The sequence below is a fragment of the Pseudomonas sp. 8_5_2 genome (assembly GCF_059295255.1).
Map to the genome: position 1 here is coordinate 2,793,953 of NZ_CM181238.1, position 114,239 is coordinate 2,908,191.

The 114,239-nt window shown below is 63.8% G+C and carries 93 protein-coding genes, 3 pseudogenes and 1 riboswitch (2 of these 97 running past the window's edge); of the genes and pseudogenes, 47 read left to right on the plus strand and 49 right to left on the minus strand.

Annotation, left to right across the window (positions count from 1 at the left end; translation table 11 throughout):
• The 5 genes from AC5O5R_RS12845 to qhpG form a co-directional block, all read left to right on the plus strand.
• Positions 1–33 carry the 3' end of a hypothetical protein gene (locus AC5O5R_RS12845; RefSeq protein ID WP_172286596.1) on the plus strand. It extends 204 nt beyond the left edge of the window, so only the last 33 of its 237 coding nucleotides appear in the window; its start codon lies beyond the left edge, outside the window; it ends in the stop codon at positions 31–33.
• A 225-nt stretch (positions 34–258) separates the two neighbouring features.
• A complete protein-coding gene (locus tag AC5O5R_RS12850) occupies positions 259–2,169 on the plus strand; it encodes a sigma-54-dependent Fis family transcriptional regulator (protein ID WP_494515440.1) in 1,911 nt (636 codons plus the stop codon).
• A gap of 1 nt (position 2,170) precedes the next feature.
• Positions 2,171–3,904 carry an ABC transporter ATP-binding protein gene (locus AC5O5R_RS12855; protein WP_172286590.1) on the plus strand — a complete coding sequence of 578 codons (1,734 nt, stop codon included), beginning with the start codon at positions 2,171–2,173 and terminating at the stop codon, positions 3,902–3,904.
• The gene (gene qhpE, locus AC5O5R_RS12860; RefSeq protein WP_172286589.1) at positions 3,894–4,571 is read left to right on the plus strand and encodes a subtilisin-like serine protease QhpE; all 678 of its coding nucleotides are present in this window, start codon (positions 3,894–3,896) and stop codon (positions 4,569–4,571) included. The genes AC5O5R_RS12855 and qhpE overlap by 11 nt, the downstream gene beginning before the upstream one ends.
• Positions 4,564–5,856 carry a flavin-dependent monooxygenase QhpG gene (qhpG, locus tag AC5O5R_RS12865; protein ID WP_494515441.1) on the plus strand — a complete coding sequence of 431 codons (1,293 nt, stop codon included), beginning with the start codon at positions 4,564–4,566 and terminating at the stop codon, positions 5,854–5,856. Before qhpE ends, qhpG begins: the two co-directional genes overlap by 8 nt.
• A gap of 135 nt (positions 5,857–5,991) precedes the next feature.
• Here qhpG and AC5O5R_RS12870 read toward each other — a convergent pair whose 3' ends face one another.
• Both AC5O5R_RS12870 and AC5O5R_RS12875 read right to left on the minus strand, forming a co-directional pair.
• A complete protein-coding gene (locus AC5O5R_RS12870; protein WP_494515442.1) occupies positions 5,992–7,305 on the minus strand; it encodes an alginate export family protein in 1,314 nt (437 codons plus the stop codon).
• Between the two features lie 137 nt (positions 7,306–7,442).
• Positions 7,443–8,936 carry an aldehyde dehydrogenase family protein gene (locus tag AC5O5R_RS12875; protein WP_172232509.1) on the minus strand — a complete coding sequence of 498 codons (1,494 nt, stop codon included), beginning with the start codon at positions 8,934–8,936 and terminating at the stop codon, positions 7,443–7,445.
• Positions 8,937–9,431: 495 nt separating this feature from the next.
• Here AC5O5R_RS12875 and peaA point away from each other — a divergent pair, with 495 nt between their 5' ends.
• The 5 genes from peaA (at position 9,432) to AC5O5R_RS12900 (ending at position 15,766) form a co-directional block, all read left to right on the plus strand.
• The gene (peaA, locus tag AC5O5R_RS12880; protein WP_494515443.1) at positions 9,432–10,997 is read left to right on the plus strand and encodes a quinohemoprotein amine dehydrogenase subunit alpha; all 1,566 of its coding nucleotides are present in this window, start codon (positions 9,432–9,434) and stop codon (positions 10,995–10,997) included.
• Positions 10,998–11,045: 48 nt separating this feature from the next.
• Positions 11,046–12,476 (plus strand): quinohemoprotein amine dehydrogenase maturation protein, encoded by a 1,431-nt coding sequence (gene peaB, locus AC5O5R_RS12885; RefSeq protein ID WP_172231540.1) that lies wholly within the window; start codon positions 11,046–11,048, stop codon positions 12,474–12,476.
• Between the two features lies 1 nt (position 12,477).
• Positions 12,478–12,801 carry a quinohemoprotein amine dehydrogenase subunit gamma gene (qhpC, locus tag AC5O5R_RS12890; protein WP_012272119.1) on the plus strand — a complete coding sequence of 108 codons (324 nt, stop codon included), beginning with the start codon at positions 12,478–12,480 and terminating at the stop codon, positions 12,799–12,801.
• A 32-nt stretch (positions 12,802–12,833) separates the two neighbouring features.
• Positions 12,834–13,955, plus strand: a complete 1,122-nt coding sequence (gene peaD, locus AC5O5R_RS12895; protein WP_172287260.1) for a quinohemoprotein amine dehydrogenase subunit beta — start codon at positions 12,834–12,836, stop codon at positions 13,953–13,955.
• Between the two features lie 137 nt (positions 13,956–14,092).
• The gene (locus tag AC5O5R_RS12900) at positions 14,093–15,766 is read left to right on the plus strand and encodes a fatty acid CoA ligase family protein (RefSeq protein WP_494515444.1); all 1,674 of its coding nucleotides are present in this window, start codon (positions 14,093–14,095) and stop codon (positions 15,764–15,766) included.
• Positions 15,767–15,858: 92 nt separating this feature from the next.
• Here AC5O5R_RS12900 and mobA read toward each other — a convergent pair whose 3' ends face one another.
• The 5 genes and pseudogenes from mobA to AC5O5R_RS12925 all read right to left on the minus strand — a co-directional run bounded on the left by mobA (position 15,859) and on the right by AC5O5R_RS12925 (position 21,787).
• Positions 15,859–16,407: a molybdenum cofactor guanylyltransferase MobA gene (gene mobA / locus AC5O5R_RS12905; RefSeq protein WP_172287262.1), complete on the minus strand. Its 549-nt coding sequence runs from the start codon at positions 16,405–16,407 to the stop codon at positions 15,859–15,861.
• Between the two features lie 9 nt (positions 16,408–16,416).
• Positions 16,417–17,145: pseudogene (locus AC5O5R_RS12910) on the minus strand (Fic/DOC family protein); the annotation flags it as partial.
• Positions 17,142–17,411, minus strand: a complete 270-nt coding sequence (locus AC5O5R_RS12915; protein WP_172287258.1) for a hypothetical protein — start codon at positions 17,409–17,411, stop codon at positions 17,142–17,144. The gene AC5O5R_RS12915 and the pseudogene AC5O5R_RS12910, both read right to left, overlap by 4 nt.
• A 42-nt stretch (positions 17,412–17,453) precedes the next feature.
• Positions 17,454–20,600 (minus strand): multidrug efflux RND transporter permease subunit, encoded by a 3,147-nt coding sequence (locus tag AC5O5R_RS12920; RefSeq protein ID WP_494515445.1) that lies wholly within the window; start codon positions 20,598–20,600, stop codon positions 17,454–17,456.
• A gap of 11 nt (positions 20,601–20,611) precedes the next feature.
• Entirely contained in the window at positions 20,612–21,787 is a 1,176-nt protein-coding gene (locus AC5O5R_RS12925; RefSeq protein ID WP_172228000.1) for an efflux RND transporter periplasmic adaptor subunit, read from the minus strand.
• 249 nt (positions 21,788–22,036) lie between these two features.
• Here AC5O5R_RS12925 and AC5O5R_RS12930 point away from each other — a divergent pair, with 249 nt between their 5' ends.
• The 4 genes from AC5O5R_RS12930 (at position 22,037) to ilvA (ending at position 26,315) form a co-directional block, all read left to right on the plus strand.
• Positions 22,037–22,738, plus strand: coding sequence for a response regulator (locus AC5O5R_RS12930; RefSeq protein ID WP_172227998.1), 702 nt, complete (start codon positions 22,037–22,039; stop codon positions 22,736–22,738).
• Positions 22,739–22,744: 6 nt separating this feature from the next.
• Positions 22,745–24,043 carry an ATP-binding protein gene (locus AC5O5R_RS12935; RefSeq protein ID WP_172227996.1) on the plus strand — a complete coding sequence of 433 codons (1,299 nt, stop codon included), beginning with the start codon at positions 22,745–22,747 and terminating at the stop codon, positions 24,041–24,043.
• A gap of 97 nt (positions 24,044–24,140) precedes the next feature.
• On the plus strand, positions 24,141–24,572 hold the full coding sequence (locus AC5O5R_RS12940) for a PACE efflux transporter (RefSeq protein ID WP_172227994.1): 432 nt from the start codon (positions 24,141–24,143) through the stop codon (positions 24,570–24,572).
• Between the two features lie 180 nt (positions 24,573–24,752).
• Positions 24,753–26,315 carry a threonine ammonia-lyase, biosynthetic gene (ilvA, locus tag AC5O5R_RS12945; protein ID WP_172227992.1) on the plus strand — a complete coding sequence of 521 codons (1,563 nt, stop codon included), beginning with the start codon at positions 24,753–24,755 and terminating at the stop codon, positions 26,313–26,315.
• Between the two features lie 131 nt (positions 26,316–26,446).
• Here ilvA and AC5O5R_RS12950 read toward each other — a convergent pair whose 3' ends face one another.
• The 3 genes from AC5O5R_RS12950 to AC5O5R_RS12960 form a co-directional block, all read right to left on the minus strand.
• Positions 26,447–27,628, minus strand: a complete 1,182-nt coding sequence (locus tag AC5O5R_RS12950; protein WP_172287654.1) for a DUF8534 domain-containing protein — start codon at positions 27,626–27,628, stop codon at positions 26,447–26,449.
• A gap of 63 nt (positions 27,629–27,691) precedes the next feature.
• The gene (locus AC5O5R_RS12955) at positions 27,692–28,159 is read right to left on the minus strand and encodes a VOC family protein (RefSeq protein ID WP_172287656.1); all 468 of its coding nucleotides are present in this window, start codon (positions 28,157–28,159) and stop codon (positions 27,692–27,694) included.
• Positions 28,160–28,269: 110 nt separating this feature from the next.
• Positions 28,270–29,889 (minus strand): NADP-dependent glyceraldehyde-3-phosphate dehydrogenase, encoded by a 1,620-nt coding sequence (locus AC5O5R_RS12960; protein ID WP_172228522.1) that lies wholly within the window; start codon positions 29,887–29,889, stop codon positions 28,270–28,272.
• Between the two features lie 534 nt (positions 29,890–30,423).
• Here AC5O5R_RS12960 and AC5O5R_RS12965 point away from each other — a divergent pair.
• From AC5O5R_RS12965 to AC5O5R_RS12975, 3 genes are all read left to right on the plus strand, one after another.
• Entirely contained in the window at positions 30,424–31,578 is a 1,155-nt protein-coding gene (locus tag AC5O5R_RS12965) for a GNAT family N-acetyltransferase (protein ID WP_172228524.1), read from the plus strand.
• Positions 31,579–31,642: 64 nt separating this feature from the next.
• Positions 31,643–32,761, plus strand: a complete 1,119-nt coding sequence (locus AC5O5R_RS12970) for a glycosyltransferase 61 family protein (protein ID WP_172228526.1) — start codon at positions 31,643–31,645, stop codon at positions 32,759–32,761.
• 44 nt (positions 32,762–32,805) lie between these two features.
• Entirely contained in the window at positions 32,806–33,588 is a 783-nt protein-coding gene (locus tag AC5O5R_RS12975; RefSeq protein ID WP_172228528.1) for a helix-turn-helix transcriptional regulator, read from the plus strand.
• 102 nt (positions 33,589–33,690) lie between these two features.
• Here AC5O5R_RS12975 and AC5O5R_RS12980 read toward each other — a convergent pair whose 3' ends face one another.
• On the minus strand, positions 33,691–34,272 hold the full coding sequence (locus AC5O5R_RS12980; protein WP_172228530.1) for a LysE family translocator: 582 nt from the start codon (positions 34,270–34,272) through the stop codon (positions 33,691–33,693).
• A gap of 291 nt (positions 34,273–34,563) precedes the next feature.
• On the opposite strand from AC5O5R_RS12980, the gene AC5O5R_RS12985 reads away from it, so the two are divergent.
• Positions 34,564–36,135: a TerC family protein gene (locus tag AC5O5R_RS12985; RefSeq protein ID WP_172228532.1), complete on the plus strand. Its 1,572-nt coding sequence runs from the start codon at positions 34,564–34,566 to the stop codon at positions 36,133–36,135.
• Here AC5O5R_RS12985 and rarD read toward each other — a convergent pair.
• Together rarD and AC5O5R_RS12995 are read right to left on the minus strand one after the other, a co-directional pair.
• A complete protein-coding gene (gene rarD, locus AC5O5R_RS12990) occupies positions 36,098–36,985 on the minus strand; it encodes an EamA family transporter RarD (RefSeq protein WP_172228534.1) in 888 nt (295 codons plus the stop codon). The two genes, AC5O5R_RS12985 and rarD, sit on opposite strands and share 38 nt — an antisense overlap.
• A gap of 33 nt (positions 36,986–37,018) precedes the next feature.
• Positions 37,019–38,605: an EAL domain-containing protein gene (locus AC5O5R_RS12995; protein ID WP_494515446.1), complete on the minus strand. Its 1,587-nt coding sequence runs from the start codon at positions 38,603–38,605 to the stop codon at positions 37,019–37,021.
• Positions 38,606–38,904: 299 nt separating this feature from the next.
• On the opposite strand from AC5O5R_RS12995, the gene hppD reads away from it, so the two are divergent.
• On the plus strand, positions 38,905–39,981 hold the full coding sequence (gene hppD / locus AC5O5R_RS13000; protein WP_494515447.1) for a 4-hydroxyphenylpyruvate dioxygenase: 1,077 nt from the start codon (positions 38,905–38,907) through the stop codon (positions 39,979–39,981).
• An 18-nt stretch (positions 39,982–39,999) separates the two neighbouring features.
• Here hppD and AC5O5R_RS13005 read toward each other — a convergent pair whose 3' ends face one another.
• Together AC5O5R_RS13005 and AC5O5R_RS13010 are read right to left on the minus strand one after the other, a co-directional pair.
• Positions 40,000–40,806 (minus strand): CSS-motif domain-containing protein, encoded by an 807-nt coding sequence (locus tag AC5O5R_RS13005; RefSeq protein ID WP_218584543.1) that lies wholly within the window; start codon positions 40,804–40,806, stop codon positions 40,000–40,002.
• A 132-nt stretch (positions 40,807–40,938) separates the two neighbouring features.
• The gene (locus AC5O5R_RS13010; RefSeq protein WP_172228033.1) at positions 40,939–41,631 is read right to left on the minus strand and encodes a type 1 glutamine amidotransferase domain-containing protein; all 693 of its coding nucleotides are present in this window, start codon (positions 41,629–41,631) and stop codon (positions 40,939–40,941) included.
• Between the two features lie 210 nt (positions 41,632–41,841).
• On the opposite strand from AC5O5R_RS13010, the gene AC5O5R_RS13015 reads away from it, so the two are divergent.
• Positions 41,842–43,872: a hybrid sensor histidine kinase/response regulator gene (locus AC5O5R_RS13015; protein WP_172228043.1), complete on the plus strand. Its 2,031-nt coding sequence runs from the start codon at positions 41,842–41,844 to the stop codon at positions 43,870–43,872.
• A 7-nt stretch (positions 43,873–43,879) separates the two neighbouring features.
• Here the strand turns inward: AC5O5R_RS13015 and AC5O5R_RS13020 are convergent, their stop codons facing one another.
• The 7 genes from AC5O5R_RS13020 to gspG form a co-directional block, all read right to left on the minus strand.
• Positions 43,880–45,490 carry a response regulator gene (locus AC5O5R_RS13020; protein WP_172228035.1) on the minus strand — a complete coding sequence of 537 codons (1,611 nt, stop codon included), beginning with the start codon at positions 45,488–45,490 and terminating at the stop codon, positions 43,880–43,882.
• 80 nt (positions 45,491–45,570) lie between these two features.
• Positions 45,571–46,626: a tetratricopeptide repeat protein gene (locus AC5O5R_RS13025; protein WP_172228037.1), complete on the minus strand. Its 1,056-nt coding sequence runs from the start codon at positions 46,624–46,626 to the stop codon at positions 45,571–45,573.
• 259 nt (positions 46,627–46,885) lie between these two features.
• Positions 46,886–48,301 carry an efflux transporter outer membrane subunit gene (locus tag AC5O5R_RS13030; RefSeq protein ID WP_172228039.1) on the minus strand — a complete coding sequence of 472 codons (1,416 nt, stop codon included), beginning with the start codon at positions 48,299–48,301 and terminating at the stop codon, positions 46,886–46,888.
• Positions 48,298–51,477, minus strand: a complete 3,180-nt coding sequence (locus tag AC5O5R_RS13035; protein WP_494515448.1) for an efflux RND transporter permease subunit — start codon at positions 51,475–51,477, stop codon at positions 48,298–48,300. Before AC5O5R_RS13035 ends, AC5O5R_RS13030 begins: the two co-directional genes overlap by 4 nt.
• Positions 51,478–51,489: 12 nt before the next feature.
• Positions 51,490–52,731, minus strand: coding sequence for a multidrug efflux RND transporter periplasmic adaptor subunit MexE (gene mexE / locus AC5O5R_RS13040; RefSeq protein ID WP_172230150.1), 1,242 nt, complete (start codon positions 52,729–52,731; stop codon positions 51,490–51,492).
• Between the two features lie 145 nt (positions 52,732–52,876).
• Entirely contained in the window at positions 52,877–54,067 is a 1,191-nt protein-coding gene (locus tag AC5O5R_RS13045) for a type II secretion system F family protein (protein WP_172230153.1), read from the minus strand.
• 11 nt (positions 54,068–54,078) lie between these two features.
• Positions 54,079–54,504 carry a type II secretion system major pseudopilin GspG gene (gene gspG / locus AC5O5R_RS13050; RefSeq protein WP_014861762.1) on the minus strand — a complete coding sequence of 142 codons (426 nt, stop codon included), beginning with the start codon at positions 54,502–54,504 and terminating at the stop codon, positions 54,079–54,081.
• Between the two features lie 185 nt (positions 54,505–54,689).
• On the opposite strand from gspG, the gene AC5O5R_RS13055 reads away from it, so the two are divergent.
• From AC5O5R_RS13055 to AC5O5R_RS13070, 4 genes are all read left to right on the plus strand, one after another.
• Positions 54,690–55,283, plus strand: a complete 594-nt coding sequence (locus tag AC5O5R_RS13055; protein WP_172230156.1) for a transglycosylase SLT domain-containing protein — start codon at positions 54,690–54,692, stop codon at positions 55,281–55,283.
• Positions 55,284–55,401: 118 nt separating this feature from the next.
• The gene (locus AC5O5R_RS13060; protein WP_172230159.1) at positions 55,402–56,862 is read left to right on the plus strand and encodes a sensor histidine kinase; all 1,461 of its coding nucleotides are present in this window, start codon (positions 55,402–55,404) and stop codon (positions 56,860–56,862) included.
• Between the two features lie 297 nt (positions 56,863–57,159).
• Positions 57,160–58,653, plus strand: a complete 1,494-nt coding sequence (locus tag AC5O5R_RS13065; RefSeq protein WP_494515449.1) for a sensor histidine kinase — start codon at positions 57,160–57,162, stop codon at positions 58,651–58,653.
• Complete coding sequence (locus AC5O5R_RS13070; RefSeq protein WP_172225772.1) at positions 58,622–60,049, plus strand: sigma-54-dependent transcriptional regulator; 1,428 nt, start codon at positions 58,622–58,624, stop codon at positions 60,047–60,049. The genes AC5O5R_RS13065 and AC5O5R_RS13070 overlap by 32 nt, the downstream gene beginning before the upstream one ends.
• Positions 60,050–60,153: 104 nt before the next feature.
• Here the strand turns inward: AC5O5R_RS13070 and AC5O5R_RS13075 are convergent, their stop codons facing one another.
• From AC5O5R_RS13075 to AC5O5R_RS13085, 3 genes are all read right to left on the minus strand, one after another.
• The gene (locus AC5O5R_RS13075; protein ID WP_172225775.1) at positions 60,154–60,447 is read right to left on the minus strand and encodes a hypothetical protein; all 294 of its coding nucleotides are present in this window, start codon (positions 60,445–60,447) and stop codon (positions 60,154–60,156) included.
• 84 nt (positions 60,448–60,531) lie between these two features.
• Entirely contained in the window at positions 60,532–61,884 is a 1,353-nt protein-coding gene (locus AC5O5R_RS13080) for a GntP family permease (protein ID WP_172225778.1), read from the minus strand.
• 111 nt (positions 61,885–61,995) lie between these two features.
• Positions 61,996–62,535, minus strand: a complete 540-nt coding sequence (locus AC5O5R_RS13085; RefSeq protein WP_172225781.1) for a gluconokinase — start codon at positions 62,533–62,535, stop codon at positions 61,996–61,998.
• 207 nt (positions 62,536–62,742) lie between these two features.
• Between AC5O5R_RS13085 and gnuR the strand changes: the two genes are divergently transcribed.
• The 3 genes and pseudogenes from gnuR to AC5O5R_RS13100 form a co-directional block, all read left to right on the plus strand.
• Positions 62,743–63,762, plus strand: coding sequence for a transcriptional regulator GnuR (gene gnuR / locus AC5O5R_RS13090; RefSeq protein WP_172225784.1), 1,020 nt, complete (start codon positions 62,743–62,745; stop codon positions 63,760–63,762).
• Positions 63,763–63,880: 118 nt separating this feature from the next.
• A pseudogene (locus AC5O5R_RS13095) lies at positions 63,881–64,663 on the plus strand (PAS domain-containing protein); the annotation flags it as partial.
• 102 nt (positions 64,664–64,765) lie between these two features.
• Positions 64,766–65,200: pseudogene (locus AC5O5R_RS13100) on the plus strand (methyl-accepting chemotaxis protein); the annotation flags it as partial.
• Here the strand turns inward: AC5O5R_RS13100 and AC5O5R_RS13105 are convergent.
• The 8 genes from AC5O5R_RS13105 to AC5O5R_RS13140 form a co-directional block, all read right to left on the minus strand.
• The gene (locus tag AC5O5R_RS13105; protein WP_494515450.1) at positions 65,175–68,447 is read right to left on the minus strand and encodes a transporter substrate-binding domain-containing protein; all 3,273 of its coding nucleotides are present in this window, start codon (positions 68,445–68,447) and stop codon (positions 65,175–65,177) included. The pseudogene AC5O5R_RS13100 and the gene AC5O5R_RS13105 overlap by 26 nt on opposite strands.
• Positions 68,448–68,460: 13 nt before the next feature.
• Positions 68,461–69,075, minus strand: coding sequence for a response regulator transcription factor (locus AC5O5R_RS13110; protein WP_172225793.1), 615 nt, complete (start codon positions 69,073–69,075; stop codon positions 68,461–68,463).
• A gap of 218 nt (positions 69,076–69,293) precedes the next feature.
• Positions 69,294–69,536, minus strand: coding sequence for a DUF1272 domain-containing protein (locus tag AC5O5R_RS13115; RefSeq protein ID WP_172225796.1), 243 nt, complete (start codon positions 69,534–69,536; stop codon positions 69,294–69,296).
• A 66-nt stretch (positions 69,537–69,602) separates the two neighbouring features.
• A complete protein-coding gene (cobM, locus tag AC5O5R_RS13120) occupies positions 69,603–70,355 on the minus strand; it encodes a precorrin-4 C(11)-methyltransferase (RefSeq protein WP_172225799.1) in 753 nt (250 codons plus the stop codon).
• A 33-nt stretch (positions 70,356–70,388) separates the two neighbouring features.
• Positions 70,389–70,775 (minus strand): cobalamin biosynthesis protein, encoded by a 387-nt coding sequence (locus tag AC5O5R_RS13125; RefSeq protein WP_172225802.1) that lies wholly within the window; start codon positions 70,773–70,775, stop codon positions 70,389–70,391.
• The gene (locus AC5O5R_RS13130) at positions 70,775–71,461 is read right to left on the minus strand and encodes a CbtA family protein (protein ID WP_172225805.1); all 687 of its coding nucleotides are present in this window, start codon (positions 71,459–71,461) and stop codon (positions 70,775–70,777) included. The genes AC5O5R_RS13125 and AC5O5R_RS13130 overlap by 1 nt, the downstream gene beginning before the upstream one ends.
• A 9-nt stretch (positions 71,462–71,470) precedes the next feature.
• Positions 71,471–71,659, minus strand: a complete 189-nt coding sequence (locus tag AC5O5R_RS13135; RefSeq protein ID WP_172225808.1) for a CbtB domain-containing protein — start codon at positions 71,657–71,659, stop codon at positions 71,471–71,473.
• A 92-nt stretch (positions 71,660–71,751) separates the two neighbouring features.
• Positions 71,752–71,973: riboswitch (cobalamin riboswitch) on the minus strand.
• Positions 71,974–72,054: 81 nt separating this feature from the next.
• Positions 72,055–72,534, minus strand: coding sequence for a GNAT family N-acetyltransferase (locus AC5O5R_RS13140; RefSeq protein WP_172225811.1), 480 nt, complete (start codon positions 72,532–72,534; stop codon positions 72,055–72,057).
• A 131-nt stretch (positions 72,535–72,665) separates the two neighbouring features.
• Between AC5O5R_RS13140 and AC5O5R_RS13145 the strand changes: the two genes are divergently transcribed.
• From AC5O5R_RS13145 to AC5O5R_RS13165, 5 genes are all read left to right on the plus strand, one after another.
• On the plus strand, positions 72,666–73,286 hold the full coding sequence (locus AC5O5R_RS13145) for a LysE family translocator (protein ID WP_172225813.1): 621 nt from the start codon (positions 72,666–72,668) through the stop codon (positions 73,284–73,286).
• Positions 73,287–73,306: 20 nt separating this feature from the next.
• Positions 73,307–74,179, plus strand: a complete 873-nt coding sequence (locus AC5O5R_RS13150; RefSeq protein WP_494512668.1) for an alpha/beta fold hydrolase — start codon at positions 73,307–73,309, stop codon at positions 74,177–74,179.
• Positions 74,180–74,275: 96 nt separating this feature from the next.
• Positions 74,276–75,163 (plus strand): pirin family protein, encoded by an 888-nt coding sequence (locus AC5O5R_RS13155; RefSeq protein WP_172231147.1) that lies wholly within the window; start codon positions 74,276–74,278, stop codon positions 75,161–75,163.
• Positions 75,164–75,236: 73 nt separating this feature from the next.
• Positions 75,237–76,166, plus strand: coding sequence for a DNA-3-methyladenine glycosylase family protein (locus tag AC5O5R_RS13160; protein WP_172231150.1), 930 nt, complete (start codon positions 75,237–75,239; stop codon positions 76,164–76,166).
• Positions 76,167–76,352: 186 nt separating this feature from the next.
• On the plus strand, positions 76,353–76,613 hold the full coding sequence (locus AC5O5R_RS13165; protein ID WP_172231153.1) for a DUF1652 domain-containing protein: 261 nt from the start codon (positions 76,353–76,355) through the stop codon (positions 76,611–76,613).
• Between the two features lie 63 nt (positions 76,614–76,676).
• On the opposite strand, the gene AC5O5R_RS13170 is transcribed toward AC5O5R_RS13165, so the two are convergent.
• The 6 genes from AC5O5R_RS13170 to AC5O5R_RS13195 all read right to left on the minus strand — a co-directional run bounded on the left by AC5O5R_RS13170 (position 76,677) and on the right by AC5O5R_RS13195 (position 83,537).
• Complete coding sequence (locus AC5O5R_RS13170) at positions 76,677–76,964, minus strand: hypothetical protein (RefSeq protein ID WP_172231156.1); 288 nt, start codon at positions 76,962–76,964, stop codon at positions 76,677–76,679.
• Between the two features lie 159 nt (positions 76,965–77,123).
• Positions 77,124–77,771 (minus strand): DNA oxidative demethylase AlkB, encoded by a 648-nt coding sequence (gene alkB / locus AC5O5R_RS13175; protein WP_172231159.1) that lies wholly within the window; start codon positions 77,769–77,771, stop codon positions 77,124–77,126.
• Positions 77,772–77,992: 221 nt separating this feature from the next.
• Positions 77,993–79,438 (minus strand): curlin, encoded by a 1,446-nt coding sequence (locus AC5O5R_RS13180; protein WP_494512671.1) that lies wholly within the window; start codon positions 79,436–79,438, stop codon positions 77,993–77,995.
• A 16-nt stretch (positions 79,439–79,454) separates the two neighbouring features.
• Positions 79,455–79,928 (minus strand): curlin, encoded by a 474-nt coding sequence (locus tag AC5O5R_RS13185; RefSeq protein ID WP_172231326.1) that lies wholly within the window; start codon positions 79,926–79,928, stop codon positions 79,455–79,457.
• 16 nt (positions 79,929–79,944) lie between these two features.
• Positions 79,945–82,176, minus strand: a complete 2,232-nt coding sequence (locus AC5O5R_RS13190; protein WP_172231329.1) for an Ig-like domain-containing protein — start codon at positions 82,174–82,176, stop codon at positions 79,945–79,947.
• Positions 82,177–82,208: 32 nt separating this feature from the next.
• Positions 82,209–83,537 (minus strand): hypothetical protein, encoded by a 1,329-nt coding sequence (locus AC5O5R_RS13195; protein ID WP_172231332.1) that lies wholly within the window; start codon positions 83,535–83,537, stop codon positions 82,209–82,211.
• A gap of 268 nt (positions 83,538–83,805) precedes the next feature.
• Here AC5O5R_RS13195 and AC5O5R_RS13200 point away from each other — a divergent pair, with 268 nt between their 5' ends.
• The 14 genes from AC5O5R_RS13200 (at position 83,806) to AC5O5R_RS13265 (ending at position 99,983) form a co-directional block, all read left to right on the plus strand.
• Positions 83,806–84,717 carry a LysR family transcriptional regulator gene (locus AC5O5R_RS13200; protein ID WP_494512672.1) on the plus strand — a complete coding sequence of 304 codons (912 nt, stop codon included), beginning with the start codon at positions 83,806–83,808 and terminating at the stop codon, positions 84,715–84,717.
• Positions 84,718–84,815: 98 nt separating this feature from the next.
• The gene (locus AC5O5R_RS13205; protein ID WP_172227818.1) at positions 84,816–85,757 is read left to right on the plus strand and encodes a hydroxymethylglutaryl-CoA lyase; all 942 of its coding nucleotides are present in this window, start codon (positions 84,816–84,818) and stop codon (positions 85,755–85,757) included.
• Between the two features lie 24 nt (positions 85,758–85,781).
• Positions 85,782–86,972 (plus strand): CaiB/BaiF CoA transferase family protein, encoded by a 1,191-nt coding sequence (locus tag AC5O5R_RS13210; protein ID WP_172227820.1) that lies wholly within the window; start codon positions 85,782–85,784, stop codon positions 86,970–86,972.
• Between the two features lie 12 nt (positions 86,973–86,984).
• Positions 86,985–87,509 (plus strand): gamma carbonic anhydrase family protein, encoded by a 525-nt coding sequence (locus AC5O5R_RS13215; protein ID WP_172227822.1) that lies wholly within the window; start codon positions 86,985–86,987, stop codon positions 87,507–87,509.
• Positions 87,510–87,576: 67 nt separating this feature from the next.
• Positions 87,577–88,893: an MFS transporter gene (locus tag AC5O5R_RS13220; protein ID WP_172227824.1), complete on the plus strand. Its 1,317-nt coding sequence runs from the start codon at positions 87,577–87,579 to the stop codon at positions 88,891–88,893.
• A 44-nt stretch (positions 88,894–88,937) separates the two neighbouring features.
• Positions 88,938–90,218, plus strand: a complete 1,281-nt coding sequence (locus tag AC5O5R_RS13225) for an OprD family porin (RefSeq protein ID WP_172227826.1) — start codon at positions 88,938–88,940, stop codon at positions 90,216–90,218.
• Positions 90,219–90,559: 341 nt separating this feature from the next.
• Positions 90,560–91,300 carry a gluconate 2-dehydrogenase subunit 3 family protein gene (locus AC5O5R_RS13230; RefSeq protein WP_172227828.1) on the plus strand — a complete coding sequence of 247 codons (741 nt, stop codon included), beginning with the start codon at positions 90,560–90,562 and terminating at the stop codon, positions 91,298–91,300.
• A 3-nt stretch (positions 91,301–91,303) separates the two neighbouring features.
• On the plus strand, positions 91,304–93,088 hold the full coding sequence (locus AC5O5R_RS13235) for a GMC family oxidoreductase (protein ID WP_172227830.1): 1,785 nt from the start codon (positions 91,304–91,306) through the stop codon (positions 93,086–93,088).
• Between the two features lie 12 nt (positions 93,089–93,100).
• Positions 93,101–94,348 carry a cytochrome c gene (locus tag AC5O5R_RS13240; RefSeq protein ID WP_172227832.1) on the plus strand — a complete coding sequence of 416 codons (1,248 nt, stop codon included), beginning with the start codon at positions 93,101–93,103 and terminating at the stop codon, positions 94,346–94,348.
• Positions 94,349–94,827: 479 nt separating this feature from the next.
• Positions 94,828–95,847, plus strand: a complete 1,020-nt coding sequence (locus AC5O5R_RS13245; protein WP_494512677.1) for a LacI family DNA-binding transcriptional regulator — start codon at positions 94,828–94,830, stop codon at positions 95,845–95,847.
• Positions 95,848–95,914: 67 nt separating this feature from the next.
• Positions 95,915–96,706 carry an AP endonuclease gene (locus AC5O5R_RS13250; protein WP_172233548.1) on the plus strand — a complete coding sequence of 264 codons (792 nt, stop codon included), beginning with the start codon at positions 95,915–95,917 and terminating at the stop codon, positions 96,704–96,706.
• Positions 96,699–97,649, plus strand: coding sequence for a sugar kinase (locus AC5O5R_RS13255; RefSeq protein ID WP_494515451.1), 951 nt, complete (start codon positions 96,699–96,701; stop codon positions 97,647–97,649). The genes AC5O5R_RS13250 and AC5O5R_RS13255 overlap by 8 nt, the downstream gene beginning before the upstream one ends.
• Before the next feature lie 57 nt (positions 97,650–97,706).
• On the plus strand, positions 97,707–98,999 hold the full coding sequence (locus AC5O5R_RS13260; protein WP_172227515.1) for an MFS transporter: 1,293 nt from the start codon (positions 97,707–97,709) through the stop codon (positions 98,997–98,999).
• Positions 99,000–99,008: 9 nt separating this feature from the next.
• Complete coding sequence (locus AC5O5R_RS13265; RefSeq protein WP_172227517.1) at positions 99,009–99,983, plus strand: 2-hydroxyacid dehydrogenase; 975 nt, start codon at positions 99,009–99,011, stop codon at positions 99,981–99,983.
• 181 nt (positions 99,984–100,164) lie between these two features.
• Here the strand turns inward: AC5O5R_RS13265 and AC5O5R_RS13270 are convergent, their stop codons facing one another.
• From AC5O5R_RS13270 to AC5O5R_RS13310, 9 genes are all read right to left on the minus strand, one after another.
• Positions 100,165–101,130 carry an endonuclease gene (locus AC5O5R_RS13270; protein ID WP_172227519.1) on the minus strand — a complete coding sequence of 322 codons (966 nt, stop codon included), beginning with the start codon at positions 101,128–101,130 and terminating at the stop codon, positions 100,165–100,167.
• Positions 101,131–101,276: 146 nt separating this feature from the next.
• Positions 101,277–102,272, minus strand: a complete 996-nt coding sequence (locus tag AC5O5R_RS13275) for an aldo/keto reductase (RefSeq protein ID WP_494515452.1) — start codon at positions 102,270–102,272, stop codon at positions 101,277–101,279.
• Between the two features lie 186 nt (positions 102,273–102,458).
• The gene (locus AC5O5R_RS13280; RefSeq protein ID WP_172227523.1) at positions 102,459–103,643 is read right to left on the minus strand and encodes an MFS transporter; all 1,185 of its coding nucleotides are present in this window, start codon (positions 103,641–103,643) and stop codon (positions 102,459–102,461) included.
• A 195-nt stretch (positions 103,644–103,838) separates the two neighbouring features.
• A complete protein-coding gene (locus AC5O5R_RS13285) occupies positions 103,839–104,309 on the minus strand; it encodes an Lrp/AsnC family transcriptional regulator (protein ID WP_172227525.1) in 471 nt (156 codons plus the stop codon).
• Positions 104,310–104,329: 20 nt separating this feature from the next.
• A complete protein-coding gene (locus AC5O5R_RS13290) occupies positions 104,330–105,625 on the minus strand; it encodes an NAD(P)/FAD-dependent oxidoreductase (RefSeq protein ID WP_172227527.1) in 1,296 nt (431 codons plus the stop codon).
• A 96-nt stretch (positions 105,626–105,721) separates the two neighbouring features.
• Positions 105,722–106,561 carry an ABC transporter substrate-binding protein gene (locus AC5O5R_RS13295; RefSeq protein WP_172227529.1) on the minus strand — a complete coding sequence of 280 codons (840 nt, stop codon included), beginning with the start codon at positions 106,559–106,561 and terminating at the stop codon, positions 105,722–105,724.
• A 61-nt stretch (positions 106,562–106,622) separates the two neighbouring features.
• Positions 106,623–107,387, minus strand: coding sequence for an amino acid ABC transporter ATP-binding protein (locus tag AC5O5R_RS13300; protein ID WP_172227531.1), 765 nt, complete (start codon positions 107,385–107,387; stop codon positions 106,623–106,625).
• Positions 107,388–107,402: 15 nt separating this feature from the next.
• Entirely contained in the window at positions 107,403–108,368 is a 966-nt protein-coding gene (locus AC5O5R_RS13305; protein WP_172227533.1) for an amino acid ABC transporter permease, read from the minus strand.
• 377 nt (positions 108,369–108,745) lie between these two features.
• Positions 108,746–109,627, minus strand: a complete 882-nt coding sequence (locus AC5O5R_RS13310) for a LysR family transcriptional regulator (RefSeq protein WP_172227535.1) — start codon at positions 109,625–109,627, stop codon at positions 108,746–108,748.
• A 185-nt stretch (positions 109,628–109,812) separates the two neighbouring features.
• Here AC5O5R_RS13310 and AC5O5R_RS13315 point away from each other — a divergent pair, with 185 nt between their 5' ends.
• Positions 109,813–111,456 carry an acetolactate synthase large subunit gene (locus tag AC5O5R_RS13315; RefSeq protein ID WP_494512680.1) on the plus strand — a complete coding sequence of 548 codons (1,644 nt, stop codon included), beginning with the start codon at positions 109,813–109,815 and terminating at the stop codon, positions 111,454–111,456.
• A 269-nt stretch (positions 111,457–111,725) separates the two neighbouring features.
• On the opposite strand, the gene AC5O5R_RS13320 is transcribed toward AC5O5R_RS13315, so the two are convergent.
• On the minus strand, positions 111,726–114,239 hold the 3' portion of the coding sequence (locus AC5O5R_RS13320) for an HWE histidine kinase domain-containing protein (RefSeq protein WP_172223426.1). It continues 24 nt past the right edge of the window; only the last 2,514 of its 2,538 coding nucleotides appear in the window; its start codon lies off the right edge, out of view — the gene reads right to left on this strand; the stop codon is at positions 111,726–111,728.

Consider the following 114,239-nt stretch of genomic DNA (forward strand, 5'->3'; position numbering starts at 1 on the left):
TTGGCTGGACGGGGGAGGGTGGTGTCGGTCTAAGCGCGGTTTGGGTCTCTAAGCGCCTGGCGATAGAGATTTGGCGCCCGTGAGATCGAGCGCCGCGCGGGCGGCGCTCGATCTCAGCCCCCACCCAAAACCCAAGCCATACACCCCCAGCCATCCCCAATCCATCAACCAGATGACGCCCAGCCATTTCTCCCGCACACTGCGGAAAATTCCCAAGCCCGTCTCCCGCCACCTTGCGGGGCACAGCCGGAGTAGCAAATGGCGCGACCACTAATAACAAACGCCCAAGACCCGCTGCACGAATCCCGCCAGGCCCGCCTGAAGCTGGCCAGCGAAGGCGAGCTGCCGCTGGGCATGCTGCGCGACGAAATCGACGCCTCCTGGCGCCGCAGCCTGGGCCATGGCCTGGACAGCCTGCAAGGCGAGCAGGTCGGCCTGGGCCTGGAACAAGGCCGCGACCTGCGCACCCTGCTCGAGCGCAACCGCCTGCTGGTCGACGCGGTCACCCCCGAACTGGATTACCTGGTCGCGCGCCAGGGCCAGGCCGGCATCATCATCCTCGGCGACGCCAAGGCCAACGTACTGGCCATCGAGGGCCAGACCCATGTGCTCAGCCGCGAGGGCCTGCGTGACCTGCAGCCCGGCAGCTGCTGGAGCGAAACACTGCGTGGCACCAACGCCATCGGCACGGCGGTCGTCGAAGGCCGGCCAACGCTGATCAACTGCGGCGAGCACTACCTCGACCGCCTCAGCCCCTTCTCCTGCACCTCGGTACCCTTGCGCGACCCGCGGGGCGAGGTGATCGGCGTGCTCGACATCACACGCGAAGGGGTGATGGCGCAGCCGCAGGACAGCCTGACAACGCTGATGCTGGCCGCCGGCAACATCGAAAGCCGGCTGTTCGGCCTGTGCCACCCAGAGCAACTGGTGCTGGCGTTCCACAGCCGCCCGCAATACCTCAACAGCGCCTGGCAGGGCCTGCTGGCGCTGAGCCTGGACGGCGAAGTACTGGCAGCCAACGACAGTGCCTGCCAGTTGTTGCAGGTGCCGCGCCATGAACTGATCGGCCGGCACAGCACCGACCTGCTGGGCGAGCGTTCGCCGGCCTTCATCGCGCGCCTGTGGCAGGGCGGGGTGAGCAGCGTGCAGACGGCCAAGGGCGAGTTCTACTTCCGCGCCCTGCAGCTGCCGCGCCATGGCCGGGTCAACGGCAGTACGCCGGCGAGCAAGCCGACACTGAGCAGGCAAGCACCCGCACTCGACGCCCTGGCCGGTGGTGATCCGCGCTTGGCGCGCAACCTGCGCATGGCACGCCAGGGGCTGGGCAATGGCTTGCCAGTGCTGCTGCTGGGCGAGACCGGTACCGGCAAGGAAGTCGTCGCCCGAGCCTTGCACCAGGCCAGCCCGCGCGCCGACAAACCGTTTGTGGCCGTCAACTGCGCAGCGATCCCCGAAGGGCTGATCGAGTCCGAGCTGTTCGGCTACCGCGAAGGAGCCTTCACTGGTTCGCGCCGGGGCGGCATGGTCGGCCGGTTGATGCAGGCCCAGGGCGGCACGCTGTTCCTCGACGAGATCGGCGACATGCCGCTGGCCCTGCAGGCGCGCCTGCTGCGGGTTCTGCAGGAGCGCCGTGTGGCGCCGCTGGGGGCGGGCGACGAGCAGGACATCGACGTGGCGCTGATCTGCGCCACCCACCGCGACCTCAAGCGTCTGGTGCAGGAGCAACACTTCCGCGAAGACCTGTACTACCGGGTGAATGGCGTGTCGTTGCGCCTGCCGGCCCTGCGCGAACGGGATGACTTGGCTGCAATCATCCAGGGTTTGCTGGACAAGTCCGGCGCCAAGGGCGTCAGCCTGGACCCGGCCCTGGCTGGGTTGCTTGAAGGTTTTGACTGGCCCGGAAATATCCGCCAGCTGGAGATGGTGGTACGCACGGCACTGGCCATGCGCGAAGATGGCGAGCTGTTGCTGACCCTTGACCACCTGACCGATTGCCTGCTGGACGAACTGGCCAGCGCAACGGCGCCTTCCGGCAGCATCAAGGACAACGAGCTGGAGCTGATTCGCGCCGCGTTGACGCGCCACCAGGGCAACGTTTCCGCTGCTGCCGAAGCGTTAGGTATCAGCCGGGCGACGCTGTACCGCAAGCTCAAACAGTTGCGCAGCTGACATGGGCGGCCTGTTCGCAAGGCTGGTGGACTCCAGCGACCCTGTACTCATGCGCCAGGCATTAGCCTGGCTGTATGGTTTCGTCCGACCCCACCGCCGCGCCATCGGCGTGCTGCTGGGCCTGTCGCTGGGCGCCTCGCTGCTGGCACTGGCGCAACCCTGGCTGGTCAAGACGCTGATCGACGAAGGCCTGTTGGCCAAGGACTACCAGACGCTCTGGCACATGGCGGCGATCATGATCGGCGCCGGTGTGCTGGGCACCGTGCTGGCCGGGGTCAACCGCTACCTGCATACTCGCTTGTCGGGGCGCATCCTGTTTGCCCTGCGCGATGACCTTTACCGTCACCTGCAGCAGTTGTCGCCAACGTTCTACGGCCGGCGGCGCACCGGTGACATTCTTTCGCGGCTGGATGGCGATGTGGCGGAGATCCAGCGCTTTGCCGTGGACTCGCTGTTTTCGGCGGTGTCGGCGGTGATCGGCCTGGTCGGTGCGGTGGCATTGATGCTGATGCTGTCGTGGCAACTGTCGCTGCTGCTGGCCTTGCTGATCCCGATCGAGGTGCTGTGGCTGCGCTGGATGCGGCGCAAGGTGGAGCGCGAAGTGCGCAGCCTGCGCGAGCGCTCGGCGGATGTGTCGTCGTTCCTGGTCGAAACCCTGCCGGCGATGAAGTTCATCCAGGCCGCCGGCCAGCAAGATCGCGAGGCAGGGCGCCTGGACCAGCTGGGGCAGGGCTACATGCGCCAGTTGCTGAAGGTGCAGGTGACCGAATTCTTCACCCAGGCCATCCCCGGTACGCTGACCTCATGGTGTCGCGCCTGCGCGTTCCTGGTCGGCGGCTGGTGGGTGATCCAGGGGACCTGGCAGTTGGGGGCGCTGATCGCCTTTTCAACCTACATGGGCATGGCGGTGGGGCCGGTACAAAGCCTGCTGGGGCTGTACGTGGCGGTGCAGCGCATGGCAGTGAGCCTGGGGCGGGTGATGGAGCTCAAGCAGGAGGCCGTGGCCGTGCGCCCGGCGGCCAACCCGCAACCCATGCCCGATGGCCCGGGCGAACTGCGCCTGGAAGCACTGTGCTTTAGCCATGCAGGCCGCCAGGGCGCCGTGCTGAACAACGTGCAGGTGTGCGTGCCGGGGGGGCTGAAGGTGGCCATCAGCGGCGCCTCTGGCGTGGGCAAGTCGACCCTCATCGACCTGTTGCAGCGCTTCTACGACCCTGACGCAGGGCGCATCCTGCTGGACGGCACCGACCTGCGCGAACTGGACCTGGCCGCGCTGCGTCGAAGTATCGCCGTGGTCAGCCAGGACATCGTGCTGTTCCGCGGCACCCTGGCGCAGAACCTGGCCTACAGCGTGCCCGAGGCCAGCCGTGCGGAGCTGGAGCGGGTGGTGCGCCTGGCGCGACTGGACAGCCTGGTCGAGAGCCTGCCGCTGGGCCTGGACGGCCTGCTGGGCGAGCGTGGCCAGCAACTGTCTGGTGGGCAGAAGCAGCGCATCGCCATCGCTCGCGCGGTGCTGCAAGCGCCGGCGATCCTGGTGCTGGACGAAGCCACGTCGGCAGTCGACGAGTCCACCGAGCGTGAAGTGATTGCGGCTATCGACCAGCTGTTCGCCGGCCGCACGCGCATTTTGATCAGCCACCGCGCCTCGACCCTGGCCGATGCGGATCTGCACCTGCACTTGTCGGACGGCAAGTTGCAGGTACTGCCGCAGGAGGTGATCAGGCATGGGCACTGATCTGCGGATTGGCGTTATCGACAGTGGCTGCTCGCCAGAGCAGGCCAATGGTGCAATAGATGCCCGGCGTTTCTGGCTGGAAGACGGCCAGTTGCGTGAAGGCGCGATGCTGCCCGACCAACTCGGCCACGGCAGCGCGGTGCTTGCCAGCTTGCAACGTGCGGCCGGCCCGGTGCCGCTGCTGGTAGCTCAGGTGTTCGGCGCCCAGGCCAGCACCAGCGCATTGCAGGTGGCGGCCGCGCTGCTGTGGCTGGTGGAAGCCGGCGCTACGCTGGTCAACCTGAGCCTGGGGTTGCAGCAGGATCGGCCGGTGCTGCATCAGGCCTGCGCCGAGGCGCTGGCGGCGGGCGTGCTGTTGTGCGCATCCAGCCCGGCACAGGGCGCAGCGGTGTACCCGGCCAGTTATGAGGGGGTGATTCGTGTCACTGGCGATGCCCGTTGCGCACCTGGGCAATGGTCGTGGCTGGGTACCCGGCAGGCGGATTTTGGTGGCTACGTAGGGGCGGCGGGTAGCGCGGGCGCGAGCCTGGGTTGTGCGGCCGTGAGCGGGAGGATTGCAGCCCTGCTGCATGAACAGCCGGGGCTGGACCGGCATCAGGTTCATGACTGGTTGCGCCATCACGCAGCATTTATCGGCCCCGAGCGACGAGGGGCCAGCCATGCCTGAGCCGCGCATTGTGGTGTTGGGTGCTGGGCCGGCAGGCGCGGCCACAGCGATTGGGTTGCGGCGCCTGGGGTACGCGGTAACGGTCGTTTCCGAATGGCGCCGGTTCGCTGCAGTTGAAGGTGTATCGCAACGGGTGCTTGAGGGCTTGCGCAACGCGGGGCTCGGTGGCGCCTTGAGCCAGGCGGCGATGCCCGCTAACCGGCAGGTGCACTGGAACGGCCAGCACTTGCAGATGAACCAGGAGTTTCTACTCGACCGGCAACGCTTCGACCGCGCGCTGCGCGACGATCTTCTGCGTGCGGGAGTGAGCGTGGTCGAAGGCCGGGTGCGCGAGGTTGTGCCCGGGGACGGCCATTTCGTTCGGCTGGATGATGGGCAAGTACTACCGGCCGATTTCCTGGTTGAAGCCCGCGGGCGCCAGGCCCCACTGGCCGCAGACCGCCGGCGCGGACCGGAAACGGTCAGCCTGCTGAACGGCTGGCAGAGTCTTCCGGGCAAGCCGGCGTCAGCGGTAGAAAGCCTGGAGGATGGCTGGGCGTGGATGGCGCGCCTGGAAGATGGCCGCTGTTACTGGCAGGTCACCCTGGATGCCGCCGGGCTGCCGGGCAAAGCCGGGTTGGCCGATTACTGCGCAGCGCGGCGTGCCCGCAGCGCGCTGGTGGCAGAACTGTTCGACGCCCAGGCGCTGCTGCCCGCGCAGGTGCATGCGCGCAGCAGTACCGCCATTCTTGCCGGTGAATGTGTTGGGCCGGACTGGATACGCGTGGGCGATGCGGCGATGGCGGTTGACCCGCTGTCGGGCAACGGGATCTTTCAGTCGCTGTCTTCGGCGTTGCAGGCACCGGTGGTGATCAACACCTTGCTGCGCAAGCCCGAGCGAGCTGCATTGGCGCAGCAGTTTCACCAGCAACGGGTCGAGCAGCTGTTCTTGCGCTTTGCTCGCATTGGCCGGGATTTCTACACCCAGGAGCAGGGGTGGGCAGGGCAGGCATTCTGGGGGCAGCGCCAAGGTTGGCCGGATGCGCAGCCATTGCATCTGGCGGCGGATTGGCAGGCAGTTCGGGTTGAGCGACGGCCTGTACTGCGTGATGGGTTGGTGGATGCGGCCGAGGTGGTGGTGACGGCGGACCAGCCGTTGGGGGTGTGGCATCTGCAGGGGGTGGAGTTGGCGCCGGTGGTGCGGGAAATACGTAGTGGCCGGCCAGTCGAGGCAGTGTTGTCAGGGCTGGCGGTTGAACAGCAGGTCATGGTGCGGCGGTGGGTGTTGGAGCAGGGGTTGGCTTGATATCGCCGGGGCCGCTTTGCGGCCCATCGCCGGCAAGCCAGCTCCCACAGGTACTGCACAAAACCCAGAATTTGCGCTGTACCTGTGGGAGCTGGCTTGCCGGCGATGGCTGCAAAGCAGCCCCTGGATCTCAAATCAGAAGAAGGTCCCGACAATCAACTGCATATAGGTCCCGGTATCCCGCCCGCCCAGCTGCGTACCACCAGTCGCAGCACTACGCTCCGGCTTGTAGAACCCGACCACCGGGCTGATCAGCAGGTGGTCGTTGACCATCCATTCCACATACAGGTCCAGCTCCCGCCCGCCGAGGTTGCCCTGGTCGGTGTCCAGGGTATCGAAGTCGAAATACAGCGCGCCCACTGTCAGGTTGTCCCGTGGCTTGCCCTTCAGCGCCACGTGGTGCACCTGGCTGTTCTTGTTGAACGGCCCGGCATAGTTGGCTGCCACTTCGCCCTGGAACCAGGTGCCGTAGCCACGGCTCAGGCCATAGAACAACGGGTCGAAGCCTTCCGAGAAACGGCTGTAGCGGTAGGTGGCGGTGGGGGTCCAGGGCAGTTCGGAGAAGGTCCAGTTGCCTTCCAGGTACCAGGCGTTCTCGCGCCCGCCTGTCTTGTCCTGAGTGACGTACTCGGCGGCCAGCTCCAGGTCCTTCACACCGAGGTTGCCGCGCCCGCGCAGGCTGGCGGTGTCCATGCCGTCGCGGTGTTCCAGGCCCAGCAGCTGCGCATAGCGCTGGTCCACGTCGAGCCCGCGGATCCAGCTGAGGCCGACGGTGCCGTTGTCGCCGACATGCTCCAGGTTGGCCACTGCCATTGAGGTATCGGCCTGATAATGATTGTCGGACTTCAGCCACATCAGGTCGCCGCGCCAGCCCTGCTTGCCGCCCAGGCGCAGTACGGCGGTGCGGTCGAAGGCCTTGCGTGCGGCCAGGTAGTAGGCGCCACCGCGGTCGAAGTTGGCACCCAGGTCGACCTTGCCGAGGTTGACCGGGTCACCCTGGATCAGGAAGCCGTCGCCCAGGGTGACCACCTGGCGGCCAGCGGAAATGTCCACGCCGTCTTCGCCCAGTGCCGGGAACAGGTTGGCCGAGCGCCAGCCCAGGTACAGGTCTTCGATGGCGGTACGGCGCTCGTCGCCCAGGGTCAGCCCGGCGGCATCACCATCGCCCCAGGTGGTGGAGCTGAGCAGGTTGAAGGCGCCGTAGAGCGCGCCGCTATCGGCCAGGGCCTGGCTGCCGCTCAGTCCGTATTTCGCGTAGCCCTCCTGCCAGGCGCTGCTGCCCGGCTGGCGGTTGCCGGCCTGGTTGAAGCTTTCGTCGCTGTGGAAAACACCCAACAGGGCTTCGAGTTCGGCGTTGAGGGTGGTGCCGTTGTGGTTGTACAGCTCGTAGGCTTGGCTGGCGGGGGCGGCTAGCAGCAGGGCCAATGTGCAGGCGAGTGTGTGCCTCATGGGTTTGCTCCATGGTTTTTTATTGTTGTTTTTGTAGTGCCTGTACCGGCCTCTTCGCAGCACAAGGCTGCTCCTGCAAGGAATGCGCGACCGTAGGAGCAGCCTTGCGCTGCGAAGGGGCCGGTACAGGAAAATGATCAGAGCTTGATCAACACCGACTTGAGCTCGGTGTAGTGCTCGATGGCCGCAGCGCCCATCTCGCGACCAACGCCAGACATCTTGTAGCCGCCAAACGGCAGCGCCGGGTCCAGCGCGCTGTGGCAGTTGACCCACACCGAGCCGGACTTGATACGCGGGATCATCCTGTGCACAGCCGCCAGGTCGTTGGACCAGATGCTCGCGCCCAGGCCGTAGGGGTTGTCGTTGGCCATGCCGATCACTTCGTCGAGGTCCTCGAACGGCATCGCCACCAGCACCGGCCCGAAGATTTCTTCCTGCACCAGGCGGTGGCGCTGGTCGACATCGACGATCACCGTCGGTTTGACGAAGTAACCCGGCCCGAAGCTTTCACCGCCACAGGCAATGGTCGCACCCAGTTCGCGGCCCAGTTCGATGTAGCCGGTGACGCGGTCCTGCTGTTTGGCCGAAATCAATGGGCCCATCTGCACCGCCGGGTCCAGCCCGCTGCCCAGCTTCATGCCGTTGGCGATGCCGGCGATGTCGGCCACCACGTTGTCGAAGTGCTTGCGGTGCACATACAGCCGCGAGCCCGCGCAGCACACCTGGCCCTGGTTGAAGAAAATCGCCGTGGCCGCACCGGCAGCGGCTTCCTGCAGGTTGGCGTCGGGCATGACGATGGTCGGCGACTTGCCGCCCAGTTCCAGGGTCACGCGGGTCATGTTGTCCATGGCCGCCTTGCCGATCAGCTTGCCGACTTCGGTGGAGCCGGTGAAGGTGAGCTTGTCCACCCCGGGGTGGCGGCTGAGCGCGGCGCCGGCATTCAGGCCGGTGCCGGTGATCACATTGAATACACCGGCCGGGTAGCCGGCCTCGTCTACCAGTTCCGCCAGCTTCAGCACGCTCAGTGGTGTTTCGTCGGCGGGCTTGAGCACCACGGTGCAGCCGGTGGCAAGCGCCGGCCCGAGCTTCCAGCAGGCCAGCAGCAGCGGGAAGTTCCAGGCGACGATGGCACCGACCACGCCCACTGCCTCGCGGCGGATGAAACCGTGGAACTGGTCGTTGGGCATCAACGGCATCGAGGCTTCGACGGTGCTACCCTCGATCTTGGTGGCCCAGCCGGCCATGTAGCGCAAGAAGTCGATGGCCAGTTGCACGTCCATTACCTGGGCCACGGCGGCGCTCTTGCCGTTGTTCAGGCATTCCAGTTCGGCCAGCTGGCGGGCATCGCGCTCCATCAGGTCGGCCAGGCGCCACAGCAGGTTCTGCCGCTCGCGCGGGCGCAGGCGGCTCCAGGGCGAATCATCGAAGGCCTGGCGCGCCGCGCGGACCGCGCGGTCGACATCTTCGGCCTCGGCCGCGGGCACTTCGCCCAGTACTTCGCCGGTGGCCGGGTTGCGGAACGACAGGGTGCGGCCATTGGCGGCGTCCTGCCAGTCGGCGCCAATGCGCATTTTCAGCTTGCGTTCCAGGAAGGCGCGGGTGGCGGGCAGGATGGGCAGTTCGGAAAGCATGGGGGCGGTGCCTCTTGTCATTGGATGTGACGGGCACTGGCGCAATGGCCGTGCCAAGCTGCGCAGATGGCCGCAAAGCGTTGAAGGGGTTGGGGTTTGCCGAGTTGCAAGGTTGTCGTTGCAGGTGTGCGCTGTTGCACATTGAGACGGTGTGAGACGGTTGTGAAACAGTGGCCTCAAGGCCCGATCGCCGGCAAGCCAGCTCGCACAGGTACAGCACAGGTCTTCAAGGCAGTGGTTAATCTGTGGGAGCTGGCTTGCCGGCGATTGGCCTGCGCAGCAGGCCCTGTCTCAGGATGAAACACCCTGTCGCGAAATGGCACGCTGCATTTGGCTATCCCAGCTGGGAGTAAAGCCCTTAAAACCGGCTAAAAGGTTGAAAGAAAACGGTTTTGCATCTCCTGGCACACTTCCTGTATCACAACCGTCACATGCACACCTGCTGTACCAAAGCGTGCGAAAAACGATAAGAACAACAACCGTGGAGGTCTGACCTTGAAGACGACTCGACTCCGGCGGCATGCGGGTAAACTGGCGCTGGTCGCCGCCGCGCTGCTGAGCACCCAGGCCATGGCGGCCGAGCAGGGCCCGAGCCTGTTGCAGAACAAGTGCATGGGGTGCCATATCCCCGAAGGTAACGATACCTACAGCCGTATCAGCCACCAGCGCAAAACGCCGGAAGGCTGGCTGATGAGTATTGCCCGGATGCAGGTGATGCATGGCCTGCAGATCAGCGACGACGACCGTCGCACTCTGGTCAAGTACCTGGCCGACAAGCAGGGCCTGGCGCCCGGCGAGACCGATGGCGTGCGCTACGCCATGGAACGCCGGCTCAATACCGTCGAGCACTTCGACACCCAGCTCAGCGAAACCTGCGGCCGTTGCCACTCCGGTGCTCGCGTCGCCTTGCAACGGCGCCCGGCCAAGGAATGGGAGCACCTGGTCAACTTCCACCTCGGCCAATGGCCGTCTCTTGAATACCAGGCCCAGGCGCGCGACCGCGACTGGTTGCCCATCGCCCTGCAACAAGTGGTACCCGAACTGGCCAAGCGCTACCCGCTGGATAACCCTGCATGGGCCGAATGGCAGAAGGCGCGGCCCAAGGCCGACGCGCTGCCGGGGCAGTGGGCATTCAGCGGCCACATGCTGGCCAAGGGCGATGTGCACGGGGTGATGAGCGTCTCGGCCGAGGAGGGCGATACCTTCAAGGTCGAGGTCAAGGGCGCGTACGCCGATGGCACGCCGTTCAACGGCAGCGGCTCGGCAATCCTCTACAACGGTTATGAATGGCGCGGCAACGTCAAGGTTGGCGATGCCAACCTGCGTCAGGTGTTCGCTGCGCTGGACGGCGAAATGAAAGGCCGCATGTTCGAGGCCGAGCACGATGAGCGCGGGCTGGACTTCACTGCAGTCAAAGAAGGCAAGGCGCGCCTGCTGGCGGTGCAGCCTGCGTTCATCAAGGCCGGGGGCGAAAGCGAAATCAGCCTGGTTGGCAGTGGCTTGTCGGGCAAGCCGGACCTGGGCGCCGGGGTCGAGGTGACCGAGGTGCTGGAGCAGACCGCAACCCTGGTACGGGTCAAGGCCCGCGCCGCGGCGGATGCCAGGCCCGGCCAGCGCGAAGTCGCGGTGGGCGCACTCAAGGGCGTCAACCTGGCGGTGTACGACAAGGTCGATGAAGTGAAGGTGGTGCCGGCGTTCTCCATCGCCCGTATCGGCGAAAACGGCGCTTCGGTGCCGAAGGTGCAAGGCCGTTTCGAAGCCGAAGCGTGGGGCAAGGATGCTGATGGCCAGCCGCTGCGCATCGGCTACCTGCCGGCCAGCTGGAAGGTCGAGCCGTTCAACGAGCGTGCCGTCGAGGATCAGGACGTCAAGTTTGCCGGGCAGATGCAGGCCGATGGCGTGTTCGTGCCAGGCGGTGCCGGCCCCAACCCTGAGCGCAAGATGATGACCAACAACGCTGGCAACCTGAAGGTCATCGCCACGCTGGCCGACGGCGGCCAGACGGGCGAAGGGCACATGATCGTCACCGTTCAGCGCTGGAACAACCCACCGCTGCCATGACGGCAGCACGTAACGGTTTTCCCACGCATCGATTACCGGGAGGTCGCCATGGGCGCACTACTGAACCTTGTCGAACGCAACCTGCACGAAGTGCAGGTCGACGCCGACCGCATGCTGTTTCATATTCCTAGCAGTTCGCTGTTCACCGCCGATGCGGTAACCGGCGGCATCATCGATTCCCTGCGCCAGCAAGGCTGCTCGGCCGAGGAGCTGATGCAGCGCCTTGGCCAGCAGTTTGCCGGTGACGATATCCAGGACACCCTGCGCGAGCTGATCGCGCTGGAGCTGGTCAGCGACGGCTCGCCGCTGACCCCCGAAATCGCCCTCAAGCAGGTCGAGCGCACCGCCTTGAACACCGTGGTGCTCAACGTCAACACTGGCTGCAACCTCAGCTGCACCTATTGCTACAAGGAAGACCTGGACAAGCCGTCCGCCGGCAAGAAGATGAGCACCGACACTGCCGAGGCCTCGGTGGAGATGCTGCTCAAGGAGTCGCCCGACGAGCAACGCTACAGCGTGGTGTTCTTCGGGGGCGAGCCGCTGTCCAACCGGCCGCTGATCGAGCACATGGTCGCCTATTGCGAACGGCGGTTCGCCGAAGCCGGCAAGCAGGTGGAGTTCATCATGACCACCAACGCCACCTTGCTTAACGAAGAGGTCATCGACTGGCTCAACGCCCACCGCTTTGGCCTGTCGATCAGCATCGACGGCCCCAAGACCGTGCACGACCGCAACCGCATCACCGTCGGCGGGCAGGGCACCTATGATGTGGTGCGGCGCAAGGCCGAACTGCTGCTGTCGCGCTACACCAGCCGCCCGGTCGGCGCGCGGGTAACCCTGACCCGTGGCATCACCGATGTCGAAACCATCTGGAACCACCTGTTCAACGAACTGGGCTTTGCTGAAGTCGGCTTTGCCCCGGTCACCTCCGGCGACATGGCCAACTTCAACCTCACCGGCGAAGAGCTGGTGCAGGTATTCGCCAACATGAAAGCCCTGGGCCGGCGCTACCTGGAGGCGGCGCTGGAGCACCGCAATATTGGCTTCTCCAACCTGCACCAGCTGATCACCGACATCCATGAAGGCCACAAGAAAGCCCTGCCGTGCGGCGCCGGGCTGAAGATGCTGGCGGTGGACCACGAGGGCGAGCTGAACCTGTGCCATCGCTTCACCGGCTCCAGCCTGCCCACCTTCGGCAACGTGCACCAGGGCGTGAAGCAGGCGCAGCTCAACGACTTTCTGTCGCAGCGCCTGGACCGCAGCAACACCGGCTGCGAGAGCTGCCGTATCCGCAACCTGTGTTCCGGCGGCTGCTACCACGAAAGCTACGCGCGCTACGGCGACCCGCAGCACCCGACCTACCACTACTGCGAACTGATGCGCGACTGGGTCGACTTCGGCATTGAAGTCTACAGCCGCATCATGGCCGCCAACCCGGCCTTCATCGACCGCTATATCACCCCGCGGAAGGCGCACTGACATGAAGCACTTGAAGCCCCTCAACAACAAGGCGCGCATCCTTGAGCAGGCCGCCGCCGAAGACCGCGTCGAAGAAGTAATGGCCATGAGCGCGGTGGCCGGCTGCACGGCCACCACCGACCCGGGCTGGGAGGTGGACGCATTTGGTGGTGTGAGCTCGCTGTGCCAGCCGATGGAAGCCGACCTGTATGGCTGCTCCGACCCTTGCTGGTGGCCGGCCCAGGTGCCGGACATGATGAGCACCTACCAGGACTGGAACGCCCAGGCGACCAACTCGGCGGATGACTGGCGCAACCTCGGCACCGTGTTCCCGAAAGACAAGTGACCGGCCCGACAAGAATGACAAGGGGAAACCGCATGAAAGCTGGACGCTGCGCGCAACTCGCGCTCACCATCGCTGCCACGGCCTGCGCCGGGCTGGTACAGGCCGACGACAACGGACCGGCGCTGAAGGCTGGCCACGAATACATGATCGTGACCAACTACCCGAACAACCTGCACGTGGTCGATGTGGCCAGTGACACGGTGTACAAAAGCTGCCAGATGCCCGACAAGTTCGGCCCCGGCACTGCCATGATGGCGCCGGACAACCGCACCGCCTACGTGCTCAACAACCACTACGGCGACATCTACGGCATCGACCTGGATACCTGCAAGAACACCTTCCACGCCAACCTGTCCAGCGTGCCGGGCGAGGTCGGCAAGTCGATGTACTCGTTCGCCGTCAGCCCCGATGGCAAGGAAGTGTACGCCACGGTCAACCCGACCCAGCGCCTGAACGACCACTATGTTGTCAAACCACCGCGCCTGGAGGTGTTCAGCACTGCCGATGGCCTTGGCGCAAAACCGGTACGCACCTTCCCCATGCCGCGCCAGGTGTACCTGATGCGCACTGCCGACGATGGCAGCCTGTACGCCGCCGGGCCGGACATCTACAAGATGGACGTCAAAACCGGCAAGTACACGGTGGCCTTGCCGCTGCGCAACTGGAACCGCAAGGGCTACAGCGCCCCGGACGTGCTGTACTTCTGGCCACACCAGAACCCGCGCCACGAGTTCTCGATGTTGTACACCATTGCCAAATTCAAGGATGACAAACAGGACCCGAACGAGGCCGAATTGTTGTACGGCTACCTGAGCGTCGACCTGAAGACCGGAAAAACCCATACCCAGGAGTTTGCCGACCTGACCGAGCTGTACTTCACCGGCCTGCGCTCGCCCAAGGACCCGAACCAGATCTACGGCGTACTCAACCGCCTGGCCAAGTACGACATCAAGCAGCGCAAGTTGATCAAGGCGGCTAATCTGGAGCACACCTACTACTGCGTCACCTTCGACAAGAAGGGCGACAAGCTGTACCTGGGCGGCACGTTCAACGACCTGGCGGTGTTCAACCCGGATACGCTGGAGAAGGTGAAGAACATCAAGTTGCCGGGGGGCGACATGTCCACCACTACGCCGCAGGTGTTCATCCGCTGAACCGGTGCTGGCTTCTTCGCGGGCGCGCCCGCTCCCACATGGCTTTCACAATCGCTGAGAGCTGTGCAGTCCCTGTGGGAGCTGGCTTGCCGGCGATAGGGCCGGTGCAGGCAACACAAAACAACAAGAGAATCCCCATGCCCCAGCCAAGCTACTCCCAGGGCAACCAGGACAAAACCCTGCTGACCCAGTGCATCGGCGACGCCTTCGACACCACGGTCGCCCGCTTCCCGGACCGCGAGGCCCTCGTTGTCAGGCACCAAGGCCTGCGCTACACCTGGCAGCAACTGGCCGAAGCCGTCGACCAGCACGCCCGCGCACTGATCGCCCTGGGCGTGCAACCGGGCGATCGCCTCGGCATCTGGGCCCCCAACTGCGCCGAATGGTGCATCACCCAGTTCGCCAGCGCCAAGGTCGGGGCGATTCTGGTCAATATCAACCCGGCCTACCGCTCCAGCGAGCTGGACTACGCCCTCGGCCAGTCCGCTTGCCGCTGGGTGATCTGTGCCGACGCGTTCAAGAGCTCTGACTACCACGCCATGCTGCTGGGCCTGGTCCCCGGCCTGGCAAACGGCCAACCAGGCGCGTTGAATTGCGAACGTTTTCCCGAACTGCGTGGTGTGGTCAGCCTCGCCGCCGCGCCACCCTCGGGCTTCCTCGCCTGGCATGCCCTGCAGACGCGCGCCGGGGCGGTAAGCCGCGAAGCCCTGGCCGAGCGCCAGGCGCAACTGCGCTGCGACGACCCGATCAATATCCAGTACACCTCGGGCACCACGGGCTTCCCCAAGGGCGCCACACTCAGCCACAGCAACATCCTCAACAACGGCTACATGGTGGGTGAAAGCCTCGGGCTGACCGAACACGACCGGCTGGTGGTGCCGGTGCCGCTGTACCACTGCTTCGGCATGGTCATGGCCAACCTGGGCTGCATGACCCACGGCAGCACCCTGATCTACCCCAATGATGCCTTCGACCCGCTGGCGACATTGCGCGCGGTGGCCGAAGAAAAGGCCACTGCGTTGTATGGCGTGCCGACCATGTTCATCGCCGAACTGGATCACCCGCAACGGGGTGAGTTCGACCTGTCTAGCCTGCGCACCGGGATCATGGCCGGCGCCACCTGCCCGATCGAGGTGATGCGCCGGGTGATCGGCGAGATGCACATGGCCGAAGTGCAGATCGCCTACGGCATGACCGAGACCAGCCCGGTATCGCTGCAGACCGGGGCCACCGACGACCTGGAGCGACGTGTGACCAGCGTTGGGCGCACTCAGCCGCAGCTGGAGAACAAGGTCGTCGATGCCGATGGCAATACCGTGCCACGTGGCGAGATCGGCGAACTGTGCACCCGCGGCTATAGCGTGATGCTGGGGTATTGGAACAACCCCAAGGCGACTGCCGAAAGCATCGATGGCGACGGCTGGATGCACACCGGCGATCTGGCGGTAATGGACGAGCAGGGCTATGTGCGTATTGTCGGGCGCAGCAAGGACATGATCATTCGCGGCGGCGAGAACATCTACCCGCGCGAGCTGGAAGAGTTCTTCTTCACCCACCCGGCGGTGGCCGATGTGCAGGTGATTGGTGTGCCGTGCAGCAAGTACGGGGAAGAGATCGTGGCCTGGGTGCGGCTGCACCCGGGGCATGCGGCCAGTGCGCAGGAGCTGCGCGAATGGGCGAAGGCGCGGATAGCGCATTTCAAGGTGCCGCGGTATTTCCGCTTTGTCGATGAATTTCCGATGACGGTGACCGGCAAGGTGCAGAAGTTTCGTATGCGTGAGATCAGTGTCGAGGAGTTGGCTGCCAGCTGATGTATGGCCTGCACCGCCCTCTTCGCGGGTCTTGAGAAGCCCTGTGGGAGCGGGTTCACCCGCGAATAGGGCGGTACAGGCAACAGATGACTTCAGCCTTGCAGCAGCTCCGGGCTGTTGAAATTGCTCAACCGCCGATCCCCCTCAGCACACTCCAGTCCGTGGACCGGTTCGCGCAGCAAGGCTTTTTGCAAACTCCTTTCACCGCTCGCCCAAGCCTGCTCCAGCACCGGCAACACCCGGCGCGGCAGCACGCTGAACATCGGCTGCCAGTAACCGCCCTGGCGCACCATCGCCGCGCCGTCGTTCGCCACGGCCAGCCGCCGCAGATCGTCGATCAACCCGCGATCAACCAGCGGTGCATCACAGGCCAGCAGCACCACCCATTCCTGTCGCGCCACCTTCAGCCCGGCAATTACCCCCGCCAACGGCCCTGGATAATCCGCCTCTGCATCGCCCACCAACTGGTCGGCATACGCCCGATAGGCATCCTGGTTGCGGTTGCAGGAAATCACCAGATCATCGCTGAGTGGCCGCACTACCCGCTGCACATGCGCCACCAGCGGCGCGCCTTGCCACTCGATCAGCCCCTTGTCACGCCCGCCCATGCGCTGCCCGCGACCGCCGGCAAGAATCAACATGGAGCAAGCGGGGAGCGAGCGATAGCCGCGATACAATTGCTGGACCTCCGGGTCATCCAGGCTTTCGTACCTGATGTTCTCTTTATCCAGGCCATCCAGCCCCTGGATCGCGCCAATCAGTTCTGGCCATTGCGTTCTGTGTGAAACATCGACCAGAAAAGGCTGCAGGTACCGATCAGGATGGCCTTTCGACGGTTGGTTGATTTCAGCGCTCAACGCTGCAAGGTAGTCGTCCTTGCTGGTACGCGACCAGTCGATGGCGAAGCCGGCGCGATGACACAGCTCCATGAAAACCAGTAGTATCGTGCGGCCGTTTCCATCCAGGAAAGGGTGCGCATCTGCCAGCAAACCCAACACCTCGCCAGGATGCTGCCGGAGCCACTGCTGATCCTGTCCCAATTTCAACGCATGGGCGGCCCAATGCTGAATCTGGTCCGGGGGGCAGAATGCGGTGTGCCGAGGGTCGTTCTCCGTTCCCTTGAAAACCGCCAGCCTGGGCACCAGTTCGGTACGGTCCTTGCCGGCCCACGGATAGAAGTCCGAAAACAACAGATGATGTAGCGCAAGCAGGGTCTGGTAGGTGATGGGCTGGCAGGTCGACAGGAGGGCGATGGCGTCTTCGAGGCTGGCTTCAAATGCCAGATGTTCCATTCTTTTGACTTGCGCGGCATCTTTGAGCTTGAAGACGTTACGCAGGTAGCCTGCGCTTTCAAAATCGTAGAACGGATCGAACATCATGCGCTGATCTGTCGTCCATTGCCGCGCTGAGATGATTCGCTCAGATAGCGCGCTTCCAGCTCAAGCATCTTTTGTTTGCTGATAACGCCTTTTTTCTTGAGTGAAACCAGCAGACGTTCAAAGTCATCCAGGGCGACCAGGTCACCTGACAGGCGGGTAATCGTCATGGCCAGGTCGCTGAAATGGTCTTTTTGGCTGGTTACACCATGCTGTCTGGCAAGCGCCAGGACCTGGCTTTTGATGCTGGCATCGCAGGTGTTTTTCATTTCAGCTCCTCCACCGATGCCAGCAATATTAACATACCGGTTCTACTCGTGCGGGCGCTCCACCTGGCTGACGGCTGAAGCTTCGCTATGCTCACTGGCAGATCTGCTACGGCCCGCAACGCGCATCACCACTACAAAGAACACCGGCACGAACACCACCGCCAGGGTAGCGCTGAGCATGCCGCCGATCACTCCGGTGCCGATCGCCTGCTGGCTGGCCGAGCTGGCGCCGGTGGCGATGGCCAGTGGCACCACGCCGAGGATGAACGCCAGCGAGGTCATCACGATCGGCCGCAGGCGCAAGCGCGCGGCCTGCACGGCGGCGTCGACGGCATCGACCCCCTGATCGACCAGGCTCTTGGCGAACTCGATGATCAGGATGGCGTTTTTCGCCGACAGACCGATCAGGGTGATCAGGCCAACCTTGAAGAACACGTCGTTGGGCATGCCGCGCAGGGTTACCGCCAGCACCGCACCGAGCACGCCCAGCGGCACCACCAGCAGCACCGCGGTCGGGATCGACCAGCTTTCGTACAGCGCGGCCAGGCACAGGAACACCACCAGCAACGACAGCGCCATCAGCATCGGTGCCTGGCTGCCGGACAAGCGTTCCTGCAGCGACAGCCCGGTCCACTCCAGCCCAGCGCCTTCTGGCAACTGCGCCACCAGGCGCTCGATTTCGGCCATGGCTTCACCCGAGCTGTAGCCCGCCGCCGGCTCGCCGGAAATCGACACGGCCGGATAGCCGTTGTAGCGGGTCAGTTGCACCGGGCCGCTGACCCATTTGGCCTGAACAAACGCGCCCAGTGGCACCATCTTGCCGCTGTTGTTGCGCACGTGGATTTGCAGCAGGTCCTCGACCTGGCTGCGCTGGTCACCTTCGGCCTGCACCACCACCCGCTGCATGCGGCCCTGGTTGGGGAAGTCGTTGACGTAGCTGGAGCCCACGGCCACGTCCAGCACTGTGCCAATGTCGGCAAACGACACGCCCAGGGCGTTGGCCTGGCGGCGGTCGATCTCCAGCTGCACCTGCGGGCTCTCCGCCAGCGAGGCTTCGCGCACGTTGGTCAGCAGCTTGCTTTTGCCGGCACTGGCCAGCAGTGCATCGCGGGCGGCCATCAGCTCGGCGTGGCCCATGCCGCCGCGGTCCTGCAGGCGGAACTCGAAGCCGGTCGATTCACCCAGGCCGTCGATTGGCGGCGGCAGCACCGAGTAAGCCACGGCGTCCTTGAGCTGGGTGAAGGCCATGGTCGCGCGGTCGGCAATCGACTGGGCGCTGTCATCGGCGCCACGCGCGGACCAGTCCTTCAGCGTGGTGAACGCCAGGGCGGCGTTCTGGCCGCTGCCCGAGAAGCTGAAGCCCAGGATCAAGGTGGTGTTGCCCACCCCGGCTTCCTCGGCGTTGTGTGCTTCGATCTGCGCGGCCACCTGCTCGGTGCGCATGCGGCTGGCGCCGGGCGGCAGCTGAATGTCGGTGATGGTGTAGCCCTGGTCTTCGGTAGGCAGGAACGCGGTAGGCAGCTGGCTGAAACCATAGCCCAGCACCGCCAGCAGCACCGCGTACACCAGCAGGTAGCGGCCGCTGCGCTTCAGGGCCTGGATGACCCAGCGCTGGTAGCCGTTGCTCATCCTCTCGAAGCGGCGGTTGAACCAGCCGAAGAAGCCTTTGCGCTCATGGTGCTCGCCCTTGGCCAGCGGCTTGAGCAGGGTGGCGCACAGCGCGGGGGTCAGGCTGAGGGCCAGGAATGCCGAAAACAGGATCGACACCGCCATGGACACCGAGAACTGTTGGTAGATGACCCCAACCGAGCCTTGCATGAAGGCCATGGGCAGGAACACTGCCACCAGCACCAGGGTAATGCCGACAATCGCACCGCTGATCTGGCCCATGGCCTTGCGCGTGGCTTGCTTGGGCGGCAGGCCTTCCTCGGCCATGATCCGCTCGACGTTTTCCACCACCACGATGGCATCGTCCACCAGAATGCCGATGGCCAGCACCATGCCGAACAGGGTCAACACGTTGACCGAAAAGCCCATGGCCAGCATCACGGCAAAGGTGCCCATCAGCGCCACCGGCACTACCAGGGTCGGGATCAGCGTGTAGCGCAGGTTCTGCAGGAACAGGAACATTACCGCAAATACCAGCAGCATGGCTTCGAACAGGGTATTGATGACCTGCTCGATGGACACTTTCACGAACGGCGAGGTGTCGTAGGGGATGTCGTACTTGACGCCTTCCGGGAAGTAACGCGCCAGGTCCTGCATCTTCGCCCGCACCAGGCTGGCGGTTTCCATGGCGTTGGCCCCCGGCGACAGCTGTACGCTGAAGGCGGTGGCCGGCTTGCCGTTCAGGCGGGTGCCGTACTGGTATTCCTGGGCACCGATCTCGACCCGCGCGACATCACCGATGGTTACGGTGGAACCGTCCGGGTTGGCGCGCAGGACGATGGCGGCGAACTCTTCGGGGCTGCTCAGCTGGCCCTTGACCACTACGTTGGCGGTAATTTCCTGGGTGTCGCGGCTGGGCAGGTCGCCAATGCTGCCGGGGGCGACCTGGGCGTTCTGCGCGGCGATGGCTTCGGCCACGTCGTTGGGCGTGAGGTGGAAACCGATCAGCTTGCGCGGGTCGATCCAGATGCGCATGGCCCGTTCCGAGCCATACAGCTGCGCTTTGCCGACGCCCTTGAGGCGGCGGATTTCGTTCATCACGTTGCGCGCGAGGATGTCCGACAGCGCGGTTTCATCCAGTTTGCCGTCCTCGGAGGTGAGGGTGGCCAGCAGCAGAAAGCCGGTGGAGACCTTTTCCACCTGCAGGCCCTGTTGGGTAACCGGGCGGGGCAGGCGTGACTCGACCACTTTCAGGCGGTTTTGCACATCGACCTGGGCCAGGTCGGGGTTGGTGCCCGGCTCGAAGGTGGCGGTGATGGTGGCGCTGCCCAGGCTGCTCTGCGACTCGAAATACAGCAGGTTGTCGGCGCCGTTGAGCTCCTGCTCGATCAGGCTGACCACGCTTTCGTCCATGGTCGCCGCCGAGGCGCCCGGGTACACGGCGTAGATTTCCACCTGCGGGGGTGCCACATTGGGGTACTGGGCCACCGGCAGTTGCGGGATGGCCAGCGCACCGGCCAGCAGGATGAACAGTGCGACCACCCAGGCGAACACCGGGCGGTCGATGAAGAAATGCGGCATGAATCAGGCCCTCACTGGCCGGTGTGCTGTGCGATGGGCGGCGCGGCCGATGCGTTGTCGACCTGCACCTGGTCACCGGCCTTGACGTGTTGCAGGCCCTCTACCACCACCCGCTCGCCGGCGGCCAGGCCTTCGCTGACGATCCAGCGGTCGCCCTGGGCGCTGCCCAGTACCACCTGGCGGTCGCTGACCCGGGCCTGCTGGTCGACCACCAGCACCTTGGGTACGCCGGCGCTGTCACGCAGGATGGCGCGTTGCGGCACGCTCAGGCCCTTGGGCTGCACCGCTTGCTCCAGGCGCACGCGTACGTAGCTGCCGGGCAGCAGGTCGAGGTCCGGGTTGGGGAACTCGCTGCGCAGGGTGATCTGGTTGGTGCTGGGGTCGACACTGATGTCGGAGAACAGCAGCTTGCCCGGCAGCGGGTAGGCGCTGCCGTCGTCCTGGATGAGCGTGGCGCGGGCCTGGCCGTCGCCCACCTGCTGCAGCTCGCCAGCACGCAGGGCGCGGCGCAGGGCGTTGAGCTCGCGGGTCGACTGGGTGACATCGGCATGGATCGGGTCGAGCTGCTGGATGGTCGCCAGCGGCGTGGTCTCGTTCTGCCCGACCAACGCACCCTCGGTGACCTGGGCACGCCCGATACGGCCGGAAATCGGCGCCGTCACGGTGGCGTAGCCGAGGTTAAGGCGGGCGCGCTCCAGCGCCGCCTTGGCTTCGGCCACCTCGGCGTCCGCTTGCAGGAAGCTGGCTTTGGCGTTGTCGTATTCCTGGCGGCTGACGGCCTTGTCATCGACCAGCTCGCGGTAGCGCTGCTCTTGCAGGCGTGCCTGGTACAGGGTGGCCTGGGCTTTGGCCAGGGTAGCCCTGGCGCTATCGTGGTCGGCCTTGAACGGCGCCGGGTCGATCAGGAACAGCACATCGCCGCGCTTGACGTCGCTGCCTTCACGGTACACCCGCTTGAGCACCACGCCGGCCACCCGGGCGCGCACTTCGGCAGTGCGCGGTGCCAGGATACGGCCGCTGAGTTCGCTGCTGATCGCCAGGGGCTGCAGTTGCAGGGTTTCCACCCGCACTTGCGGGGTGGGAGCCTGTTCGTCTTGCTCGGCGCTGTCGCCGCAGCCGGCCAGGGACAGGCTCAGAAACGCCAGAAGCGCCACCGGGCGCAGGCGAGGGGGGAACATAGTAGGCATACGGATCTTCCGTTGATGACCCGGCGTATGCTACGGCAGGTGCTGCCCGGGGGGCTGTTAATAGCTGTAGGGCGAGTGTGAAAAAGTGTGAAGAACAATCCTGTCGCGGTGTAGTGTTCTATATCCTGAGTGTTCCTGTACCGGCCTCTTCGCGGGTAAACCCGCTCCTGCAGGGTCACCATAATCCTTGGGATCCGTACCCGCAAAGAGGCCGGCAAGGTTTACCACCATCCAGATGCCCAAGCGCCTATGCCGAATATTATCCTGGTCGAAGACGACAGTGCCCTGTCCGAGTTGATCGCCAGCTACCTGCAACGCAACGACTTCCACGTCCAGGTGATCGCCCGTGGCGATCATGTGCTGGACGAGTACCGCAGGCAAAAGCCCGACCTGGTCATTCTCGACCTGATGCTGCCAGGCATCGATGGCCTGCAGTTGTGCCGCCTGCTGCGCCAGGAATCGCACAGCCTGCCGATCCTGATGCTGACCGCCCGCGACGACAGCCACGACCAGGTGCTGGGCCTGGAAATGGGCGCCGACGATTACGTCACCAAACCCTGCGAGCCCCGCGTGCTGCTGGCCCGGGTGCGCACCCTGCTGCGCCGTAGCAGCGTCAACGAGCCGCGCCTGGACAACGACCTGATCCTCATCGGCGGCCTGCGCATCGACCTGGCCGAACGCACGGTCAGCTGGCGCGGCGACGAGGTGGAGCTGTCCAGCGGTGAGTACAACCTGTTGGTAGTGCTGGCGCGCAATGCCGGCGAAGTGCTGAACCGCGACCGCATCCTGCAGCAGTTGCGCGGTATAGAGTTCAACGGCACCGACCGTTCGGTGGACGTGGCCATTTCCAAGCTGCGCCGCAAGTTCGACGACAACGCCGGCGAAGCGCGCAAGATCAAGACCGTGTGGGGCAAGGGCTACCTGTTCAGCCGTGTCGAGTGGGAGTGCTGACCGCCCATGCTGAAGATTCTGGTGCGGTTGTACCTGGTCATCATTGTCGCGTATGCCGGGGCCTTGCTGTTCATTCCCGACACTATCGTCGGTCTGTTCCGTGACCGCTTCATGGCCTACAACCTGGACCAGGCCAAGGGCGTGCAGGCGTTGATCGTGCGCCAGTTCCGCCAGACCCCGCCCGAGCAGTGGCCGGAGGTGGCGCACGAGCTGGCCGCTGATTTCGCCCCGCTGGAGCTGCAACTGCTGCGCATGGACCAGGCCGAGTTGAGCGACGAGGAGCAGGCGCGCCTGGAGCACGGGCTGTATGCGGTACGCATCGCTGAATGGGGCTACTACGAGACGGTGCTGGCGCCGCTGGACAAGCAATGGCTGGTGCGCCTGCACTCACCGCCAGACCCGCTGGACATCAACGTGCTGTCGTGGGGTGTGACCGTGCTGATCGGCGCGGCCATGCTGGGCTGCCTGCTGCTGTGGGTATGGCCGCACTGGCGCGACCTTGAACGCTTGAAGGAGACTGCCCGGCGGCTGGGCCAGGGGCAGATGGCCGAGCGTACGCACATCTCGCCACACTCCAACATCGGCGAACTGGCCGGGGTGTTCGACACCATGGCCAGTGACCTGGAGCGCCACGTCAACCAGCAGCGGGAGCTGCTCAATGCGGTGTCGCACGAGTTGCGTACGCCGCTGACCCGTCTGGATTTCGGCCTGGTGCTGCTGTTCGACGAGGTGCCGGCGACCAGCCGCAAGCGCTTGCTGGAACTGGTCGGGCATGTGCGCGAGCTGGATGAACTGGTGCTGGAGTTGCTGTCCTACAGCCGGCTATACAACGCTGACCAGGCCCGCGAGCGGGTCGAGGTGTCGCTGCTGGAGCTGGTCGACAGTGTGCTCGGCGGCTTTGCCGAGGAGCTCGACAGCCGTGGCATCACATGGGAAGTGCAGGCAGAGGGCAGCCTGCCACGTTTTGTGCTTGATCCTCGCCTGACCGCACGGGCAGTGCAGAACCTGGTGCGCAATGCCATGCGCTATTGCGACGAAAGCCTGTTGCTGCGTTTGCGCCTGGAAGGGGATGGCGCCTGCCTGTTGACGGTGGAAGACGACGGGATCGGCATTCCGGTGGAGGAGCGGGAGCGGATTTTCCAGCCGTTCTACCGGCTGGACCGCAGCCGTGACCGCAATACCGGCGGGTTTGGCCTGGGCCTGGCGATCAGCCGGCGGGCCATCGAAGGGCAGGGTGGCACCTTGACCGTGGCGCAGTCGCCGCTGGGTGGGGCGCAGTTTCGGATTCGCTTGCCTGCGGGGTGATATGCCGCCTGCGAACACGCGGGTTGTGCAAATTTCAGGCTTTTTCTTAAAGGCCAGTTCTTGTAGCTTTACAGGTCGTTTACCCCGGGAGTTGAACATGCAAGGCAAGGCACGCAAGATCGTCCAGGCCATCCTCTACGAAGCCATCGCTGTCGCCTGCGTGGCGCCCGCGCTGGAGCTGGCGTTTGCCGCCGGCATGGCGCAGTCGACCGTGCTGTCGGTGCTGATGTCGGGCATCGCGATGAGCTGGAACATGGCCTACAACTGGGCCTTCGAACGCTGGGAGGCGCGCCAGCACAAGCGTGAGCGCACCTTTGCCCGGCGCATGCTGCATGCCTTGGGTTTCGAGGGGGGGCTGGTGCTGATCCTGCTGCCGCTGGTGGCGTACTGGCTGGGTGTAAGCCTGTGGGCAGCGTTGCTGACCAACCTGGCGTTGTTCGTGTTCTTCTTCGTTTACGCGTTTGTCTTTCAGTGGGGCTTCGACAAAGTGTTCGATGTACCGTTGTCGGCGCAGCAGGCCAAGTGTTGACTTACCTGCACGCGGCAGGCTAAGTTCCTGACCCATGAATACATTCCCGCATGTGAACGCCATTATTATTACCGCCATTATCAGTTTGGCGGGCTAGCGCGTACGTGCACTGAACCCGCCCTGGAGGCGGGTTTCTTCTCTCTGACTCCTGGGCAACGTGAAACAGCCAAGGAGTCATCGATGACCAGCTTCAGCGTTACCCCCCGTACCACCGTTACCCCCCAGCAACTGCTGTCGGAGCAGGTGCGGCGGATTCTTGCCGCCCCGGTGTACGACCTGGCCATCGAAACCCCGCTGCAGGCAGCCCCGGCATTGTCTGCCAGCCTGGGCAACCAGGTATTGCTCAAGCGCGAAGACCTGCAGCCGACCTTCTCGTTCAAGATCCGCGGTGCCTACACCCGTCTGTCACGCCTGAGCAGCGTGCAGCGCGAGCGTGGGGTGATTACCGCATCGGCGGGCAACCATGCCCAGGGCGTGGCGATGGCTGCGTCGCACCTGGGCATGAAGGCCACCATCGTCATGCCGACCACCACGCCATCGTTGAAGGTGGAAGGGGTGCGTTCGCGCGGCGGGCATGTGGTGTTGCACGGCGAGAGCTTCCCGCATGCCCTGGCGCACGCCCTGACCCTGGCCGACAGTGAAGGCGCCACCTTCGTGCCACCGTTCGACGACCCTGATGTAATCGCAGGGCAGGGCACTGTAGCCATGGAAATCCTCCGCCAACGGCCGGGTGCGCTGGACGCCATCTTCGTACCGGTCGGCGGTGGCGGACTGATCGCCGGTATCGCCGCCTACGTGAAGTACCTGCGGCCAGAGGTGAAGGTGATCGGTGTCGAGCCAGAGGATTCCAACTGCCTGCAAGCGGCCATGGCTGCCGGCGAGCGAGTGATCTTGCCGCAGGTCGGCACCTTCGCCGATGGCGTGGCGGTGGCGCAGGTGGGCGCGCATTGCTTCGAGCTGTGCCGGCACTTTGTCGACGAAGTGCTGACGGTGAGCAGTGACGAATTGTGCGCGGCGATCAAGGACATCTACGACGACACCCGCTCGATCACCGAGCCTTCCGGCGCCCTGGCTGTGGCCGGGATCAAGAAGTACGTGGCGCGCGAGGGTGTGCAGGGGCAAACCCTGGTGGCGATCGATTCCGGGGCCAACGTCAACTTCGACCGCCTGCGCCATGTGGCCGAGCGGGCCGAACTGGGCGAGCAGCGCGAGGCGATCATCGCGGTCACCATCCCGGAGCAGCCGGGCAGCTTCCGCGCATTTTGCCAGGCGCTGGGCAAGCGGCAGATCACCGAGTTCAACTACCGTTACTACCCCGGCAAGGAGGCGCGGCTGTTCGTGGGGGTGCAGACCCACCCGCTGCACGACCCGCGCGAACGGTTGCTGGTCAGTCTGCGGGAGCAGGGCTACAGCGTGCTGGACCTGACCGACAACGAACTGGCCAAGCTGCATGTGCGCCATACCGTGGGCGGCCATGCTGCACCAGGGGCTGACGAGCGCGTGCTGCGTTTCGAGTTCCCTGAGCGGCCGGGAGCCTTGCTGGGCTTTCTGGAGCGATTGGGTAAACGCTGGAATATCAGCCTGTTCCATTACCGCAACCATGGTGCGGCGCAGGCCTGCGTGTTCGCGGCGCTGGAGGTGCCAGTGGAAGAGTTGGCGGGGATGCCGCTGGCGCTGGATGAAATGGGCTACCGGTACTGGGATGAGACCGATAACCCGGCGTACAAGCTGTTTCTGGGCTGACCTGGAAAGTTGCAGCCTGCACGGTCCCTGTGGGAGCGGGCAGGCCCGCGAATCAGGCAGCGCAGTGGATGGTACCGGCGTTGCCGGTGTTCGCGGCCTCGGCCGCTCCCACAGGGATCGCGCCAGGTTGTTCAGCGCTCGCGCATGAAAAAGCCGGCGACGAACTTGCGGAAGGTTTCCAGGCTCTTGAAATCGGCGTAACGCTTGAAGTTCTCGGCATCCGGCTCGGGACCGATGGGCTGCTCGAGCAGGGAGATCGACAACACCCGGTCCTGGTCAGAGGTCATCACCAGCTCATCCGCCACCTGGCCGCCAATTACCGGCCGGCGCATCTGTACCTTCACGCCCTTGCTGGCCATCCAGTCGACCAGCGACACCAGCGCCTTGAGCGGCTCGCGCTCTTCATCGCGGTACACCGGGAACATATGGGCACGTGACAGTACCGGCACGCTGGCGACATGAATCAGTTCGTAATAATGGCTGCCCGCGCTGGTCGGCGAGTAAAGCATCAGTGCCAGCAACGGCCCAGTGGTGCGGCTGCCCCCCCAGTACAGGTGGTGCCCCTGGAAGTCGAAGCCATCCTCGCTGCGGTTGTTGAACAGCTTGCGCCCCTTGACCTGGTCGACGCAGTCCAGCAACAGGCCATGGCGGCGGTGGTTGCCGAACACAGTGGCTTCGCGCAGGCGGGACTTGAGCATCATCATGTGCTTCATGTCCAGGCGGGTTTCCAGGTAGTTGCTGGCGGGCACCCGTTCCAGCAACGGGTAGCGGCTGGCCACGCTGCGCAGCTCGGCAAACTGGCCGGTCAGGTCCTTTTTCAGGTGCGTGGCGTACAGGTTGAGGCCGCTGGTCTCGATCCAGGTCAGCAGCAACGACAACAGGCGCTGCTGTTCGCGCCGCTCGCTGCCTTCGCCGCCGACACTGGCGTTGGCGGCACGGAAGTCGCCGATCAGGCGCAATGGCGTGTCGGGCGGCAGCCAGGCGGCGGGTGGTGCCGGGTCGTCTTCGCGCTCGGCGGCTTCCCGTTCGTCCTTGGTGAACGGGCAGCCGGGCGCATGCTCGGCGGTGCCCGGATTGTTCTTGAGGAAGAGCGTGCCGGTGCTGCCGTTAAGGGTCACATTGAGCACCGGCAGGGCGTCGTTGCGGCAGTCGCAGGCCAGCCACTGGTTGGCGTTGCGCACCTTCATCAGCAGCTGGTTGGCCTGCAGCAGGCGAGGGCCGACGAGGCTGCCGGTGGCAAAGCCGGCCAGCAGTTCCTCTTCGGCGGGGGTCAGGCTGCGCACCTGAGCGGCGGTTTTGTCGATGATTCGCATGAGGCAGCTCCAAGCTACAAGCCCCAAGCTTCAAGCAAAGTGGCGCCGCTTTCAACTTGCCGCTCAGTTGCCGCCAAACATCTTCGCCGCGCGGGCGCGTATTTCGTCGGGGCTCAGGTCCTCTTTGCGGGTGGAAACGAACCAGATATTGCCGAACGGGTCTTTCAGGGTGCCGCTGCGGTCGCCATAGAACTGGTCGGTCAAAGGGTGCAACTGGGTACCGCCGGCTGCCAGGGCCTGGGCGTAGACCTTGTCGCAGTCCTCGACATACAAATGAATGCCTACGCCTGCACCGTTGAGCTTCTGGCTGGCGGTAAGGCCGCCCTCCATGTCGCAGGGGTCGCCGAGCATCAGCGAAGAATCGCCGATCCTCAGCTCGGCATGGCCTACCCGGCCGCCCGGGGCGTCCAGGCGGAACATTTCGACTGCCCCGAAAGCCTGCTTGTAGAAGTCGATGGCCTTGGCGGCATCGTTGATGGCCAAGTAGGGGGTGATGCTGTGCTGGCCTTCGGGGATGGGTTTGGCTGCCATGTTCGACGCTCCTTTGCAGTGGGCGCCGGAGGGCGCCCTGTTGCTTAGAGTCGTCTGCGCAGAAGGAAAATCGACAAGGGTGCTAGACCGATTCTCTATAAGCGCGTCTGTCAGAAGATGTAGTCGGTGGTCAGGAAGCTCGACTGGCGGTTGCGGATGATCTCGCTGATCAGCTCCTTGTTGGCTTCCTGGAATCGGGTCGCCACCAAGGTACGGATGGAAAACACGCGCAGGGCGTCATGCACCGACAAGGTCCCTTCGGCGCTGTTCTTGCGGCCATTGAACGGATAGGTGTCGGGGCCGCGCTGGCATTGGGCATTGATATTGATGCGCCCGACCTGGTTGGCAAAGATGTCGACCAGGCTGCCGATAGTCGCCGGGTCGTTGCCGAACAGGCTCAGTTGTTGGCCGTAATCGGAATCCAGCACGTAGTCGATCACCGTCTGCAGGTCGCGGTATGGCACCACCGGCACCAGCGGGCCGAACTGTTCTTCGTGGTAGACGCGCATGTCGCTGTTCACCGGGTACAGCAGCGCTGGGTAGAAGAACGAACCCCGGCTTTGGCCGCCCCCTGTGTTGAGTACGTGCGCACCCTTTGCCGTGGCATCGGCGACCAGGCCATCGAGATAATCGACCTTGCCCGGTTCGGGCAGCGGCGTCAGCGCCACGCCGGGTTCCCAGGGCATGCCCGGCTTGAGCGCGGCCAGTTTGCGCTGGAATTTGTCGAGGAAGGGTTGGACCACGTCTTCGTGGACGAACAGGATCTTCAGTGCGGTGCAGCGCTGGCCATTGAACGACAACGCACCGGTGACGGCTTCCTCGACGGCGTTGTCGAGGTCCACCTGAGGCAGCACGATGCCCGGGTTCTTGGCGTCCAGGCCCAGCGCTGCGCGCAGGCGGTGCGGGCGCGGGTGCAGTTTTTTCAGGTCGCTGGCGGCTTTGTGCGTGCCGATGAAGGCGAAAACATCGACCTTGCCGCTGGCCATCAGCGCGCTTACCGTTTCCCGGCCACGGCCGTAGATGACGTTGATCACCCCCGGCGGGAAGCTGTCGCGGAAGGCTTCGAGCAACGGGCGGATCAGCAGCACGCCGAACTTGGCCGGCTTGAACACCACGGTGTTGCCCATGATCAGCGCCGGGATCAGCGTAGTGAAGGTTTCGTTGAGCGGGTAGTTGTAGGGGCCCATGCACAGCGCCACGCCCAGTGGCGCGCGGCGGATCTGGCCCAGGGTGCCTTGTTCGAGCTCGAAGCGGCTGGAGCGGCGGTCGAGGTCCTTGAGGGCGTTGATGGTGTCGACGATGTAGTCGCAGGTGCGGTCGAATTCCTTTTCCGAGTCCTTGAGGTTCTTGCCGATTTCCCACATCAGCAACTTGACCACGGCCTGACGCTGCTCACGCATGCGCGCCAGGAAGGTTTCGACGTGCTGGATACGCTCGGCCACGCGCATGTTCGGCCAGGCACCACGGCCCTTGTCATAGGCCTGCACGGCGGCGTCGAGGGCAGTGAGTGCGGTATCGGCATCCAGCAGCGGGGCGCTGCCCAGGATCACCTGACGTTCCTCGCTGCCGTCCTTGAGCCAGACCGGGCTGCGCACCGTGGCCAGCGGGCCGTCCCAGCGCCTGAGCTCACCGTTCACCAGGTAGTCACGTTGTTCCAGAGGGGCTTCCAGGCGCCAGGGTTCCGGGATGTTCTCGGCGCTGGGGAAGAGTGAATCGAGCAGACGGTCCATGGGTACTGCACCTCACATTGCTGGGCGGGTTCAAAGCCAGGTGAAACGCTTCAGCTTCGAGCATGCACCGGCTGCGGGAAAAACACCAGTCTGGCTCAAACTTGTCACGTGTGCCCGCGACACGGTGTCATCTGGGTTTGCTTCAGTGCGGGTTCCGCCCAGCACGGCAACTGCGGCTTGAGCAGCGTTGATGCGGGCTGTTAGCAGGCATGTCCTGCTCGTTTATGCAAAGAAGGCATCAAAAAGTTTTTTGAAATAGCGAAGTGTTAATCGGGTGCCGCGAGGTCGGCCCGCTTATAGCTAATGACTGGGAGTTGAGGCAGTTAATGCAGAAAAATTGACGCCATTAAACTTTATTCAGCGCAATCAAAGTGCCACTTGCCAAAGTGTTTTTGGGTATCTTAAATTGTTACTGGATGTGATGGCAGAAGTTACTTGTAATTACTTAGATATCAGGATGTTACGTTTTTTATTGCTGATTTATTGTTTTTTCCCGATACACCATAGGGCACTTCAAAGGACGTCGAAGCAGACATGAAAGCGACCTTGACGGCAGTGGCGCGAAAATACATATCGCCCTCCCAGCGTTACGAAATCAGACACCTGGCCAGCAAGGTGCGTGAAGTGATGGCGCGTGCCTGTTTCTGGCGCTGGGAGGTTGCCAGGTTTCGGCTGCAGCAGGAGAGCCCTTACGAAATCCTCTACATCGGCCGCAAGCAGCAACGGGAAATGGCCAAGCTGCTGATTGCCGGCAAAAGCCAGGGCAGCGCGGCGATCGTTGACAGTGCGCGTGCGACAGCGGCCGCCAGCCATGTGGTGCTGGTCAGCGAAATGCCGACATCCGGCGCCTTGTCGGTGCCGCACTACCTCAGCGCTGTCGTGCCACTGGGCCGCGCGCTGGAGGACATTACCGCTCGCTACGACAGCGAACTGAGGCGTAGCATCCGCAAGAACCGCCCGCTGTACCAGATGCGTCAGGCGTTGTCCGACGACGAGATCGCCATGGCTGACCGCGACCTGCTTCGCCCCTATGCCAGCGCGCGGCAGGGCATCCATGCCGCGCAATTTCCCACCGATGAGGTATTTCGCATTGCCAAGAGTGTCGGCCGGCTCGACTTGATTACCTTGGGCGATGAAGTAATCGGCTGCCACCTGGGCTGTGAAGTGGTGCGCGGCGGCAAGCGTTACTGGAGCACTTTGCGTTTCGGTTATTGCGAAGCGGTATTTGCCGATGCCAAGAAGTTGCGCGAGGTGAACTCGATCACCACCTTCATGGCCCTCGAGTGGGCCCTCGAGCAGGGCTTCGATTATTACGATATCGGCCTGTGCCTGGCGCGCCCTGATGACGGCTTGTTGAAATGGAAGCGCCGCCGTGGGGGTGACATCGACTCGCTGGGCAACCATGCCTACCTGTTCGTCCGCCTGCCCAGGACCGGTACGGCGAAGTTCCTCTGGGACACGCCGATGTTCGCGGTTGAAGGCGACAAGCTGACCCTGCACCTGGGGCTGCCCGACGGGCCAAGCAGTGAGGAAGTGGCCAGCCGTTATCATGAAATGGTGTTCGGCGGGCTGCACAAGATCTACCTCTATGGCGGCAACGCCGAGGGCGAGCCGTTCGTGGAGAGCTTGCGCAGCCGCTATGCCAACCTGCAGTCGCCGCCCACCCTGGAACGGGTTGCGTGCAGCTGAGTCGTTGCCTGTGAACCATTGATCGGCGCTCCGCGCCAGGCTCGTCATCTAGGGAGGACGCTTCATGGGAGGCGATATCTCGCAGTTCAGTGCATCTCCCGCAGCCAGGCAGCATACCTGGACCCTGGCCGCCTACCGCTACATGGCGCGTAAACGACTGGGCAAGCACCGGGCCCTGGACCTGAAAAGCATCGCCGACAAACGCTGGGACATCGCCCCAGGTGAGGTCACGGTTTCGCCGCCGGCCCTCTACCTGCCCGGCCAGCTGGAACGGGTGACGGGTTGGGAGGGCAAGCGGTTCTACCCCTACGAGCACCCGGCGCGCACCATGGAGGGCGGCATCAGTACCTCGCAAGGCCCCACCCGAGGCTACCTGATCAAGAATGCATGGCTGGTCGACGGGGCGTTGTACAAGGGCAAGGCCAGCCACTGGCTGTCGCAGAAACCGAGTACCTTTCCGACCATCATCGTCGACAACGAGATCGACCGTGCGGCCGTCTACTGCACGCAAAACGGCAATTCGTGGTTCGGCACCTGGCTGATGGAAGACTGCCCAACCTATGCACTGGCCTGTAACGAGGGCTTGCCGGTGACCATTGCGCCTTCGGCAAAGTTTCCGCTGTTTACCCAGGCACCGGCCTACGAAGACTGGCTGGGCATGAAACCGCTGCGCTTGCGCAGTGCGTTCTTCCGTGAACTGGTGCTGTTCGATGACCAGAGCAACAACCGCAGTCGGCATGCCCGCTACCAGGCCATGGGCGACAAACTGCTTTCGCATGTGCCGCATGCCCCGCACCCTGGGGTGTTTCTGCTGCGTGGCGGCGACGGCGACCTGCGCCTGCTGCGCAACGAACTGGAGCTTGCCGAACACCTGCGCATCACCCGGGGCTTTCGCGTGGTCAACCCGTTGAAGTCCGATGTGCCCAGTATCGTTGCAGCGTGCGCCGGGGCTAACGTGGTCGTCGGCGTCGAGGGTAGCCAGTTGGTGCATGGGGTCAATGTGCTGCAAGCCGGTGGTAGCCTGCTGACCTTGCAGCCGCCGAACCGCTTTGTCAGCTATTACAAATACCTGACGGACCGTGACCACCAGCATTTCGGGTTTGTGGTCGGCATACCGGAGGGCGATGGCTTCAGGATCGACATCGGCGAGGTGGAGCGGACGCTGGACTTGTTCCCCCGATAACTGTGTAGTATCCAGGCACATGGCCGCGACGAGAAGGGCGAGGGATGATCGAGGTATCACGGTTCTGGCGCGACCCTGCGTTGCCTTTCGTCGAAGCCCGTCGGGTAGGGGATGGGCGCCAGGTGTGCTATGCGGCACATTCCCACGAAAGCTTTTCCATTGGGGTGATCACCGGTGGGCGCAGTACCTATCTGAATGGCGATCAGCGCATTGAGGTGGAGGCGGGTACCACAGTCCTCATGAACCCGGGCGTGGTGCATACCTGCAACCCCATTGCCGGCGAGACATGGTCCTACCTGATGCTGTTTGTCGACTGGCCTTGGTTGCAGGCGCTGGATTTTGCCTTGCCGGCACAGACCTGGAGCCGTTCGCCCGTGTTGTACCGGCGGCTGTTGCAGGCCTTTGCAGACCTGTTCGATGCCAGTGTGGCGGATCGCGAAGCACGCCTGGCCATCCTGTTCAGCGCATTGCCCGGGTTGCTTGGTGGTGAGGCCAGCGTGATTGACGAGGGCAACCCGCGACTGGACGCTGCCGCAGCTTTCATACGCGCTCATCGCAGCGACCCACTGAGCCTGGAAGACATCTGCTCGGCCTGCGGCCTGTCGCGGTCCTACCTGATTCGTGCGTTTCGCCAACGTTTTGGATTGACGCCGCACGGCTACCTGCTCGACCAGCGCGTGCAACTGGCCCGCGCACAGCTGCGCCAGGGCAGGGCGATCGCCGAGGTGGCGCAGGAGGCCGGGTTTGCCGACCAGGCGCACCTGCAACGGGCATTCAAACAGCACCTGGCGGCAACGCCGGGCCATTACCGCAATGCAAACAGCTGAGTGTGGCCTTCGCTGCGTTGCATTTCTTGCGGCAAGCACCTGTCAGCCCTGATGCGACCCTGTGGGCACTGGCTTGCCCGGCGACAGGGCCGGTACAGGCCCTCAGATCACCAGGTAAACCGCACTGCCCAGCAATAACGCTGCCAAGCCCCGATTAAGCAGGCGCATGTGCCGTGGGTCGCTCAGGTACTGGCGTATCACACTACCGGCCCAAGCCCAACTGGCTACCGAGATGAAGCAGATCGGCCCATAGATCCAGGCAAACAGCCACAGCAAGTGCTGTTCACCCCCGGTATAGGCGCCAACCCCTGCCACCGCCGCCAGCCAGGCTTTGGGGTTTAGCCATTGCATGGCCGCACCGTGCCAGGCCGTGGGGGCCTGATCAGTCTGAGTGCTGCCCAGGCGGCCGCCATCGCTGGCCAGCTTCCACGCCATGTACAGCAGGAAGGCAACGCCGCCCCAGTGCAACAGCAGGCCCAGCAATGGCCAGCGCGTCAACATTTGATGCACGCCCAGCCCGACCAGTACCAGCAACAGGCAAAAGCCCAGCGTGGCACCGGCCACATGCGCCAGGCTGGCGCGCAGGCCGTGGCGGGCGCCGCTGCCAAGCGCGACGATGTTGACCGGGCCAGGGGAGATCGAGGCCGCCAATGCGAAAGCGGCCATGGAAAGGGACAGGCTCATGAGGGCAATCCGTATGGTCAAGGGAGGCGTCCATCCTCGGCCATCCCGGGCCTCGCGTATTGAAGAAAAGTCTCCCGTCCCGGATTTGCACAAGTGGCCCGGGTTCAAGCAGGGCTGTTACAGGTTTTGTAATAGTTTTGCGCTATCAGATAAACCTGCTGGGCTTGTAGCATCTTTCTCCCAATCTGTTATCAAGGCCTATATGAGCACCTTCGCGGAGCCCCCCAGTTTTCGGCCGTCCTGGCCATCCGTTCCCCGTCCCTGTGACGTTACCGTCGTGAGTACCCGCTAATGGAATGGCTAGCCGACCCCACGGCCTGGCTGGGCCTGTTGACGCTTATCGTCCTCGAGCTGGTGCTGGGTATCGACAACCTGGTGTTCATCGCCATCCTTGCCGACAAGCTGCCGCCACATCAGCGCGACCGCGCGCGGGTCATTGGCCTGAGCCTGGCGCTGATCATGCGCCTGGGCCTGTTGGCCAGTATCTCCTGGATGGTCACGCTGACTGCGCCGCTGTTCGAGGTGTTCGACAAGAGCTTCTCCGGCCGTGACCTGATCATGCTGTTCGGTGGTGTGTTCCTGCTGTTCAAGGCCACCATGGAGCTGCACGAGCGCCTGGAAGGCCATGTGGCACAGGCCAGCGGCCCGGTTCGTCACTCGGCGTTCTGGCCGATTGTCGCGCAGATCGTGGTGCTCGATGCGGTGTTCTCGCTGGATGCCGTGATCACTGCGGTAGGTATGGTCGAGCACCTGTCGATCATGATGATCGCGGTGATTTTCTCGATCGGTATCATGATCGTGGCCAGCAAGCCGCTGACCCGTTTCGTCAACGCCCACCCCACGGTAATCATGCTGTGCCTGGGCTTCCTGATGATGATCGGCTTCAGCCTCACTGCCGAGGGCCTGGGCTTCCATATTCCGAAAGGCTACCTGTACGCGGCCATCGGCTTCTCGATCCTGATCGAGCTGTTCAACCAGTTGGCCCGTGCCCGTCGCAAACGCAGTGTGCAGCAACACCGGCCACTGCGTGAACGCACGGCGCATGCCGTGCTGCGCCTGCTGGGTGGGCGCCGGGTCGAAGCTGACGAGGTGGGCGAGGAAATTGCTGACCTGGTCGAGGGCGGCGAGGAGCAGGTGGTGTTCGACCGCCGCGAGCGAGTAATGATCAGTGGCGTGCTGAACCTGGCCGAGCGGCCGATTCGCACGGTCATGACCGCCCGCACCGAGGTCGATGTGATCGACCTGGCGCAGCCGGCTGATGCCATTACCCAGGCACTCGCCAACTCGCCGTACTCGCGCTTGCCGTTGATTCGCGATGGCCGTGTCGACGAGCCGCTGGGCTTTGTGCACAAGAAGGAACTGCTCAAGGAACTGCTATCGGGCAACCAGCCAGACCTTGAAGGCATGGCCCGGGTGCCGTTGAACCTGCTGGAAAGCTTCAGCATCCTCAACGCCCTGGAGCAGATGCGCGGCCAGTCGACCCACATTGCCTTCGTGGTCAACGAGTTTGGTGACTTCACCGGCCTGCTGACCATGACCGACATCCTGGAATCGATTGCCGGTGAGCTGCCGGATGCCAGCGAGGTGGAAGGCCCGGGCATCGTCCAGGAGGGTCCAGCCTTTGTGGTCAGTGGTGCCGTGAACCTGAGCCAGGTGCAAGCACGTACCGGCTTCAGCGCCCGCGCCACCGAGGACTACCAGACCCTTGCCGGCCTGGTGATGAGCCTGCTCGACCGCCTGCCGATGGTCGGTGACCGCCTGGCCTGGAATGGCTGGACGCTGACCGTGGAGGCAGTCGAGGAGCGCCGCGTGCGCCAGGTGCGGCTCACACCGAACGGCGACGCTGACGCAGCAGGTGCTTGAAGCCTTCCAGCACCAGCACCAGCACTGCGGCCCAGATCGGCAGGTAAGTCAGCCACTGATCCGGGCCGATGCTCTCGCCCAGCAGCAACGCCACGCCCACCAGCAGCACGGGCTCGACGTAGCTGAGCAGGCCGAACAGGCTGAACGGCAGCAAGCGGCTGGCCAGTACATAGGCGATCAGGGCCGAGGCGCTGATCGCCCCGAGGATCGGGATCAACGCGTACAGCCCTGGGTGTGCCTGCAGGTCGGCACCGGAAAGCGGGCCCTGGATGACGAAGTACAGCGCCCACGGCAGCAGCAGGCACATGTCGCACCACAGGCCTCCGAGGTGGTCGGTGCGGCAGCGCCGGCGCAGCACGAAGTAGATCGGGTAGCCGATCATCACCACCAGGGTTTCCCAGGCAAAACTGCCATGCTGGTACAGCTCGTGGCCTACGCCCAGCGCGGCGCAGGCCACGGCTACCTTCTGCAAGTGTGACAGGCGCTCGCCATACACCAGCCGCCCGGTCAGCACCATGGTCAGCGGCAGCAGAAAATAGCCCATCGACACTTCCAGGCTGCGCCCGTGCAGGGGCGCCCACAGGAACAGCCACAACTGCACGCCCATCAGCCACGAAGTACCGACCATGCCCAGCAACAGTGCCGGTGTACGTTTTATGCGCGAAAACAGCTCACCCACACGTTTCCAGTCCTTCGAGACAAGCATGAACAAGGTGAGGCAGGGCAGGGTCAGCAAGGTGCGCCAGCCGAAGATCTCTTCGCCATCGAGTGGCTTGAGCAGGGAGGTATAGAAATACATCACAGCGAACAGACAGGACGCCATGACCGATGAAACGATGCCTTTTGACACGAATGCCTCGAATACGGGAGTTGAGCGGGTGAATCAGCCGCGCATGATCTCAGGGGGCGTGCGTTGCGGCAACTGTGTCGCGCCTGGGCGGGCGGCCAGCGCTTCAAGAAACTGTGCCGCAGGCATGGGCTTGGCAAACAGGTAGCCCTGCTGGAAGTCCACATCGTGGCGGGCCAGGTAGTCACGCTGGGCTGCGGTTTCCACGCCTTCGGCGACGATGCCCAGGCCCAGCTTGGCCGACAGCTCGATAACGCTTTCCAGGATATGCACCGACAGCGCATCGGCCCCGATCAGCGCGACGAAACTCTGGTCGATCTTCAGGTAGTCGACCTTGAACTGGCGGAGGTAGTTGAGGCTGGACTGGCCGGTGCCGAAATCGTCCAGGGCAATCATCACGCCCATCGCATGGAGTTTTTCGAACAGTTCCAGGGTCACGGGCGTGGGCTCGATCAGCTTGCGCTCGGTCAGCTCCAGGGTCAGCACCACCCGACCGTGTGGGAAGTGCTGCAGGAAGGTGCGGCAGTCGTCCAGCAGGCTCAGGTCGCGGCAATGGTCGGCGGTGATGTTGATGCCGATGTGAAAGCCGTCTTCCAGCAACCCGGCATACGGCGCCAGACTCTGCGCGGTGTGCATCATCAGCGCGCGGGTCATGTCGACGATCTGCCCGCTGTGTTCGGCGTAGGGGATGAACAGGTCGGGCCGTACCAGGCCTTCTTGCGGATGGTTCCAGCGCATCAGCACTTCGGCGCCGGCCCAGCGATAATCACCCTGGCGCACCACTGGTTGGAAGTATGGCAGAAATTCATCGGCCTCCAGCGCCCTGCGCAGTTCGGCGCGGGGCGAGCTGGCGCGGCGGATCTGCCAGCGGCAGGCCAGGGCGGCTGCAGCGCCCAGCACCAGCAGCAGGCCCAGCAGTGCCGGATAGTGGCTGCGCCACAGCCGGCCCTGCTGCGCGGCGGCATAGCCGCCCTGCACGCTGAACGGGTAGCGGGTCGAGCCCAGCAGCACATGCGCGCTGGCGGCGGCTGGCGGTACGCCCTTGTGCACGATACCGTCCTTGCCCATCCACCTGTCGCCCACCCGGATGCGCAGCTCTTCATCGGGGCCGATCAGGCGCAGCGCTGTCAGCAGATGGTCGCCATCCACGGTACTGATGGCGCCGCGGTCACCGTCGCTGGCCCGGTAGACCAGCAGCGCATGACCCGGAGTGACCGAGTTGCCGTCCATCAGCCATAGCGTGCCGTCGACGTAGTCGGCTGGGTTGACCGGCTCGTCGAAGTCACCGAACAGCGAAGTGCAATAAAGGGTGTTGTGGCTGAACAGGTTGGTGGAGCGCACGAAGGCATTGCGCGTAACCTGGGCACGCAGCGTCAGCTTGGCTTGCTCGCACGGGCTGCCGGCGAGCGGTAGCAGGGAATTGGCAGCGCTGGCCAGGTTATCGAGGATGTGCTCGACCTGCGCGACAACCTGGCGCGTCGTGGCCTGGCTACTGGCCTGCATTTCCTGTTCTAGCTGCCAGTTCATCACGCCCAGGCCACACACCACAGGGAGTGCGCCGACGACCCAGGGCAGCAGGGTGCGCCAGCTGAGCGCGGCGCGGTGTTTGGCGGTAAGGGGCATGCTGACCTGACTTGTATGAAAGCTAACGAGAGGATAGCCGTTTGTCGGAACGGCCGAGCAACTAAAACGCGACAAACCATTTTACGCACTGTAGAATCGGTTTACGAATACAACAATAAGGTCCTTCATCATCGAAGGATCAAACCCGCCGAGAATGGGTCCATATGACATACCATGGGTTCAAGCTGATCATAGGTGGCTTCCTCGCCCGTAGCGTGCGGGGCATACCCTGCTCACCGCCATTTCTGTTCGACATCCTACGCACTCAATAATATTTCGCTGCAGATGAGGACACGAACATGGCTGATATCTTCGAAAATCCAATGGGCCTGCTGGGCTTCGAGTTCATCGAACTGGCTTCGCCGACCCCAGGCGTGCTTGAGCCTGTATTCCAGATCCTGGGTTTCACCAAGGTGGCTACCCACCGTTCCAAGGATGTGCACCTGTATCGTCAGGGCGGCATCAACCTGATCCTGAACAACGAACCCAAAAGCGTCGCTTCCTACTTTGCCGCTGAACACGGCCCGTCGGTGTGCGGTATGGCGTTCCGCGTGCGCAATGCCAATGAGGCCTATGCCCGCGCCCTGGAACTAGGTGCTCAGCCGGTCGAAATCGAAACCGGGCCGATGGAGCTGCGGTTGCCGGCGATCAAAGGCATTGGCGGTGCCCCGCTGTACCTGATCGACCGCTTCGAGGAAGGCAGCTCGATCTACGACATCGATTTCAATTTCATCGAAGGCGTAGACCGCAACCCGGTAGGTGCCGGCCTGAAGATCATCGACCACCTCACCCACAACGTCTACCGCGGGCGCATGGCTTACTGGGCCGGCTTCTACGAAAAACTGTTCAACTTCCGTGAAATTCGTTACTTCGACATCAAGGGCGAGTACACCGGCCTGACCTCCAAGGCCATGACCGCGCCGGATGGCATGATCCGCATCCCGCTCAATGAAGAGTCTTCCAAGGGTGCCGGGCAGATCGAAGAGTTCCTGATGCAGTTCAACGGCGAAGGCATTCAGCACGTGGCCTTCCTCACCGACGACCTGCTCAAGACCTGGGATGCCCTGAAAGGCTTCGGCATGCGCTTCATGACTGCGCCGCCACAAACCTACTACGAAATGCTCGAAGAGCGCCTGCCGGGTCATGGCGAGCCGGTCGACCAACTGCAAGCCCGGGGCATCCTGCTTGATGGGGCCTCGCAACCGGGCGACAAGCGCCTGCTGTTGCAGATATTCTCGGAAACCCTGCTTGGCCCGGTGTTTTTCGAGTTCATCCAGCGCAAGGGCGACGATGGGTTCGGTGAAGGCAACTTCAAGGCCCTTTTCGAATCCATCGAACGCGACCAGGTACGCCGTGGTGTACTGAGCACCGACTGATGCTCGCCTGCATCGCCGTCATGCATCTCTGACGGCGGTGCCGCTATGGGCCTTGCGCGCTCTCATCAAGCCCAGGTACAAGACCAGTGAGGTCGCTACGCCGACCAATGCCAGCGAAGGTAGCACTTGCGCGATGGTCATGCGGAACTCATTGGCGGTATACCCCTTGCTGTAGCCGCCCCGGACGGTATAGCCATATTTTTTTGACTCTGCCCACTCGCTGAATTCGTCCTGTGAAGGGCGTTCCGGGTCGCGGCTGTCGCCATCTGTCCATATGTAGTGGTCCCCGAATTCCAGTATCAGCGTCAGGCCGGTCTGAAAGCTTTTCAGTTCCTTGCGCAGTTCAATGCCATACAAAGTGCCAACTACCCCGGAGTTCCTCCCAGGTGTTTGAACTCTGAGAATGGCGGCGTTTGGCGAAGAAGGGACATCGAATGCGAGTTCCGTGCCTCGCCCGGACTTTATGAACGCGGAAATATAGGCCATGGGGTCTTTTTCGGTAGCGCAGTACGCCTCGCCATTGACGGTTAACGCCAGTGAGCGCAAATGCGGGCTGATCGCGATGATGTCATGCAATTTCCCTGACACTTGCGCACAGGGCTTTCCCGCCAGGTCGTTGGCACGATCAAAGGTGGCAACCATACGGTCCAGCAACTGGTCGACGCTGAAAACTGCCTCTTGAACGGAAATTTGCGAAGTTTCGGCAAGTTTCTTGCCCAGGTGATAGTTCATCACCAGCAGGCCGGAAACTATCGGCACGGCGCCAATGGCTATTACCATCAGCCTTTTCAGCAAGTTGTACCTGGTATTCAGGGTGAAAGGCATAGGTATGATGCTCCCAGGTGCATTGCTGTTCGTGGTGAACAGATTGACCCTGAGCCTATGTCCCTGACGACGCGATGGCTGTAGTCCATGAGCGATCCGAACCAGAGGAAATACGGAAAGCCACTGTCAGCCTCAGCTTTGATGGCCCGCAATTTTCGCCAGCACCTTCTCGGCGAGCAATCCAGTCGAGGCGGGGTTTTGCCCAGTGATCAGCCGCTCATCAGTGACGACAAACGGCTTCCACGGTTCATCATGCTTGCTGTAGTTGCCGCCGCGGGCCCCCAGTTCGTTTTCAGTCAGAAAGGGCACTACCTTGTCCAGCTCAGCCAACTGTTCCTCGGTGTTTGAAAAACCGGTAACCTGACGACCCTTCAGCAGCAGGCTGTTGTCGCTGAGCTTGACGTTCAGCAGGCCGACAACGCCGTGGCAGACCGCCGCCACGATGCCTTCGTTCTCATAGATGTGGCGCGCAAGCGCCTGCAGCGCCTGGTCATCGGCAAAGTCGTACATCACCCCATGGCCACCGGTGTAATAAATGACGCTGTACTCATCTGCCTTGACCTGACCTGGGCTCAGGGTGGCGCCCAGGCGGGTCATGAAACGCTTGTCGTCATACCATTGCCAATCCAGGTCGGGGGCCATCTGCAGGCTGTGCGGATCGATCGGGACATAGCCGCCCATTGGGCTGACATAGTCCACCGCGTAGCCGGCCTTTTCGACCATCTCGACAAAGTGCACAGCTTCACCCAGCCACAACCCCGTCGCTCGCTTGAGGGTCGGGTACTTGGCTGTATTGGTCAGCACCACCAGCATTTTCTTGCTCATGTCCCACGCTCCTGTCGGCAACCTGGATGGGCCGGTGCTCCTTGGCCCGAGGGAAAACTTAATCAGCATAGCTGCCACCTGCAAGTACGCCATCGGGGGTAGTGCGCGCTGTGCTAACTTCAACCGAGCCCACGAGGCGAGCCGAACGAGCAGGGCGGCGCCTCGGTCAACCTGAGCATTGCTGGAGTCACGATAGTGGTCGCAAATGGTATGCCGCGCGAGCCTGCGCCTGTTTTGGCAACGGTCGAGCCGATGGGCGAAACGGTTGCGCACTTCGATTGGGGGCGAACAGCACTCGGGCCGTTGTCACGCTGGCCGGCTTCGCTGCGTATTGCGGTGGACATGATGCATTTGTCACCGTTCCCGTGTGCCGTGGTTTGGGGATCAGCACTCAGCGTCGTCCACAATGATGCCTACCGGGCGTTGCGGGCCGCTGCTCCGAATACCCTGGGCAGTGCATTCGATGCCTTGTGGTGGGATATCTGGCCCGAAGTGGGGCCTTGGGTATTCAAGGCGCTTGAGGGGCGCTCGAGCTTTGTCGAGGACCCACCCCTGCGTATCGTCAAGGGCGAAGGCGCCGAACCGCTATGGTGCGCGTTCGGTTATGCGCCGCTGCATGACGAACTGGGCGGCGTGGCGGGCTTTCTGCACACCGTGATCGAGACGACGGCCAGCGTCGAGGCGCACAGCCACTGGCGGGAGCAGGCCTTGGTGTTCGAACGACAGCTAGCGCGTCACGAGGCCGAGCGCGAGCAGATCTGGCAGCTGTCGCGCGATGCAGTGATGACCGTTACTCCTGACTTGACGTTGCAAGCTGTCAGCCACACCTGGCAGCGTATTCTGGGCTGGGCCGAAGAGCAGGTGCTGGCGCGGCCGGTACTGGAACTGATTCACCCGGCGGATCGCGCTGAAGTTCAGGTGGCCGTCTCCGGCTTGCTTGAATACGGGAGCACCGGCCAGATCGAGACCCGTCTGCGCCACCGCGATGGCCACTACCACTGGTTTCGCTGGACCGCGCGGTTCGATGGCAGCATGCTGACCGCGGTGGGCCGGGATATTACCGAAGACAGGGCCGAGGCCGCGCGCCAATCCGAAGCACTGATGCGCAAGAACCAGCATATGGAGGTGGTTGGCCAGTTGGCGGGGGGCATGGGCCATGAGTTCAACAACCTGCTGTCCGGGATTGGCGGCAGCCTTGAACTGCTGCAACGGCGCCTGCAACAAGGGCGCCTGGAGCGGGTGGAGGACTATGTCGAGGTGGCACGCGATTCGGTGCAGCGCGCCATGGCGCTTACCCATCGACTGCTGACCTTTTCCCGCCATCAGCCCACGGCCCCCAAGCCACTGGATTTCAACCTGCAATTACGCTTGAGTGAGCCGCTGCTGATGCGGGCACTGGGCGCCGAGATGCGCCTGCGCTGGCAACTGGATGTTGCACCGTGGGTGGTGAGTCTTGATCTAACCCAACTCGAGAATGCTCTGGTCAACTTGTGCGCAAACGCCCGTGAGGCGTGCCTGGAGCGGGGTACTGTCACCATTCGCACCGTCAACCAACGACTGACAAGCTGTTTTCCGGATGAAGATGGCCTGCCGCCAGGCGACTATGTCGCTCTGCATGTCGAGGACGACGGCCATGGCATGGCGGCGGCAGACATCGCCAGGGCCTTCGAGCCGTTCTTCACCACCAAGCCCATCGGGCGTGGGGCCGGGCTTGGGCTGTCCATGGTCTATGGATTTGTCGGCCAGTCGGGCGGCTATGCCTGGATCGAGTCGGTCGGGGAGCGTGGCACAACGGTTTCAATGCTCTTCCCAAGGTGCCACGACCCGCTCCCTGAACCGCCCAAGCCAGTGCCGCGCCCGCAGCGCATGGCCTGTGGGGAGCGCCTTCTGCTGGTGGATGACGAGCTCAACCTGCGTGCCGTCATGCGTGAGTACCTGGCTGATCGGGGCTTTGATGTCACGGATGTCGGCGACGCCAATGCTGCGCTGGAACGCTTCCGCCATGATGGGCCTTTTGACCTGGTGATTACCGACATCGGGTTGCCAGGGGGCTTCAGTGGGCGGCAAGTCGCCAAGGCCATGCGCATGCAACTGCCGCTGCAGAAAATTCTGTTTATCACCGGCTACGCGAACCAGCCGGTCGAAGCGGAGTTCCTGGAGCAACCGGGCATAGCGTTGATGAACAAGCCGTTCCCGTTGGCCGCCCTGGCGGATGAGGCGCTGCGCATGCTTGACGGGTAAGGTAGTTTCACTTCGTAGCAAGAATCCGCAGCACTTGGGCCTGCAGTTGTTTCAGCTCGAACGGTTTGCTGATCAAGTACATGTCCGTACCCAGGAAGCTCTCTCGGGCAATGGCCGTTTCCGCGTAGCCGGTGATGAACAGTACCGGCAGACGCGGGCGCAGGCTCCGTGCAATTTCGGCCAACTGCCGGCCGTTCATGCCGGGCAAGCCAACGTCGCTGATCAGCAAGTCCACCGGCTCTGTCGAGCGCAGCACTGCCAACCCCTCGCTGGCGTCAGCGGCGCTGTGGCAGGGGAAGCCGTCTTCGCGGAGCGCCTGGCACAGCAGCTGACGTACATGCGAGTCGTCCTCGACCACCAGCACATGGCGACCACGGCCCCCCTGCACAGGCGGCTCAGGGTTGCTCGGTTGGGTGGTCCGGCCGTGATGGCGCGGCAGGTACAGGTCTACCCGGGTGCCTTGGCCGATCTGGCTGTGCAGGGTGACATGCCCACGGGATTGCTTGCTGAAGCCGTATACCATCGACAGGCCCATGCCGATGCCCTGGCCGATCGCCTTGGTGCTGAAAAACGGCTCGAAGGCATGTTCCAGCGTGCTCTGTGCCATGCCCTGGCCGTCATCAACGATTCGCAGGCGCACATAATCGCCACCGCCCGGCGTGGCGCCCTGACCATGTTCGATGTGATGGTTGCTTGCCTCGATCCACAGCATTCCACCGCTGGGCATCGCCTCGCAGGCATTGACCAGCAGATTGTCGACGGCTGCCTGCAGTTGCTGGTCATCAGCTTCCACTGGCCACAAGCCTTTGGCGATATGCACGTGCAAACTGACTGTGGGGCTCAGGCTAGCCTTCAGCTGCTTGATCTGCAGCAGGCTGCGCAGGTCTATGCGCTGGCTGTGCAGCGACTGCCGGGAAGCGAACGCAAGCAGGCGGTGGGTCAGCTTTGCCGCCCGTGACACCGCCTCGCGGCCCATGCGCAGTACGCCTTCCACCCCATCGTTGCGGCCCTGGCGCAGGCGCCGGTCGATCAGTTCGAAGCTGCCGCCAATGCTGGTCAGCAGGTTGTTGAAATCATGCGCGACCCCGCCGGCAAGCTGGCCGATGGCTTCCATCTTGCGGGCCTGGTAGCGGGCGAACTCGCTGGGCTCTTGCTCGTCACCGGGCTGCTTGGGTCGGGCGTCCAGGCGCCGCTGCAGGTCCTGCAACTGGTCGCGGGCCAGGTACTGCTTGCGCCTGTTGCGCAGCGCGGACTGGGCCATGTGCAGCAACTGAGTGTTTTCGAAGGGCGAGACCAGCAGGGCAAGATTGCCCACCGGATGATTATCCATGCTTTTGGCCGACCACGCGCCCTGGGTGACCAGCACAATGGGCAAGTCCGACCAGCAAGGCTGCTGGTCGATGAACGCCTGCAGCAACGCGCTTGGGCCCTGGCTGAACACCTGCTCGTCGATGATCGCCACGCCTGCGCCTTCGGCCAGGCGTGCCTGCAGGTTGGCCAGGTCGCCTGCGCACAGGCTATCTATCCCGGCGGAGGCAAGCAGGCGTGAAGTGTCCGCGTCCAGGGGCGGGGGTGCCAGGATCAAGGCACGTTCATCCATCGCCAATGTACTGGCCAAAACGACTCTCCTGTGGGGTGCCCTGATACCCACTGGACCTTGGGTGCGAGCCCAAGGTTCAACACAAATTCAGGGCTTCACTACAAGCCCTGCTGCAGTACCGGATCGTCCGGGTTCTGTCGTTCGAGCTCGGCCAGCAGCACCTGTACATTCTGTAGCTGGCCGGTCTCTTTCCAGTACTGGATGAGCAACACCCGCGCTCGGCGATTGGCCGGCTGCCGGTTGAGCACGATTTCCAGCTGCTTCTGTGCCGCGTCAAGTTGGTCCAGCTCATGCAGGGTGACTGCCAGGGTATAGCGGTAGTCGCTATTGTCCGGGTCCAGCTCGACGGCGCGGGACAAGGCCAGCAAGGCGTACTCGCGCTGGTCATGACGGTTCAGCCAGAGCCCCAGCTCATACTGCAGAAAGGCCGAATCCGGGCTCAGGGCCAACGCCTTGCCCAGCACCTGGCGCGAGGTGTCGTGATGGCCCTGGCGCTCCAGCAGGCGCACCTGGGTAGCAAGGGCGTCGAGGTTGCCTGGGGCTACCGCCAGCGCCCGCTGCAGGGCCGTGGCGGCTTGGTTGTAGTCGTTTTCATGCAGGTACAGGCGTGCGAGGTGAACTTGGGCGTCGGCATCCTCGGGTTGTTGCTCCAGGGCTTGCTGGTATTGCTCAAGGGCCGCCTGGAGCGGGCCGAAATACAGGCCGATGGCGTCGGGGTCAAGGCCCAGCAGGGCGTCTACGGCAGCAAAGCGCACGCTTTGCTCGTCGTCGTTCAGCAGCGGGCCGAGCACCAGGCTGCGCTGCGCCGGCGGCAGCAGGCGGCGTATGCCGGCAATCGCCGCTCGGCGCACCAGCGGCTCGGCATGCGCCAGGTCCTGTTGTGCCAGTTTCAATGCCTGGGGCGATGGGTAATTGGGCAATTCGGCGTACAGGGCTGCCCGGCGGATGGCCGGCAAGTCGCTGCGTTGCAATTGCTGGTAAAGCACCCGCGCGGCACCAGGCTGGCCCTCGTGAGCCTGGCGCAGGGCCTTGGCGTAGCTGTGTGCTGGCAAGGTCGGCGCGGCCGGCTGGTCGTCGTGCCACAGGTAGCCGAACAGGGCCGATACCAGGGTCAACAGCAGCAGGGCAATCAGGTAGCGGTTGCGTCTGGGCATTGATGGGACCGTGGCGACGGGAAGCGCAGAGCTTGGGGCAGTGGGGAGGGAAATGCAACCGGGGGCGGCGTGCGCCTGGTGGGGGACCGAGTGAGGGCTGCCATGTGTTCGGCTCGGTATTGAGGTGATGCACACACCGAGCGCCGAAGAGGGTGCGGCATACATCATGAACCCCCATAAAAAAGCCCCGCAGACCAAAGCCTGCAGGGCAAACGGCTGGGGGAGAATCCAACCAAAGGAGCCGTTGAAACAGGATGTATCAGTGCGCGATGGCCACCGCTTCCGGTTGCCAGCCGCCGCCCAGGGCCTTGTAGATCGAGACAATGCCGCGGTACAGCTCGACCTCACCCTGTGCTTGCGCGTCTTCAGCGCTAAGCCGTTCGCGTTCGGCATCCAGCAGCACCAGGTAGTCCACCGTCCCTTCGCGATAACGAATCGAGGCCAGTTGCGCCGCTTTGCGGCTGGCGTCGCTCTGGCGCATCAGCGACAACAGCCGCTGCTGGGTCTTGTCGTAATCGCTGAAGGCGTTGGCCGATTCTTCCAGGGCCAGCAACACCTGCTGTTCGTAGTTGGCCAATGCCCCTTCGGCATCGGCCTTGGCACCGCGCAGGCGGGCCCGCACGCTGCCCAGGTCGAACGCCGCCCAGGTGATGCTCGGGCCCAGCGCCCAGGCATTGGCCGCCGAGGAGCCGAGCTGCGATCCCCGCGCGGCGGTAAAACCAAGGAAGCCGCTGAGGCTGACGCGGGGGAACAGGTCGGCCGTGGCCACACCGACGTTGGCGGTGGCGGCTGCCAGCTGGCGTTCGGCACTGCGGATGTCGGGGCGGCGGCGCAGCAGTTCACCCGGGTCCCCCACCGGCAGGGCCTTGGTGATGGCCGGCAGGGCTTTAGGCGACAGGTCTACGCTGAGCGCGTCGGGGCGCTGGCCGAGCAGGGTGGCGATACGGTGTCGCGCCCGGGCCTGTACGGCCTGCAGCTGCGGCACGGTGGCTTCTACCCCGGCCAGGCGCGCATCGGCGCGAACCACGTCGAGGTCGTTGCCGACGCCGGCATCGCGCAGGGTTTCGGTGATGCTGCGTGATTCCTGCTGGGTCTTGAGGTTGGCCAGGGCGATGTTCTCGCGCAGCTGCGCACCTCGCAGTTGCCCGTAGGCATCGACCAGCTCGGCGATCAGGCTGACCTGCAACTGCTGCAGGTCGGCGGCGGCCGCCCCTTCCTGAGCTTCGCTGGCCTCGATCTGGCGCTGGATCCGGCCGAACAGGTCGAGCTCCCAGGCCATGTCCAGGCCCAGGTCGTAACGCTCGCTGTTCACCCGGTTATCCGCCTGGCCAGGAATCTGGCCCTTGCCGATGTCGCTGCTGGCGCGGCTGGTGACTACCGGCAACTGATCGTTCTCGGCGTCTTCACGAATCGAGCGGGCCGACTTCAGGCGGGCGAAGGCCACGCGCAGATCCCGGTTGCCCTCCAGCGAAGCCTGCACCAGCTGGTTCAGCACCGGGTCGTCGAACTGCTTCCACCACAGGCTTTCGAAGCGGCTGCGGTCATAGGCCTTGGCCTGTACGTCACCACTCAGCTGCGCAGGCTCGGTGGCTGGCGCCTTGTAGTCCGGGCCGACTGCACAGGCGGCCAGGGCCAGTGCCAGCAGGCTTGGGGTCAGGGGTTTGAGCAGGTTCATGCGTGGTTCTCCAGCACTTGCACGCGCTCGGCCTTGCGGGCCTGGCGACGCTCGACGAAACGGCGAATCAGGAAGAAGAACACCGGGGTCAGGAACAGGCCGAACACCGTCACGCCGATCATCCCAGAGAACACTGCCACGCCCATGGCATGGCGCATTTCCGAGCCGGCACCGGAGCTGAACACCAGTGGCACCACACCCATGATGAAGGCGATCGAGGTCATCAGGATCGGCCGCAGGCGCAGTCGGCAGGCCTCCAGCACCGCCGCCAGCGGGTCGAGGCCCTTGGCCTGCTCATCCTTGGCGAACTCGACGATCAGGATCGCGTTCTTGCATGCCAGCCCCACCAGTACAATCAGGCCGATCTGGGTGAAGATGTTGTTGTCGCCACCCGACACGATCACACCGGTGATGGCCGACAGCAGGGTCATCGGCACGATCAGGATCACCGCCAGCGGCAGGCTCCAGCTTTCGTACTGGGCGGCCAGCACCAGGAAGGCCAGCAGCACGCACAGCGGGAACACGAACAGCGCGGTATTGCCCGAGAGGATCTGCTGGTAGGTCAGGTCGGTCCACTCGAAGGTCATGCCGTTGGGCAGTTCCGCTTTCAGCAGCTTCTCGATCGCAGCTTCCGCCTGGCCGGAGCTGTAGCCAGGGGCTGCTGCACCGTTGATTTCAGCGGTGATGAAACCGTTGTAGTGCATCACCCGGTCCGGCCCGGAAGTGTCGCTGACCTTGAGGAAGGTTGCCAGCGGGATCATCTCGCCCAGGTTGTTGCGCACCTTCAGCTGGCCGATCTGCTCGGCATCAAGGCGGAACTGCTGCTCGGCCTGGACGTTGACCTGGTAGGTGCGGCCAAAGCGGTTGAAGTCGTTGGTGTACAACGAGCCCAGGTAGACCTGCAGGGTATCGAAGATGTCGTTGATCGCCACGCCGTGGGTCTTGGCCTTCTCGCGGTCGATGGCGGCATCGACCTGCGGCACGTTGACCTGGTAGCTGGTGAACAAGCCCGCCAGTTCCGGCACATTGTGGCTCTTGGCGATGATGTTCTGGGTTTCCTTGTACAGCGCTTCGTAGCCCAGGTTGCCACGGTCTTCGATCTGCAGGCGGAAGCCGCCGATGGTGCCCAGGCCTTGTACTGGCGGTGGCGGGAAGATCGCGATGTAGGCGTCCTGGATGTCGGCGAACTGGGCATTGAGCGCCGCCGCAATGGCCGCTGCCGACTGGCTCGGGTCCTTGCGCTGGTCGAACGGTTTGAGCGGGGTGAACACGATGCCGCTGTTCGGGCTGTTGGTGAAGCCGTTGATCGACAAGCCAGGGAAGGCCACCGAGTCGGCCACGCCAGGTTGTTTCAAGGCAATTTCGCTCATGCGCTTGATCACCGCTTCGGTGCGGTCAAGGCTCGCTGCATCCGGCAGTTGGGCGAATGCCACCAGGTACTGCTTGTCCTGCGACGGTACGAAACCGGTCGGGGTAGACGAGAAGCCCAGGTAGGTCAGGCCCATCAGGCCGGCATACACGAACAGGGCGATGCCGCTGGAGCGGATGACCCGGCGCACGCCGCCAACATAGCCATGGCTGGCGCGGTCGAAGAAGCGGTTGAACGGGGCGAACAGCCAGCTGCCCAGCAGTTTTTCCAGGAACCGAGAGAAACGGTCCTTGGGTGCATGGTGGTCCTTCAGCAGTACGGCAGCCAGCGCTGGCGACAGGGTCAGCGAGTTGAACGCCGAAATCACCGTCGAGATGGCAATGGTCAGGGCGAACTGCTTGTAGAACTGCCCGGTAAGACCGGAAATGAACGCAGCAGGCACGAACACGGCGCACAGCACCAGGGCGGTGGCGATGATCGGCCCGGTGACTTCGCTCATGGCCTTCTGCGTGGCTTCCAGCGGTTTCAGGCCCAGGCCGATGTTGCGCTCCACGTTTTCCACCACGACGATGGCGTCGTCCACCACGATACCGATGGCCAGCACCAGGCCGAACAACGACAAGGCGTTGAGCGAGAAGCCGAACAGGTGCATCACCGCAAAGGTACCAATCAGCGACACGGGCACGGCCAGCAGCGGGATGATCGAGGCGCGCCAGGTCTGCAGGAACAGGATCACCACCAGCACCACCAGCACCAGCGCTTCGAACAGCGTATGCACCACAGCTTCGATGGAGCCGCGCACGAATACGGTCGGGTCATAGACGATGCTGTAGTCCATGCCCTCGGGGAAGTCCTTCTTCAGCTCGGCCATCTTCGCCCGCACTTCGTCGGAGATCTCGATGGCATTGGAGCCTGGGCGCTGGAAGATCGGGATGGCCACGGCGGGCTGGTTGTTCAGCAGCGAGCGCAGGGCGTACTGGCTGGAACCAAGCTCGACCCGGGCGATGTCCTTCAGGCGAGTGATTTCGCCATCGGCGCCAGCACGGATGATGATGTTTTCAAACTCTTCCTCGTTGACCAGGCGGCCTTGGGTATTGATCGACAGCTGGAAGCTGGTCGAACCCGGGGCAGGCGGGGCGCCCAACTGGCCGGCGGCCACCTGACGGTTCTGCTCGCGGATCGCTGCCACCACATCACTGGCAGTGAGGTTGCGCGAAGCGGTCTTGTTCGGGTCCAGCCACACGCGCAGGGAGTAGTCGCCCATGCCGAACAGCTGCACGTCGCCCACGCCGCCCAGGCGCGCCAGCTCATCCTTGATGTTGAGGATGGCGTAGTTGGACAGGTAGAGCATGTCGTAACGGTTGTCCGGCGAGGTCAGGTGCACGACCATGGTCAGGTCGGGCGAGGCCTTGTCGACGGTGATACCGATGCGGGTGACTTCCTCGGGCAGCTTGGGCTGGGTGCGGGTGACGCGGTTCTGCACCTGCACCTGGGCATTGTCCAGGTCGGTACCCAGAGCGAAGGTGATGGTCAGCGTCAGCTTGCCGTCAGCGGTGGACTGGGAGGACATGTACAGCATGTTCTCGACACCGGTGATGGCCTGCTCCAGCGGCGCGGCGACGGTTTCGCCGATCACTTTGGGGTTGGCCCCGGGGAAGTTGGCGCGCACTACCACGGTGGGCGGCACCACTTCGGGGTATTCGCTGATCGGCAGCTGGAACAGCGAGATCGAACCGGCAATCAGCAGTATCAGCGACAGCACCGCGGCGAAGATCGGCCGGGTAATGAAGAATTTCGAGAAGTTCATCGGAGTGGTCCCTTAACCGCGTGGCGCTTGGGCGCTGGCGGCTTTTACTGTGTTGCCCGCCACTTTCGGCGCCGGGTTGCTGGCCTCCAGCGCCTGGCGCTGCTGGGCGAGGGCGGCGAGGGTCTGTTCGCTGGCCATCGCGGTTTCTTCCGGGGTGACTGCCGAGCCAGGGCGCACGCGCTGCAGGCCCTTGACCACGATACGGTCATCCTTGCCAAGGCCGCTGCGCACGATGCGCAGGCCTTCGAGCTTCGGCCCCAGCTCCACGGCGCGGTAGGCGGCCTTGTTGTCCTTGTCCATGACCAGCACGAACTTCTTGCCAAGGTCGGTGCCCACGGCTTCGTCGTTGATCAGCACGGCGTCGTATTGGGCGCTGCCCACCAGTTTCAGGCGTGCATACAGGCCCGGGGTGAACTGGCCGTCGCGGTTGTCGAACACCGCGCGGCCACGGATGGTGCCGGTGCGCGGGTTGACCTGGTTGTCGACGAAGTTCATCTGGCCCAGGTGCGGGTTGCCGGTTTCGTTGGTCAGCCCCAGGTACACCGGGGTGCTCTGGCCACGCTGGCCTTCACGGGCCAGCTGGGTGTACTTGAGGTACACGCGCTCGTCGGCGTCGAAGTAGGCGTAGACCTTGTCGGTGGACACCACGCTGGTCAGCGGGGTGACATCGGCGCTGACAATGTTGCCGGCGGTGAACTGGGCGCGGCTGACGCGGCCACTGATGGGCGCGGTGACGCGGGTGAAGCTGAGGTTCAGGCGCGCCAGGTCGAGCTGGGCCTGGATCGCATCGACGCCGGCTCGGGCCTCGGCAGCGGCGCTGCTGCGCGATTCGGCCAGCTCGGCAGAAATGGCGTTGCTGTCACGCAGGCGCTCGCCGCGGCGGGCTTCGTTGGCGCTGCGGATGGCGGTGGCCTTGGCCTGTTGCAGCTGGGCTTCAAGGCGGCGCACCTCGGCCTGGAACGGGCGCGGGTCGATCTGGAACAGCAGGTCGCCTTTCCTGACCTGGGCGCCCTCGGTGAAGGCTACCTGATCGATCTGGCCGGAGACCCGTGGGCGTACTTCGACGGTTTCCGGGGCTTCGAGGCGGCCGGTGAACTCGTCCCATTCGTTGATCGGTTGTTCGAGCACTTTGGCCACGGTGACTTTTGGCGCGGCGGGAGCCTGCACGGCGTCGGGGGTTCGACCGCAAGCGCTGATCACCACCACTGCCAGGGCAGCGAGGGGGAAGCGCAAGGGTTTGAGTGATTGTTCCATGGAGAACTCCGCCAATGTATTAGTAGTGGGCGGAGTGTGAGTGTGTTGCGCGCAAGGCACGAATCGAACGGGCCGAAGGTTAATATCACGCTGAATGATAGGTGCGGATCATTCACCGACGCCACGCATGGTCGGGGCTGGCGATTCAGTGAATGCTCGACGCCAGCTCAAAGATCGGCATGTACATCAGGATCACGATCAGGCCGATCAGCAGGCCGATGAAGGTCATCAGCAGCGGCTCGAACAGTTTGACGAACCATTCCACCCAGCGGCCGATTTCCTGGTCATGGAAGTCGGCGCAGCGCTCCAGCATCTCGCCCAGGTTGCCAGACTGCTCGCCTGCGCGCAGCAGCCGCAGTGATACCGGCGTGACCAGTTGCCCGGCTTCAAGTGCATCAGACAGCGGCAGCCCTTCGCCCACGCGCTGGCTGGCCTGTTGCAGGCCCTGCGCCGCCGCGCTGCCGAGCAGGCCACGGGCCATGCCCATGGCGGTGAGGATGGGGATACCGCCTTGCAGCAGGATCCCCAGCGAGCGATAGAAGCGCGCCAACTCGTACATCATCAGGCGCTGGTGCAGTGCCGGCAGGCGCCGCAGCTGGCAGGACGCCCAGCGTCGCACCCGTGGGTGGCGGCGCAACAGCCACAGCGCCGTGACCCCACCGACGGTGCCCAGGGCCAGCGGCAGTTGCTGGGCATGCAAGAACAAGCCGATCTGCATCAGCACCCGTGACAGCCAGGGCAATTCGGTGCCCATGCCCTCGAACACCTGGCTGAAGCGTGGCACCACGTAGCCCAGCAGGAACAGCACCACGCCACCCCCCACCAACAACAACAGCATGGGGTACACCGAGGCCCCCACCAGCTTTTGCCGCACCAGGTCCAGGCGCTGGCGGTAGCTGATGTAGCGGGCGAGGGCATCGCCCAGCGCGCCGGTGCGTTCGCTGGACTGCACCAGCGCCACGTACAGTGGCGGGAACACCCGTGGCTGCTGGCCCAATGCCTGGGACAGCGAGCGGCCTTCGTACAGCTGGCGTACCAGCTCGCTCAGCACTTTGCGCGCTGCGGCAGCGGGGGCCTTTTCTGCAAGGCTTTCCAGTGCGTCGATCAGCGGCAGGCCGGCGTTGAGCAGGGTAGAAAGCTCCTGGCTGAACAGCACCAGGTCGAACGCGGCCTCGCGGCGCCAGGCCATGCCGCGCAGGGCACCGCCCTGGCCGCGCAGGCTGAGCACACGCAGGCCCTGTTGTTCGGCCTGGCGCCGGGCCTGGTCGGCGTCATCGGCGTCGATCTGCAATTGCACCACGCCCTGTCTGCCCAGGGCCTTGAGGCTGTAGCGCATGGCCGCTCTCCTTACTGCCAACTGGTGATTTCGGCGTTTTCCCCGTCGCCGCCGGGCTGGCCATCCTTGCCCATCGACAGCAAGTCGTATTCGCCGCCGTTCTCGCCGGGTTGCCGGTAGATGTACGCGCGGCCCCATGGGTCCTGCGGCACGGCCTTCTGCAGGTACGGGCCGGTCCAGCGGGCCTCGCCACTGGGGGCGACCACCAAGGCCTGCAGGCCTTGCTCACTGTTGGGGTAGTGGCCGACCTCCAGGCGGTACAGGTCCAGGGCCTTGCTCAACCCCTCTATCTGCGCCCGCGCCACCTTGGCCTCGGAGCGCCCGAGCTGGCTGAAGTACTTGGGCGCGACGATGCCGGCCAACAGGCCGAGCACCACCAGCACCACCAGGAGTTCAAGCAGGGTGAAGCCACGTTGCGGGTTGGTTCTGCGCTGCATGATGAAACCCTCCACTGCATGGGAACACGCGTTTCCAGTCACCATGCAACAGCCGTGCACGTCTGCCTCGGGGCCTTGAGCCATGCGGCACAGGAAGCGGCACAGTGCTTGCGTCGTGGTCATCGACCTCGGGTTTTCCGGGGCATTTCCCCCACATCGGGGGCCACGACGAAGAGGCGACCGACATGCGTGGACTCATCCTTGGTTTGATCTGGCTGACGGCAGGTGCTGCCCAGGCCGATGTGTATATTTCCATCGATGCCAAGGGCGGCTACGTACTGACCAACGTCCATCGACCCGGGCGCCACTACGAAAAGGTGATCAGCGAGCCGCTGGCGCTGGCCGGCCCGGCCAATGCACAGATGATCACCGGGCGGCCGTACGCCGAGGTGGTCGCGGCGGCGGCGAAGGTCCACAACGTACCCCAGGCGTTGTTGCATGCGCTGATCAAGGCCGAATCGGGCTACAACCCCAAGGCCCGCTCGCGGGCCGGTGCGGTGGGGTTGATGCAGCTGATGCCGGATACTGCCCGCGAAATGGGTGTGGAGGACCGGCTGGACCCGGAAGACAACGTGCAGGGCGGTGCGCGATACATCAAGCGCATGCTCACGCTGTTCGACAACGATATCACCCTGGCCGTGGCGGCCTACAATGCCGGGCCGGATGCCGTGCTGCGGCGCGGTGCTGTACCGCCTTTTGCCGAAACCCGGCGCTATGTACCGACTGTGCTGAGGGAGTACCGCAAGCTGCAGGGCCTGGCAGATGATTCGCCGCTCTGAGCCAGCGGTGAGTGCACAGCCTGGGTAATACCCTTCGGCGGGCGCCATTAATTTAATACCATGGTCCCCCCAACTCTGGGCTATAACCTTCTCAAGGTGCCCAGCTGTGGAGTCCGTCATGGACATCGCCCCTCGTTCCGACGCTATGGATGTGCCTGCCGGTAGCGAGCTGGCCGCCCCGCGCAAGCCGTTCAACCTGCTGCGCTGGTACGCCTGGGTCAGCCTGGCCATCATTCTTTCGGTAGCCGCCGGGCTGGGGCTGATTTCCAGCCGGTTCATCATCGACGAAAGTGTCGAGCGCGACGCCTTGCTCACCGCGCAATTCATCACCTCCATCGCCGACGCCGAAGTGCGCCACGTGTCGATCCCCAATGTGCGCACGATGGGCGAACTGCTCGACCCGCGTACCGACCACATGGCCCTGCCGGGTGTCGACCCTGATGCCCGGCGCAAGGCCCGCGGCGAGTTCCTCGACCACATCGCCCACCTGCCGGACATGCTGCTGGCCAACATCTATGCCCCGGACCGCACGGTGATCTGGTCCAGCAACCCGGCGCTGATCGGCAAGCTGATCGACGCTGACGACGACCTGGATCGGGCGTTTGAATACAAGATGCGGGTCTCGGCCAGCTACCACAACTTCGAGCAGGCCCGCGCCGAGCAGAAATTCGTCACGCCGCCCGAGCAGTTGTTCATCGAAAACTACATTCCGCTGTTCGACGCCGATGGCGACCACGTTATGGCCATGGTCGAGATCTACAAGGAACCCCACGACCTGATCGTGCGCATCGAGCATGGCCTGATCCTGATCTGGCTGGCGATCACCGTCGGCGCGGCGCTGGTCTACATCGGCCTGTACGGCATCATGCACCGCGCAGCGCGGTTGCTGGCGGTGCAGCAGAAGCGCCTGATCAACAATGAAACCTATGTGGCGCTGGGCGAGGTGTCATCGGCGGTGGCCCACAGCCTGCGCAACCCGCTGGCCAGCATCCGCTCCAGTGCCGAACTGGCCCAGGCGTTCGACGAAGGCCCGGCGCAACGCAATGTCAACGACATCATCAGTCAGGTCGACCGCATGTCGCAGTGGATCCGCCAGATGTTGCAGTCGCTGCGCCCGCTCAACGATGAAGCCGTGGCAGTGGACTTGCCACAGGCATTGCAGGAAAGCCTGCAGACCTACGCCGTGCCGTTGGCGCGCGGCGGCGTGAGCCTGGACCTGCAGCCGTTACCGGCGGTGCAGGTGCTGGGCCACCCGGCGTTACTGCGGCAGATCTTCAGCAGCCTGATCGCCAATGCCCTGGAGTCGATGGAGCAGGGTGGGCGGCTGCGTATCGAGGTGGTGCGCCAAGACCGGAGCAGCCTGATCCTGCGCCTGTCAGACAATGGCAAAGGCATGAACGAAGCGCAGCAGCGCATGGCCTTTCGGCCGTTTTTCACCACCAAGCAGGGTGGTCTGGGCGTGGGTCTGGTGCTGGTCAAACGCATCATGGAGCGCTTCGGCGGCACGGTACGGCTCAGTAGCAGTGAAGGCCACGGGACGCGAGTGTCGTTGAACTTTCGTTTGGCAAAAAGCACCTAGAGGCATTAACTATATTCGCTAACTATTTGATATATATGCTTTTACTGGTTTTGGGGTGAAAAGTACCCAATTGTGGGGCATTGACCTCCGAGTATTTTTAATAAAACGCGGTAACCGGCTGAAAAATATACCTATTATTCTTTCAGTATCGGGCTGGCTGATTTTTTGCTACGTGATTGACCAAGCGCAACACGCGATGAATGGCAGCTGCGGCTGCCCAAGCGGGATGCTCTCAAACGGCTACTGCCATTTGCCTTGATGCATTTCTGAACGGACGCCCTGCGCGGGAACCACGCGATGCAGATGCTGGAAAACGAAGCTTCCGACAAGGCCAGTGCGACCCCCAGCGGTCTCGCCGTGCCATTGCGTGAATTCAACCTGTTGCGCTGGTTTTCGGTCATCAGCCTGTTGATCATCACTGCGGTGGCGGGTGGCCTGGGTTACGTCTCGACGCGCTTCGTGGTACGCGACAGCGTACAGCGCGATGCCATGCTCACCGCCCAGTTCATCCAGGCCATGGCCCAGGCCGAAGTGCGCCACTCGCAGTTGCCGCCAGGCACCACCATGGGTGAGTTGCTCGACCCGCGCCTGGACCAGCAGCACCTGCAGGTCAGCCCGGCACTGGCCGAGTCGACCCGGGTCGAGTTCCTCGACCATGTCGAGCACCTGCCGGATACCTTGCTGGCCAACGTCTATGCCCGCGATCGCACCATTGTCTGGTCGACCAACCCGGTGCTGATCGGCAAGCGTATAGAAGCCGATGGCGACCTGGACCGCGCCTTCCGCTCGCGCAAGGCGGTGTCGGCCAGCTACCACAAGGCTGAGCAAGGTCGCGAAGAGCAGAAGTTCCAGAGTGAGCCGCAATACCTGTTCATCGAGAACTACATCCCGCTGTTCGACAGCCAGGGCGAGCAGGTATTGGCCATGGTGGAAATCTACAAGGAACCGCAGGACCTGATCCGCCGCATCCAGCGCGGCTACGTGCTGATCTGGGCCTCCACACTGGTAGGCGGGGCACTGATCTACTTCGGGCTGTTCTGGATCGTGCGCAGGGCGGCGCAAATGCTGAGCTTGCAGCAGGACCGGCTGGTGGCCAGCGAAACCTACGTGGCGCTGGGGGAAATGTCCTCCGCAGTGGCGCACAGCCTGCGCAACCCGCTGGCCAACATCCGCTCCAGCGCAGAGCTGGCCCAGGAGATCGCCAACCCTGCCGCGCAGAAGAACATCACCGACATTATCAGCCAGGTCGACCGCATGTCATGCTGGGTACGTGACCTGCTGGTGTCGTTGCGCCCGACCAGCGACGAGGCCGAGGCCGTGGACCTGGTGGCTGCCATCGAGGACACCCACGTGGCCTTCTTCCAGCAGATCGAGCGCAACGGTGTGCGCTTTCACTTCGAAGGCCCTGACGTGCAGTGGGTCGCCAGCCAGCCGCTGCAGCTCACCCAGATTCTCAACAGCCTGTTCTCCAACGCCCTGGAGGCCATGCCCTCCGGTGGCATGCTGACCGCCCAGGTCAATGTGCAGGAAGGCCAGCGTGCCGAGTTCGTGCTTACCGACACCGGCAAAGGCATGAGCCAGCAGCAGGAACGCATGGTGTTCAAACCGTTCTACACCACCAAGCAGGGGGGGCTCGGTGTCGGCCTGGCCCTGGTCAAACGCATCATGGAGCGGTTTGGCGGCTCGGTCAGCCTGAGCAGCCGGGAAGAGGAAGGAACCCGCGTCAGCCTTACATTCAATATCGCAGCGGGAGGGGACCATGGAGCACAGCATCCTGGTAGTCGAGGATGATGAAATCCTCGCCGACAACGTTCGTACCTACCTCAGCCTGAAGGGCTTCGAGGTCACCGTGTGCCATAGCGCGGAGCTTGCGCTGGAGCAGATCAAGCGGGCTCAGCCCGACGCGGTGCTCACCGACAACTCGCTACCCGGCATGAGCGGGCACGACCTGCTGCGCACGCTGGTGGCCCAGGCGCCGGACCTGAAGGTGATCATGATGACGGGCTACGGCAACGTCGAAGATGCCGTGCAGGCCATGAAGGAGGGCGCCTTCCATTACCTGACCAAGCCGGTGGTGCTGGCCGAGCTCAAACTGACCCTGGACAAGGCACTGGCTGCCGAGCGCATGGAGCGCACGCTGACGTTCTACCAGGAGCGCGAGGCGCAGAAGTCCGGGCTGCAGGCGTTGATCGGTGAGTCGCCGGCCATGCTCAGCCTCAAGCACACCCTGCGCCAGGTGCTGGATGCCGAGCGGCGCATGGCCAGCGACGACCTGCCACCGGTACTGGTCGAAGGCGACACCGGCACGGGCAAGGAGCTGGTGGCCCGTGCCCTGCATTTTGACGGCTCGCGCAGCAAAGGGCCGTTCATCGAATTCAACTGCGCCTCGATCCCCGCCAACCTGTTGGAGGCCGAGCTGTTCGGCCATGAAAAGGGCGCATTCACCGATGCCAAGGAGCGCCGGGTCGGCCTGGTGGAAGCGGCCGACGGCGGCACCCTGTTCCTGGATGAGATCGGCGAGATGGACCTGGTGCTGCAGGCCAAGCTGCTCAAGTTGCTGGAAGACCGCAGCATTCGCCGGATCGGCGCGGTGAAGGAGCGCAAGGTCGACCTGCGGGTGATCAGCGCTACCAACTGCAACCTGGAGCAGATGGTGCAGCAGGGCAAGTTCCGCCGCGACCTGTTCTTCCGCCTGCGCATCATTGCCTTGAAGGTGCCGCGCTTGCATGCGCGTGGGCAGGACGTGCTGATGCTGGCACGGCACTTCCTGGCTCACCACGGCCGGCGTTATGGTAAGCCGAACCTGCGGTTTTCTGCCGAGGCCGAAAGCCTGATGCTCAGTTACACCTGGCCAGGCAATGTGCGCGAGCTGCGCAACATGCTGGAACAAACCGTGCTGCTGGCCCCGAACGAGGTGGTGCAGGCGCATCAGTTGAACCTGTGCATGACCTTGATCGACGAGCCGCTGGTGGCGCAGCCGACTGCCACGGTGTACGAAATGCCGCGGCATGATCCGGAGCCTGGGACAAGCCTGCCAGACATGGAGCGCGACCTGGTGTGCAAGACCCTGGACCGCACGGACTGGAACGTTACCAAGTCGGCGCGAATGCTTGGGCTGTCGCGGGACATGTTGCGTTACCGGATCGAGAAACTCGGGCTTACCCGGCCTGACAAGCGGCAGTGGTGAGAGAGGGCTGCTATGCAGCCCAATCGGCGGCCAGCCAGCGAGCTGGGGATCGCATCAGGGCTAACAGGTGCGATCCCCGTGGCGTAATCCTGCTCCCACGGCGATTAACGCTGACTATCTGCCCCACCCTGACGCCCGGCCCCTTCCGAGCCACTGCCATCCATCCCCGGCAAATCACGGTTGTCATCCTGCCGGGCCGGCGGGCTTTCAGGGTCGTTGCCCTGGATGCGCGGGTCGGTATCCCTGGGCATCGGCTTCTCGATCGGGTTGAGGGTGCTGTCCACCCCCGGCTTCGGTGCCGGATTATGCGGGTCGTCAGGGTAGGTGGGGCCGGTGCCGACGGCAAACGCCAGCGGCGAGGCGAGCAGGGCTATCAACAGAATGCTTGAGCGGTTCATGGCAGGCTCCTTTGCTTCAGGTAGGGCGCATACTTCCCTTCGGCCCTACCCGAAGCGTCAAGGTGCCATGACCCCGATCAACGGTCACACCACCTGCGACAGCAACATGATGAAGATGATGCCGACCACCGAAAGAATGGTCTCCATCATGCTCCAGGTCTTGAAGGTTTCGGCGACGGTCATGTTGAAGTACTGCTTCACCAGCCAGAAGCCGGCGTCGTTGACGTGGGACAGGATCAGCGAACCGGCGCCGGTGGCCAGCACCAGCAGTTCGCGGTTGACCCCAGGCACCAGGTCGATCACCGGGGCAACGATGCCGGCGCCGGTAATGGTTGCCACCGTCGCCGAACCGGTGGCGATACGGATCACCGCCGCCACCAGCCAGGCCAGCATGATGGGCGAGATTTCCGCCTGTACCGCCATTTGCCCGATCACGTTGCCGACACCGGTGTCCACCAGCATCTGCTTGAAGCCGCCGCCGGCCCCGACGATCAGCACGATGGCAGCGGTCGGCGCCAGGCTCTGGTCGAGCATCTTCATGATCTGCTGGCGGTTGAAGCCGCGCGCCGAACCGAAGGTATAGAAGGCCAGCAGCAAGGCCGCGAGCAGGGCGGTGATGGGGTGGCCGATCAGGTCCATCCACTGGCGCACGATGTGCTCGGCGGGCAGCACCACATCGGCAAAGGTTTTCAGCAGCATCAGTGCCACCGGCAGCAGCACCGTGATCAGGGTAATGCTGAAGCTCGGCAGGTTGCCCTGGTCGGACTCCTTGGCAATCTGGTCCATCAATTCCTGCGACGGGTTGCCCGGGATGTAGCGGGAAATGAAGTTGCCGAACAGCGGGCCGGCAATGATCGCGGTGGGCAGGGCCACGATCAGGCCATAGAAGATGGTCTTGCCGATGTCAGCGTGGAAGATGCCGATTGCCAGCAGCGGGCCCGGGTGCGGGGGCACCAGGCCGTGGACGACGGACAGCCCGGCCAGCAGCGGAATGCCGATCTTGACCAGCGACACGCCAGAGCGCCGGGCGACGATGAACACCAGCGGAATCAGCAGTACGAAGCCGATTTCGAAGAACAGCGGGATGCCAACCAGAAAGGCTGCGAACATCATGGCCCAGTGCACGTTCTTCTTGCCGAAGGCACGTATGAGCGTTTGCGCGATCTGGTCGGCACCGCCGGAGTCGGCCATCAGCTTGCCGAGCATGGTGCCCAGTGCGAGCACGATGCCGACAAAGCCGAGCACGCCGCCAAAACCGTCCTGGAACGATTTCATCACCTTGGCCACCGGCATACCGGAGGTCAGGCCGAGAAACCCGGCCGCCAGGGTGAGGGCGACGAACGGGTGCACTTTGAAATGGGTGATCAGCAGGATCAGCCCGATGATGGTAACCAACGCGTCGAGCAGCAGGAAGGTGTCAGTAGCCAGTCCGAACATGGTGTGAAGGCCTCGGTCTTATCGTTGTTTTTGGCGGAGCTTTTTTGAACTTTGCGTGTATATGCGGATCGGGGTAGCGCTGTCTTTGGTGAGCCAAGCAAACCGCCGCGATCAGGCGGTTTGCGCCAGGCCCGGCTCACCGCAGCGCTTTAGCCAGCGGTCTACCGCTTCGGCCAGGACTTCGATGGGTTGCGTGGCGTCCAGTGCCAAGGTCAATGGCTCGCCGCGCGGCGATTCCAAAGCAGCGAACTGGCTGTCGATGAGACTTGCCGGCATGAAATGCCCCGGGCGGGCCAGCACGCGTTTTTCAGCCTCGGCGGGCGACAGTTCGAGGAACACGAATACCAGCCCCGGCATCGCATCGCGCAGGGTGTCGCGGTAGCGGCGCTTGAGTGCCGAGCAGGTCAGGATCGGGCGCTCTCCGGCGTGTGTGGTGGCTTGCAACTCTTCACCAAGGCGGACCAGCCAGCCGGCACGGTCGGTATCGTCCAGCGGGATGCCATCACTCATCTTGCGGATGTTTTCGGCAGGGTGAAAAGCGTCGCCTTCGATCAGGCGACCGCCGCTTCTGGCAGCGATGGCAGCGCCGATGCAGCTTTTGCCGCAACCGGCCACGCCCATCACCACGATGGCGGACAGGGGAGAATTCATCAGTACCTCCTGCGGGGTGAGATAGCGCTGTCTCGTCGCCGACGAACAGCCACCTCCCCGGTGTTATTGGTCTTGTCCTTACGCAGTATGGACGCCTGGCGGCAAGCGCGCGGTGGCTGCTACCAAAGATTACATTGCCTGCGTCCTGAGACAGCGCTACCTTAGTGGCCGTTCCCCATCCTTGCAAGTAGTAAAATTACAACATCCATGTCCCGAACCGGCTCCCGTACTACAGGTCGTCCCACCCTGGCCGAAGTTGCCAGGCTTTCCGGGGTTTCCCCGATTACCGCCTCCCGCGCCTTGCGCGGGGTCAGCACGGTTGCGCCGGAGCTGGTGGAAAAGGTCGCCGCCGCAGCGGCGAGCCTGGGCTATGTGGCCAACCCGGCGGCCAGGGCCCTGGCCTCGGCGCGTAGCCATTCGGTGGTGGTGTTGATCCCGTCGCTGTCCAACCAGCTGTTCATCGACACCCTCGAGGCCATTCACGAAGTCATGCGCCCGCGTGGGCTCGAGGTGCTGATCGGCAACTATCACTATGACGTTGCCGAAGAAGAGAATCTGATCCGCAATTATCTGGCGTACCAGCCCTGCGGCATGCTGCTGACCGGGTTCGAGCGCAGCGACGCGTCGCGGCAGATGCTGGCCGCCAGTGGCGTGCCCTGCGTGCACATGATGGAACTCAACGGCGAAGCCGGGGCGTTGTCGGTCGGCTTCTCCCAGCAAGAGGCCGGGCGCGCTGCCGCCCGGCACCTGATCGAGCGTGGGCGCAAGCGCCTGGCGTTCATTGCGGCGCAGCTCGACCCGCGCGTGATGCAGCGTGCCGACGGGTTCCGCCAGGCGCTCGCCGAAGCCGGGCTGCAGGCGGCCGAGTTGGAAGTGCTGGCGCCGGAGCCTTCATCCATTGCCTTGGGCAGCGTGTTGTTCAGCCAGTTGCTGCAGCAGGCGCCGGATGTCGACGGCATCTTCTTCTGCAACGACGACCTGGCCCAGGGTGCGGTGCTGCAGGCGTTGCGCCAAGGGGTGGAGGTGCCGCGGCAGGTGGCAATGGTCGGTTTCAACGACCTGCCGGCGTCAGCGCACATGGTTCCGCGGCTCACCTCGATTCGCACACCGCGGGCTGCCGTGGGCCGGGGCGCGGCGCAGGCGCTGCTGGCCTTGCTCGATGGCAAGCGGGTGCCGAACGCGCAGCAGGACCTGGGCTTCGAGTTGATGGTGCGGGAGAGCTCCTGAGCCTCCTGGAGCGTGTGTAGTCATTAAAATGTATTAATTACAAAGTGATAGCACATTGCTTGCACTGCGCTAACGGCGATCTATGCTCAGGACACCGCGCATAAAGGAGCCCGGCGTCATGTTCGATTTCCACCGCAAGTCCGACCTGGTCGAGATCCAGCGTAGCCAGCAGGCCTTGGCCAATGCGCAGGCCAAGCTCGCAGCCATCAGCCGCTCCATGGCGATGATCGAGTTCGCCCCCGACGGCACCATCCTTGATGCCAACGAGCGTTTCTGCCAAGCCATGGGCTACAGCGCCGAAGAACTGCGGGGCAAGCACCACCGACTGTTCTGTGAGCCGGGCTACGCAAAAAGCGCCGAGTACCAGCAACTGTGGCGGGAACTGGGGCAGGGCAAGGCCATCAGCGGCACCTTCGAGCGCGTCGACAAGGCGGGCCGCGAGGTGTGGCTTGAAGCCAGCTACATGCCGGTGCTGGATGCACAGCGCCAGGTCAGCAGCGTGATCAAGGTGGCGTCCGACATCAGCCAGCGGGTAGTGCTGGAGCACGAAAGCGAAAGCCTGCTCAAAGCCATCGGCCGCTCCATGGCGGTGATCGAGTTCACCCCGCAAGGCCGAGTGATCAAGGCCAACCAGAACTTCCTCGACACCATGGGCTACCGCCACGATGAAGTGGTCGGCCGCCACCACGGGCTGTTCTGCCTGGCGCATGAGCGCGAGTCGGCCCAGTACCGTGAGTTCTGGGCTTCGCTCAACCGTGGCGAATACCACTCGCACCGCTTCGAGCGTGTCAACAAGCAAGGCCAGACGGTTTACCTGGAAGCTTCTTACAACCCGATTTTCGACAGCAAGGGCCGCTTGTACAAGGTGGTCAAGTTCGCCAGCGACATCACTCGCCAGGTCAGCACCCAGCAGAGCGCCGCCGATGCGGCACATGCCAGTTCAGTGCAGACCGACGCCTGCGCGCGCAAGGGCACCGAGGTGGTGCAGCAGACGGTGCAGGTGATCGAGCAGATTTCCCACGAATTGAACGACGCGGCGCGTAGCAACGATGCCGTGAGCAAGCAGTCGGATGTGATCGGGCAGATCGTGCTGACCATCCGTGGCATTGCTGACCAGACCAATCTGCTGGCCTTGAATGCGGCCATCGAGGCAGCCCGCGCCGGTGATCATGGGCGCGGTTTTGCCGTGGTGGCTGACGAGGTGCGCAATCTGGCGGCGCGGACCAGCAAGGCGACCCTGGAAATCGTCGATGTGGTGCGACAGAACCACGACCTGTCGCTGTTGGCGGTAGCCAGCATGCAGTCAAGCCTGAACCGCACCTGTCACGGCGTCGCGCTGGCCAATGAGGCCGGCACGGTGATCATGGAAATCCAGCAAGGCTCACGGCATGTGGTCGATGCCATCAGCCAGATCAGTTCGACGCTTCAATTGCACTGAGGGCTTCGCGCATCTCTTCAAGCAGCGCCTGCAGGCTGGCTTGAAGTTGTGCGCGCTGCTCAACCGTGGGCAACCCCTGCGCGTGGGCGTGTTCGATGGCTTCACAGTCGGTGGCCACGGTGCGTACCCTGATCATCCTGGCCCCGCCTTTGATGCGATGAGCCAAGGCACGCACGTCCTCATCCGGGGCGTCTGGGGACAGCGCGCGCAGGGCGGCCAGGTCTTCGTCGACGCTTTGTGACAGCTGCTCAAGCAAATGCCGGGTCAACTGCTCATCGTTCTGGGTCAAGTGGCGCAGCTCGGCCAGGTCGAACCCGCCGTGGGCTGCTTTAAGGGGCTGTTGCCGAGGGCGTGCCTGCGTCAGGTGCGCCTTGAGGGTGCGCAGGCCAATTGGCTTGAACAGGCATTCGTCCATGCCGCTGGCCAGGCAGCGGGTACGCTCCTCGGCCTGGGCATTGGCCGTTACCCCGAGAATCCGGCACGCCGGCAGGCCAAGGTCGGCCTCCAGGCTACGGATACGCCGGGTAAGCGCGTGGCCGTCCATGACCGGCATGCTGCAATCGGTGATCACCAAATCGAAGCATCCGTCCTGCCAGTGGGCCAGGGCGATTTCGCCATTCTGCGCCAAGGTCACACGATGCCCCATGGTGTGCAGTTGGCGCTCCAGCAGCAGCAGGTTGGCGGGGTAGTCGTCGACCACCAGAATATTCAGCGGCCCGCCGCTGCTTTCAGGGGCCGGCACTTCCTGTTCAGCTTGTACGGGTGCCGCGCAGGTGGGCAGCTGCAAGTTGACTTGCACACGGGTGCCGACCCCTTCGACGCTCTGCAAGCTCAAGGTGCCGCCCATCAATTCGGCCAGTGTGCGGCTGATGACCAACCCCAGTCCCGCACCCTGCCGTGCGCGCGGGCCGTCGACCTGGACGAAGGCACTGAACAGTCGGGCCTGGTCGGCAGGGCTGATGCCGATGCCGGTGTCGCGCACGTTCAGTTCGACCGCCAGCATGCTGTGGCCGGCGACCGTTGGCAGCAACAGGCTGGCCTGGACTTCACCGCGGTCGGTGAACTTGATGGCGTTGCTGATCAGGTTGGACAGCACTTGCTTGAGCCGCAGCGGATCAGCCAGCACCCAGACCGGCGCAGCGGGTAGCTCACCGTGCAGGTGCAAGCCCTTGGCCCGGGCATTGCCTTCGAACACGCGCAGGGTGGCCCGCAGCAGCTCGACCAGGTTGGTGGGCACTGGTTGCAGGGTGATATGCCCGGATTCGATACGGGAAATGTCCAGGATATCGCCAATCAGCTCGAGCAGGCCGATCGCAGAGTCGTGGGCGGTCTGCAAAGTCTGGGTGTCGCACCGGCCGCTGCGGCTGTCCTCCAGGGCGAGCTCCAGCAGGCCGATCACGGCATTCATGGGGGTTCGGATTTCATGGCTCATGGTCGCCAGGAAGGTGCTTTTGGTCTGGCTGGCCTGTTCGGCGTCGTCCTTGGCCTGACGCAGCTGTTCGAGCAGCCCGCGGCTCAGCGCCAACTGGTCCTGCAACGCGTGTTTTGCCTCGGTGCGCTGGTTGATCAGCTTGCGCAGGTAGCTGTTCCAGAACACCACCCCTGCCAGCAGCAGGCCGGACAGCACCAGCACCTGCAAGGTCAGGGTGCGGTAATCTCGCCAGGCGCTGTCACTGACCAGCGTGCTGGTCCGCCAGCGGTTGATCAGCTGGTTCAGTTCATCGGGGGGAATGCTCAGCAGTGCCTTGTCGAGAATGGCTTGCAGCTGAGGCTGGTCCGGGGCCACGGCGAAGGCGGCCACGGCCGCGTCGTCATCCAGCACGCTGGCGATGCGCAGGCGGTCCTTGAACACGTGGCTGATGTAGTAGGCGGCATTGATATGGCTGCTCAGGGCAACGTCGGCAGTCCCGTTGGCCACCGCTTCCATCAGGCCTAGCGGGTTGTCCACCTCGACCACCTTGGCCTGGGCGAAGCGTCCCTCCAGCGCCGCCCGTTGCGGGGAGCCGCGCACAAGGGCGATGCGCTGACCGTCCAGTGCCCTGGCCTGCGCCGGTGCGGAGCCATCGTTGCGGGTGACCAGCACCCTTGGGCTGACCAGGTAGGGGCGGGTATAGCGCATCTGCTTCGAACGGTCTGCGCCATAACCCAGGGCACCGATCATCTGCGCCTCACCGCGGGCCAGACGTTCGACCATTTCCTGCGCCGAGGAGCTCTCCAGCGGTTTGAAATGCAGCCCCGTTCGCAGGGAGATCTGCTTGAGCAGGTCGAGGGTGATGCCGCTGGGACGGTGCTGGGCATCGTTGAATGTGAGGGGTGCCAGGCCGGTATTGACCAGCACGTTGACGGTCGGATTGCTGGCTATCCAGGCTTGCTCCTCTGCGCTCAGCACTGACAGGTGGCGCTGAAGCAGCAGGCTGGTGTTGCCGCTGCTCCAGCGGCGCAGGATGTTCAGGCGTTCGCTTTCGCTGATGCGGGCCAACGCCTGATCGACCAGTCGGTGCAAGCGCGGGTTGTCGCTGGCCAAGGCAAAGGCGAACTCGCCAGGGGCAACCTGGCTGAAGTGGTCGATCTTCAGCGTGTTCTGGTAGCTCTTGCCCATGGTGAAATCGGTGCTGATCGCATCGCCCAGGTAGGCGTCGGCCTCGCCGAGCTCGACAGCGGCAAGGCCGGCCAGGGTTGAGCGATACAGGCTTAGCTGGGCCTTGGGATACAGGGCGTGCACGGCGCTGGCCGGCAGGTAATGGTCGACCATGGCCAGGCGCATGCCGGCAAGGTCACGCGCATTCTTCAGGTCACTGCCTTTGCGGGTGACAACGACAGGCAGATCATCGGCATAGGGGGTACTGAGGTTGAGCTCGGCGTCCGCCGCCTCGAATGCGTTGGAGCTGCCCAGCAGGTCGATCCGGCCCTCGCGCAGGGCCGCGATGGCTTCATGGCGGCTGTCGTACCGGCGCACTTCGATCGCAATACCCAGTTGCTCGGCGATGATGCCGGCGTAATCGGCGCTCAGCCCTTCGTAGTCACGCTGGCTGACGTTGATTTCGAACGGTGGATAGTCAGGCCGGGAGCTACCCAGCACCAGCCGCTGTCGTCGCGCGAGCCAGTCACGGTCGTCGCTGGGCAGTTGCAGCGGGGTGGCAGCGCTGACGGAACGCGCCAGCAGCTGTCGGGGTTCGCTGTCGGCAAGCAGACTTGCCGAGGCCGAAAGGCCAATGGCGATAACGGCACTGGCCAGCAGACGTTTCATGGTGGCCAAGCGCTCAGTTGACGTCGTTGCGTCTGGCCAGGTCGACCATTTCAACCAGCGACTCGGTCCTGAGCTTTTCCATGATACGGCCTCGGTAGGTACTGATGGTCTTGGCGCTGAGGTTCATGCAGTGCCCGATGTTCTTGTTGTTTTCACCGCGCGCCAGGCGCCGCAGCACTTCCATTTCACGGTTGGAGAGGCTTTCCAGGCGCACGGGTTCGCTCTCCAGCGAGTTGCTGTTGACCGACATCTGCGGGAAGGTCGAATAGCCCTTGATCAGGGCCTTGAGGGCAAACACCAACGGATCGGTATCTTCATCCTTGGTGACGAAGGCGCCGATGCCGGCATCCAGACAGCGGCGTACGTACAGATCGGTGGCCTGACCGGTCAGGACCATGATTTTCGGCACTGCCTCCAGGCACTGCAGGCGTTTGATCACTTCCATGCCGTCCAGCCCGGGTAGCCCGATGTCCAGAATTACAACGTCCGGGCGCAGCTCGCGGGCCACCTGCGCCACGATCCGGCCGTCGCCCACTTCGCCGACAACATGGAAGCGCTCGCGCTCGAGGATAGTGCGCAAAGCGACCCGGACGATCGGGTGGTCATCGACGATCAGCACGGTTGTCATGAGAAAACTCCTGTCAGGATGTGGTCCGCCTTCCTGGATCACTCAGGAATACGTCTGCAAGCGGGTTAATCGGAAGCGCTGCAAGATACGACCAATCCTGAAGTTTGGTAATGCCGAGTATAGAAGTGTTGATAATCCTCGGGTGCCTTGTTGAAAATTCCTACAAATAATGGAAAGACATCACCGCTAACAAGGCGGAGTGTCGATTTTCTGGTCGGTCAATTGCAGGCGAGGTGTGTTTTATTCACGCGCAAGGGCGAGGCGGGGTTGTTGGCCAAGGCCTGGCCGACCCGCGTCGGACGGGTCACCAGCTGGCCTTTGCAGTTCGGGCAATAGCCCTGCAAGCGGGTTTCGACGCAGGTGCGGCAGAAGGTGCATTCAAAGGAACAGATCAGCGCGTCAGGGCTGTCGCCAGGCAGGTCGATATCGCAGCATTCGCAGTTGGGGCGTAGATCCAGCATGAGCTTGACTCCGGTTCGCAAGCGGGAACCCGGAGTCTGCTACGCCTGTGGTGAGCCTGGCAATGCTCAGTCGCCAGGGCGATACAAGTGGGCGTGCCCTGCGCGGTACAAGGCCGAATCGGCGAACGGAGTGTTGCCCAGCACATGCCCCACCAGAATCAGTGCGGTGCGGCGGAAGTCCTTGGCGGCGACACGTTCGGCGATGTCGCCAAGGCTGCCACGAACCCAGTCCTGGTCTGGCCATGTGGCGCGGTGCACGACCGCCACCGGGCAGTCTGCGCCATAGTGTGGCAGCAGTTCGTCGACGATCCGCGAGAGGTGCTTGACCCCCAGGTGAATCGCAAGCGTGCTGCCATGGCGCGCCAGGTCCGCCAGCTGCTCGCCGGGTGGCATCGGCGAGCTGTCGCCATAGCGGGTCAGGATCACCGTCTGTGCCACCTGCGGCAGGGTCAGCTCGCAGCCGAGCAGGGCGGCGCTGGCGGCCGTTGCGGTGACACCGGGGATGATCTGGTAATCGATACCCAGCGCCTGCAGGTGGCGGATCTGCTCGCCGATGGCGCCGTACAGGCTGGGGTCGCCGCTATGCACGCGGGCGATGTCCTGGCCTTGCTGGTGCGCCGTGCGCATGGCGGCGATGATCTGCTCCAGGTGCAGCTCGGCACTGTTGATCACGGTTTCGGCCCGGTGGCCTTCGAGCACGGCAGCAGGCACCAGCGAGCCGGCGTAGATGATCACCGGGCACTGACGAATCAGCCGTTGCCCCTTGACCGTGATCAGTTCCGGGTCGCCGGGGCCGGCGCCGATGAAGTAGACCGTCATGGAAAGTCCTTGCAAGAAATGAGGGTGCAGCGTTCAGCAGGCCAGCGCGAGGGTTGCCGGGCCCATCACCTGGCGTGTGAGCAGCAACCGCGCGGTGCCGAGCCGCTGGCTGGCCAGGGCCAACGCCGCGCTCTCGGCCACCCCCCAGCAACCCGTGTGGGCATGGGCCACAGCAGAACGGTGGCTGAGCAGGGGGGAGTAGGGTTGCAGTTGCGCGCCATGGTACAGCACCAAAGGCAAACCGAGGTGTTCGGCCAGTTGCTGCAACCCCGGTTCGTTGGCCTTCAGGCTGATGCTGGCGATACCGTGCAGGTCGGCCAGCGCCAGGCCCTGATTATCCAGGGCCTGGCGCAGAAGGCTGAGCAGCGTATCCACCGGGCAGCCCCGGCGGCAGCCAAAACCGGCGTAAAAAACCGGCATCAGGCCTGGCTTGAGCGGCGGAACAGCCAGGCGCTTAGCAGGCCCAGGGCCAGCCAGAAGGCGGCGTTGGTCAGCCAGGAGGCCAGCTTGAACTGGGCTTGCAGTGCTTCGGGAGCCAGGCTTTCGTGCACCTCCGGTTGCGGCGCGCCAATCACATGCGGCACCACCAGCAGCACGGCGCCCAGCGCTTTCAGCAGCCCGTGGCGGGCAAACGCCAGCAAGGCCAGGCCCAGGGCGGTGGCGCTGGCGGTGCCAATCCACCAGGCCTGACGTTGCCCAAGGTCGGCCGCAGCCGTACCTGGCAGTTCTGGGGGCAGGCCCAGGGTTGGCGCGAGGCAGAACACGGCGAAGCCCGCCAGCCCCCACAAAGCCCCCGTGCTGGCGCGCTTCGGAGCGCGCAGGCTGTAGAGCGCGGCCAGGATCAGGGCGAAGCCGACCGCCACCACCAGGTTGCCACCGGTCGTAGACAGCACGCGCTGCCAGCCGTCTTCCGGCGACCAGGCTTCGGCGCTGTGCTCATGGGCAGCGACTTCGCTGCCATGTTCGTGGTGTGCGGCCGGGGCCGAAGACTCGTAGGTTTCCGCCTGAAGAATCAACGGGGCCACCCAGAAGCTTTGCAACAAGGTCAGCAACAAGGCCGCAAGCAGCCCGCTGAAGCCCGCCGTACGGGCAATGCGCGTGATCATCGGGCGTACTCAGTGGCAGGGGAAGGCGGCGCTGTGGCGGGTATCGTGGGCAGCGTTGTGCACGGCCTCGATGTGCGAAAAACCGGCGAAGTAGACCAGGCACAGGCCCAGCAGGCTGGCGCCGACGGCGATGACGACGCGTTGGCTTAGCGTGGTGGGGGTGGCAAGGCTGTGTGGCTTGGCGCTGGTGACGGGCATGACGCGTTCCTCTGCTTTTTTGTGGGCAACGGACAAGCGCGGCAGCCCCGAGCGTGATTGCCCAGGGAATGCGACAGCGCCCGCCCACCGCGGGGTGTTCATGAACGCCAGGCCGGTCTCCGGGCTTGCGAGGAAGAGCAGGGCTCCTGAAAAGCGTCACCTTCCCATGCCGAACTACGGGCACAGTGGTACAGACGCTTCGCTCGCTTACCGTTGCGGGGGCAGCACCGGGCTTGTCCGACCCTGCTGAAGGGCCGCGACGCACCGGTTTCCCGTTTCACCCCAGAAGGGGCACCTGAACGCAGGCATAAGGAGAGCATGGGGCGGGCGTGGCGTCAATTGCGGGATATGAGCTGGGCCCTGATGCCCCCCCTAACAGCGCCTCTCCCGCCCCATCAACCGCGAGCAAACGCCGCCAGCTTCTCCCCGTCCAGGCGATAGCGCACCCACTCGTCCTGCGCCTCGGCCCCCAGCTTCTGGTAAAAGCCGATCGCCGGCTCGTTCCAGTCCAGCACGCTCCACTCCAGCCGCCCGCAGTTGTTCGCTACCGCTTCGCGCGCAATGTGCTGCAGCACTTGCCGCCCCGCGCCATCGCCGCGCTGCTCGGGCGTGATATACAAGTCTTCCAGGTAGATGCCGTTGCGCCCGAGCCAGGTCGAGTAGCTGTAGAAATACACGGCGAAGCCGATTGCCTGGCCATCGCGTTCGCACATCAGGCCATGCACCGTGCTGCCCTCGTCGAACAGGCTGTGCTCGATGTCGGCGACGCTGGCGATCACTTCGTGACGGGCACGCTCATACTCGGCCAGTTCGGTAATGAAGGCCAGAATCTGTTGCGCATCGGTGCGAACGGCAGGGCGAATGGTAACGCTCATGTTGACGGCTTCCTTGATTCGGGTAGCAATACAGTGAGGTGTATCTACATAATTTAATGAAACTGTACTGGTCGCAGGGGAGGGCGACTCCGTTAGTGTGACAGCACCTATAAAGAAAGTGGACCGCCCCTATGCTCGCCTCTGCCGACCTGCTGACCGCCTTCGTGCTGTTTGCCTTCGTGTCCTCCATCACGCCCGGCCCCAACAACACCATGTTGCTGGCCTCTGGGGTGAACTTCGGCGTGCGCCGCTCGATTCCTCACGCTGTGGGCATCAGCGTCGGTTTCATGGTCATGGTGCTGGCCGTTGGTCTGGGCCTGGGCGAGGTGTTCAAGGCGTGGCCGCCGCTGTACACAGTGCTGCGCTACACCGGGGCGGCCTACCTGCTGTACCTGGCCTGGAAAATCGCCACTTCCGGGCCAGTCGGTACGGCTTCGTCCGGTGCTCGCAAACCCATGGGCTTCTGGGGCGCAGCGGCGTTCCAGTGGGTCAATCCAAAGGCCTGGGTGATGGCGGTGGGGGCGATTACAACCTATACACCGGCGCAAGGCTATGTGACCAACGTGATCGTCATCGCCGCCTTGTTCGCCCTGGTCAACCTGCCCAGCGTGGGCGTGTGGGTGATGTTTGGCAGCGCGCTGCGCAACCTGCTGCAGAACCCGCGTTGGCTGATGCTGTTCAATGTCCTGATGGCCCTGTTGCTGGTGATTTCACTGTACCCGCTTCTGTTTGTAGAATCGGCGTTTTCCTAGCCCGCGAGTTGCCCAAGCCCATGCAGTTGATCCCCTGGTCCCACGAATGTGCCGAAGGCTTCACCCTGCGTGGCTGGCGCACCGCGGCCAGCGGCAAGCCGCTGCTGCATTTCTTGCACGGTAACGGCTTCTGCTGCCTGGCCTATCAGCCTTTGCTGATGCGCCTGGGCGAGCATTTCGACCTGTGGCTGTGCGATGTCCAGGGGCACGGTGACAGTGACCATGGCGGGGCGTTTCGCGGCTGGAACCGTACCGCCGCGTTGGCCGTGGAGGCATTTCAGGCCGGGCGTGGCGAGTACGGCGAAGTGCCGCGCTTTGCCGTCGGGCACAGCTTTGGCGGCGTGCTCACCGGGCTGATGCTGGCCAGTGAGCCGCAGCTGTTTGCACGTGCCGTGTTGCTTGACCCGGTGCTGTTCAGCCGGCGCATGCTTGGCGTGATGGGCGCGGCGGCCCTGGTTGGCCTGCACCAGCGCCACGCCCTGGCGCGCAAGGCCGCGAGCCGGCGCAGCCACTGGCCTGATCGCGAAGCGGCGCTCGCTTCACTGCAAGGCCGTGGCATCTTCAAGGGCTGGGCGGATGCGGCGCTGCAGGCCTATGTCGAACATGCCATCGGTGATTGCGGCGAAGCGGTGGTCCTCAAATGCCGGCCCAGCCGTGAGGTGGAAATATTCAGCTCGTTCCCCAGGCGCATGTGGGCAAGCCTTGCTGCGATCAGCACCCCTACGCAGGTGTTGTATGGCGAGCACACCTATCCCTTCGTGCCACACTCGGTAAGTCGGCTGGCGGCGCTCAACCCGAATGTGACTGCGCAACAGGTAGCGGGCGGGCATTGTTTCATGCAGGAGGACCCTGGCAAGGCAGCTGATCAGGTGCTCGATTTCTTGCAGGGCTGATTGTTCCATCCATGGAACGATGCATGCCAAAACGGCTGACTACCGCCCGATTGACATCATTGATAAGGTTATCCCAGCCAAGAGAGGAGCCTTCTCATGAAAAAGATTCTGGGTATCCACCGCAACCCGCACGCTCATTGGGTGGGGGATGGTTTTCCGGTGCGCAGCCTGTTCACCTACGACAACCTGGCCAGCCAGATCAGCCCGTTCCTGCTGCTTGACTATGCCGGCCCCCATGATTTCACCCCGACTGCTGCACGACGGGGTGTCGGCCAGCACCCGCACCGCGGCTTTGAGACTGTGACCATCGTCTATCAGGGCGAGCTGGAGCACCGTGACTCCACCGGCGCTGGCGGTCTGATCGGCCCTGGGGACGTGCAGTGGATGACCGCCGCCAATGGCATCATCCATGAAGAGTTCCACTCCCCAGCCTTCGCCCGCAGCGGCGGCACGCTGGAAATGGTACAGCTGTGGGTCAACCTGCCGGCGCGGGACAAGCGGGCAGCGGCCGGGTATCAGACGCTGCTGGCCAACGACATCCCGGTGGTTGCACTGGACGGCGAGGGCGGTAGCTTGCGGGTCATTGCCGGTAACTACCTTGGGCACCAAGGCCCGGCGCGGACTTTTACCGCAATGGATGTGTGGGACCTGCGCCTGACTGCTGGTGCAGCCTTGCAGCTGCCGGTGGCCGCAGGGCGCAACGCGGCGTTGGTGGTGTTGCGCGGGACCGTGCGGGTCAACGGCGAGCGCGAGGCCGGCCCCTCCAGCCTGGTGCTGCTTGACCCGGCTGGCGAGGACATTACCCTCGAGGCGCCGGAAGGTGCCAGTGTGCTGCTGCTCAGCGGGGAACCGATCGATGAGCCAATCGTCGGCTACGGCCCGTTCGTGATGAACAGCCAGGCCGAGATTGCCGAGTCGTTCGACGATTTCCATGCCGGAAGGTTTGGGCAAATGCAGGATGCGCGGGACGGCGCTGCGCATTGATCATGGCGGATTGAATCGCCCGTACCGGCGACAAGGCCGGTACAGGCTACCGGTTTGCTGGCATGATGCAGCCATGCCCAAGCTCACCCGCCTGCACGCCGTGCGCCGATCACTTCCTACCCCACACCACCACATACTGTGGCTGCGCTACCGTGCCCCCTACCACTGGGCCTCGACCGTGGCATTCCTCGCCGCCCGCTGTATCCCTGGCATCGAAACCTGCCTCGACGGCACCTACAGCCGCTCGTTGGTGATTGCCGGTCAACACGCGGTGATGCACGCCACCCCTTTACCTGACCAACGCCTGCAGGTTCGCCTTGAAGGGGTGCCCTGCGCTGCGCTACCCGGCCTGATCGCCAGGCTTCGCCGGGTATTCAACCTTGACGCCGACCCTGTGCGCATCGCTGCCGAGCTATCTCGTGACCCACTGATGGCCCGGCTGCTGCAACAGCGTCCAGGCCTGCGTGTACCGCAAGGCTGGGACGCTTGCGAGCAGGCGATGCGCACGGTACTCGGGCAGCAGATCAGCGTCGCCGGCGCCATGACCCTGGCCGGCCGGCTGGTGCAACGCCACGGTGTCCCGCTGCGTCTCTCGGCGCCGGGGTTGAGCCACGTTTTCCCTGCTTTGTCAGTGCTGGCGGCTGCCCGGTTCGAGAACCTGGGCATGCCCAAGGCAAGGGCCGCCACCCTGGGCACGCTGGCCAATGCCTTGCTCGCCGAACCGGGCCTGTTGCGCACAGGGCAAGTGCTGGATGTGGTGCTGGGTAACCTCTGCAAACTCAAAGGCATCGGCCCATGGAGTGCGCAGTACCTTGCCCTGCGCCAGGCCGGCGCTGCCGACGCGATGCCGCTGGGCGATGTGGCCCTGGTCAAGGCGTTGCGCTTGCTGGAGGGGGCTGATGCGCAATTGGCTGATCGGGCATTGGCATGGCGACCTTGGCGAGCCTATGCAGCCCAGCATCTGTGGGCGTCGTTGGCCACAGGCGAGACCGCTCGTCGTTAAGTGCGCGATTGCGATCGAACACCCCCAGTGTCTGCGGATCTTCCACTAAGGTGCTAGATGATTCCCCCGAAAGATCATTGCCCCGGCGCATGGACGCCTGCCCGGGCATGCGCAATATCAATTGGCGCCCTGCCTGACAAAGGTGTACTCAAACACAACAGGCCATCCCACAGAGAGGGTCGTACCATGTCGTTGATTGGAGTTTCGATGCTAGAGATGCGGCAAATGATCGAGCAGGCCTGCCTGCCCGACCGTTGTGAAGTCAGTTGCCCGGATGGCGCCAACCTGACTATCCGCCTGGGTCAGGGCCAGAGTCTCGAAGCAGGCGTGACCCTGAGCGGGGTCCCGCTGCACAACCTGAACAGTTGCCGGGACCTGGTCACGCTGGTGGCGCAGCTCCACGCGTTACGCGCGAGCCACCCGGTCCCCCTCAAGGCCATTGCCTGAGGGAGCCTGTGCCCCGGCCAGTCCAGGCTGGCCGGGGACATCTGGCCCCGCCTCAGACTGAACCTATAGCAACTCCAGCAGCAGGTTCATGCCGCCGTCTCCGCATTTACCCTTGTCGCGCACCACTCCCCGATAGCTGCGCCCGTCCCAGACGAAAGCCACGCTGTGCGCCCGCTCGACCTTGTCGGGCAGCGGCGGGCAGATATGCAGGCGCAACCCCGGCCGCCCTTTGAGGGTCAGGTCGGCCATCTGGCATTCGCACTCCACGCTCTGGGCCACAGGGCCAAACAGGGTGTCGCGCACGTAATCGAGTTGCAGCGAGGCGTTGGGCGAACGGCCGGGCATTTTCATGGGCGCGGCACTCCGTATTGAAGGTGTGAAGGGTAAGGCGGGTTAGGCATGGCAAGCTCCAGGCAAAGCTAAGGCGCGACAAGGTATTTGAAGCCTGCCTGGCGAAGATGTTCAACGTGTTTCAGCCACGGGTGCTGAACGGTGGGTTGCCTGCCAGCTTCAGCCACCGGCCTTGCGCAACGTCAGGTTGATACGCCGTTCACCCAGACGCGGGTGCACGCCGGGCTTGATCGGCAGCACGCCATGGAACCGCAAACGGTCTTCGCCACCCCAGACCAGCACATCGCCGTGGTTCAGCGGGATGCGCCGGGTCTTGTCGGCACGCTGCAGGCCACCAAACAGGAACACCGCCGGCAAGCCCAGCGATACCGACACGATGGGCTGGGCGAAGTCCTGCTCGTCGCGATCCTGGTGCAGGCTCAGGCGGGTGCCGGGCAGGTAGTGGTTGACCAGGCAGGCATCGGGCACAAAACCGTCAAAGCCGGCCATGGCTGCGGCGCGGGTTGCGAGGTTCAGCAGCAGCGCAGGCAGCGCGGGCCAAGGCTCGCCGCTGAGCGGGTCGCAACGGCTGTAGCGGTAACCGTGTTCATCACTCACCCAACCCAGCGCACCACAGTTGGTCAGGCCCACCGCCATGCGCAGGCCCCCGGGGGTGGTCATGTGCCGGAACGGCGCGGCACGCAGCACCGGGCGCAGGGCGTCGAGCAGTGGCTCCATTTCGGCCAGGGCAAAGCCGGGTAGCAGCACGGTGTGGCTGGCCAGGCGTTGCGGCTGGGGGCCGAACAGATCGAGGTCGGACTGGATCATGGGGGAGGGTCAGGTCAGGTTTTGACCATTGTAATGTGCTTGGCAGGTCTGGCCTACTCGCGGGTGAACCCGCTCCCGCAGGTTCTGCACAGGCCTGAGGCAGTGGAGACCTATGGCAGCGGGCTCACCCGCGAACAGGCCGCGTAAAAAAACAAACAGGGCAGGAAAAAAAGGAACCGCGGCACCAGGGAGAGAAGCACCGCGGTTCAAGGGGGAGCCGTCTACTTCTGGGTCACAGTAGCCATGTTGGCGCTGCCCAGCTGGCTGATGGTGGCGGTTTGAGCCATACCGCTCTGGTCGACGAACGCCTTGTTGCCCTGGCCCCCTTGGGTCACGTAGGCGACGTTGATGCTGTCAGCCTGTTTGATGGTGGCTTCGTTGCCACTGCCATACAGCTGGTTGGTGTAGCTCTGGTTGCTGTAGCCGGACTGGTCCAGGGTGATGCTGTTGCCAGTGCCCTGGCTGTTGCCGTAGGCATAGTTGTCGGTACCACGCTGGTCGGCAATCAGGATGTTGTCGGTGCCGTTCTGCTCGAAGTACAACTCGTTGTTGCTGTCGGCCTGCTTGGTCTGCATCTGGTTGCCGGTGCCTTTCTGGTTCAGCGTGGCCACGTGGTTTTCACCATTCTGGGTCAGGTTGACGCCGTTGCCGGTACCGTTCTGGTTGATGGTGGCGGTCTGGTTGGCGCCGAACTGGCCGCCCATCTTGGCGCCTTTCCAGTTGCTGGCGGTGATGGTGTTGCCGTTGCCCTTGGTGTTGATGGTAAGGCTGAGGTTTTCGCCGTTCTGGTAGGTGTAGTGCAGGTTGTTGTTACCGGTCTGGGTAATGGTAGTGTTCGAATTGTTGGTTTCGAACTGATCCGACCAGCTGGCGTTGGCACGGCCCTGCTGTGACAGGCTGACCTTGTTGTCAGCGCCGAAGCTCTGGTCGATATAGGCTTCGTTGAGCTGCCCGGTCTGGGTGACGGCGGCTTGGCTGCCGATCTGTGTGTCCTGCCACACTTCCGCCGAGTTGCCGGTGCCGTACTGACCAATGCCGATGGTGCCGCCAGTACCGTCGCGCTGGTCGCCATAGGCCCAGTTTTCGCGGCCGTCCTGGTAGATCTGGACATCGCCATCGATGTGGTTCAGGTGCTCGGCGGCGGCGTAGTTGTCCTGGCCGGTCTGGGTCACCGTGCTGCGGTTGTTGCTGCCGCCGAAAGTCTGCTCGATGAAGGCTTCGTTGCGCTGGCCGGACTGCGAGGTGGTGGCCTTGCTGCCTTCTTGAGTGTCCTGCCACACGGTCGAGACGTTTCCGGTGCCTTGCTGGGTTTGCAGGGCCTCGTTGTTGTTGCCCAGCGACTGGCTGGCGAAGGCATCGTTGGTGGTGCCACCGGCCTGCTGGGTGATCTGGCTGCCGTTCTCGAACAGTTGCTCGGCGTAGCCGGCGTTGAGCGAGCCGGTGGCGCTTTGCTTGATGTCGCTGGTGCTCTCGGTCTGCACCGCCAGGTGGTTGTGGCCCTTGCCGGTCTGGTTCTGGGTGGCCGAGGCGAAGGATGCGGCAGTCTGGCTGACTTCGGCGATGTTTTCCTTGCCGTCCTGGGTCTGGGACGAGGTGCTGTCAGCAGCCATGGCCTGACCTGCGAGGGCCAGGACGATAGCGGCACTTAAGGGAGCGAGCTTGTACATGGTGGTGCCTCCAGGTCTATCGGTATTGGGTGATCTGAACATGCTGGCCATTGCCTGCCTGGGTCACGGAGCTGTTGAGGCCCGTGCCGGACTGCACGATGCTGGCGCTGTTGTCGTTGCCGATCTGTTCGATGGCTGCGCTATTGCTGCTGCCGCTCTGGCGGATCGACGCGCTGTTGCCATTGCCCTGCTGGATGATGCTGGCCATCAGGTCACTGCCTTCTTGCAGGATGTACGCCTCCTGCGCGCCACCGGTCTGGACGATGCGGCCCAGCAGGGCCTGGCCGTTCTGGTCGAGGGCGGCGCGGTTGCCCGACCCTTGCTGCTCGATCACCGCCGCCTGACCGGCGCCGACCGGGAGCAGGCGGATGATCACTGGGTCACCCAGGTCATTGCCGGGTGCGAGGTCGGCATTGTCCATCAGGTCTTCGGCCCAACTGGCCTGGCCCGCCAGGGCCAGGCTGAGCAGCAGTGGATACAGGCGTTTCATGGCGTTACTCCGGCCGTTACTGCACAACCACGTTGACGGTGCGCGTGGTACCCGGGCTGGTGGTGATGGTCGCCGTCGGCGCGGCGGTCGGGATCAAGGTGGTGCTGTTGCTCACTGCCAGGCGCCAGCGGCCGGTCACCGGTACGGTGGCGGTGCCCAAGGTCTGCACGCCTGTGGTGGTGGTGACGCGCACCGTCACGACGTTGCCGGTGGTCACCGACGAGGTACCGCTGATGTCCCAGTTGAAGCGGTTGTTGGAGCGCGCCGTGACCGTGGCGGCCGTGACTGTGAAGGTCTCGGCAGCCGGGCGTGGCGACACGTTGACGGTGACGGTGCCCGCGTTGGATAGCGCCCCCAGCGAGTCACGCGCCTGGTAGGTGAAGGTGGTCGTGAAGGCTGCGGTTACCGTAGCCGGTGGCGTGTAGGTCACGGTGGTGCCGTCGGTGCTCACCGTACCCCGGCCGGCAGCCGGCTGGGTAACGGCGGCCACGGCCAGCGGCAGGTTGCCTTCCGGGTCGGTGTCATTGGCCAGTACGTTGATGGTCAACGGCACGCCCAGGGTGGCGACGGTTTCCGGGACGGCAGTGGGTGCCTGGTTAGGCGCGACGTTGACGGTGACCGTGGCCGGTTCCGACTTCAGGCCCTTGGCGTCTGTTGCCCGGTAGCTGAAGCTGGCCACCAGCGGTTGCGTGGCGCCGACTGGCGGGGTGTAGGTGACCGAGGTGGTACCGTTCAGCACCACGCCGCCCAGGCCGGTACCGGGTTGGGTGAGGTCGCTGATGGTCAGCGGCACGTTGCCGTCCGGGTCGCTGTCGTTCAGCAGCAGGTTGAGGGTGATCGGGATACCGACACTGGTGCTGCCGACATCGGCCTGGGCCAGCGGTGGCTGGTTGGCCGCCTCGACCGGGGCGTTGCCGACCACGATCACCGGCTCGACATCGCTGCCGCCATGGGCAGACTTGACGGTGACGGTGGCTGGCGGCTGCAACACATCGTTGACGGTCAGGCTTTGCAGCGTGCCCGATTTCGACATGCGGCCATAGCCTTGGGCAAGCAGGTCGGGGATCGCCACCTCGTCGCTGGATGCGGCTTCGATCAGCAGGCGTTTATTGGCCCAGTCATAACGCGCGGTGCTGACCTGGACCACGTCGGTCAGCTTGCTCGACAACGCGGTAGGCTGGGTGCCGCCGGCCGCGTTGCTGGCGGTGACCACCACCACTGCAGGCTGCACGGCCTGGCTGAACTGCTGGCTGAAGAACAAGCCGTTGTTGTCCGCAGTCAGGGTGAACTGGCACGGCGACGGCGGTGTGCCGATCAGTGCCAGGCCATTGCGCATGCACAGGCTGGCCTCTTTAGGGGCCTTGGCGAACACCTCTACCCGGGTGCCGCTGCCGTTACGCGAGTAGGTGGCGCGCTCCAGGGTGACGGGGGTCGGCGCGCGCTCGTCGAGGACCTTGCCGGACACGGTGAAGGTATTGGTCTGGATGGATCCTGCAGGGCCTTCTATGCGGACGAAGTTGGTATTGAAGGGGCTTCCGGTTACCGCTTCGGTGATGTTCGGGTCGCCGACGAATGTTTCCGAGCTCCCCGTGTCGGGGTTGACCTCCACATAGGGCCCACCGACGCCCCGCAGCCATGGGCCAAGTGCGCCATTCAGTGGGCCGCTGAAGTTGCCTGGCGCGCCAATGCCGATGTCACGGGTAATGTTGATTGCCCTTCGGCCAGGTGTCGTGACGTTGACGGTTTCGACGCCATAGGGGTGGGTGATGGTGTAAACACCGGCCCGTGGTACCGAGGCACGGATACGGATGCGGGCAAAGCTCTGCTGGTCGCCATCGACAGGGTTTTCGGCGGCGAACGCCGCTTCCAGGCCCGCCACGTATACCTCGAGCTCATAACCGCTATTGCCGACCTGAGGGATCTCGGTTTCGGCCAGGAACCAGAACATCTCCGGCGGCCAGTTGTCGGGGAACACCAGCGGCAAGGCGTCGTCGTAGATACCCGGTTCCGGTAGCAGGGTGCACATGTACGAAGGTGCGGCCGGGGTCCCCGGCACCCGGGTACTGGTCGCCCGGGACTGGCACAGCTCCAGGGACTGGTCGAGGCCGTCCTTGTACCACATCGGGTAACCACCGGTGGCGAAGGTGTATGGCCCCGGGTCGACATCAGACAGCGCGGCAAACGCGGCGCTGGTAACGGTGAGGGAGAAACCGGCGGCCAACAGCGCACGGCGCGACCAAGTGTTCATGCTGCCTCCTTGAAGGCTGAGCCTTTGTCTGTTCATGGCACCAGCACCACGTCTTCGGTATCGCTACCGCCATTGGCGCTGGTGACCTGCACCTTGGCCGGCGGGATCGGCGACAGCGACATGCTTAGTGTCTTGACGGCGCCGTTGCCGCTCAGGGCGCCGATCAACGTACCGTTGCCGGTATGCGCGGTGAGCACAGGCGGGGAGGTCTCGTCGCTGGTGCTGGCCACCAGGGTCAGTTCGCCGGTAGACAAGCGGTACTGCGCCTGGGTGATGGTGACCAGGTCGGTCAGCGGCAGGTTGCTGGTGGTCAGGCTGCTGGTGGGGATTGCCACGCTGTTGTCGGCAGTCAGCGTGACGATGGTGCCGGCAGCCGGGTTGAGCGCCGACTGGGCGTACCAGGCCCCGGTGCCATTGGCTTCGGTCAGGTTCAGGTTGGGCGTCTGGCTGGTCAGCGTAACGCTGGCCGGTGGCGGTGGGGCCATCACGAAGATGTCCTGCTGGGCACGCAGGTCGCCGTTCTCGGTATGCCGCGAGTAGGTGCTGCGTTGCGGCATCAGCGGGGTCGGCAGGGCGACTGTCGAGAGTTTGCCGGAAATCGAGAACAGCTCGGTGCGCAGGTCGATGCCGCCCGGGCCCTCGATGCGCACATAGTTGGTATTGAAGGGGCTGCCAGTGACCTGTTCATCCAGGTTCGGGTCGCCGATGAAGCGCTCGCTGCCCTCGGTGTAGGGGCCGTTGACGCTGCGCAGGAACGGCCCGACATCACCCTTCAACGCGCCTGTGAAGTCGCCGGCGCCGGCAATGCCGATGTCGCGGGTCATGTTGATTGCCCGGCGCCCGGCGGCCGGTACATCGAAGACTTCGACGCCGTAGGGGTGGGTGACCACATAGGTGCCGGCGGTTGGCACGTCGACCCGGATGCGCACCCGGGCAAAGCTGACCTGGTCGCCCTCCACCGGCTCTTCGGCGGCGAACGCCGCTTCGATCGCCGTACCGTAGCTCAGGTCGATACCGCGGGCGGCGTCGACGATGGCGGCGTCGGCGGTAAACCAGAACGCTTCGTCAGGAAAGTTGCTGGGGAAGGCGATGGGTTGGGTATCGTCGAACACGCCCGGGGTGGGCAGCAGCGTGCACATGTACGACGGCGCGCCGGGGGCGCCGGCCACGCGTGAGCTGACCGCCTTGGTCAGGCACAGGTCGAGGGTTCGACCGTGGCTGTCCTGGTACCAGGCGGGGAAGCCGCCGTTGGCGGGCACGTAGGCGCCTGGATCGACTGCGTTCAAGGCAGCCTGCGCCGGGAGCTGGAGCATGCCGGCGAAAATCGCCACTGCCAGCGGGTGGGGTATCGGTCGGTGCATGAGTCAATTCCTCCTGCAAACGGGCCCATGGACTTGGGGCGTCTGGGAGGAGATCGGCAATAGCTGTGCCAACACTTGAAAAATGCGTTGCAGGCCTTGTGGGGCAAGGCGTCCGGTTTTTTTACAGGGCCATCTTCGAGGTTTTGGCAGTGGGTCCGGTTGCCCCAAGGTTGGGGATTGGGGGCAGGGGGGCCGGGCCCATCACCGGGAGATCTGTGGGTCAGGCCCTGATACAGTCTGCGCTTCCATCCCCGACCCGAGCCCAGCAATGCAACCCCTCGACCCCCTGTCCCTGAACCTGTTCATCATCGTCTGCGAGGCGGGCACCATCGCCCGCGCCGGCGAGCGTGCGTTCATGGCGCCGTCTGCGGTCAGCAAACGCATCTCGGACATCGAGGCGCGCTTCGGCACCGCCTTGCTCACTCGCAGCAAGCGCGGTGTCGAGCCGACCCCGGCAGGCCTGGCCCTGTTGCGCCATGCGCGGGAAATGACCCGCGCCATGGAACGCCTGGACAGCGAGCTGAGCGAATACGCCGAAGGTGCGCGTGGTCATGTGCGGGTGCTGGCCAATGTGTCGTCGATCATGGAGTTCCTGCCCGAGGAACTGTCGGCGTTCATGCTGGAAAACCCGCTGATCCAGGCCGACATCGAAGAACGTTTCAGCCCCGACGTGGTACGAGGCGTGGCCGAAGGCAACGCAGACCTGGGCATATGTCGCAAATCCATGGCAACCGGCGACCTGGAGTTCGTGCCCTACCGGCAAGATCACCTGGCCGTGGTGGTCGGTGCGGACCACCCCTTGGCTACTCGCCAGCAGCTTGCCTTCGAAGAAACACTGGCGTACGAGCACTTGGGCCTGTCGACCTTCGCCACCCTGAACACCTTCATGCGCAAAAGGGCCGAACAGGCCGGTGGGGAGCTGCGTTTCCGCTCCTACGTATCGTCGTTCGACGCGGCATACCGCCTGGTGCAATTCGGCCTGGGCCTGGCCGTATTCCCGCAAGAGGCTGTGGGCCGGTATGCGACGTTGTTCGACCTGAAGGTGATTCCGCTGACCGACGACTGGGCGCTGGGCGAGTTCGTCATCTGCATGCGCGACCGGCACGCATTGTCCCTGTCGGCGCGGCGCCTGCTTGACCACTTGCTGCTGCGCGCACCGGCCTGGCAGGCGCCTGGCTGATCCATCGTGGCTGGCGATGGATCAGCCCGTGAAACACGTCTTTTCTGCTTGGCACCCAGCTTTTAGTCTGGCGCAACGCTTCAGACAGAGAGACCGTGATGACAACAATAACAATCAACGAAGTCGGCCTGCGTGATGGCTTGCAGAGCTTGCAAACGATTATGCCGACCGCTGCCAAACGCCGCTGGATCGACGCCGCCTACGTTGCCGGCGTGCGCCATATGGAAGTCGCCTCGTTCGTGCCTGCACGCCTGCTGCCGCAAATGGCCGACGCGCGCGAAGTGGTGGCCCACGCCCTCACATACCCCGACCTGCAAGTCACTGTGCTGGCGCCGAACCTGCGTGGCGCCAGGGACGCATTGGAATCGGGTGCGCAGCGCATCGTTGCCCCGGTGTCGGTGAGCATGGCCCACAGCCTGGCCAATGTGCGCCGCACACCCATGGAAATGGTCGAAGAACTGGGCCGCATGTGCCAACTGCGTTCCGAAATGGGCCTGCACGATGTGCAGCTAGTGGCTGGCATGTCGGTAGCCTTTGGTTGCACCCGCCAGGGTGAAGTGCCCTTGGCCGACCTCTGCGCGCTGACCCGCCAGGTCATCGAGGCGGGTTGTGACCTGGTCTCCCTGGGCGACACCACCGGCTACGCCAACCCCGGCCAGGTGGCAACCGTACTGCAGGCGGTGCGGGCAATTGCCGGCGAGCGGCTGAAGGCGGCGCACTTCCACGATACCCGCGGCCTGGCCCTCGCCAACAGCCTGGTGGCGGTGCAGCAGGGTATCGGCGAGCTGGATGCCTCGCTGGCCGGGCTGGGTGGCTGCCCGTTCGCCCCGGGCGCGTCCGGCAACACCGTTACCGAGGACCTGGTGTTCATGCTGCAAAGCATGGGCTACGACACTGGCATCGACCTGCCTGCGCTGATCGCTTCGCGCCAGGTACTGACTGAAGCGCTGCCGGGCGAGCCTCTCTACGGGTGTATTGCCCGCGCCGGTTTGCCGCTTGGCTTTGCCCACCCTTCGCCGCACACCGAACAGCACGCCTGACCTGCCTGAACGAGGAGCACCACGATGTCCAGACTTCCCTTGGACGGCATCCGTGTCGTCGAAATTTCACACATGGTCATGGGCCCGACCTGCGGCATGATTCTCGGTGACCTGGGTGCCGAAGTGATCAAGATCGAACCGGTGCGCGGTGACGGCACGCGCCGCTTGCTGGGTGCGGGGGCGGGTTTTTTTCGTACCTTCAACCGCAACAAGCAGTGCATCGCCGTCGATGTCGAAACCCCTGAGGGCCGCGAGGCGGTCCTGCAGCTGATCGACACCGCCGACGTGTTCATCGAAAACTTCAAGCCCGGCCGGATGCACAAGCTGGGGTTCGGCTACCCCGCGCTGCGTCAGCGCAACCCCCGGCTGATCTATGCATCGCACAAGGGCTTCCTCAGCGGGCCCTACGACAACCGCCTGGCGCTGGACGAGGTGGTGCAGATGATGGCGGGCCTGGCTTACATGACCGGGCCAGTGGGCCGCCCGTTGCGTGCGGGCAGCTCGGTCAACGACATCATGGGCGGCATGTTCGGGGCCATTGGCGTGCTGGCGGCGCTCAATGAGCGCCACACCACCGGCAGTGGCCGCGAAGTGCAAAGCGCCCTGTACGAGAACTGCGTACTGCTGGCAGCCCAGCACATGCAGCAGTACGTGGTCACCGGCGAGGCGGCAGCGCCGATGCCCAACCGCAACAGTGCCTGGGCCATCTATGACGTGTTCACCTTCGCCGGCGGCGAGCAGATGTTCGTGGCGGCTACCGGTGAAGGGCAGTGGCGGGCGTTGTGCCAGGTACTGGGGCAGGCAGCTTTGCTCGATGACCCGACGCTGGCCAGCAACAACGACCGCGTGTTGCAGCGGCCACGTCTGCTGGCGCACCTGGCCGAAGTGTTCACGCTACTCGACGCAGGGCAACTGGCGCTGCAACTGGAAGCCAACGGCATTCCCTTCGCGCCGATTCGCCGGCCTGAAGAACTGTTCGATGACCCGCACCTGCAGCAGAGTGGCGGCATGGCCGAGCTTCAGCTCGAAGACGGCAGCCACACACCGATGCCGTTGCTGCCACTGTCGCTGGACGGCCAGCGCCTGCAGCCACGCCGGGCGATTGCACGGATTGGCGAGCATACACGCAAGGTGATGCGTGAGCTGGGCTACAGCGATGCGCACATTGCCGAGCTTTGCGCGGCGGGCGTACTGAAAACCGACGACGCAGCCTGAGGACGAGTTGAAATGGCGATCTATCAATACGACACCCGCACGCCCAACCTTCACCCGGAAACCTTCGTTGCCGAAGATGCCACGGTGATCGGCGACGTTACGCTCGAACAAGGCGTCAGTGTATGGCCGCAGGCCGTGCTGCGCGGGGACAATGAACCCATCCATATCGGCCAGCACAGCAACGTACAGGAAGGTGCGGTGCTGCATGCCGACCCTGGCTTTGCGCTCACCGTCGGGCGCGGCGTGACTATCGGGCACCAGGCCATGCTGCATGGCTGCACTATCGGTGACGGCGCGCTGATCGGCATTCAGGCGGTGGTGCTCAATGGCGCGGTCATCGGTAACAACTGCCTGGTCGGTGCCGGCGCTATCGTCACCGAGGGCAAGGTGTTCCCTGACAATTCACTGATCCTCGGGGCGCCGGCCAAAGTGGTGCGCGAGCTGACGGCAGAAGCCATCGCCAGCATGCAGCGCAATGCCGCCGAGTATGTCGGCAAAGGCCAGGCGTTCAAGGAGAAGCTGGTCCGAATCCGCTGAAAACCCTGCAGGCGGCGCCCCCGGAGGTGCTGCTGCTCTCCAATAATTACAACAATGGAGATCCACCATGGTTGCCATGACCGGCGAACTCGCGCGTGAGCGCAACGACAGCCACATCGACGAATTGCTGCTGTACCGCCGCGTGGCCTGGCGCATCATGCCGCTGGCCATCATCTGCTTCCTGTTCTCGTACTTCGACCGCATCAACATCAGTTTCGCCAAGGCTCAGATGCAGCAGGAACTGGGCTTGAGCGATGCCGCCTACGGCCTGGCCGCGAGCATGTTCTTCGTCGGCTACGTGCTGTTCGAAGTGCCCAGCAGCTTTGGCCTGAAGCGCTACGGAGCACCGGCGTGGATCTGCCGGATCATGGTGTCGTGGGGCCTGGCCACGGCTGCGCTGGTGTTCGCCTATACCCAGCACACGCTGTACTTCCTGCGGTTTCTGATCGGCGTGATGGAGGCCGGATTAGGCCCGGCGATCCTGTTCTACCTGGCGTGCTGGTTTCCCCGCAAACACCTGGCAAAAATGAATGGCCTGTGGTTCCTGGCGGTGCCGTTGGCCGGGGCTGTCGGTGGGCCTGCAGCGGGCTTCCTGCTGGGCACCATGGACGGCGTGCTGGGCCTGGCCGGCTGGCACTGGTTGTTCCTGATGTCCGGCCTGCCGTGCGTGGTGCTGGGCGTACTGGTGCTGTGGAAGCTGGACCGTGATATCGAATCGGCGAAGTGGCTGAGCCGCGAAGAAAAGGACCTGCTGGTACAGAATCTGGCCGAGGACAAACGCACTGCAAAGCCGATTCTCGGCTCGCTGTGGCGGGTGTTGCTGACCCGTGAAGTGGCGATCATGGCGTTCATCTACTACGTGGTCAAAACCGCCTCCTATGGGCTGAATTTCTGGATGCCGCACCTGATCAAGTCTTCGGGTGTGCAGGACATGCTCTGGGTTGGCGTGCTGTCGGCACTGCCCTACGCAGTAGCCTGCGTCGGCATGGTGCTGCTCACCCGCCGCTCCGACCGCACCGGCGAGCGCAAGCGCTACCTGGTGTACTGCCTGCTGGCAGCGGCAGCGGGTTATCTGCTGGCATGCCTGTTTTCCGGTTCGTCCGTGGCGATGATGGCCGCACTGGTGCTGGCTACTGCTGGCACGTTCATCGCCATCCCGATCTTCTGGACCATTCCGCAATCGACCTTCTCGGGGCTGGCGATTGCCACCGGCACTGCGGCAATCAACTCGGTCGGGCAACTGAGCGGCATTGTCGCGCCGGTGATGGTGGGCAAGATCAATGACCTTACCGGCAGCACCTACATGGGCATGCTGTCGATCGCGCCGCTGATCCTGATCGCCTGCCTGGTGGTGATGCGCTACGTGCGCAACCCCAGAAGCTGAGTGGCGCTGAGTCTTCGAACAACAACAAGAAAAAGGCACATCCCATGATCGTTATTTCCCGGCGGGCATCGCTGATGCTCGCGGCGCTTTGCTGCACCTGCCAAACCGTCCACGCCGCGTTCATGGGGGACGGTAGCGGCAGCCTGGAACTGCGCAACTTCTATTTCGACCGCGACTTTCACGGCGACAGAGCCGCGCAATCCCGGCGTGGTGAATGGGCCCAGGGCTTGATGCTGCGCTTGCAGTCGGGTTACACCGAAGGCGTGGTCGGCTTCGGCCTGGATGCAGCGGGCATGCTCGGGGTAAAGCTGGATTCGTCGCCCGACCGTAGCGGCACCGGATTGCTGCCCAGGGGCAGTGACAGGCGCGCTGCAGACGAATACGCCAAAGCCGTCGCCACTTTCAAAGCCCGGTTGGCGCATACAGAGCTGAAGGTCGGCGGCCTGAGCCCGCAGTTGCCGTTACTGGCGTCCAATAACAGCCGATTGTTTCCCCAGTGGTTCAACGGTGCGCAACTGGTGAGCAAGGACCTGGACCGGTTCACATTCACCTTTCTGCAGGTGGATGGCACCAAGCTTCGCGACTCCACTGACTATGAGGACCTGACTGCAATGGCACAGCAGGGCGCCTATTCGGCAACCGTTACCAGTGATCGGCTGTACTACGCCGGGGTCGATTATCAACCCCTGGCGAATCTGACCCTGAGCGTGCATACCAGTGAACTTGAAGATCTGTTCCACCGTGATTTCGCCGGATTGCGGTTCAAGACCGGCCTGGGGCCTGGCGAGGTTTTCACCGAATGGCGATGGTTCGATGCGCGCGATCAGGGCCGGGCGCTGCTGGGTGAGGTCGACAACCAGACCCTCAGCACCAACTTCGGCTACAGCGTCCGCGGGCACACGTTGAGTGGGGGGTATCAGAAAGGCCGTGGCGATACGGCGTATGCCTACGTCGGGGGGACCGATACCTACCTGTTCAGCGAGCAGCAGGTCAGCACGTTCGCGCTGGCCAACGAGCGGGCGTGGATGGTGCGTTACGACTACAACTTCGCGGCGCTAGGCATCCCGGGGCTCACTTTCAACGTGCGCTATGTGACGGGTGACCAGGTCGACCCACAGCGTATTGCCAGCGCCAAGGGCAGGGCGCTGGCGGCCCGCGGTGGCGAAGGCCGGGAGTGGGAGCGGACCACGGATATCACCTATGTGGTGCAGTCAGGTCTGCTCAGGAATGTATCGCTGCGCTGGCGCAACGCGAGCATGCGCTCGAACTTTGCCGATGCGGCGGACGAGAACCGGGTGATTGTGGGGTATACGTTAGGGTTCTGAGACAGGTGCAGTCCGGTGGCAGCCTGCGCAAGCCGTGAAACGGTGGAATTGCCGAGAACGCCATGCTGCATGTTGCCACTCCATTCTGCTCGCTTGATACGAGAGCGGGGGCACTGTAGTCAGCGGGATGTTGATACACAGTGAGCTGCATGTGAAAAAACCTTGGCCCGACAGCTTCCCTGAACGTTCATTTGTCAAGATGTCAAGCATGAAACCGGTTTCAAAACATTTCTGAACGCGTTAGATTATTCGGCTGTCTTCTTGATGGCCTATCAAGATCAACACCCACATTGAAAAACAGATGGCGCCTGTCAAGGCCGCCACAGCCGATGAGGATTCCAATGCCTGAGCATGCCCCGGACAACCCGCGCAGGGATTTCCTGCGCAAGACCCTGACCCTGATCCCGGTCGTTACCGTGGCCAGTACCGGGCTAGGGGCGGGTGCCAGCCAACTGCTTGCCGCCCCGCAGCCCGAGCCCAAAGTGCCTGCCGCTCCACCGGCGGGCCATTACCAGCCGACCTTCTTCAGCGCTGAAGAATGGGCCTTTGTGCAGGCCGCGGTGTCGCGCATCATCCCGGCGGACGAACTGGGCCCCGGCGCGCTCGAAGCCGGCGCCGCCGAATTCATCGACCGGCAGATGAACACCCCCTATGCGACGGGCGCGCAGTGGTACATGCACGGCCCGTTCAACGCCGATGCTGCCCCCGAGATGGGCTACCAGTTGCAACTCAGCCCCCAGCAGATCTACCGCCTGGGCATCGCCGCCGTGGATGGCTGGTGCAAGGCCAATGGCGGTCAGGTTTTTGCTGCGCAAGATAGCGCTACCCGCGACCGTATTCTCAGCAAAGTCGAGGCTGGAGAGCTGCTTTTCGACACCGTCCCGGCCAAGGTGTTTTTCAGCTTGCTGGTGCAGAACACCCGTGAAGGGTTCTTCTGCGACCCGATCCACGGTGGCAACAAGGGCATGGTCGGCTGGACCCAGATCGGCTTCCCGGGTGCCCGCGCCGATTTCATGGACTGGGTCGAGCGCAATGAACCGTACCCGTTCCCGGCTGTTTCGATTCGCGGTGAGAGGGCCTGAGGCATGGCGACTGTGTTGAAAAAAGTGGATGCGGTGATCGTTGGTTTCGGCTGGGCCGGCGCCATCATGGCCAAGGAACTCACCGAAGCTGGCCTGCACGTGGTGGCCCTGGAACGCGGGCCGATGCAGGACACGTACCCGCAAGGCAGCTACCCGCAGGTGATCGACGAGCTGACCTACAGCGTGCGCAAGAAGCTGTTTGTCGATGTGTCGAAAGAAACCGTCACCATCCGCCACGGCGCGCATGACGTGGCGCTGCCCAATCGCCAGCTCGGCGCCTTCCTGCCAGGTAAAGGCGTAGGCGGCGCGGGCCTGCACTGGTCGGGTGTGCACTTTCGGGTCGACCCGGTCGAGCTGCGCATGCGCAGCCACTACGAAGAGCGCTACGGCCGCAAGTTCATCCCCGAAGACATGACTATCCAGGACTTTGGCGTCAGCTATGAAGAGCTGGAGCCGTATTTCGACTTTGCCGAAAAGGTCTTCGGCACCTCCGGCCAGGCCTGGACGGTCAAGGGCCAGGTGGTCGGTGAAGGGAAGGGCGGCAACCCTTATGCGCCGGACCGTTCCAGCGCGTTCCCGCTGCCTGCACAGAAGAACGTAGTGTCGGCCAGGCTGTTCGAAAAGGCCGCCAGCAGCCTGGGCTACAAGCCCTACAACCTGCCGTCGGCCAACACCTCAGGCCCGTATACCAACCCCTACGGGGCGCAGATGGGCCCCTGCAACTTCTGTGGCTTCTGCAGCGGTTACGTGTGCTACATGTACTCCAAGGCCTCGCCCAACGTGAACATTCTGCCCGCGTTGCGCCAGGTGCCCAACTTCGAGCTGCGGCCTGACGCCCACGTGCTGCGGGTAAACCTGGACGACAGCAAGCGCAAGGCTACCGGCGTGACCTACATCGATGCCCAGGGGCGCGAAGTGGAACAGCCGGCAGAGCTGGTGATCCTGGCCGCGTTCCAGTTCAACAACGTGCGCCTGATGTTGCTGTCCGGCATTGGCAAGCCTTATGACCCGGTGCAGAACGAAGGCGTGGTCGGCCGTAACTTCGCCTACCAGAACATGGGTACGGTCAAGGCGTTCTTTGACAAGGACACCTACACCAACAACTTCATCGGCGCCGGTGGCAACGGCATCGCCATCGATGACTTCAACGCCGACAACTTCGACCACGGCCCCCACGGCTTCGTCGGTGGCTCGCCGATGTGGGTGAACCAGGCCGGCAGCCGGCCGATTGCCGGCACCGCCAACCCGCCCGGTACACCAGCCTGGGGCAGCGCCTGGAAAAAGGCCACGGCCGATTACTACACCCACCAGGTCTCGATGGACGCCCACGGCGCTCACCAGTCGTACCGTGGCAATTACCTGGACCTCGACCCGACCTACCGCGACGCCTACGGCCAGCCACTGCTGCGCATGACCTTCGACTGGCAGGAAAACGACATCAGGATGAACCAGTTCATGGTCGACAAGCTGAGCAAGATCGCCCAGGCAATGAACCCCAAAGCCATTGCCGTGCTGGGCAAGCAGGTCAAGGACCACTTCAACACCGCCAGCTACCAGACCACCCACCTCAACGGCGGGGCGATCATGGGCACCGATCCGAAGACCAGCGCGCTGAACCGTTACCTGCAAAGCTGGGATGTGCATAACGTTTTCGTGCCAGGGGCATCGGCGTTTCCGCAGGGCCTGGGCTACAACCCGACCGGGCTGGTGGCCGCGCTGACCTACTGGTCAGCCCGCGCCATTCGTGAGCAGTACCTGAAAAACCCCGGCCCGCTGGTCCAGGCTTGAGGAGCGATGAACATGAAGACACTGTTGATCGCAACCCTGCTGCTGGGCGCCAGTGCAACGGCACAGGCCACCGCCAATGAAGACGCCCAGGTGCGTCAGGGCGAGTACCTGGCGCGTGCCGGCGACTGTGTGGCCTGCCATACCGCCAAGGGCGGCAAGCCGTTCGCCGGCGGGCTGCCGATGGAAACTCCCATCGGTACGGTGTACTCGACCAACATCACCCCGTCGGCCAGCGGCATTGGCCAGTACAGCTTCGAAGACTTCGACCAGGCCGTGCGCAGGGGCATCGGCAAGGACGGCAGCACGCTGTATCCGGCAATGCCATACCCCTCTTACGCGCGGGTCGGCGAGCAGGATATGCAGGCGCTGTACGCCTATTTCATGAGGGGCGTGGAGCCGGTCGAACAGGCGAACAAGGCCACGGATATCCCGTGGCCGTTGAGCATGCGCTGGCCGCTGGCGATCTGGCGCGGGATGTTTGCACCAGAGGCCAGGCCGTGGCAGGCATCGGCGGCAGCCGACCCGGTGGTGAACCGGGGTGCGTACCTGGTCGAAGGCCTGGGGCACTGTGGCGCCTGCCATACGCCGCGCGCGCTGACCATGCAGGAGAAAGCACTCAGTGCAGAGGATGGCGCGCAGTTCCTGGCTGGCAGCGCGCCGCTGGAGGGCTGGATTGCGAAGAACCTGCGTGGTGACCACAAGGACGGTTTGGGCAGCTGGAGCGAAGCGCAGCTGGTGCAGTTTCTGAAGACCGGGCGCAGCGACCGCAGCGCGGTGTTTGGCGGCATGAGCGACGTGGTCGAGCACAGCATGCAGCACATGACGGATGCCGACCTGACAGCCATCGCCCGTTACCTGAAGACATTGCCGCCGAGCAACCCTGACGACAAGCCGCATGTGTATGACAAGCAGGTGGCGCAGGCGCTATGGCAAGGGGACGACAGCAAGCCGGGCGCGGCGGTGTATATCGACAACTGCGCGGCTTGCCACCGCACTGATGGCCAGGGCTATACCCGGGTGTTCCCGGCCCTGGCTGGCAACCCGGTGGTGCAGACGGCGGATGCCACGTCGCTGATTCATGTGGTGCTGGCAGGCGGCACGATACCGGCGACGCACACCGCGCCGTCGAACGTCACCATGCCGGCGTTTGGATGGCGGCTGAGTGACCAGGAGGTTGCTGAAGTGGTGAATTTCATTCGGAGTAGCTGGGGGAACCAAGGGGATGCTGTCAGTGCAGGTGATGTGAAAGCGCTTCGCTAAGGTTGCATCAGGGCTGACAGTAGCCTGCCGCGCCATGTGCAGCGCCTGTGAGATCGAGCGCCGCCCGCGCGGCGCTTCGCGGGTGAACCCGCTCCCACATTTGTTGCAACGTACCAAACCTGTCAGGCCATGGTTGCCAGCCTTGTCGGGCCGACGCGATTTCATGGCTGGCGCATCTGCCGCCACGCTCGCCTTGAGTCATGCACCAAGGCGGGAAACGCCGCTTTTACAGGCATGGCCACGTTGCAACAAATGTGGGAGCGGGTTTACCCGCGAAGCGCCGCGCGGGCGGCGCTCGATCTCATAGGCGCTGCATCTCTTGTGGCAAACACCTGCCAGGCCTGATGCATTCCCTATGAAAACCGCCATGCCGCTCCCAAAATTAAACGCCCCAGCCCAACTAAATGTTGACGAACACGCATACTTTTGCTGTATTGAAACCGGTTTCATCGCTACCACAACAATCATAAGGACTGCCCATGACCGACGCGCCTGCCCATCACCGCGAACGGGTCACCATCAGCGAAGTTGCGCGTGTCGCTGGCGTCTCCAAGGCCACCGTTTCGCGCTACATCGGTGGCGACCGCCAGTTGCTGGCCGAAGCCACCGCCAAGCGCCTGGCCGAGGTCATCGAGCGCCTCGGCTACCGTCCCAACCAGATGGCCCGTGGGCTGAAGCGCGGCCAGACGCGCCTGATCGGCATGCTGGTGGCCGATATCCTCAACCCTTATTCAGTGGCGGTGATGCATGGTGTGGAAACCGCCTGCCGTCAGCACGGCTACAGCCTGGTGGTATGCAACACCAACCGCGACGACGAGCAGGAGCGCCATCACCTGGTAGCCCTGCAGAGCTACAACGTCGAAGGGCTGATCGTGAACACTCTCGGCCATCACCCCGGCGAACTGCTCAATTTGCAACGCGAAATCCCCATGGTACTGATCGACCGCCAGTTGCCCGAGCTGGAGGTCGACCTGGTCGGCCTGGATAACTTCGATGCGGTCGAGCAAGCGCTCGACCACCTCCAGGCACAAGGTTACCGGGATATCCTGGCCGTCACCGAGCCGCTCGATGGCACCAGCTCGCGGCAGGAGCGGGTGCAAGCGTTCGGCCAGTCGATCAGCCGTCGCCCCGGCATGCGCCAGCAGGTGCTGGAAACCAGCGCCGGGCTGGGCGCCCAGCTGGCTTCGTTTCTGGCCGCCAGCGGCCATGGCCCGCAGGCCATCTTCACCTGCAACGGCGTCGCCACCTTGGCGGTGACCCGCGCCCTGCACGAGGCCGGGCGCAATCTGTTCGCAGACGTCGGGCTGATCGCCCTCGACGACCTCGACTGGTTCCCCTTGGTCGGCACGGGTATCACAGCCCTGGCCCAGCCCACCGAGCGTATCGGCGTGACGGCATTCGAAAGCCTGCTCGGCCGCCTGCGCGGCGTCAGCGGGGCAGCCCGGCGCATCGACTTCAAGGCCGACCTGATCATCCGCGGTTCAACTCACCCACGCTAACCAGTGGCAGGCATTGGCGTGCCTGCTGTCGACAACAAATGAAACCGGTTTCATAAGGACAACAACAATGCACGCGAACCCCGTTTCCATCAGCCTCTCCAGCTATGGCGCCGACTTTGTCCGGCAACGTGGCCAGGAGCAGTTTCTTGACCTGCTGGCAGCCGCCGGCGTCGCCCGTGTCGAGTTGCGCGAAGAGTTGTTCGCCACTACTCCCGACGCAGCAGCGCTGGGTGCGGTCATTGCCGCGCTGGACCTGGAGTGCCTGTATTCCACACCGCTTGAACTGTGGACCGAGCAAGGCCTGCCTGACCCGCAATTGACGCACAAGCTGGACACTGCTCACGCCCTGGGGGCGGTAGCGCTCAAGGTTTCGCTGGGGCACTACCATGAGCGCTGCGACATGGCCGCCCTGGCAGCGCTGTTGCCTGTGCACGGGCCGCTGCTGCTGGTGGAGAACGACCAGACTCGCCAAGGCGGTCGTATCGAACCGCTGCAGCACTTCTTGCAGCGCGCCGACCAGCTTGGGCTGGGCCTGGGCATGACCTTCGACATTGGTAACTGGCAGTGGCAGGGCGAGCCTGCAGCACAAGCCGCGCGCCAACTTGGCCGGTGGGTGCGCTATGTGCACTGCAAAGCCGTTCAGCGCCTGGCCGATGGTCGTCTGGCTGCCGTACCACCCCAAGCAGCCGACCTGCGGGAGTGGGCCGGGCTCATGGCGGAATTCGCCCCGGGTGTGGTGCGCGCCGTCGAGTACCCGCTGGTCAGCGACGACCTGCTGACGCTGACCCGTGCTCAGGTGCGCGACCTGTCGCTGCTGGGGCTGCAGGCGGCATCGACCGGGGAGCTGAGCCATGCATGAGCAAGACGTGCTGTGCTTCGGCGAGACCATGGCCATGTTCGTCGCTGAGCAGGCGGGGGACCTGGCCAGTGCCGGCCAGTTTGGCAAGCGCATTGCCGGCGCCGACAGCAATGTTGCCATCGGCCTTGTGCGGCTGGGCTTCAAGGTCCGCTGGCTGAGCCGTGTAGGCAACGATTCGCTGGGCCGTTTCGTGCTCGACAGCCTGCGCCGCGAAGGCCTGGACTGCTCCGCCGTCGAGGTGGACGCCAGTTGCCCCACCGGCTTCCAGCTCAAGGCCCGCTGCGACGATGGCAGTGACCCGGCGGTGGAGTATTTCCGCCGCGGCTCGGCGGCCAGCCGGCTGTCGCCAGCGCACGTGGCCCCAGGCTTGCTGCAGGCCCGTCACTTGCACGCCACCGGCATCCCGCTGGCGCTGTCGGAGGGCTGTAGGGCCTTGTCCCACGCACTGGTGGACGCCATGCGCGCAGCCGGGCGCAGCATCTCGTTCGACCCCAACCTGCGCCCGTCGCTGTGGCCGGACCCCCGCACCATGGTGCGGGAGATCAACCGCCTGGCGGTCAAGGCCGACTGGGTCTTGCCGGGCCTGGAAGAGGGCCGGTTGCTGACCGGCCAGCATACCCCGGCAGACATCGCCGCTTTCTACCTCGACCAGGGGGTAGAGCTGGTAGTGATCAAGCTGGGCGACGCGGGGGCCTATTTCCGCAGCGCCAAGGGCGAAGGGCAGGTGGCTTCGGTGCCGGTCAGCCAGGTGGTGGACACCGTCGGCGCTGGCGATGCCTTTGCCGTGGGCGTGCTCAGTGCGCTACTGGAAGGCCGCGCAGTGGCCGGGGCGGTAGCGCGTGGCAACTGGTGCGGCAGCCGCGCCGTGCAGTCGCGCGGCGACATGGAAGGGTTGCCATTGCGCCATGAACTGGAGGCTCACGAACTGCGCATCAGCGCGTGAACAGCCGAACCGCGTCACCTGTTGCAACAAAAACAAAAAGCTCAGGAGAAACAAACCATGCAAAGCCAAAGCCTGGCACCGCGCCGCTGGTGGTACATCATACCGATCGTGTTCTTCACCTATAGCCTGGCGTACCTGGACCGCGCCAATTACGGTTTCGCTGCAGCTTCCGGCATGGCCGAAGACCTGCACATCACCCCCGTGCTGTCGTCGCTGCTGGGGGCGCTGTTCTTCCTCGGGTACTTCTTCTTCCAGGTACCCGGCGCCATCTATGCCGAAAAGCGCAGCGTAAAAAAGCTGATCTTCGTTTCGTTGATCCTCTGGGGCGGGCTTGCCACGCTCACCGGCATGGTCAGCAACGTGTACATGCTGATCGGGATCCGCTTCCTGCTCGGGGTGGTGGAGGCGGCAGTGATGCCGGCGATGCTGGTGTACCTGTGCCATTGGTTCACGCGTGCCGAGCGTTCGCGGGCCAATACCTTCCTGATGCTCGGCAACCCGGTGACGATCCTGTGGATGTCGGTGGTATCGGGCTACCTGATCAAACACTTCGACTGGCGCTGGATGTTCATCATCGAGGGCCTCCCGGCGGTCATCTGGGCATTTTTCTGGTGGCGCCTGGTGGACGACCGGCCGGCCCAGGTGAGCTGGCTGAGCGAGCAGGAGAAGGCTGACTTGCAGCAGGCGCTGGCGGCCGAGCAGCAGGGCATCAAACCGATGAAGAACTACCGCGAGGCGTTCCGTTCGCCGCAGGTGATCATCCTGGCGCTGCAGTACTTCTGCTGGAGCATCGGCGTTTATGGCTTCGTTCTCTGGCTGCCGTCGATTCTCAAGCAGGCGGCCAACGTCGATATCGTCCAGGCCGGCTGGCTGGCATCGGTGCCTTACCTGGCGGCCGTGCTGGCCATGGTCGGGGTGTCCTGGGCATCCGACCGCCTGCAGAAGCGCAAGCGCTTCGTCTGGCCGCCGCTGCTGATTGCTGCCGTGGCGTTCTACGGCTCGTATGCCTTGGGCACCGAGCACTTCTGGCTGTCGTATGCGCTGCTGGTGGTCGCCGGCGCTTGCATGTATGCACCGTATGGCCCGTTCTTCGCCATCGTCCCCGAAATCCTGCCAGCCAACGTTGCCGGCGGCGCCATGGCGCTGATCAACAGCATGGGCGCGCTGGGCTCGTTCGGCGGCTCGTGGCTGGTGGGCTACCTCAACGGCGCCACCGGTGGCCCGGGCGCGTCGTACCTGTTCATGTGTGGCGCGCTGCTCACCGCAGTGGCGCTGACTGCCGTACTCAATACCTCGCAGACATCTGGTCGAGCCAAACGCGGCAGCTCGCGCCTTGTCATGAATCATTAGGAAACCGCAATGAAAAAGCGAATCGTGCTGTACAAACGTCTGTCCGATGACCTGATGGCACGCTTGCACGAGCGGGTCGAGGTGACTTGGGTGGACACTACCCAGGCCGATGGCCTGGCCCGCTTGCGCGACGCCTTGCCGGGCGCCCATGGGTTGCTGGGCGCGAGCTTGCGCGTGGACGCCGGCCTGCTCGACCTGGCACCACAGCTGGAGGTCGTGTCCAGCGTTTCGGTGGGCGTGGACAACTATGACATTGCCGAGCTCAACCGGCGAGGCGTGATGTTGACCAACACACCTGACGTGCTCACCGAAACTACTGCCGACACGGGGTTTGCCCTGATCCTGGCGACTGCCAGGCGGGTAGTGGAGCTGGCGAACTGGGTGCGTGAAGGGCGCTGGCAGGCCAACCTGGGGCCCGCACAGTTTGGCAGTGATGTGCATGGCAAGACGCTGGGTATCGTCGGCATGGGCCGTATCGGCGAAGCCCTGGCCCGGCGTGCTGCGGCGGGCTTTGGTATGCGCGTGCTCTACCATAGCCGAAGCGCCAGGCCCGAAGTGGAGGCGCGTTATGCCGCGCGCCAATGCAGCCTGGATGAGCTGTTGCAACAGGCGGATTTCGTTTGTCTGACGGTGCCGCTCAGTGCCAACACCGAAGGCCTGATTGGCGCGCGTGAACTGGCGCTGATGAAGCCTGAGGCGATACTGGTGAACATCTCGCGTGGGCGCGTGGTGGATGAGGAGGCGCTGATCGAGGCGCTGCGGGCCCGGCGCATACGCGGGGCGGGGCTGGATGTTTTTGTGCACGAGCCGTTGGCGGTGGATTCGCCGCTGTTGCAGCTTGATAACGTGGTGGCGACACCGCATATCGGCTCGGCGACCGAGGAAACCCGTCAGGCCATGGCGCGGTGTGCGGTGGACAACTTGCTCAGCGCGCTGGCCGGTGAGCGGCCTGCGAACCTGGTTAATGAAGTGTGTGGTGCTTGAAATCAAGGGGCCGCGTTGCGGCCCATCGCCGGCAAGCCAGCTCCCACACGGACTGCGCAAGGCCCAAGCCACCAAAGATCTGTGGTAGCTGGCTTGCCTGCGATGGCCCAAGCCTTCAAAGACCTGTGGGAGCTGGCTTGCCGGCGATGGGCTGCGCAGCAGCCCCAGATACCATGCAGATCTAGCGACAATTACCGGCTTTTCGATAACCCGCTGCCTGCGCCTCTCCTTCGGTGGCGAAGCTGACCTGGTTCTTTGCCGCCACCTGGTTGTAGCCCGGGCAACCCACCGATAGGTGATAAACGTGGCTGTTGCGGTTGCCCAGCACCGCGCCTACCGACCCGGCACTGGCCAGGCTCGGCTTGGCCTCTGGCTTAGCCGCCTTGGCCGGCACCGCTTGCACCACACCAGCGCCTGCCGGCTTGTAGTCGGCTGTCCATTTGCGCTCGCCGGTCACGAACGGGTTGGCATGCCCCATGATCGCGGCAATGCGCCGGTCGCGCTCTTTTTCCCAGGCCGATACCGGGTGCTGCTTGTCCCAGGCCATCAACAACTGCTGTTGCTGGCGCGACATGCTCAACTTGTAACGGTCGAACATGTAGAACGTGGTGCGGGCTACCAGACCTTTCACTTCGTCACGCGGCTCCGCAGCGCGCTGGGCGAAATCGACCTTGGTGGTGCACTGGCCATATTCGCCGCTATTGCCGGCGACCATTCCATAATTGAAGTTGCTGCGGTCACCATTCACCTCACCCACGGCCGGGTACAGGTTGAACAGGTCGGCCTCCATGGCGCGGAACACCGGGTCGTCATCCACGCAGTGCTCGCGGCCGCCGTTCTTCCAGCACTGGCGCTGGTTGCCGAAGGTGTGCGCGGGCACGATATGTTCCCACTCGGTACGCTCGGCGCGGTTCTGCTGCTTGCGGGTCTGGTAACCGCAGGAGGCCGCATCAATGCGCCCGCCAGACTGGCCCACCCAAGTCCATTTGCAACCGCAGTACAGGTCGCCCATGGCACTGCTGGCCTGGTCCAGATAAACCTTCTGTTTGGCCACCACCTTGGCCTCGGTGAAGGTCGCAGGCGGGTTGGCCAAGGCGGGCAGGGTGAAGGAAAACACTAAGGTTACGGCGTAAAGCAGTGATTTCATGGGGAAAACATATTTCAGATTGGGGCGCGCATTGTAATGCTTTTGGCGTGGGTGACTAGCTCGCCTAGCCACCCCAGTGGTCGGTTCGGGTCGTTGCTGCCCATGCGGCTGAAGGTGTCAGAGTCGAGCATTTTCCGCGCCCAGCGCTACTTGAAGCCGGTCACCGCGTGGGGCACGTAAGGCGCCTGCAGCCGGGCCACTTCGTCTGCGCTCAGCTGTAGCCCCATTGCCGCCAGCGCATCATCCAGGTGCCCCGGTTTCGATGCACCGACAATCGGCGCTGATACGCCAGGTTTGCCCAACACCCACGCCAGCGCCACCTGGGCCATTGGCACGCCGCGTTCGCCGGCGATCTGCTCGACCACATCGATCACCCGGCCGTCTTCCAGCTCGGTGTTTTCATAGAACGACTGCCCGGACACATCGGTGCGCGTGCGCTCGGTCTGCAACCCGTGCGGCCGGGTCAGGCGGCCACGGGCCATCGGGCTCCAGGGCATCAGGCCAACGCCTTGGTCCAGGCACAGCGGGATCATCTCGCGTTCTTCCTCGCGGTAGATCAGGTTGAGGTAGTTCTGCATCGACACGAATCGGCTCCAGCCGTTGCTGGCCGCTATCTGCTGGGCCTTGGCGAACTGCCAGGCGTACATCGACGAGGCGCCGATGTAGCGCGCCTTGCCGGCCTTGACCACGTCATGCAGGGCTTCCATGGTTTCCTCGATGGGGGTGTGGTAGTCCCAGCGATGAATCTGGTACAGGTCGACGTAGTCGGTGCCCAGGCGGGTGAGGCTGGCGTCGATGCTGGCCATGATTGCCTTGCGCGACAGGCCTTGCTCATTGGGGCGGGTGGCGCCTTCCCACATGTTGGCGGGAAAGAACACCTTGGTGGCGATCACCGTTTCTTCGCGGCGGGTGAATTCCTTGAGCAGTTTGCCAACGATGATTTCCGAGGTGCCGGCGGAATAGCTGTTGGCCGTGTCGAAGAAGTTGATGCCTTGCTCGACGGCGTGGCGGATGATCGGCCGGCTGGCGTCCTCGCCCAAGGTCCACGGGTGGGTGCCGGCATCCGGCTCGCCAAAGGTCATGCAGCCCAGGCACAGCCTGGAGATATCGAGCCCGGTACTGCCCAGTTTCACGTATTGCATCATCGTCTCCTTGAAAGGAACGTCATATCTGTAGGAGCAGCCTTGCGCTGCGAAGAGTCCAGTATTGGCAATGCATGTACATCGATCAGACAGGCCTTTTCGCAGCACAACGCTGCGCCTACAGGCGATGGGCCGCAAAGCGGCCCCGATTGCTTGACTGACTGGCATTCGTCCCGAAGGCTGGCCTCAATGCCCGCCCTTCATCCGCCGCGCCACCAGGTAGATACCCAGGCCGACCAGCGCCGTCGCAGCACCGATGTACCCGGTGCCGGTCCAGCCCATGCCTGCAGTGATCGCCATGCCACCCAGCCACGGCCCCAGCGCATTGGCCAGGTTGAACGCCGCATGGTTCGATGCCGCCGCCAGGCTTGGGGCTTCATGGGCAATGTCCATCAGGCGGATCTGCAGCGGCGCTGCCAGGGCAATCATGGTGCCTACCAGGGCAATGCCCAGCAGCAGGCTCCACAGTGCCTGCGCGGCAAAGGTGAAGAACAGCAGCACAGCAACCGACCACACCAGTACCAGCCCCACAGCGCGGAACTGCAGGCGGTCGAACAGTTTGCCGCCCGCGATGTTACCGACGATGCCGCCCACGCCGAATGCCGCCAGGCCGAATGGAATCCATTGCGGCGACGCCTGGGTCACCTGCAGCATGGTCGGTGCCAGGTAGCTGAACACGCAGAACATGCCGGCAAAACCGATCGAGGCGATGGCCAGTGCCATCCATACCTGCGGCAGGGCAAAGGCCTGCAGTTCCTTACGCGGGTCACTGCGCACTTCATCGTGACGTTGGGGCACGCAACGCCACACCAGCACCATGGTGCACAACGCGATGGCGCCCACCAGCACGAATGCCGAACGCCAACCGAAGTACTGGCCCAGCAGCGTGGCGACCGGGTTGCCAAGCAGCATGGCCAGGGTCAGCCCCATCATCACCCGCGCCACCGCACCTGCCCGCTGGTCCTTGGCCACCATGCTCGATGCCACTACCGCGGCGATGCCGAAGTAGGCGCCGTGGGGCAGGCCGCTGATGAAGCGGAACGCGACCAGGCCACCGAATGAGGGCGCGAAAGCGGTTGCCAGGTTGCCGAGGGCATACAGCAGCATCAACAGCAGCAGCATGTGCTTGCGCAGCAGCTTGGCGCCGAGAATCGCCAGCGTGGGGGCACCGACCATGACCCCCAGCGCATAGGCACTGATTGCATGGCCCACTTGCGGTTCGCTCAATTGCAGGTTGCTGGCGATGTCGGGCATCAGGCCCATGATGGCGAACTCGCCGGTGCCGATGGCGAAGCTGCCCAGCGCCATGGCCGCTTCCATCTTGGCGACGATGCTTTTACTGGGGAGAGGGGGGTGTTCCTGGACTGACATCTGGATCCTTATTGAAACATGCTGAAACGTTCAAGGTGGGATCATAGTCAATCTGTGACTGCAACGTCGAGGAAGCGCCGAGCTTCCTCGCATTTCGGCTGGCGTCCGGTGCGTATCAACGGGTTATTGGCTTTGGGCGCTGCCTTGGGATTTTCATCATCCAGGGGAACTCGCGGCAAACAATACGAACCGCAATCACAATGTCAGCTTCTTGCTGAACTTGGTCTCCATCACAATGTGCGAAGCCGTATGGGTCACGCCCTTGATCATGTTGATACACGTCAGCTCGGCATTCAGCTCGCCCAGGGTGTGTGTGGTCAGGTGGATGATGAAATCCATTTCGCCCGACACCGCATACACCGCCTGCACCGAGTCCATCTTGCGCAAGGTGGTCATCACGTCGGTGTAGCTCTTGTTGCTGCACGAGGTCATGGTGAAGCAGTTGATCACCTGCTGCAGCTTGTCCTGGTCGATGCGCACGCTGTAGCCGGTGATCACCCCGGCGTTTTCCAGGCGGTTGATGCGCTCTTGCACCGCCGAGCGCGATACGCCCAGCTTGCGCGCCAGCGACGCGGTGGGCTCGCGGGCGTTGGCCTGCAGCAGCGCCAGCAATTGCCTGTCCTTTTCGGTGAGTTTGAACAGTGCGCCGGGGGGGAGGGCGTCCATGGCAGTTCCTGGTTGTCGTTCTAGTTGCTGTGTTGCGCGCGGGCTTCCTGGAACTTGTCCATCAGCTTAAGCCCGGCATACACGGTCTGGGCCGCGGCCGGCCCGAATGGTCCGCCGTTCCATTGCAGCCCATAGGCGTCGAACAGGCGGTAGCGGTCGGTTTCGCCGCAGACCGCCTCGGCGACCACTCGCGCGCCCACGGGTGCGGTGTTCATACCATGGCCCCCAAATGAAGTACAGGCCCACAGCCCCGGGCCCAGCGGGCCGATGTGCGGCATCTTGTGGCGGGCGTAGCCCATCAGCCCGGACCAGGCCTTGGCAATTTTCAGGCCCTGCAACTGTGGGTACACGCTCAGGATGTCGCGGGTCAGCAACTGCCCCAGGCGCTGTTCGTCCTGCAGGTTGCGTGTGGTGATATGGCCGCCCCACAGCAGGCGGTCGCCTTCGACAATGCGGTAGTAGTCCGAGGCGCGGCGGTTGTCACCCACCGCATCCGTGGTACGTACCACGTCACGCAAGCGCTCATCCAGGTGTTCGGTGAGCACGACATAGGTGGCAATCGGCAAGAACGCCCGGCGCAGCGCGCCGAACTCGGGGCCACCGTAGCCGCCGCAGCAATACACCACGTCGTTGCAGATAACCGCGCCGTGGGCGGTGCTCACGCGATGATGGCCGTTGTTGTGCTGTACCTGCAGCATGGGCGACTGTTCGTGAATGCGGCCACCGGCAAGCTCGACCAGTTCGGCCAGCCCAAGGCAGTAGTTCAGTGGGTGGAAATGAAAACCGTGGCTGTCGCGCAAGCCCTGGAAGTAGCGGTCGGTGTTCAGGCGGCTGCGCAGCGCATCGGTACCCAGGTATTCCATCTCGAAACCGAAGTCGCGGGCCATGCGGTCGCGGGTGCGCTGCAAGTTGTCGGCGTCGTCGTAGCGCACCACGCTGAGCTTGCCGGTAGTGGCAGCGCAGCCTGGCAACTGGTTCTGCGCGATGGTGTCGCGGACGATATCCACCCCTTCCAGCGACAAGCGGAACAATGCAGCGGCGGTGGGCTTGCCGCAGCGTCGCTCGATCGCCGAAAGCCCTTCGGACCAGCCTTGCAGCACGAAGCCGCCATTGCGCCCGGAAGCGCCCCAGGCCACCCGTGCGGCCTCGAGCAGTACCACCGAACGACCACGCGCCAGCAGTTCGCGGGCCACGCTCAGGCCGGCCAGGCCACCGCCGATGACGCACACGTCAGCGCGGGTCTGGCCGCTCAGTGCCGGGCGCTGCGCGGCGGGGCGCATGGTCCCGGTGTAGTAGTTGTTGCTGTAGCTGGACATCGCCTGGGGCTTCCTTTGGCTAGGGTTTGCAGGTCTGGCGGGCACGGGGCGGCCGCACGCCCTTCAGCAGAAGGGCGCTGGCCTGCGGGTCAGGGGTTACTGGACTTGCGTGAGGTCGGCGCCGTACCACTTCTCGGACAGCTGCTTCAGCGTGCCGTCGGCCTTCATGCCGTCGACGGCCTTGGCCAGCTCGGCGTTGAAGGCGTCGTCGCCCTTGTCGGTGGCGATGGCCAGCGGCTCGTAGTAGGCGGGCTTGCCCTGCACCGGGGCAATCGGGTAGCCGGCCTTGATCGCGCCCATGATGGTTGGCAGCGCCGACAGCGTGGCGTCCAGGCGCGTGCCATTGCCCATGCGCAGGTCATCCAGCGGGCCCATGCTGTCGCCGTAGGTCTGTACAGCGCCCGGCTCGACGCTGTAGCTGAAGGCGGGCACGTCCGCCGCGTCGATCTTCAACCGACGGTTGATGTAGTCCTCGGAGGTGGTGCCCGCTTCGACGCCGATGGTCTTGCCGTTGAGGTCGGCAGCGCTGGCGCCGGCGGCGTCCTTGTGCACGGCGAATACGTACGGGGTGTAGTAGTAGATCGCCGGGAAGTCGAGCACCCGGCCACGTTCGGTGGTGGGCGTCATCGAGCCGACCGACAGGTCCCAGCGGCTGGCCCAGCGTCCGGCGGTGATGATGCCGTACTCGGGGGTGACGAACGCCACCTGGGTGCCCAGGCGTTTGCCGATCTCGTTGGCCACGTCGATGTCGAAGCCCTGGAGTGTGTTGTCCTCGCCGAGGAACGACTGCGGTGGCCAGTTGGCCGCCGTGGCCACTTTCATCACCTTGCCCTGGTGGATGCGCTCCAGGGTGGCGCCCGCCCAGGCGGTGCTGGCCATCAGGGCCAGGCTGGCGGCGACGGCGGTAGAAGCGAACAAGCGTGCGACTGGGTTCATTCGGTAAGTCTCCGGGTATGCGTTTGTTGTTGTGGTGTTGGCACAGCGGTAGACACAGGCCTCAGTGGCTGAGGATCTGCGAGAGAAACTCCCTGGCGCGCGCATGGCGTGGGTTGTCGAAGAATTCGCTGGGCTGGCCCTGCTCGATGACCTGGCCGTGGTCCATGAAAATGATGCGGTCGGCGACCCGTCGGGCGAAGCCCATTTCGTGGGTGACGCAAAGCATGGTGATGCCGTCCTGGGCCAGTTCGCCCATCACGTCGAGCACCTCCTTGACCATTTCAGGGTCCAGCGCCGAGGTGGGTTCGTCGAACAGCATGATCCGCGGCTTCATGCACAGCGCTCGGGCAATCGCCACGCGCTGTTGCTGGCCGCCGGAAAGCTGCCCCGGAAACTTGTCGGCCTGGCTGGCGATGCGCACCCGGTCCAGGTACTCCAGGGCCAGCGCGCGGGCCTGGGTGTCGCTGAGCTTGCTGACCAGGCGCGGGCCGAGCATCAGGTTTTCCAGCACGGTCAGGTGCGGGAACAGGTTGAACTGCTGGAACACCATGCCCACCTGGCGGCGCACGGCAGCCACGCTGGCGGCGTCGCGGCCCAGCGGGTTGCCGGCGATCAGCACCTGGCCTTTCTGGAAGTCCTCAAGCAGGTTCAGGCAGCGGATCAGCGTGGACTTGCCCGAGCCGGACGGGCCACAGACCACCACGATCTCGCCGCTGGCGATCTCCAGGTCGATGCCCTTGAGCACGTGAAACTCGCCGTACCATTTCTGCAGGCCGCGAATGGACACGGCGGCCTGGGTGGCAGCGGGGGTGTAAGGCTGGTTCATCATCAGGCTCCTCGATCAGCGGTGTGCGCGGTCGAAACGTTTTTCCAGACGTGACTGCACGGTTTCCAGCAGGATCGACAGGACCCAGTACAGGACAGCGGCGGTGATCAGCATTTCCAGGTGGCGGAACTCTGCACGGCCTTGGGTGCGGGCGAGGAACATCAACTCCCAGACGCCGATTACCGACACCAGCGAGCTGTCCTTGAGCATGGAGATGAACTGGTTGCCCGTAGGCGGGATGATCAGCCGCATCGACTGCGGCAGGATCACCCGGGTCATGGCCTGGAAGGGTGTCAGGCCAATCGCCCGCGAGGCTTCCCATTGACCGCGCGGGATGCTGCTGATGCCGGCACGGAAGATCTCGGTCATATAGGCGCCGTAACACAGCGACAACGCCAGGATGCCTGCCGGCACTGCGCCGACCACATAGCCGAGCTGGGGGATGCCGAGGTAGATCAGGTAGATCTGGATCAGCAGTGGCACGCCGCGGAAAAACGATGTGTAGAAGCTGGCAATGGCGATGGCGAAGCCGTTGGACGACAACCGTGCGGTGGCGCCCAGCAGTGCCAGGACGAAGGCGATGGCGATCGAGACCGTGGAGACGTAGACAGTCGTGAACACCCCTTGGGTGATCATGAAGCCAACCTTGCTGGCGATGAAGCTGTAGGACAGGTCGAAGGTGCCGAAGAACAGCAGGAACAGCAGCAACAGTTCGCACCAGACCGTGATCACCTGGGCCCGCAGCGGAAAACGGCCGAGGATGAACAGGTTCAGTACCAGGGTGATTGCCAGCGTCCCGGCCACCGCGATGTTGCGCAGCAACGGTGCCTGCAGGTCGAGCACGATCGGCCCCATCAGCCGGGCCAGGCTACCGTCGCCGACGCCATAAAGCAGGGCGAGCGCAAATATCACGGCAGTGACCAGGCCCATGAAGGCCGGGTTGTCAGTGGCGCGCGGTTTGACGATGTGGTCTCTGTACATGGGGGTCGTGCCTCACGGAGCTGGGCTCGTTTGTTGTTGTGAGGCCATTGTAGGGAGGCGAAGCGCAGGCAAGAACCTGTTGAAATGCAATGAATCAACAGTTTTCGCTGGCACTTGAACGGGTTGTATCGCGACAAATGCAGATCGATACCCGGCGGATTGTTGGCGTGCTATCGGGTGGAGTACAAATGTACTACCGAACGACCTGGCAGCAATGTGGGGCCTGGCACCGGCTTTGCCGGTGTTCGCGGCTAACGCCGCTCCTACAGGTACCGCGCAACACCTTTTTGGGAGCTACTGTCTTGCTCAGAATCCAGAAGCTTGCGAGATCCCTGTGGGAGCGGCTTTAGCCGCGAAAGGGCCGGAACAGGCTGGTATCAACGCTCCAGGTAATGCGTCTGCGCGGCAAAGTCGATAAACCGCTTGCTGGCCAACGACAGATACTCCCCCGAGCGCCAGCACAACCGGAAGCTCATCTGCTGCGCCGGCCGGAACGGCACGCCGACGATGCCCGGGGTACGCTGCTGCACCGAGCGCAGCAGGGTGGCCACGCCCATGTTGTCCAGCGCAGCCTGCACCACCAGCGAAACGAAGTTGCTCTGCAGGGCCACCTGGTAGGTGATGCCATGCTCGGCGAAAAACGCGTCCAGCAGCTGGCGCTGCACGAACGTACGGTCAAATACCACCATATCGGTATTGCGCAAGTCTTCGGCGGTGAGAAAGGCCTTGCCGGCATAGGGATGGTCGGGGTGCATGCAGCCCAGCATCTCGTCACTGCCCAGCAGGATCGATTCCTTGTCGGGCGGTACGCGCCTGGACTCCAGCAGGGCCAAGTCGATTTCCCGCTGCTCCAGTCGCTGGCCAATATCTTCGGCACTGCCTTCGAACACGGTCATGGCAATGCCCGGGTACAACTGGCGGAAGGCGTTCATCAACCCGGGCACGTAGTGCAGGCCGAACATCGGCGGAATGCCCAGGCGCACTTCGCCTCGTTTCAGGTCGGCCATGTCGCGCAGCTCTTGCCGGGCAATATCCATCTCGCGCAGCGCCGAGGCAATGCGTGGCAGGAACTGCTCGCCCTCGGCAGTGAGTATGACTTTGCGGGTAGTGCGGTTGAACAAGGTCACGCCCAGTTCTTCTTCCAGCCGGGTAACCGCCATGCTCAGCGCCGGCTGGGCAATGTGCAGGTGCTGCGCGGCCTTGGTGAAGCTGCCCTGCCGGACGATCTCGACGCAGCAGCGCAATGCCTTGAGGTTCATTGAGGGGAACTACCTTTCATGCTTGGAGCATTCATAACGAAATGTGATGCCAAGCATCATAACAATATATTTATTATTATTAACCAGAGGGCCTACGATGCGCGCCACTGAGACATCCTGCAACATCTCAGTCACACAGCTTAATAAATCTGCAATCCCACGAAGATTTTGAGGTAGTACCCCAAATGGCCAAGGCCGCCGATGTCGTTGTGCAATGCCTGGAAAACGAAGGTGTCGAGTATGTATTCGGCATTCCCGGTGAGGAAAACCTCGACCTGCTCGAATCCCTGCGCAAGTCGAAGATCAAGCTGGTACTGACCCGTCATGAGCAGTCTGCAGGTTTCATGGCTGCCACCTACGGTCGCCTGACCGGCAAGACCGGCGTAAGCCTGTCAACCCTCGGCCCTGGCGCCACCAACCTGGTCACCGCCAGCGCCTACGCCTACCTGGGCGGCATGCCGATGATGATGATCACCGGGCAGAAGCCGATCAAGAAGTCCAAGCAGGGCCGCTTCCAGATCATTGACGTGTGCGGCATGATGGACCCCATCACCAAGTACACCCACCAGTTCGCCTCGGCCGACAACATCCCGGCGCGCATGCGCGAAGCCTTCCGCCTGGCCGAAGAAGAAAAGCCGGGTGCGGTTCACCTGGAGCTGCCGGAAGACATCGCCGCCGAGCAGACCGATGCACTGCCGATCCCGCGCAGCCTGCACCGCCGCCCGCTGGCCGAGCACGTCGCCATCGAAGCTGCATTGGAAAAGCTGCAGAACGCCCGTAGCCCGATCCTGGTGATCGGCGCCGGCGCCAACCGCAAGATGACCGCCAAGGTCCTCAAGCAGCTGATCGACAAGACCGGCATCCCGTTCATCACCACCCAGATGGGTAAAGGTGTGGTCGACGAGCGTCATCCACGCTTCCTCGGCAACGCCGCGCTGTCGTCCGGTGACTTCGTTCACCGCGCCGTCGAGGCCGCCGACCTGATCATCAACATCGGCCACGATGTGATCGAGAAGCCGCCGTTCTTCATGGTCCGCGGTGGCACCGAAGTCATCCACATCAACTTCCGCTCGGCCGAAGTCGATGCCGTGTACTTCCCGCAGGTGGAGGTGATCGGCGACATCGCCAACGCCGTGTGGCAGATCAGCGAAGCCCTGAACGACACTTCGCACTGGGACTTCACCCGCCTGCTGGCCATTCGTGAGGCCAACGAAGCGCAGATCGCCGAAGGCGCTGACGACAACCGCTTCCCGGTGTACCCGCAGCGCATGGTTGCCGATATCCGTCGCGTACTGCCGTCCGAAGGCATCGTTGCTCTGGACAACGGCATCTACAAGATCTGGTTCGCCCGTAACTACAAGGCGCACAAGCCCAATACCGTGCTGCTGGACAACGCCCTGGCGACCATGGGCGCCGGCCTGCCATCGGCAATGGCTGCGCACCTGGTGCACCCGGACCGCCCGGTGATTTCGGTATGTGGCGACGGCGGCTTCATGATGAACAGCCAGGAGCTGGAAACTGCAGTGCGCCTGAACATGCACATCACCGTGGTGATCCTGCGTGACGATGGCTACGGCATGATCCGCTGGAAACAGGCCAACATGGGCTTCACCGATTTCGGCCTGGATTACGGCAACCCGGACTTCGTCAAATACGCCGAAGCGTACGGTGCCAACGGCCACCGCGTGGAAAGCGCCGAAGGCCTGCTGCCGCTGCTGGAGCACTGCATCAAGACCCCGGGCGTGCACGTGATCGACTGCCCGGTCGACTACAGCGAGAACGACCGCATCCTCAACAGCGAGCTGCGCGAGCGCGCGCTGGCGGTGTAACGCCTGGCCCCACAGGTACGACGCATCGGCGCCGTACCTGTGGGTGCAACTGTCTTCTGTAGTAGATCGCCCAGCCCATTGGGCTGCGCTGTCGCGCAGAGAACTGATGCTGGGCGCTCCGCGTACCCTGTGGGAGCGGCTTTAGCCGCGAACACCGGCGAAGCCGGTGCCATATACCGTGTTGGATTCTTCGCGGGTCAACCCGCTCCCACACAATACCGCCCCGGCTTACATCAGTGAGGCCCTGGTCGCAGAGTGGCCCAATTGCCTCAGCGCAGAAGACCTTGCAGGCTGGCCAGGATGGTATTGGCATCATAAGGCTTGCGCGTGACGGGAACGTGCCCCAGGTGCTCGGGAATGCTGACACCCTCGCCGTAACCCGTGGCAAACAGGAACGGCACCTGCTGGCGCAGCAGTTCATCGGCGACGGATATCGACGTCCCGGTCCCCAGATTCACATCCAGTATCGCAACGTCCGGTTTGCGTTTGGCAAGCAAGCGTATTGCCTCGTCTTCGGAGCTTGCGGTAATCACGTCCTTGATCTGCGCATCGTTCAGAATCTGCTCCAGGCCTACCGCTATCACCAACTGGTCCTCGAGGATCAGTACGCACAAGCCTGGCCGGCCTGCAAAAGCCTCGGCTGCCCGGGCGATGGGCAAGGCCAGGGTAGGGGGTTCGATCTCTTCGGCTACGGACAGGTGCTTGGCCGGGATCCTGAAAAACCCTTGCAGTCCTTCGGGGTGATACTCCACCGTGCTGGTACCGCCCAGGTCGAACGGTATGCTGCGCTCGATAAGCACCGAGCCAAAGCCCCTGCGGCTCGGGGGACGAATCACCGGCCCGGCGCTTTCACGCCAGTGGATGTCGCAGGCGTAGGCGGCGTCGATTGCCCAATGTACCGCAAGCTTGCCGCCTGCCCGCGACAGCGCACCATACTTGGCAGCGTTGGTGGCCAGCTCGTGCAGCACCAGCGCCATGACCGAGTAGGCGCGCGCATCCAGGATCACGTTCGGGCCGTGCAACTCGATCATGCCGGCGGCAGTGCGGTAGGGCGAGAGCTCGGCCTCGAGCAGCATGGCCAGGCGCCCGCCACCATCACCACGCACCACCTGGTCATGGGCAAGTGACAAGGCCTGGATGCGCCCCTTCAAGGTCGCCACATAGTCCTGCAGGGTCTGGCTTTCCGTGGTGGGGTGGGCGACCAGCGCGCCAATCAGCGAGAGGATGTTCTTGACCCGGTGGTTGAGTTCTTCGTTGAGGATGCGCTGGCGCATGTCGGCCTTGGAGCGCTCGCTGGCAAGCAACTCGCTGTTGTGCAACACCACCTCGACGACGGCGGAGCGGATGGCATCGCCGAACTGGCGGTCCTGTTCGGTCCACGGCAGCGACTGCTGGTGAACGGTCTCTTTCCAGATGGCGAAGCTCTTGCGCGGCGTCAGGCGATCGCCCAGCGCGCCGCTGTCATAGGTCTTGTTCGGATCGCCGGCCCAGTCGAGGGTCTCGATCACTTCCTTGCGGAAGAAGATCAGGTAGTCCCGTGGGCGCTGTGACATCGGGATGATCAGCACGCCAGAGACATCGGTGCTGTACGCCTGGGCTGACAGGTGCACCGTCGAGAGCCGGTTGGACGCCCAGGTGCGGCCTTCGGCGACCATGTCTGCCAGGCGCAGCAATTCAGGCACAGCCGACGTGGGCGGGGCCAGCCCGGCAGATGCCCAGCGGCCTTGCAGCGACATGCCAATGCCATCGCAGGGGATCAGCGACATGAACTGCGGCAGGCGCGCGTGGAAGAACCCGTCGATATCTTCAGACTTGCTGGCATCGCGCAGCATGCGGCCCAGTGCCTTGTGCACCTGCACGGCGGTTTCGAGCCTTTGCCGGCTGCGCAACGTCTCGATATGCAGCGCGAAAAACTCGCCGAACATTTCCGCAGCCACCCGTTGCCCCATGGCCAGGGTACGTGGCGCGTAATGATGGCAAGCGATCATCCCCCAGAGCTCGCCGTTGACGATGACCGAAATCGACATCGAGCCGCGCACGCCCATGTTGCTCAGGTACTCGCAATGGATCGGCGAGACACTGCGCAGGTGCGCGTAGGACAGGTCGAGCGGCTCGCCTGACGGGTCGAGTACAGGGTCGATGGCCACGGCCTTGAACTGTGCGTCGGAAATGACCCGGATCGGGTTGCGCAAATACAGCGCGCGGGCCTGCTTGGGGATGTCGGAGGCAGGAAAGTACTGGCCCATGAAGCTTTCCAGGCCGCTGCGCCTGGCCTCGGCTACCACCTTGCCGGCGCCATCGGCACCCAGCTGGTAGATCATCACCCGGTCGTAGCCGAGCACGGCGCGGACAAAACGCGCGGCGTCGCGGAACAGCTTGGTGGTCTGGTCGATTTCGCGCAGCTGGCCGATCAAGGTACGGGCCAGTTCTATCGGCTCGGCGATGCTGGCGCCTGCGGGCTCGAGCTCGAGGATCGCCGTGCCCTTGAACGTGTGGGCCGCGACATCGACGGCCTGGCCGCTGGGCAGCACCACGCCGAAACTGAGCGCTGGCCGCGCAGCTTCGCGGGTGCGCGCCAAGGCGTTGCGCAGGGTATGCGCCACCTCGTCGCCCAGTACCGCATGCAGCTTCTGACCGTTCAGTTCACCCGTTACGCCGAGCAAGGCTTGCGCATTGAGCGAGTGGCGCAGGATGGTGCTGGCTGACACGTCACAGGCCAGCAGGCAGCCATGGGGCTGGATGCTGCCGGGTATCTGGATGGGCTCGCGGTCGCAGTTGGTCAG

Excerpts from the sequence above, each read along its gene's own strand:
- qhpC (WP_012272119.1), top strand. The coding sequence starts at position 12,478 with ATGAAGCACTTGAAGCCCCTCAACAACAAGGCGCGCATCCTTGAGCAG.
- AC5O5R_RS13265 (WP_172227517.1), top strand. The coding sequence starts at position 99,009 with ATGAAAAAGCGAATCGTGCTGTACAAACGTCTGTCCGATGACCTGATG.
- AC5O5R_RS13260 (WP_172227515.1), top strand. The coding sequence starts at position 97,707 with ATGCAAAGCCAAAGCCTGGCACCGCGCCGCTGGTGGTACATCATACCG.
- AC5O5R_RS12940 (WP_172227994.1), top strand. The coding sequence starts at position 24,141 with ATGCAAGGCAAGGCACGCAAGATCGTCCAGGCCATCCTCTACGAAGCC.
- AC5O5R_RS13165 (WP_172231153.1), top strand. The coding sequence starts at position 76,353 with ATGTCGTTGATTGGAGTTTCGATGCTAGAGATGCGGCAAATGATCGAG.
- mobA (WP_172287262.1), bottom strand. The coding sequence starts at position 16,407 with ATGTTGATTCTTGCCGGCGGTCGCGGGCAGCGCATGGGCGGGCGTGAC.
- AC5O5R_RS13055 (WP_172230156.1), top strand. The coding sequence starts at position 54,690 with ATGCGTGGACTCATCCTTGGTTTGATCTGGCTGACGGCAGGTGCTGCC.
- AC5O5R_RS13185 (WP_172231326.1), bottom strand. The coding sequence starts at position 79,928 with ATGAAACGCCTGTATCCACTGCTGCTCAGCCTGGCCCTGGCGGGCCAG.
- AC5O5R_RS12920 (WP_494515445.1), bottom strand. The coding sequence starts at position 20,600 with ATGCCGCATTTCTTCATCGACCGCCCGGTGTTCGCCTGGGTGGTCGCA.
- AC5O5R_RS12930 (WP_172227998.1), top strand. The coding sequence starts at position 22,037 with ATGCCGAATATTATCCTGGTCGAAGACGACAGTGCCCTGTCCGAGTTG.
- AC5O5R_RS13080 (WP_172225778.1), bottom strand. The coding sequence starts at position 61,884 with ATGTTCGGACTGGCTACTGACACCTTCCTGCTGCTCGACGCGTTGGTT.
- AC5O5R_RS13220 (WP_172227824.1), top strand. The coding sequence starts at position 87,577 with ATGGTTGCCATGACCGGCGAACTCGCGCGTGAGCGCAACGACAGCCAC.
- AC5O5R_RS13280 (WP_172227523.1), bottom strand. The coding sequence starts at position 103,643 with ATGTCAGTCCAGGAACACCCCCCTCTCCCCAGTAAAAGCATCGTCGCC.
- AC5O5R_RS12870 (WP_494515442.1), bottom strand. The coding sequence starts at position 7,305 with ATGAGGCACACACTCGCCTGCACATTGGCCCTGCTGCTAGCCGCCCCC.
- AC5O5R_RS13300 (WP_172227531.1), bottom strand. The coding sequence starts at position 107,387 with ATGAACCAGCCTTACACCCCCGCTGCCACCCAGGCCGCCGTGTCCATT.
- AC5O5R_RS12900 (WP_494515444.1), top strand. The coding sequence starts at position 14,093 with ATGCCCCAGCCAAGCTACTCCCAGGGCAACCAGGACAAAACCCTGCTG.
- AC5O5R_RS13290 (WP_172227527.1), bottom strand. The coding sequence starts at position 105,625 with ATGTCCAGCTACAGCAACAACTACTACACCGGGACCATGCGCCCCGCC.
- AC5O5R_RS13035 (WP_494515448.1), bottom strand. The coding sequence starts at position 51,477 with ATGAACTTCTCGAAATTCTTCATTACCCGGCCGATCTTCGCCGCGGTG.
- AC5O5R_RS13230 (WP_172227828.1), top strand. The coding sequence starts at position 90,560 with ATGCCTGAGCATGCCCCGGACAACCCGCGCAGGGATTTCCTGCGCAAG.
- AC5O5R_RS12855 (WP_172286590.1), top strand. The coding sequence starts at position 2,171 with ATGGGCGGCCTGTTCGCAAGGCTGGTGGACTCCAGCGACCCTGTACTC.
- AC5O5R_RS13060 (WP_172230159.1), top strand. The coding sequence starts at position 55,402 with ATGGACATCGCCCCTCGTTCCGACGCTATGGATGTGCCTGCCGGTAGC.
- AC5O5R_RS13030 (WP_172228039.1), bottom strand. The coding sequence starts at position 48,301 with ATGAACCTGCTCAAACCCCTGACCCCAAGCCTGCTGGCACTGGCCCTG.
- AC5O5R_RS13145 (WP_172225813.1), top strand. The coding sequence starts at position 72,666 with ATGCTCGCCTCTGCCGACCTGCTGACCGCCTTCGTGCTGTTTGCCTTC.
- AC5O5R_RS12980 (WP_172228530.1), bottom strand. The coding sequence starts at position 34,272 with ATGAGCCTGTCCCTTTCCATGGCCGCTTTCGCATTGGCGGCCTCGATC.
- AC5O5R_RS13025 (WP_172228037.1), bottom strand. The coding sequence starts at position 46,626 with ATGCCCAGACGCAACCGCTACCTGATTGCCCTGCTGCTGTTGACCCTG.
- AC5O5R_RS12950 (WP_172287654.1), bottom strand. The coding sequence starts at position 27,628 with ATGCGAATCATCGACAAAACCGCCGCTCAGGTGCGCAGCCTGACCCCC.
- qhpE (WP_172286589.1), top strand. The coding sequence starts at position 3,894 with ATGGGCACTGATCTGCGGATTGGCGTTATCGACAGTGGCTGCTCGCCA.
- AC5O5R_RS13015 (WP_172228043.1), top strand. The coding sequence starts at position 41,842 with ATGCCGCGCGAGCCTGCGCCTGTTTTGGCAACGGTCGAGCCGATGGGC.
- AC5O5R_RS13180 (WP_494512671.1), bottom strand. The coding sequence starts at position 79,438 with ATGTACAAGCTCGCTCCCTTAAGTGCCGCTATCGTCCTGGCCCTCGCA.
- cobM (WP_172225799.1), bottom strand. The coding sequence starts at position 70,355 with ATGACGGTCTACTTCATCGGCGCCGGCCCCGGCGACCCGGAACTGATC.
- AC5O5R_RS12965 (WP_172228524.1), top strand. The coding sequence starts at position 30,424 with ATGAAAGCGACCTTGACGGCAGTGGCGCGAAAATACATATCGCCCTCC.
- AC5O5R_RS13005 (WP_218584543.1), bottom strand. The coding sequence starts at position 40,806 with ATGCCTTTCACCCTGAATACCAGGTACAACTTGCTGAAAAGGCTGATG.
- AC5O5R_RS12925 (WP_172228000.1), bottom strand. The coding sequence starts at position 21,787 with ATGCCTACTATGTTCCCCCCTCGCCTGCGCCCGGTGGCGCTTCTGGCG.
- AC5O5R_RS12955 (WP_172287656.1), bottom strand. The coding sequence starts at position 28,159 with ATGGCAGCCAAACCCATCCCCGAAGGCCAGCACAGCATCACCCCCTAC.
- AC5O5R_RS13215 (WP_172227822.1), top strand. The coding sequence starts at position 86,985 with ATGGCGATCTATCAATACGACACCCGCACGCCCAACCTTCACCCGGAA.
- gnuR (WP_172225784.1), top strand. The coding sequence starts at position 62,743 with ATGTCCCGAACCGGCTCCCGTACTACAGGTCGTCCCACCCTGGCCGAA.
- AC5O5R_RS13160 (WP_172231150.1), top strand. The coding sequence starts at position 75,237 with ATGCCCAAGCTCACCCGCCTGCACGCCGTGCGCCGATCACTTCCTACC.
- AC5O5R_RS13010 (WP_172228033.1), bottom strand. The coding sequence starts at position 41,631 with ATGAGCAAGAAAATGCTGGTGGTGCTGACCAATACAGCCAAGTACCCG.
- gspG (WP_014861762.1), bottom strand. The coding sequence starts at position 54,504 with ATGCAGCGCAGAACCAACCCGCAACGTGGCTTCACCCTGCTTGAACTC.
- AC5O5R_RS13070 (WP_172225772.1), top strand. The coding sequence starts at position 58,622 with ATGGAGCACAGCATCCTGGTAGTCGAGGATGATGAAATCCTCGCCGAC.
- AC5O5R_RS13295 (WP_172227529.1), bottom strand. The coding sequence starts at position 106,561 with ATGAACCCAGTCGCACGCTTGTTCGCTTCTACCGCCGTCGCCGCCAGC.
- AC5O5R_RS13225 (WP_172227826.1), top strand. The coding sequence starts at position 88,938 with ATGATCGTTATTTCCCGGCGGGCATCGCTGATGCTCGCGGCGCTTTGC.
- AC5O5R_RS13210 (WP_172227820.1), top strand. The coding sequence starts at position 85,782 with ATGTCCAGACTTCCCTTGGACGGCATCCGTGTCGTCGAAATTTCACAC.
- peaD (WP_172287260.1), top strand. The coding sequence starts at position 12,834 with ATGAAAGCTGGACGCTGCGCGCAACTCGCGCTCACCATCGCTGCCACG.
- AC5O5R_RS12995 (WP_494515446.1), bottom strand. The coding sequence starts at position 38,605 with ATGCCCCTTACCGCCAAACACCGCGCCGCGCTCAGCTGGCGCACCCTG.
- AC5O5R_RS12850 (WP_494515440.1), top strand. The coding sequence starts at position 259 with ATGGCGCGACCACTAATAACAAACGCCCAAGACCCGCTGCACGAATCC.
- qhpG (WP_494515441.1), top strand. The coding sequence starts at position 4,564 with ATGCCTGAGCCGCGCATTGTGGTGTTGGGTGCTGGGCCGGCAGGCGCG.
- AC5O5R_RS12970 (WP_172228526.1), top strand. The coding sequence starts at position 31,643 with ATGGGAGGCGATATCTCGCAGTTCAGTGCATCTCCCGCAGCCAGGCAG.
- AC5O5R_RS13190 (WP_172231329.1), bottom strand. The coding sequence starts at position 82,176 with ATGAACACTTGGTCGCGCCGTGCGCTGTTGGCCGCCGGTTTCTCCCTC.
- AC5O5R_RS13140 (WP_172225811.1), bottom strand. The coding sequence starts at position 72,534 with ATGAGCGTTACCATTCGCCCTGCCGTTCGCACCGATGCGCAACAGATT.
- alkB (WP_172231159.1), bottom strand. The coding sequence starts at position 77,771 with ATGATCCAGTCCGACCTCGATCTGTTCGGCCCCCAGCCGCAACGCCTG.
- AC5O5R_RS13205 (WP_172227818.1), top strand. The coding sequence starts at position 84,816 with ATGACAACAATAACAATCAACGAAGTCGGCCTGCGTGATGGCTTGCAG.
- AC5O5R_RS13240 (WP_172227832.1), top strand. The coding sequence starts at position 93,101 with ATGAAGACACTGTTGATCGCAACCCTGCTGCTGGGCGCCAGTGCAACG.
- AC5O5R_RS12935 (WP_172227996.1), top strand. The coding sequence starts at position 22,745 with ATGCTGAAGATTCTGGTGCGGTTGTACCTGGTCATCATTGTCGCGTAT.
- ilvA (WP_172227992.1), top strand. The coding sequence starts at position 24,753 with ATGACCAGCTTCAGCGTTACCCCCCGTACCACCGTTACCCCCCAGCAA.
- mexE (WP_172230150.1), bottom strand. The coding sequence starts at position 52,731 with ATGGAACAATCACTCAAACCCTTGCGCTTCCCCCTCGCTGCCCTGGCA.
- AC5O5R_RS13235 (WP_172227830.1), top strand. The coding sequence starts at position 91,304 with ATGGCGACTGTGTTGAAAAAAGTGGATGCGGTGATCGTTGGTTTCGGC.
- AC5O5R_RS13310 (WP_172227535.1), bottom strand. The coding sequence starts at position 109,627 with ATGAACCTCAAGGCATTGCGCTGCTGCGTCGAGATCGTCCGGCAGGGC.
- AC5O5R_RS12915 (WP_172287258.1), bottom strand. The coding sequence starts at position 17,411 with ATGAAAAACACCTGCGATGCCAGCATCAAAAGCCAGGTCCTGGCGCTT.
- AC5O5R_RS13195 (WP_172231332.1), bottom strand. The coding sequence starts at position 83,537 with ATGCACCGACCGATACCCCACCCGCTGGCAGTGGCGATTTTCGCCGGC.
- AC5O5R_RS13315 (WP_494512680.1), top strand. The coding sequence starts at position 109,813 with ATGGCCAAGGCCGCCGATGTCGTTGTGCAATGCCTGGAAAACGAAGGT.
- AC5O5R_RS13105 (WP_494515450.1), bottom strand. The coding sequence starts at position 68,447 with ATGAAACGTCTGCTGGCCAGTGCCGTTATCGCCATTGGCCTTTCGGCC.
- AC5O5R_RS13275 (WP_494515452.1), bottom strand. The coding sequence starts at position 102,272 with ATGCAATACGTGAAACTGGGCAGTACCGGGCTCGATATCTCCAGGCTG.
- AC5O5R_RS12985 (WP_172228532.1), top strand. The coding sequence starts at position 34,564 with ATGGAATGGCTAGCCGACCCCACGGCCTGGCTGGGCCTGTTGACGCTT.
- AC5O5R_RS13135 (WP_172225808.1), bottom strand. The coding sequence starts at position 71,659 with ATGCCCGTCACCAGCGCCAAGCCACACAGCCTTGCCACCCCCACCACG.
- AC5O5R_RS13250 (WP_172233548.1), top strand. The coding sequence starts at position 95,915 with ATGCACGCGAACCCCGTTTCCATCAGCCTCTCCAGCTATGGCGCCGAC.
- AC5O5R_RS13285 (WP_172227525.1), bottom strand. The coding sequence starts at position 104,309 with ATGGACGCCCTCCCCCCCGGCGCACTGTTCAAACTCACCGAAAAGGAC.
- AC5O5R_RS13305 (WP_172227533.1), bottom strand. The coding sequence starts at position 108,368 with ATGTACAGAGACCACATCGTCAAACCGCGCGCCACTGACAACCCGGCC.
- AC5O5R_RS13150 (WP_494512668.1), top strand. The coding sequence starts at position 73,307 with ATGCAGTTGATCCCCTGGTCCCACGAATGTGCCGAAGGCTTCACCCTG.
- AC5O5R_RS13130 (WP_172225805.1), bottom strand. The coding sequence starts at position 71,461 with ATGATCACGCGCATTGCCCGTACGGCGGGCTTCAGCGGGCTGCTTGCG.
- AC5O5R_RS13255 (WP_494515451.1), top strand. The coding sequence starts at position 96,699 with ATGCATGAGCAAGACGTGCTGTGCTTCGGCGAGACCATGGCCATGTTC.
- AC5O5R_RS13045 (WP_172230153.1), bottom strand. The coding sequence starts at position 54,067 with ATGCGCTACAGCCTCAAGGCCCTGGGCAGACAGGGCGTGGTGCAATTG.
- AC5O5R_RS13200 (WP_494512672.1), top strand. The coding sequence starts at position 83,806 with ATGCAACCCCTCGACCCCCTGTCCCTGAACCTGTTCATCATCGTCTGC.
- AC5O5R_RS12975 (WP_172228528.1), top strand. The coding sequence starts at position 32,806 with ATGATCGAGGTATCACGGTTCTGGCGCGACCCTGCGTTGCCTTTCGTC.
- AC5O5R_RS13125 (WP_172225802.1), bottom strand. The coding sequence starts at position 70,775 with ATGCCGGTTTTTTACGCCGGTTTTGGCTGCCGCCGGGGCTGCCCGGTG.
- peaB (WP_172231540.1), top strand. The coding sequence starts at position 11,046 with ATGGGCGCACTACTGAACCTTGTCGAACGCAACCTGCACGAAGTGCAG.
- AC5O5R_RS13170 (WP_172231156.1), bottom strand. The coding sequence starts at position 76,964 with ATGAAAATGCCCGGCCGTTCGCCCAACGCCTCGCTGCAACTCGATTAC.
- AC5O5R_RS13065 (WP_494515449.1), top strand. The coding sequence starts at position 57,160 with ATGCAGATGCTGGAAAACGAAGCTTCCGACAAGGCCAGTGCGACCCCC.
- AC5O5R_RS12875 (WP_172232509.1), bottom strand. The coding sequence starts at position 8,936 with ATGCTTTCCGAACTGCCCATCCTGCCCGCCACCCGCGCCTTCCTGGAA.
- AC5O5R_RS12960 (WP_172228522.1), bottom strand. The coding sequence starts at position 29,889 with ATGGACCGTCTGCTCGATTCACTCTTCCCCAGCGCCGAGAACATCCCG.
- hppD (WP_494515447.1), top strand. The coding sequence starts at position 38,905 with ATGGCTGATATCTTCGAAAATCCAATGGGCCTGCTGGGCTTCGAGTTC.
- AC5O5R_RS13115 (WP_172225796.1), bottom strand. The coding sequence starts at position 69,536 with ATGCTGGATCTACGCCCCAACTGCGAATGCTGCGATATCGACCTGCCT.
- AC5O5R_RS13155 (WP_172231147.1), top strand. The coding sequence starts at position 74,276 with ATGAAAAAGATTCTGGGTATCCACCGCAACCCGCACGCTCATTGGGTG.
- AC5O5R_RS13270 (WP_172227519.1), bottom strand. The coding sequence starts at position 101,130 with ATGAAATCACTGCTTTACGCCGTAACCTTAGTGTTTTCCTTCACCCTG.
- AC5O5R_RS13110 (WP_172225793.1), bottom strand. The coding sequence starts at position 69,075 with ATGACAACCGTGCTGATCGTCGATGACCACCCGATCGTCCGGGTCGCT.
- AC5O5R_RS13085 (WP_172225781.1), bottom strand. The coding sequence starts at position 62,535 with ATGAATTCTCCCCTGTCCGCCATCGTGGTGATGGGCGTGGCCGGTTGC.
- AC5O5R_RS13245 (WP_494512677.1), top strand. The coding sequence starts at position 94,828 with ATGACCGACGCGCCTGCCCATCACCGCGAACGGGTCACCATCAGCGAA.
- AC5O5R_RS13075 (WP_172225775.1), bottom strand. The coding sequence starts at position 60,447 with ATGAACCGCTCAAGCATTCTGTTGATAGCCCTGCTCGCCTCGCCGCTG.